General features: G+C 45.8%; 50 protein-coding genes and 8 pseudogenes. 33 read left to right on the top strand and 25 right to left on the bottom strand.

Translation table 11 applies throughout. The annotated features are described in order from the left end of the window. Window positions 1-241: 241 nt before the first annotated feature. Entirely contained in the window at window positions 242-787 is a 546-nt protein-coding gene (locus LG003_RS10840) for a hypothetical protein (protein WP_112876284.1), read from the bottom strand. 674 nt (window positions 788-1,461) lie between these two features. Here LG003_RS10840 and fabB point away from each other — a divergent pair. After that, on the top strand, window positions 1,462-2,676 hold the full coding sequence (gene fabB / locus LG003_RS10845) for a beta-ketoacyl-ACP synthase I (RefSeq protein WP_112876283.1): 1,215 nt from the start codon (window positions 1,462-1,464) through the stop codon (window positions 2,674-2,676). Window positions 2,677-3,148: 472 nt separating this feature from the next. On the opposite strand, the gene LG003_RS10850 is transcribed toward fabB, so the two are convergent. The 3 genes from LG003_RS10850 to LG003_RS10860 are packed head-to-tail and all read right to left on the bottom strand — an operon-like array spanning window position 3,149 to window position 6,105. Next, a complete protein-coding gene (locus LG003_RS10850; RefSeq protein WP_112876282.1) occupies window positions 3,149-4,669 on the bottom strand; it encodes a tripartite tricarboxylate transporter permease in 1,521 nt (506 codons plus the stop codon). A gap of 10 nt (window positions 4,670-4,679) precedes the next feature. Continuing rightward, window positions 4,680-5,111 (bottom strand): tripartite tricarboxylate transporter TctB family protein, encoded by a 432-nt coding sequence (locus LG003_RS10855; protein ID WP_112876281.1) that lies wholly within the window; start codon window positions 5,109-5,111, stop codon window positions 4,680-4,682. Window positions 5,112-5,124: 13 nt separating this feature from the next. After that, window positions 5,125-6,105, bottom strand: coding sequence for a Bug family tripartite tricarboxylate transporter substrate binding protein (locus tag LG003_RS10860; RefSeq protein ID WP_112876280.1), 981 nt, complete (start codon window positions 6,103-6,105; stop codon window positions 5,125-5,127). Between the two features lie 376 nt (window positions 6,106-6,481). Here LG003_RS10860 and LG003_RS10865 point away from each other — a divergent pair, with 376 nt between their 5' ends. The 3 genes from LG003_RS10865 (at window position 6,482) to LG003_RS10875 (ending at window position 9,546) form a co-directional block, all read left to right on the top strand. Further along, window positions 6,482-7,138, top strand: a complete 657-nt coding sequence (locus tag LG003_RS10865; RefSeq protein WP_112876279.1) for a DUF7424 family protein — start codon at window positions 6,482-6,484, stop codon at window positions 7,136-7,138. Between the two features lie 322 nt (window positions 7,139-7,460). Further along, the gene (gene tctD / locus LG003_RS10870) at window positions 7,461-8,138 is read left to right on the top strand and encodes a transcriptional regulator TctD (protein WP_112876278.1); all 678 of its coding nucleotides are present in this window, start codon (window positions 7,461-7,463) and stop codon (window positions 8,136-8,138) included. Next, window positions 8,125-9,546: a sensor histidine kinase gene (locus tag LG003_RS10875; protein WP_112876277.1), complete on the top strand. Its 1,422-nt coding sequence runs from the start codon at window positions 8,125-8,127 to the stop codon at window positions 9,544-9,546. Before tctD ends, LG003_RS10875 begins: the two co-directional genes overlap by 14 nt. Here the strand turns inward: LG003_RS10875 and LG003_RS10880 are convergent. Beyond that, entirely contained in the window at window positions 9,543-10,430 is an 888-nt protein-coding gene (locus LG003_RS10880; protein ID WP_262980705.1) for a DMT family transporter, read from the bottom strand. The two genes, LG003_RS10875 and LG003_RS10880, sit on opposite strands and share 4 nt — an antisense overlap. 102 nt (window positions 10,431-10,532) lie before the next feature. Here LG003_RS10880 and LG003_RS10885 point away from each other — a divergent pair, with 102 nt between their 5' ends. The 12 genes and pseudogenes from LG003_RS10885 to LG003_RS10940 all read left to right on the top strand — a co-directional run. Continuing rightward, window positions 10,533-11,306 carry an AraC family transcriptional regulator gene (locus tag LG003_RS10885; protein WP_112876275.1) on the top strand — a complete coding sequence of 258 codons (774 nt, stop codon included), beginning with the start codon at window positions 10,533-10,535 and terminating at the stop codon, window positions 11,304-11,306. Between the two features lie 89 nt (window positions 11,307-11,395). Continuing rightward, entirely contained in the window at window positions 11,396-12,523 is a 1,128-nt protein-coding gene (gene pdxB / locus LG003_RS10890) for a 4-phosphoerythronate dehydrogenase PdxB (protein ID WP_112876274.1), read from the top strand. A 51-nt stretch (window positions 12,524-12,574) separates the two neighbouring features. Continuing rightward, window positions 12,575-13,585 carry an aspartate-semialdehyde dehydrogenase gene (locus LG003_RS10895; RefSeq protein ID WP_112894720.1) on the top strand — a complete coding sequence of 337 codons (1,011 nt, stop codon included), beginning with the start codon at window positions 12,575-12,577 and terminating at the stop codon, window positions 13,583-13,585. A 41-nt stretch (window positions 13,586-13,626) separates the two neighbouring features. Next, window positions 13,627-14,421, top strand: a complete 795-nt coding sequence (gene truA, locus LG003_RS10900; protein WP_262980727.1) for a tRNA pseudouridine(38-40) synthase TruA — start codon at window positions 13,627-13,629, stop codon at window positions 14,419-14,421. 46 nt (window positions 14,422-14,467) lie between these two features. Then, entirely contained in the window at window positions 14,468-15,157 is a 690-nt protein-coding gene (locus LG003_RS10905; protein ID WP_112876271.1) for a DedA family protein, read from the top strand. A 102-nt stretch (window positions 15,158-15,259) separates the two neighbouring features. Continuing rightward, complete coding sequence (gene accD, locus LG003_RS10910; protein ID WP_262980706.1) at window positions 15,260-16,204, top strand: acetyl-CoA carboxylase, carboxyltransferase subunit beta; 945 nt, start codon at window positions 15,260-15,262, stop codon at window positions 16,202-16,204. After that, window positions 16,197-17,495 carry a bifunctional tetrahydrofolate synthase/dihydrofolate synthase gene (gene folC / locus LG003_RS10915; protein WP_262980707.1) on the top strand — a complete coding sequence of 433 codons (1,299 nt, stop codon included), beginning with the start codon at window positions 16,197-16,199 and terminating at the stop codon, window positions 17,493-17,495. Before accD ends, folC begins: the two co-directional genes overlap by 8 nt. Further along, on the top strand, window positions 17,485-18,168 hold the full coding sequence (gene dedD / locus LG003_RS10920; RefSeq protein WP_262980708.1) for a cell division protein DedD: 684 nt from the start codon (window positions 17,485-17,487) through the stop codon (window positions 18,166-18,168). Before folC ends, dedD begins: the two co-directional genes overlap by 11 nt. 201 nt (window positions 18,169-18,369) lie before the next feature. Then, window positions 18,370-18,876 carry a colicin V production protein gene (cvpA, locus tag LG003_RS10925; RefSeq protein ID WP_036778783.1) on the top strand — a complete coding sequence of 169 codons (507 nt, stop codon included), beginning with the start codon at window positions 18,370-18,372 and terminating at the stop codon, window positions 18,874-18,876. A gap of 14 nt (window positions 18,877-18,890) precedes the next feature. After that, complete coding sequence (gene purF / locus LG003_RS10930; protein ID WP_112876267.1) at window positions 18,891-20,408, top strand: amidophosphoribosyltransferase; 1,518 nt, start codon at window positions 18,891-18,893, stop codon at window positions 20,406-20,408. Window positions 20,409-20,454: 46 nt separating this feature from the next. Beyond that, window positions 20,455-21,039, top strand: coding sequence for a UbiX family flavin prenyltransferase (locus LG003_RS10935; RefSeq protein WP_262980709.1), 585 nt, complete (start codon window positions 20,455-20,457; stop codon window positions 21,037-21,039). Between the two features lie 199 nt (window positions 21,040-21,238). Further along, window positions 21,239-21,427: pseudogene (locus LG003_RS10940) on the top strand (zinc ribbon domain-containing protein); the annotation flags it as partial. Between the two features lie 23 nt (window positions 21,428-21,450). Here LG003_RS10940 and LG003_RS10945 read toward each other — a convergent pair. The 4 genes from LG003_RS10945 to LG003_RS10960 form a co-directional block, all read right to left on the bottom strand. Next, window positions 21,451-22,365, bottom strand: coding sequence for a TIGR01777 family oxidoreductase (locus LG003_RS10945; protein ID WP_112876265.1), 915 nt, complete (start codon window positions 22,363-22,365; stop codon window positions 21,451-21,453). Window positions 22,366-22,626: 261 nt separating this feature from the next. Beyond that, complete coding sequence (locus LG003_RS10950; RefSeq protein WP_262980710.1) at window positions 22,627-23,247, bottom strand: glutathione binding-like protein; 621 nt, start codon at window positions 23,245-23,247, stop codon at window positions 22,627-22,629. A 296-nt stretch (window positions 23,248-23,543) separates the two neighbouring features. Beyond that, window positions 23,544-25,073, bottom strand: a complete 1,530-nt coding sequence (locus LG003_RS10955; protein ID WP_112876263.1) for a type III effector — start codon at window positions 25,071-25,073, stop codon at window positions 23,544-23,546. Window positions 25,074-25,141: 68 nt separating this feature from the next. Further along, the gene (locus LG003_RS10960) at window positions 25,142-25,552 is read right to left on the bottom strand and encodes a type III secretion system chaperone (RefSeq protein WP_112876262.1); all 411 of its coding nucleotides are present in this window, start codon (window positions 25,550-25,552) and stop codon (window positions 25,142-25,144) included. 708 nt (window positions 25,553-26,260) lie between these two features. On the opposite strand from LG003_RS10960, the gene LG003_RS10965 reads away from it, so the two are divergent. Together LG003_RS10965 and yfcD are read left to right on the top strand one after the other, a co-directional pair. Beyond that, on the top strand, window positions 26,261-28,138 hold the full coding sequence (locus tag LG003_RS10965) for a lipase family protein (RefSeq protein WP_112876261.1): 1,878 nt from the start codon (window positions 26,261-26,263) through the stop codon (window positions 28,136-28,138). Between the two features lie 357 nt (window positions 28,139-28,495). Next, a complete protein-coding gene (gene yfcD, locus LG003_RS10970) occupies window positions 28,496-29,071 on the top strand; it encodes an NUDIX hydrolase YfcD (RefSeq protein WP_112876260.1) in 576 nt (191 codons plus the stop codon). Between the two features lie 90 nt (window positions 29,072-29,161). Here the strand turns inward: yfcD and LG003_RS10975 are convergent. Next, window positions 29,162-29,455 (bottom strand): annotated as a pseudogene (locus tag LG003_RS10975) (helix-turn-helix domain-containing protein); the annotation flags it as partial. Between the two features lie 781 nt (window positions 29,456-30,236). Between LG003_RS10975 and LG003_RS10980 the strand changes: the two are divergent. Together LG003_RS10980 and LG003_RS10985 are read left to right on the top strand one after the other, a co-directional pair. Beyond that, on the top strand, window positions 30,237-30,599 hold the full coding sequence (locus LG003_RS10980; RefSeq protein ID WP_262980711.1) for a hypothetical protein: 363 nt from the start codon (window positions 30,237-30,239) through the stop codon (window positions 30,597-30,599). Between the two features lie 32 nt (window positions 30,600-30,631). Then, window positions 30,632-30,862 (top strand): hypothetical protein, encoded by a 231-nt coding sequence (locus LG003_RS10985; RefSeq protein WP_262980712.1) that lies wholly within the window; start codon window positions 30,632-30,634, stop codon window positions 30,860-30,862. 162 nt (window positions 30,863-31,024) lie between these two features. Here the strand turns inward: LG003_RS10985 and lsrG are convergent, their stop codons facing one another. The 6 genes from lsrG to lsrA all read right to left on the bottom strand — a co-directional run bounded on the left by lsrG (window position 31,025) and on the right by lsrA (window position 36,894). Continuing rightward, complete coding sequence (gene lsrG / locus LG003_RS10990; protein ID WP_112879100.1) at window positions 31,025-31,324, bottom strand: (4S)-4-hydroxy-5-phosphonooxypentane-2,3-dione isomerase; 300 nt, start codon at window positions 31,322-31,324, stop codon at window positions 31,025-31,027. 12 nt (window positions 31,325-31,336) lie between these two features. After that, a complete protein-coding gene (gene lsrF, locus LG003_RS10995) occupies window positions 31,337-32,212 on the bottom strand; it encodes a 3-hydroxy-5-phosphonooxypentane-2,4-dione thiolase (RefSeq protein ID WP_011147358.1) in 876 nt (291 codons plus the stop codon). A 68-nt stretch (window positions 32,213-32,280) separates the two neighbouring features. Next, window positions 32,281-33,300 carry an autoinducer 2 ABC transporter substrate-binding protein LsrB gene (lsrB, locus tag LG003_RS11000; RefSeq protein ID WP_162120152.1) on the bottom strand — a complete coding sequence of 340 codons (1,020 nt, stop codon included), beginning with the start codon at window positions 33,298-33,300 and terminating at the stop codon, window positions 32,281-32,283. Window positions 33,301-33,362: 62 nt separating this feature from the next. Further along, window positions 33,363-34,364, bottom strand: coding sequence for an autoinducer 2 ABC transporter permease LsrD (gene lsrD / locus LG003_RS11005; RefSeq protein WP_262980713.1), 1,002 nt, complete (start codon window positions 34,362-34,364; stop codon window positions 33,363-33,365). Continuing rightward, a complete protein-coding gene (lsrC, locus tag LG003_RS11010) occupies window positions 34,364-35,365 on the bottom strand; it encodes an autoinducer 2 ABC transporter permease LsrC (protein ID WP_112879102.1) in 1,002 nt (333 codons plus the stop codon). The genes lsrD and lsrC overlap by 1 nt, the downstream gene beginning before the upstream one ends. Next, window positions 35,359-36,894, bottom strand: coding sequence for an autoinducer 2 ABC transporter ATP-binding protein LsrA (gene lsrA / locus LG003_RS11015; RefSeq protein ID WP_262980714.1), 1,536 nt, complete (start codon window positions 36,892-36,894; stop codon window positions 35,359-35,361). The genes lsrC and lsrA overlap by 7 nt, the downstream gene beginning before the upstream one ends. Before the next feature lie 231 nt (window positions 36,895-37,125). Here lsrA and lsrR point away from each other — a divergent pair, with 231 nt between their 5' ends. The 3 genes from lsrR (at window position 37,126) to LG003_RS11030 (ending at window position 41,888) form a co-directional block, all read left to right on the top strand. Continuing rightward, window positions 37,126-38,127 (top strand): transcriptional regulator LsrR, encoded by a 1,002-nt coding sequence (lsrR, locus tag LG003_RS11020; RefSeq protein ID WP_112879104.1) that lies wholly within the window; start codon window positions 37,126-37,128, stop codon window positions 38,125-38,127. Between the two features lie 90 nt (window positions 38,128-38,217). Beyond that, window positions 38,218-39,810, top strand: a complete 1,593-nt coding sequence (gene lsrK, locus LG003_RS11025; protein ID WP_112879105.1) for an autoinducer-2 kinase — start codon at window positions 38,218-38,220, stop codon at window positions 39,808-39,810. A gap of 611 nt (window positions 39,811-40,421) precedes the next feature. After that, window positions 40,422-41,888: a nucleotidyltransferase domain-containing protein gene (locus tag LG003_RS11030; protein WP_262980715.1), complete on the top strand. Its 1,467-nt coding sequence runs from the start codon at window positions 40,422-40,424 to the stop codon at window positions 41,886-41,888. 456 nt (window positions 41,889-42,344) lie between these two features. Here LG003_RS11030 and LG003_RS11035 read toward each other — a convergent pair whose 3' ends face one another. Then, a complete protein-coding gene (locus LG003_RS11035; protein ID WP_262980716.1) occupies window positions 42,345-43,295 on the bottom strand; it encodes an Rpn family recombination-promoting nuclease/putative transposase in 951 nt (316 codons plus the stop codon). 83 nt (window positions 43,296-43,378) lie between these two features. Then, window positions 43,379-43,654 (bottom strand): annotated as a pseudogene (locus tag LG003_RS11040) (ABC transporter substrate-binding protein); the annotation flags it as partial. 142 nt (window positions 43,655-43,796) lie between these two features. On the opposite strand from LG003_RS11040, the pseudogene LG003_RS11045 reads away from it, so the two are divergent. The 4 genes and pseudogenes from LG003_RS11045 to LG003_RS11060 all read left to right on the top strand — a co-directional run. Next, window positions 43,797-44,001: pseudogene (locus tag LG003_RS11045) on the top strand (transposase); the annotation flags it as partial. Continuing rightward, a pseudogene (locus tag LG003_RS11050) lies at window positions 43,978-44,199 on the top strand (aminotransferase class III-fold pyridoxal phosphate-dependent enzyme); the annotation flags it as partial. The pseudogenes LG003_RS11045 and LG003_RS11050, both read left to right, overlap by 24 nt. Before the next feature lie 234 nt (window positions 44,200-44,433). After that, the gene (locus LG003_RS11055) at window positions 44,434-45,762 is read left to right on the top strand and encodes an MFS transporter (RefSeq protein ID WP_112879108.1); all 1,329 of its coding nucleotides are present in this window, start codon (window positions 44,434-44,436) and stop codon (window positions 45,760-45,762) included. 1,131 nt (window positions 45,763-46,893) lie between these two features. Beyond that, the gene (locus tag LG003_RS11060; protein ID WP_262980717.1) at window positions 46,894-56,814 is read left to right on the top strand and encodes a non-ribosomal peptide synthetase; all 9,921 of its coding nucleotides are present in this window, start codon (window positions 46,894-46,896) and stop codon (window positions 56,812-56,814) included. 310 nt (window positions 56,815-57,124) lie between these two features. Here the strand turns inward: LG003_RS11060 and LG003_RS11065 are convergent, their stop codons facing one another. From LG003_RS11065 to LG003_RS11085, 5 genes are all read right to left on the bottom strand, one after another. Next, window positions 57,125-57,544: a hypothetical protein gene (locus LG003_RS11065; protein ID WP_262980718.1), complete on the bottom strand. Its 420-nt coding sequence runs from the start codon at window positions 57,542-57,544 to the stop codon at window positions 57,125-57,127. A gap of 582 nt (window positions 57,545-58,126) precedes the next feature. Next, window positions 58,127-65,272: a TcdA/TcdB pore-forming domain-containing protein gene (locus LG003_RS11070; protein WP_262980719.1), complete on the bottom strand. Its 7,146-nt coding sequence runs from the start codon at window positions 65,270-65,272 to the stop codon at window positions 58,127-58,129. 95 nt (window positions 65,273-65,367) lie between these two features. Continuing rightward, window positions 65,368-67,527 (bottom strand): type I secretion system permease/ATPase, encoded by a 2,160-nt coding sequence (locus LG003_RS11075; RefSeq protein WP_262980720.1) that lies wholly within the window; start codon window positions 67,525-67,527, stop codon window positions 65,368-65,370. Beyond that, a complete protein-coding gene (locus LG003_RS11080) occupies window positions 67,527-68,915 on the bottom strand; it encodes an HlyD family type I secretion periplasmic adaptor subunit (RefSeq protein WP_262980721.1) in 1,389 nt (462 codons plus the stop codon). Before LG003_RS11080 ends, LG003_RS11075 begins: the two co-directional genes overlap by 1 nt. Beyond that, on the bottom strand, window positions 68,894-71,035 hold the full coding sequence (locus LG003_RS11085) for a peptidase domain-containing ABC transporter (protein ID WP_262980722.1): 2,142 nt from the start codon (window positions 71,033-71,035) through the stop codon (window positions 68,894-68,896). Before LG003_RS11085 ends, LG003_RS11080 begins: the two co-directional genes overlap by 22 nt. Before the next feature lie 343 nt (window positions 71,036-71,378). On the opposite strand from LG003_RS11085, the gene LG003_RS11090 reads away from it, so the two are divergent. Next, window positions 71,379-71,654 (top strand): hypothetical protein, encoded by a 276-nt coding sequence (locus tag LG003_RS11090; protein WP_112879116.1) that lies wholly within the window; start codon window positions 71,379-71,381, stop codon window positions 71,652-71,654. 329 nt (window positions 71,655-71,983) lie between these two features. Here the strand turns inward: LG003_RS11090 and LG003_RS11095 are convergent. Further along, window positions 71,984-72,609 (bottom strand): annotated as a pseudogene (locus LG003_RS11095) (IS630 family transposase); the annotation flags it as partial. Between LG003_RS11095 and LG003_RS11100 the strand changes: the two are divergent. From LG003_RS11100 to LG003_RS11115, 4 genes and pseudogenes are all read left to right on the top strand, one after another. Continuing rightward, the gene (locus LG003_RS11100) at window positions 72,603-72,785 is read left to right on the top strand and encodes a hypothetical protein (protein ID WP_262980723.1); all 183 of its coding nucleotides are present in this window, start codon (window positions 72,603-72,605) and stop codon (window positions 72,783-72,785) included. The pseudogene LG003_RS11095 and the gene LG003_RS11100 overlap by 7 nt on opposite strands. A 184-nt stretch (window positions 72,786-72,969) precedes the next feature. Next, entirely contained in the window at window positions 72,970-73,101 is a 132-nt protein-coding gene (locus tag LG003_RS11105; protein WP_262980724.1) for a hypothetical protein, read from the top strand. A 10-nt stretch (window positions 73,102-73,111) separates the two neighbouring features. Beyond that, window positions 73,112-74,446 (top strand): group II intron reverse transcriptase/maturase, encoded by a 1,335-nt coding sequence (ltrA, locus tag LG003_RS11110; protein WP_262980725.1) that lies wholly within the window; start codon window positions 73,112-73,114, stop codon window positions 74,444-74,446. Between the two features lie 155 nt (window positions 74,447-74,601). After that, window positions 74,602-75,605: pseudogene (locus LG003_RS11115) on the top strand (IS110 family transposase). Window positions 75,606-75,840: 235 nt separating this feature from the next. Here the strand turns inward: LG003_RS11115 and LG003_RS11120 are convergent. Then, window positions 75,841-76,269, bottom strand: a pseudogene (locus tag LG003_RS11120) (helix-turn-helix domain-containing protein); the annotation flags it as partial. A 1,043-nt stretch (window positions 76,270-77,312) separates the two neighbouring features. Between LG003_RS11120 and LG003_RS11125 the strand changes: the two are divergent. Then, window positions 77,313-82,888, top strand: a 5,576-nt coding sequence (locus LG003_RS11125) for a non-ribosomal peptide synthetase (RefSeq protein ID WP_262980726.1), incomplete at its 3' end; no start/stop codon positions are given.

Here is an 82,888-nt window from a genome sequence, read left to right on the forward strand (position 1 = left end):
GAGCATAGCAAACTATGTGACCGGGGTGAGCGAGTGCAGCCAACAAAGAGGCAACTTGAAAGATAACGGGTATAAATCAATATATAAATAGTCTCATGATACAAGAATATTTTTTTATACTGCTTTAGATAATCAACCACTTGTCTGGCTTTTATTATGAATAAGCGCTCTTCATAAAATTGCACCTTAATCAGTTGGTGTCCAACTTTTGGGGTGCAGTTCAGCAAAAAAGGGTTTGCATTTATAAATGAATGTGAAATCCACATAATTTTTTAAATTCTTCTGATTGCCTCTTTTTTAAATGTGAGGAAATCGTATCAATCATTGATATCACTTTACGCTTGGCTGCTTCTTTATCACCGCCATTATGATTTACTTCTTCAATATAGGATGAGCATAACTTACAAAATTCAACTACTCTCTTTTCAAGGGTATTTGAATATTTGTCGATAAAATCATAATGGCGGTAATTATTAGCCCGTTTTAAGTAATCTGAATTTTGCATAGGTGTAGGTATGAATACTTCTTCTGAATTGAACCCGGCAATCTCCTTAGTATAACTTCTGTATATTGATTCTAATAATCGCTGATTTTTACTGGATATAATCATAATTAGTCCATAAAGCGTGATGAATGCGCCAATTAGGATATGATTTTGTTGTGAAGCAATTGGTTCAATTTTGTTAAATTTGTTGCTGTATTGTGATAAAATATTTATGTCCATATTAAAAGCTACTAAGATCCATATGATACCAACGCTCAGTAGAAGATAACCAAGTCCTCTCATTATTAACCCCCATTAGGATTATTGGGTAAAGTTACTTAGGTCTTACAATGAACCGACCATTTGCATATGACATAGCATAATTACCATTATTTTTTGTGTGAATAATGGCTTTATCGGTTGATAAAATCAGAAAATTTTCTGTTCTAAAACATTTGTTGCTGTAAGTTTAGGTATTTTATGTAATTCAGCCAGTAATATAACATAGGGATTGATTCATTTCATGAAAATTTTATTCATCCTTATTAGTCTCAGTTATTAAATTTGTTTCTAATTAACAAGAAATTTAATAAAATAGCAAGTATAGCAACTGCTATATAAATATAAGGCTACTAATCATTATCCGGATGATTGATAAGTTCATATGTATTGCATTGATATTATTAGCCTTAGACTAAGTTTTTGATGGAAATTACGAGTATTTTTCGATCTTATTGTTTAACAGAATAATTCCTATCTGAAATTTATTTTCATCTATTGAAATCTGAATCTCTTTATTGTGTTCTATGAAAGTTAATAGTTGCTTTGATTTGAAAGCATATTGGGATTTTTAGAAAGATGAATTTTTCTTCGTAATTTTATCCTGATCGGACTTGTTCAGCGTACAAGTGTACGCTAAAGTGCTACATAGCTATAGATGGAAATCCAGCAGATAAACATATTTAATGAGGTATTTAATGAAGCGTGTAGTGATCACTGGCTTGGGTATTGTTTCCAGCATTGGTAATAATCAGAAAGAAGTACTGGCATCTCTGAAAGAAGGCCGCTCCGGAATAACTTTTTCTGGAAAATTCAAAGAGATAGGAATGAGAAGCCATGTCTGGGGTAATGTAAAACTGGATACTTCCGGATTAATAGACCGAAAAATTCAGCGTTTCATGAGCGATGCCTCTGTTTATGCTTATCTGGCGATGGAAGAGGCAATTAAAGATTCTGGCCTAGCTGATGATCAGGTTTCCAATATTCGTAGCGGATTGGTAGTGGGTTCTGGTGGTGGTTCCCCGTATAACCAGGTTGCGGGTGCTGATGGGATGCGTACTCGTGGTTTGCGTGGTGTGGGACCTTATATGGTAACCCGCTCAATGGCTTCCGGTGTGTCAGCTTGCCTTGCAACTCCGTTTAAAATCAAAGGGGTAAACTACTCTATCAGTTCTGCATGCTCTACTTCTGCCCATTGCATAGGCCATGCAGCTGAACTTATTCAGTTAGGAAAACAGGATATTGTTTTTGCCGGTGGTGGTGAAGAACTCTGCTGGGAAATGAGTTGTGAATTTGATGCAATGGGTGCACTTTCAACGAAATACAACGAAATGCCAGAAAAAGCGTCCCGTACTTACGATAAGAGCCGTGATGGTTTTGTTATTGCTGGCGGTGGCGGTATTGTTGTTGTGGAAGAATTAGAGCATGCATTGGCACGTGGCGCACACATATACGCTGAAATTGTTGGTTATGGAGCAACATCTGATGGCGCAGATATGGTTGTTCCATCTGGCGAAGGTGCGGTTCGTTGTATGAATATGGCACTGCAAGGTGTGAAAGGTTCCATTGATTATGTGAACACGCATGGTACATCTACTCCTGCGGGTGATGTGAAAGAGTTGGAGGCGATCAGGGAAGTTTTTGGTGATACAACACCGGCAATTTCTGCAACAAAAGCGATGACTGGCCATTCACTGGGGGCTGCTGGTGTACACGAAGCGATTTATAGCCTACTGATGTTAGAACATGGTTTTATTGCACCAAGCATTAACATTGAAGATCTTGATGATAAAGCGGTAGGCATGAATATCATCACTAAACCTACTGAGCAAAAGTTGAATACGGTGATGTCCAATAGTTTTGGTTTCGGTGGTACTAATGCTTCTTTGGTGATGAGCAAGTATTCAGCTTAATTTCCCTCATCAGAGACTATTTCGATCGTGTCCAAACAACAATGGTCGTTATTTAATGCATCTTAGGTGACCGCGTGTAGCGAGTCACCTTTGTGTGTATGTTCCTGTTTTTGTATGTTGTTCGTATCTTGTCTGTTTCAACAGAAAAAGCCATTGTTAACAATGTTGAATACTCAATACTATTTAATAACTATTTAATAACTATTTAATAACTATTTAATAACTATTTAATAGTTATTGGGAGTTTTGAATCACCTATTTGGTAAAGATAGTATTTTGGCAAAGTGATTTTTGCTATGAATGTTGCAACAAACTTGGCGTGTTGTGTTATCCGTTTATAAGCATAAATTCAAACCTGTTTTGCTGAATTTTGATTGTGTATGAAATGTAATGTGAATATGGAAGTATATTCCTGTTACGGTAGGAAAGCCTATAATAATTATGATCTTGTAATATTATAGGCTTTTATTTATTACGTTTTGTTTTCAGTAGCCATTTGCTGAATACGGCGCTTACGGATAATTCTTAATATTGGTGGAGTAATCAGAACCAGAGCGGCAAGTATCAATAAGCTCTGAGTAATTGTGCTGCTCCACAGAATGCCAAATTCTCCATTACTAATAGAAAGTGCGCGACGTAAATTTTGTTCCAGCATTTCTCCTAATACGAAACCGAGGATTAATGGCGACATCGGGAAATTCATCTTCCTCAGAATGTAGCCAAAAATACCCAACCCTACCATCAACAGAAGATCAAATGTCGTACTGTGTATGGCATATACACCAACCGCTGAAACAGCAGCAATAGCTGGAACAAGGAACCAGAGTGGGATAGTGAGCATCCGTGTAAATAGACCTATCATTGGGATATTCATAATCAGTAGGATAATATTGGCAATCAATAAAGCCGCAATTAACCCCCAGACGATATCTGGCTGTTCAGTGAACATTCCCGGCCCAGGCGTAATATTATAGAGCGTTAATGCCCCCATCATAACGGCAGTGGTGCCTGAACCTGGTACTCCTAATGTTAGCATTGGAATAAAGGAGCCACAGGCCGAAGCATTATTAGCCGCTTCTGGTGCTGCTACGCCGCGAATATCACCTTTACCAAATGAATCGCTATTCCCACTGAGCTTCTTCTCAGTCATGTAGGTAATTGCGCTAGCAATAGTCGCTCCTGCACCAGGCAAAATACCGACAAAGAAACCGATAAAGGATGATCTAAGCGTTGGTATGGCGCATTCAGCCGCTTCCTTGCGATTGAACAGCAGACGGCCTGTTTTGCGGATAATGGTTTTGCCGGCGGAGGTACTCTCTAACATCAGCAAAATTTCGCTGACAGAAAACAGACCTATTACCACAACAATAAATTGAATGCCATCTGACAGATGAACATTGTCGAATGTAAAACGATAAACCCCGGTGTTGGCGTCTACTCCGACAGTTGCCAGACCCAATCCTATTAATGCTGCTAATAGTGATTTCAGCGGATTCTGACTCATCATGCTACCCAGACAAGCAATAGCAAAAACCATAAGTGCAAAATATTCAGCAGGGCCGAAAGCCAGTGACCACTGCGCCAGTAATGGTGCAAACAAAATAATGCCGAAAATTGCCAGCAAAGAACCACAGAAAGAACTCACCGCGGAAATAGACAGTGCCACACCTGCACGGCCCTGTTTGGCCATCGGATAACCGTCTAATGCGGTCATAATGGCAGCGGCATCACCGGGAACATTCAGCAGAATCGATGATATACGCCCACCATACTCACAACCGATATAAACGGTTGCCAATAAGATCAGGGCAGATTCAGCAGGCAGTTTTAAAGCGAAAGCCAGTGGCAGCAGAATCGCGACACCATTAATCGGCCCAAGCCCCGGTAGCAGCCCAACAATCGTACCGACAAAACAGCCAATTAAAGCAATAATCAGGTTTTGCGGCACCATTGCAACTTCAAAACCTTGACTGAGATACATCCAGGTTTCCATAAGTTCTCCGTCAGTTGAGCCAGCTACCGAGAGGCAGGGTTACGTCAAGTAAGCGGTCAAAGGCGAAATATAACGTGACGCCAAGGAACACCCCGGAAATGATTGCGGCAGGCAGTGTTGCGTTAAACAACAGCGCGACACTGAATGTCAGCAGCGCTGTAGCCAGAGGAAAACCAAGCCACTCGAATGACCAACCATAAACAACCAAAGAGAGAATCAACAGCATTAGGCGACGGATAACGGGGGCACTAGGCCAATTGCTTTGCTCCGGTTTTTTGAAAAGTAGTAGTAAAGCACAGAGTGCCATCAGAGACAGAATGATCATTGGGAAAGGTCTGGGCCCCAGGGGTTCATAAGTGTATTCGCTCTGAATTCCCCAACCAATAACTATCCCAATAGTACAGAGTACTAACCAGATAGTAGCAAAGATACGATCGCTCATGATAATGACTCTGTTATTTGGCTAAGCCAAAAGCTCTGGCTTGTTCACGATATTGTTCAACCTGTTTTTTCACATAGCGGTCCAATTCTTTGCCGGTCATGTTGAATTCGAACAACCCACGGATATCGCGTTGTTTTTTAAAAGCATCTGTTTGTTGTAGTTTATTAAAAGTATCAACCCACCATTGATACTCTTCGTCAGAAACTTTTGGTCCCATGTAAAATCCGCGGATAATCGGCCATACCAGGTCATAACCTTGCTCTTTGGCAGTAGGAATATTGGCTAAATCACCATCCAGTCGTTTATCTGCATAAACAGCCAGGACCCGGATTTTGTCTCCATTCAGGTAAGGTACCATCTCGCTTAGATCACCGGAAACTGCCTGGATATGATTACCCAGCAGGGCGGTGATAGGTTCACCACCTCCCTCAAATGCGACATAACGCATCTTGTGAGGATCAATTCCAACCTCTTTTGCCAGCAGTGCGGTTTTCATCCAGTCCTGACTACCGATAGAAGCGCCAGCACCAAATACAATGCTGTTGGGATTATCCTTAAAAGCATTCATCAAATCGTTCAGGGTACGGTAAGGTGAATCGGCACGGACAGCGATCATCCCATAATCAGTACCAACACTTGCCAGCCAGCGAACATCGTTAACGTTATAGCGACCAAATTTTCCCTGAGACAAATTGAGTAGAGAGCCGCCAGAGAAGGCGACAATGGTCCCCGCTTCAGTAGGTCGTTGTACGACGATAGCATTGTAAGCGACAGCGCCAACACCACCGGGCATAAAAGTGACACGCATAGGCTTGCTGATCTCTTTCGTATCCAGTAGTGAAACTTGGACCAGCTTGCAGGTCAGGTCGAACCCGCCCCCCGGTTTTGCAGGCGCAATACATTCGGTCCGGTTAGGTGCACTGGCAGCAAAAACACTGCTTGCGCTAAATAATAAAGCGGTTGCCGCTAACATCTTGATCGTTATAATTTTCATTTATTGGCTCTCATCAATACCCGTGTAAGATATAATCACTACAAACAGACCTGGTTGACTCAATTAGTAATAACAAAACCTTTCATTTACCTTTCATTAACAAGAAAAGTTGTTGATATGTGATTTCAATCGCTTAAATTTGCGTAGCGTTTCGCATTAATGAGTTTACAAATGGTTACAGACTTCCTTTTTTGTTTTGGTTTGTTGTAAGTTTCTCGTAGTTTTGATGTTGCTCTGTTTTACTCACGGTAAATTTACATTCGACTAAGGAGGTATAATGCAAATGGTAATTATTTATTTATGCAATGTGTCAAATTAAATGGAAAATTTATTGAATATAATCAGACTTTATATTGGGGAAATCTGAATTGAGGAAATGATGAGAAAATTGATTCTTTGTAGTGCTATGGGCAGTGCTATGGCTTTTGCTTTGGTGGGATGTAAAACAGAACTCAGTACTTCGGTATCTGTTAACCAACTGTTATCTGAACAAGTTAAAACGGTGACATCTGATTTGTTAGTTGAAGTCAGTGCTTGTGGTGATTATAAAGATTCCAGACAACCATCAAAATCTTTGTTAGACACTCAGGAAAAAGTACCGGCTATTTTTTCCAATGCGGAATACGTGGAATGTTTCAGAAAAAGTATGGATTCGTTTGCTCACTTTAAAGTTCCTGTAAGCGTAGGGAATTCAAGTATCACTGGTTCTACTAAGGGTATTCATCTTTACGGTAATGGTGCAGATATCTTGGTGATAAGCGTACCAAAAGAGATGAAGAAGAAAATTAGCCAGATAGATAGTTCAATGGCATCAAAGACCAAAATCTCAATTAATATTAAGAATGATACCGATGAAGTTTTAAAAATGACGGGTTTATCTGCATTTCTTAATGATAAAGATCCGATGGTGATATCGAATTTTAGTTTAAAAGTAGGCAGTGAAATAAAACTCACTTTGTCTAATGTCTCTGTGGCGTCTGTATTGGATGAACGTTTTGATTTTACTCCTGTACTCATGGCAATATCTGAGTAAATGGAAGCGGTAATAGAGATCTATTACTTAATTCAGTATGACAGAATACCCTGTTATTCATAGCGAGGTATTTTGGCATGAAAATGGAATTGAGTTAGTGTCTGACTATTTTTCAGAAAAATAGGTGTGGCGATATAAACTGGAAATATAGTTATGTCTGTAATTATATTTATACCCAATGGATTTCAAGATGCATCGAGACGGCAAGGGAGTGAATCCCCGGGAGCATAGCAAACTATGTGACCGGGGTGAGCGAGTGCAGCCAACAAAGAGGCAACTTGAAAGATAACGGGTATATATTAATCGATTAGATATTGAAGATATGCGCTTACTTTTAGTGGAAGACCACCCTGAATTATTGCATTGGTTGCAAAAAGCACTGAGCAGTTCAGGATTTGCCGTAGATGTTGCTAGTGATGGCATAGTTGCTGATCAATTATTACAGACAGAAAACTATGCATTATTGATTCTGGATGTTTCTTTGCCTAGGTTGGATGGACTTTCTCTGTTAGTTCGTTTGCGTAAGCGTGGGCAAAATTTGCCGGTATTATTATTAACGGCGAAAGCCGATGTTTCTGAACGAGTGAAAGGGCTTAATTCTGGTGCCGATGATTATCTGACGAAACCTTTTGATTTACAGGAATTGGAAGCACGTATCCGGGCATTACTTCGTCGTAGTGCAAGTTTTCTACAGGAGACGCTGACATTCGGTTCCCTTGTTTATCAGGATGATGGTTACTTTGTTCTGAACGATGAGCCATTGGCTTTGACACCAAGGGAATTTTCGGTTTTGACAACATTGTTCCATCGTCGGGGGAGGCCTGTTTCTAAACAACAGCTCTTTGAGCAGGTATTTGCACTATCAGATGAAGCAAACCTACAAAGTATTGAACTTTATGTACACCGGATTCGGAAAAAATTGTCAGGCAGTAATGTGGGGATCAGTACATTACGGGGATTAGGTTATCGTCTGGAGCACCAGAAAGATGACATGGTTTAAAGTACCGAACTCATTGTTTCATCAGTTACTCTTATTTTTTGGTGTTCCACTGTTTGTGTTGGGTTGTTTATCGGTTTGCACCCATTATTTTAGTGCAGAGAATGCGGCGACATTGGCTTATGACCGTACTTTATTGGCGTCTGCTCGAACTGTGGCAGAACGGCTGACTGTTAAAAATAACCAATTAATTGTCGATGTACCTTATGTGGTTCTGGATAGTTTTGAGCGAAATATGAATGATAGGCTGTTTTATCAGGTGTTATCACCCGAAGGGGAAATAATTTCCGGTTATGATGATTTGCCTTTGATCCCTAAAGATACGCTTCGCTCCAATTTATACACGGCTCTAGTTTATTTCTATGATGCTGAATATTACGGCCAGCCTATTCGGGTTGCTGCCCTTTATCAGCCGATCAATGAAGGGGGAATGATGGGAATGGCGTTGATACTAGTTGCTGAAACAGTGGCTTCCCGTCATTATCTTGCTCAACAATTATTAATATCTTCTTTGATGAGCCAAGGAACCGTGGTTGGGTTGACTCTGATTCTGGCTTATTTTCTGTTGAAGCAGTTACTTAAACCACTACATAAACTTTCTGGCGTCATGGTCCGTCGTCCCGCAAATGATCTTACTCCGTTACCGGATATGTTGCCTTGGTCGGAACTTTCCCCATTGTTATATGCATTTAATCGTTATATAGAGCGACTGAAATTGATGGTGAGTCGGCAGGAGAGGTTCAGTGCGGATGCTTCTCACCAACTTAGAACGCCATTAACAGTATTAAAAACTCAAGTAGCGGTAGCGCTTGCCAGCAAAGATCCAGCGCAATGGAAAGAAAGCTTACAGGCCATTGATAGTACATTGGATAACACTATCTCTCTGACGGATCGTTTATTACAACTTTCTCGTTTGAAAGCGCATGAAAAGGAGGCCGTTCGGGATTATAGGCCGGTTAATCTAGTCGAATTGTTGCAACAGGCATGTTTTTCTCGTTTGCAACAGGCTGAAAGTAAGAATATTGATTTGGGTTATGAAGGCGAAAATGCTCAATGGATCAAGGGGGAACCTGTATTACTGACGGAAATGTGTGCTAACTTATTGGACAATGCAATTAAATATACACCGGAAGGTGGCATTGTTACGGCTAGAGTGATTCTCAACTCTTGTAAGACATACTGTTATTTGGAAGTGGATGACAGTGGGCCGGGGATTGCTAAAGAAGACGTCAATTTGTCTCTGATGGCTTTTAATCGTCTTGATAATGCTGCGGGGCATGAAGGGGCAGGATTAGGATTAGCTCTGGTAAAAGATATCGGTATTTATCATGGTACTCATCCCCAATTATTGCCCAGTGAAACACTGGGCGGTTTATTAGTAAGAATCCCTTTTAGGCTTTCTGATGATTAATTTCCTGAGGTTTTTCTAATAAGAGGAGTACGTAGTTGCTGTGCCAGCATAACGCCTAATAACGTTATACCGCCACCAATCAGGTGGTAACTGTGCATCTCTTCATGCAGAACCAGAATAGCGATAATAGCTGTAAATATCGGCGTCAAATTCATAAATATGGCAGCAGTATTAGCGCCAAGTTTTATGACACCTTGTATCCATAAATAGGGAGCAATGATCGAGGCTGGAATACCGGCGAATAAGACTAACGAGATATTGCTGGCATTCAATTGAACATCTTTTGTCAACAGGAAATTTGGCAGTAATAGCAGGACACCAAAACTGATTTGTACATATAGGGATTGCCAGTTGGGTAATGGAATAGACCAGTGTTTGGTTAACACGCTATAAAGTGCGTAGGAGATGGAAGCAATCAACATCATCAATTCACCACGTCCTAAACCGTGTTGCAATAATGATATGGGCTCACCGGCGCTGACCAACCAGACTAAACCAGACAGAGATAAAATGGTACCGAGAGCAATACCGACAGTGGGGACAACACGTAAAACAAATATACTGATGACAACAGTCAAAAGAGGAATCAATGAGCTAAGGATTCCCATAAATGTTGCACTGATACTGTGTGCGGCGTAATAGGCCAGGCTTTGATAAAGCATCATACCAAGTGCGCCAAGAATTAATAATTTCCACCAATATTGACAGATTGTTTTCCATTGGCGAATGACAGATAGTACGACAAAGGGTGTTAATGTGAGAAAGGCTAGGAACCAGCGATAAAAAGAAATTGCAGCCGGATCAATAGCCGTAGCGGAGGCTTTACTCACCACGGCATTAATTGACCAAATCAAGACCGCCAGAAATGGGAAAATCATATTCATATAGATAAGTCGCATTGAGATAAAAATGAGTGTTTAGTCTAATGGTGTCTGATTCATTATATATAACGATAATCAGCCAATGGATAAGGCAATTGAGACAATATGACAGAAAAACTTCATATTCCTGTAGAAGTCATGGGTATTCCGGCCAGTATCTCTTTCCGTAACGAGTTATTCAGTGCGAATACTGAGTGTTTACGTCATACCCATCCATTTGGGCAACTTATTTATGTCGTTTGTGGTGTAATGGCAATGAATGCTGGAGGACAGCATTTTTTAGCTCCACCGCAATTTTGTGTCTGGATACCGGAAGGAATAGAGCATTCGGGATATAGTAGAAAAGCAATGAGATTTAGGGCAATAGATATTTCTCCTAAATGGGGGAAATTATTGCCGAATATTCCTTGTATTATCCGGCTTAACTCCATATTCAATGCGATTATGACTGACTGTTTTGAACGTAAATTGAAAATACCAGAAACAGAACAGGATTTACGGTTAGCTCAAGTGCTGATTGATCAGTTAATTCAATCCCCTGTTCAGCATACCTATCTGCCTTCATCTAAAGATAAACTTTTGGCGCCGATATTACAGGAACTTGAGAGTAATCCTGCTGACAATACGCCATTAGCGCAATGGGCAAAACAGCGTTATACCTCGGAACGTACTTTATCACGGCGTTGCCAGCAAGAATTGGGAATGTCATTTAGCGAGTGGCGGCAGAGGTTACGGTTTTTACATGCAATCTCTTTGTTGGAACAGGGGAAAACTGTTAATGAAGTTGCTTTTGATGTGGGTTACAGCTCATCTTCTGCTTTTATCGCTATGTTCCAGCAATTGGCAGGTACGACACCGGAGCGTTTCAGGAAAAGTTAACAACAAAAGAAGCCGTTATTATGGGTTTTGTTATGATTAAATGGCAAAATAGTTCGCTGCCTCTGTTTTAATGCCACAGGATGGATTAAGTGAAGATTCTGGTTGATGAAAATATGCCTTATGCTGATCAACTATTTCAGCAATTGGGGGATGTGCAAGCTATTCCGGGGCGTCCGGTGCCGGAAGGGGTATTGGATCATGCTGATGCCTTTATGGTTCGTTCAGTAACTAAAGTTAATGAAGAATTGCTGAAAGGCAGCGCGGTAAAATTTATCGGTACGGCAACGGCGGGGACTGACCATGTGGATCAATTGTGGTTATCTCAGGCTGGAATCGGGTTTTCAGCGGCGCCGGGATGTAATGCCATTGCTGTGGTTGAATATGTTTTCTCAGCGTTAATGTTGTTGGCTGAACGTGATAATTTTGAGCTTAAGGATAAAGTTGTCGGAATCGTCGGTGTCGGTAATGTCGGCAGTAGACTGGCGCAGCGGTTAGCTACTCTTGGTGTGCGGACACTCTTATGTGATCCGCCAAGAGCTGCCAGAGGGGATGTCGGTGAATTTTGTCCACTGGAAAAACTGGTCAAAGAGGCGGATATTCTGACATTCCATACGCCATTGAATCTATCGGGCCCATATAAAACACACCATTTGGTAGATGCTGAATTATTGTCAGCTTTGCCGGATAACCGCATATTGATTAATGCCAGTCGTGGTGAAGTTATTGATAATCAAGCGCTGCTTGCTGTGTTGAAACGTGGTAAGAAACTTAGTGTTGTTTTGGATGTTTGGGAGCCGGAACCTGACTTATCCCTACCCTTACTGGAATTAGTTGATATTGGTACACCGCATATCGCGGGTTATACCCTCGAAGGTAAAGCGCGTGGTACCACACAGGTATTTGAAGCTTACTGTGAATTCCTTGGTCAACCCCGTAAAGTGGCTTTATCTGATCTATTGCCAGAGCCAGATTTCAGTCGGGTTACCCTGCATGGAAATGTAACTCAAAGCACACTGAAACGGTTGATGCATTTAGTGTATGATGTACGCCGCGATGATACCCCGTTACGGCAAGTTGCCGGTCAAAAAGGGCAATTTGATTATCTGCGCAAAAACTATTTAGAACGCCGGGAATGGTCATCCCTAACTGTATGTTGTGATAATAGAGAGAGTGCTGAGTTGCTAGCTGCTCTTGGTTTCAGTACAGAACTGATTTAATCCGTGCAGAAATATATCTGCATGTCAGAAAGATAGATGGAGAAAACCAACATGTCAGAAGGTTGGAATATTGCCCTATTGGGTGCCACAGGGGCAGTAGGTGAAGCGATATTGGCGTTATTACAAGAGCGTCAGTTTCCCGTTGGTGAATTGTATCCTCTCGCCAGTGAGCGCTGTGCCGGTGAAAGCCTGCGTTTTAATGGTAAAAATTTTGTTGTTGGTGATGCTGCTGATTTTGACTGGTCACAGGTACAGCTCGCTTTTTTTGTGGCGGGATTGGAGGCCACGACACAATATGTTGAAAAAGCGACAGAAGAAGGTTGTTTGGTTATCGATAACAGTGGGTTGTTTGCTATGGAACCTGATGTACCTTTAGTTGTTCCGGGGGTGAATCCTCATGTTTTAGCGGATTATCGTAACCGAAATATTATTGCCTTGGCAGATAGTATGACCAGTCAGGTACTGACAGCCATTAAACCGCTGGTGGATGCGGCTGGAATTGCACGTTTGCATTTGACTAATCTGTTCTCTGTTTCTGTTCACGGCAAAGCGGCAGTTGATGAATTAGCCGGACAGAGCGCTCGTTTGCTTAATGGCATCCCACCGGAGCCAGGTCGTTTCAGTAAACAACTGGCATTTAATCTTTTGCCGTTGCCAACAGATGCTGAAGGTTCTGTGCGTGAAGAGCGTTGCCTTGTGGATCAGATACGCAAGATTTTACAGGATGAAGGATTACCCATTTCAGTGAGTTGCGTTCAGTCTTCCGTTTTTTATGGCAATGCTCAAGTAGTCCATTTGGAAACATTGCGTCCGGTTGGGGTGGAAGAAGCACGAGAAGAATTAGAGCGGATGATTGATATTAACGTTTCAGATGACGATGATTATCCAACGCCAGTGACAGAAGCATCGGGTAATGATGCATTGAGCATTGGTTGTCTGCGCCACGATTATGGTATGCCGGAAGTATTACAATTTTGGTCTGTGGCCGATAACATCCGGTTTGGTGGTGCATTAATGGCTGTTGAGACAGCGGAAAAACTGATTCAGGAGCAATTTTACTGATGTTCGGTACAGAACAAACAGAATCTGTGCCGGGTTCAAAGATGAAAATTGCATTGGGAATTGAGTACGATGGCAGCCGATATTATGGCTGGCAGCGTCAGCAGGAAGTAAAAAGTGTTCAGGGATGCCTTGAGGAAGCACTATCAAAAGTCGCCGATGAACCCATATCAGTATTTTGTGCTGGTCGGACCGATGCTGGAGTACATGCAACAGGGCAGGTTGTGCATTTTGAAACGTCTGTTCAGCGCAAGGATGCGGCGTGGACAATGGGCGTGAACGTACATTTACCACCAGATATTGCTGTTCGTTGGGTGAAAACCGTGGATGAGGGTTTCCATGCCCGTTTTAGTGCAACTGCCCGGCGATATCGTTACATTATTTTTAATCATCGTTATCGTCCGGCAGTGCTGGCCAATGGCGTGACCCATTTTCACTATCCACTGGATGAAAAGCGGATGCACCAGGCTGCGCAATGTTTATTAGGGGAAAATGATTTTACCTCTTTCCGTGCAGTTCAATGCCAATCTAAAACGCCTTGGCGTAATGTGATGCATATTAATGTCAATCGTTACGGACATTACGTCGTCATAGATATTAAAGCCAATGCTTTTGTGCATCATATGGTGCGTAATATTGCGGGTAGTCTGATGGAAATTGGTTGTGGGAATCAGGATATTAACTGGATGGCCCAGTTGCTTGCTTTACAAGATCGGACGAAAGCCGCTGCGACGGCAAAAGCAGCAGGGTTGTATCTGGTTGCTGTTGATTATCCGGCGCAATTTGATTTGCCGAGAGTGGTTATGGGGCCTCTGTTTTTGGCAGATGATCTGATTTAACATTTCTAGTTTCCGACACGGATGTTTTGGCATAGCGGGGAATATTATGGAATTTCTGACTCATTTTTTTGATTTTGCTAAATTTATTATTGATTTCATTCTCCATATTGACATTCATTTAGCCGAACTGGTCGCACAATATGGTGATTGGGTATATGGCATTCTGTTTCTGATTTTATTTTGTGAAACAGGGTTAGTGATTACTCCGTTTTTGCCGGGGGATTCGCTGTTATTTGTTGCCGGCGCTTTAGCGGCTCTGGGCTCAAATGATCTGAATGTGCATATCATGGTGGTATTGATGATTATTGCGGCTATTATTGGTGATGCGGTGAACTATGCTATTGGTCGCATCTTTGGCGAAAGGTTATTTACTAATCCAAATTCAAAAATTTTCCGCCGCAGTTATTTAGATAAAACACATGAGTTTTATGAAAAACATGGTGGTAAGGCAATTATTTTGGCGCGATTTGTACCAATTATCAGAACATTTGCACCATTCGTTGCAGGTATGGGGAAAATGTCTTATCGTCGTTTTGCTGCTTATAACGTGATTGGCGCACTAGTTTGGGTACTGTTATTCACCTATTCTGGTTATATATTCGGTGATATGCCAATGGTACAACAGAATTTGAAACTGTTGATTGTCGCTATCATCTTTATTTCAATCCTGCCCGGAGTGATTGAAATCTGGCGTCATCGTCGTACGGTGATGAAGCAGAAGAGTGATAACCGGTAACAGGTTTGAGCAGTTTTTTATCCACACTGTAATAGCATTGTGGTTTAATGGCACACAATAACAAAACTGGCATAAGCCAGATTCAGACGGAAAGATCATTCAATGAGCTGGATTGAAAAAATTCTTAATAAAAGCAACATTACCCAAACGCGTAAAGCGAATATCCCTGAAGGGGTTTGGACTAAATGTGATAGTTGCAGTCAGGTGCTCTACCGTGCTGAGCTAGAGCGCAATCTTGAGGTTTGCCCTAAATGTGATCATCACATGCGTATTTCGGCGCGTACCCGATTGGCTACATTCCTTGATGAAGGAGCAACGACGGAATTAGGGGGGGAATTAGAGCCAAAAGATATTCTTAAATTCCGCGATTCCAAAAAGTATAAAGATCGTATATCAGCGGCGCAGAAGCAAACCCAAGAAAAAGATGCGTTAGTCGTAATGAAAGGTACCCTGAGTGGTATGCCAGTTGTTGCTGCTGCTTTTGAATTTGCATTTATGGGCGGTTCTATGGCTTCGGTTGTTGGTGCCCGTTTTGTCCGTGCCGTAGAACAGGCATTGGCAGACAATTGTCCTCTGATTTGTTTTTCTGCCAGTGGTGGCGCTCGTATGCAAGAGGCGTTGATGTCACTGATGCAGATGGCGAAAACCAGTGCTGCTTTAGCAAAAATGCAAGAACGTGGTTTGCCTTATATCTCTATCATGACCGATCCGACAATGGGCGGTGTTTCAGCAAGTCTGGCGATGTTGGGTGATATCAATATTGCTGAACCAAAAGCATTGATTGGTTTTGCCGGACCACGAGTTATTGAGCAGACCGTTCGTGAAAAATTACCGTCCGGTTTCCAGCGTAGTGAGTTTTTGCTGGAAAAGGGAGCGATTGACATGATTGTTCGTCGCCCTGAAATGCGTGACACACTTGCCAGTTTACTTTCTAAACTAACCCATCAGTCGCAGCCAGGTATTAAGCCAATTGTTGCTGAATTAGTGGCAGAACCCGCTGATGTTGAGGTGGATATTCAAATAAGTACCAATAAAGAAGATGTCTGACACTTTACAAATTCCTCAAACCACGTCGCCATTGATGACGTGGCTTTCCTACCTTGGGAACCTGCATACTACGGCCATTGATATGGGGCTTGAGCGTGTGGGGAAACTTGCCCGAACTTTGGCGTTGGTTAATCCTGCACCTAAGGTGATAACCGTATCCGGTACTAATGGTAAAGGTACTACCTGTTGCACGATAGAATCTATTCTGTTGGCGGCTGGGCTGAGAGTGGGTGTTTACAGCTCTCCGCATCTTGTACGTTATACCGAAAGAGTTCGTATTCAGGGTAAAGAATTACCTGAACAGGAATTCTGTCGTGTATTTGCGGATATTGAATCTCGTCGCGGTGATATTTCGCTGACTTATTTTGAATATGGCACATTAACGGCTTTGCAACTGTTTAAACAAGCTTGTCTGGATGTGGTCATCTTAGAAGTAGGCTTAGGTGGGCGACTGGATGCGACAAATGTTGTGGACGCCGATATTGCCGCTATTACCAGTATTGCAATTGATCATATTGATTGGTTGGGTGCTGATCGCGAACATATTGGTCGTGAGAAAGCAGGGGTTTTCCGTAAAGATCGCTTTGCCGTGGTTGGTGAGCAGGATATGCCATCTTCTATTGCGGAAGTTGCGGGTGAATTAGGTGCTGAGTTGTTCCGTTGTGGCATTGATTGGCGTTTCTCTCAACAGGATAAAAACTGGCACTGGCAATCTGATGATAGGCTGTTTAGCAACCTACCTTTGCCAAATGTTCCTCTGATGAATGCCGCAACGGCGATGGGTGTTATTTGTTGCCTGTTACGACAAGATGATAAAGTCAGTCGAGCTATTAATGAGAGTGCAATCCATCAAGGGTTGCAGAATGCGCAGTTACCTGGGCGTTTCCAGATAGTTCGTGAAAATCCATTGTTGATCTTGGATGTGGCTCATAATCCCCATGCAGCGGCTTATCTGGTACAGAAATTGGCCCAGTTGCCCCGTCAGCCGGGCAGTAGAATCCTTGGTGTAGTGGGTATGCTAGGTGATAAAGATATTGCCGGTACACTGACTTGCCTGTCACAGCAAATAAATGAGTGGTATTGCGCTCCATTGACTGAACAGCGTGGTGCAGATGCACAGACACTGGCTCAGCATCTTGGACAGCCACAGGTATTTACTGATGTGGAAAGTGCTTGGCATCAGGCGATGGCTGATGCTGATGAGCAAGATATTGTTGTCGTTTGTGGCTCATTCCACACGGTAGCGCATGTTATGGAGGCTCTGGACAGGGAGAAAGGAAGTGGCAAGTAAATTTCAGAATCGTTTGGTTGGTACAATTGTATTGGTAGCATTGGGTGTCATTGTGCTGCCTGCGTTGTTAGACGGCAACAAGAAATATAACGAAGATAAATTTGCATCAATTCCCTTGGTTCCAAAGCCAGGGGATGAGCAAGAAATTGACTCTATACCTCCTCTTAATCCACCAATATTATCAGTGCCTCTGGAAGATGAGACAGAGGCATTGCAGCCAGAAACACTGGAGCAGCCGGAAATACCATTGGTTACCAATCCTCAACCTGCGCCGATAGTCCCTCCTGCTGTTCAGCCAGAAGTGAAGCCTCAACCACAGATTAAGCTTGAACCAAAACCAGATACTAAGCCGCCGGCACCGGCGCTTAAACCTAAACCAGACATTAAGTCAGAGCCGAAACCTGAAGTTAAACCGGTTGAAACAGCCCCGCAAGGGCAGGCTTATATCGTACAACTGGGTGCTTTGAAAAATGCCGGAAAGGTAGATGAAATCGTTGCCAGACTACGTTTGTCTGGTTATCAGGTTTATACGGTTCCTTCATCTCCGGTTCAGGGGCAATTAACGAGAATATATGTCGGTCCGAACGCTTCTAAGCAACAACTTGACTCGGCATTATCAGAATTGAAAAGTTTGACTGGATTACAAGGGCAGGTAAGGAGTTACAGGCCGTAATAAAAGTGGGTGATGCCTATGTGACAAATAGGACAACTATCATGAAGAAGTAAATATTAAGTGACTGCGGCGATGATGATTATTCAAATTCGTCGCCTTAATTATTTTCAGTAGGATAGGAAATCTGCTACGCAAACGTTTTCGTTTTCTGTTAGAATGCACCTGAAACGGATGCCGAGGTGTCTATTTTGGAATTAAAACATGGTTTGGATTGATTACGTTATTATCGCCATTATTGGCTTCTCGGCATTAGTTAGCCTGATTCGTGGGTTTATTCGTGAGGCATTATCACTGGTCACCTGGGGATGTGCTTTCTTTGTGGCAAGCCATTTTTATACTTACTTAGCGGTCTATTTCACCCGTTTTGAAGATGAATTGGTACGTAACGGGATTGCTATTGCGTTGCTGTTTATTGCTACTTTGATTGTCGGTTCCGTGGTGAACTATGTGATAGGTTCTCTTGTGCAACGGACTGGATTGTCAGGTACTGATCGAGTACTAGGGGTCTGCTTTGGGGCATTGCGTGGTGTGCTGATTGTCGCTGCTATTCTGTTTTTTCTGGATACATTTACACCATTGGCTCGAAGTGAGGATTGGAAACAGTCACAATTGATCCCACAGTTCAGTCATATCATAAGGTGGTTCTTTGACTACCTGCAAAATGCGTCAAGTTTCTTGCCGGAGAAATATACCTCTCCGTTTGGCTGATGAGGAAGAACTACATGTGCGGTATTGTTGGTATCGTCGGTTTTACACCGGTTAACCAGTCGATTTATGATGCGTTGACGGTGCTTCAGCACCGTGGGCAAGATGCTGCGGGCATTGCCACTATTGATGGTAACAATGGGTTTCGTTTACGCAAAGCCAATGGCTTAGTGAGAGACGTATTTGAAGCCCGGCATATGCTGCGTTTACAGGGAACGATTGGGATTGGTCATGTTCGCTACCCGACAGCGGGCAGTTCCAGTGCATCGGAAGCTCAACCGTTTTATGTGAACTCTCCATTTGGTATTACATTGACACACAATGGTAATTTGACGAATGCTCATGAGTTGAAGAAAAAGTTATTTGAGAATGCCCGTCGCCATGTGAATACCACGTCAGATTCTGAGATTTTGCTTAATGTTTTTGCTAGTGAACTGGATTGTTTCCAGCATTATCCATTGGAGCCTGACAATATTTTTGCGGCAGTAGCGGCAATGCATAAACAGGTGAGTGGTGCTTATGCCTGCATTGCGATGATTATTGGTCATGGGTTAGTTGCTTTCCGTGATCCGCATGGTATTCGTCCGTTGGTTTTAGGTAAGCGTACTTTGGATGATGGCCGTAATGAGTATATGGTCGCTTCTGAAAGCGTTGCATTGGATACGCTAGGCTTTGAATTCCTGCGGGATGTTGCATCAGGTGAAGCGATTTATATTACTGAACAAGGTCAGTTATTTACTCGTCAATGTGCTGAAAATCCTTCTCTGACCCCCTGTTTATTTGAATTTGTCTATTTGGCTCGCCCAGATTCCTTTATTGATAAAATTTCGGTTTATAACGCCCGCATACGGATGGGGCATAAGCTAGGGGCGAAAATTGCCCGCGAATGGGAAGACTTACATATTGATGTGGTTATTCCAATCCCCGAAACATCTTGCGATGTTGCGCTAGAAATTGCGCGCATACTCGGTAAACCCTATCGTCAGGGATTTGTGAAAAACCGTTATGTTGGTCGGACATTTATCATGCCTGGGCAACAGGAACGCCGGAAATCAGTCCGCCGTAAACTGAATGCTAATCGAGCAGAATTCCGTGATAAAAATGTGCTATTGGTAGATGACTCTATTGTGCGTGGTACAACGTCAGAACAGATTGTTGATATGGCTCGTGAAGCCGGCGCGAAGAAAGTTTATCTTGCTTCGGCAGCACCGGAAGTACGTTTCCCGAATGTTTATGGCATTGATATGCCCAATGCAAATGAACTGATTGCTCATGGGCGTGAAGTGGATGAAATTCGCCAACTTATTGGTGTAGATGCATTGATATTTCAGGATTTAACCGATCTGATCGACGCTGTTCGTGAAGAAAACCCGGATGTTGATGGGTTTGAGAGTTCAGTATTCAATGGCGTTTATGTTACCAAAGACGTTGACCAGACTTATCTCTATTATCTGGAGAATCTGCGTAAAGACGATGAAGTAAAACTGAATAATCAGAATGAAATTGAAAATCTGGATATCTATAATGAAGGTTGATGACTTTCGGGTTTAAATAGTTGTTCAGTGTTTGTATGAGGAAAGAATGAAAAGATTAATAGTAGGGCTTACAGGAGCAAGTGGGGCCATTTATGGTATAAGGCTACTGCAAGTTTTACAACCAGTTGAAGGGGTAGAAACACATCTGGTTATCAGTCATTCTGCTCGCCAGACACTGGCACTTGAAACAGATTATAGTTTACGGGATGTGCAGGCGCTGGCTGATGTTGTATATGACAACAGAGATATCGCTGCTGTCATCTCTTCAGGTTCATTCAAAACTTCGGGCATGGTAATTCTACCATGCTCAATGAAAACCCTTTCAGGTATTGTCCACAGTTATACTGATGGATTAGTAACCAGAGCGGCAGATGTTGTATTGAAAGAAAGTCGTAAGTTAGTGCTTGGGGTGAGGGAAACGCCATTGCATTTGGGGCATCTCAGGCTGATGACTCAAGCGGCAGAAATTGGCGCGGTGATTATGCCGCCTGTGCCTGCATTTTATCATCAGCCTCAACAGATTCAGGATATTATTGACCAGACGGTTAACCGAGTGCTTGATCAGTTTGATATCGAGCTACCTTATGATCTATTTACCCGCTGGCAAGGGGTTAAAAGCGTTGAGATTTAGCAAAAACCGCCGTAAACCTTTGCCCAGTGCGTGTATATAAGGCGAAAAGCCCAAAGGGTTTTAGGGCTGGCTACTGCGACGTATCCTGACTGAATTGATATCTGCCTGTAAAACTGTAAAACAGGCTAAAATGAATGCTCTTTATCAATGAGCGCTGAATATGTTAAGAGCGACCAAAGTCCGCATCTACCCCACCCCCAAAGAGCCGGAAATGCCGCTGCATAAGCGGATCTGGCAATGCCCGGTTTTTCATGTCGAACATGACCGCGATATCAATGCGGCGATCAACATCCAGCGCAAGGGCATACTGGAATTACAGGCGGCGGGACTCGTCGTTTCTGCCCACGGAGGCCAGCGTAAATCCGTCATAAAGACGGTTGCGGCCTGAGAAGTGGGAAGCCTCGCCGTTTTTTACGGCGGGGAGCAGTCACTGTCTAGTAAGTCTTGAAATGCCTCTTTTAGCTGAAAATAGCGGAAGCCAAAACCCGCTTGTTCCAAGTTATGCGGTATTGCCTGTTGTCCGCCCAGTACCAGTGCCGCAGCTTCTCCCATCAGTAATTTCAGCACAAAAGTAGGTGTTCGGATAATAGTAGGACGATGCAATACTTCTCCCAGTGTTGCGGCAAATTGATCATTATGTACTGGATAAGGGGCGGTCATATTAAAAGGACCACTCAAACCAGGTGTCATTAACAGGTAATAGATACCATTCACCATATCGTCAATATGAATCCAGGGCAGATACTGTTTTCCGCTCCCCATCGGGCCACCAAGCCCAAGACGGAACAAGGGAAGCATTTTTTTCAGTGCTCCGCCGTTTTTTGCCAGTACAACACCAGTACGTAAAAGACAAACGCGGGTTTTATTACTGGCTGCCTGTAATGCAAGTTGTTCCCACTGCTTACAGAGCTGATGAGTAAATTCATCATGAGGTGGCTCATGCTCTGTGACAATTGTTTGATTCTGATCCCCGTAATAGCCTACCGCAGAGCCGGAAATAAAGACTTCTGGTGGTGTCTGGCTGGCATTAATGAGCTTGCTGAGTTGCTCTGTTAATGTCCAGCGACTCTGGCACAGCTTCTCTTTTTGCGTTGAAGTCCATAGTTTGTTTGCTATGGGCTCGCCAGCAAGATTGATTACGGCATCAAAATCGTTGAGATCGGTTTTATCTTTCAGGCTGGTCCAGCATTCAGCTTGATTGCTGAATAGAGAATAAACTTTTTGAGGTGAGCGGCTTAGAATAGTAATGGAATGGGATAGGGAAAGAAGTTGGCAAACCAGACGGCTACCAATCAAACCTGTTCCTCCAGTGATTAAAATACGCATAACCACTCCTATAACCTAAGTTGTTGATATAAGAACTATACCCGTTATCTTTCAAGTTGCCTCTTTGTTGGCTGCGCTCGCTCACCCCGGTCACATAGTTTGCTATGCTCCCGGGGATTCGCTCCCTTGCCGTCGCGATGCATCTTGAAATCCATAGGGTATATAGCATATTGCAGAGATATAAGGGCTGGTGGTTAAAGATATAGCTATCTGTCAGCCTGATCAAGTTTTGCGGGGAAATAGTTACCCCGCAGACAGATATTAAGCTTTGCTATAGGCAATTTGAGTGGTGGGGCGCTGACTGATAGTGTCAAACCATTTTTTCACTGCCGGATAATCATTCAGATCAATATTCTGACGTTCATAAGCACGAACCCACGGATAAGTTGAGATATCAGCAATACTGTATTCCTGACCGCCCAGATAGGGTGTTTTTTCCAATTGGGTATTCAGGACTTGATACAAGCGCTTTGTCTCTTCCTGATAACGATTAATCGCGTAAGGGACTTTTTCCGGCGCGAAATGACTAAAATGGTGATTTTGTCCTAGCATCGGGCCAAAGCCACCGATCTGCCAAAACAGCCATTGCAGGCTTTGAACACGCTCACGCATATCTTTGCTGAGTAACTTGCCCGTTTTTTCTGCCAGATAAGTAAGAATGGCGCCAGATTCAAAAATAGCGATAGGTTTACCACCATCGATTGGTTGCTGATCAACAATAGCGGGAATCTTATTATTGGGCGAAATGGCAAGAAATTCAGGTTTGAATTGATCTCCTGCGCTAATATCAATTCGATGAATATTATAGGGAAGGACAGCTTCTTCCAGGAAGAGTGTGATTTTATGGCCGTTTGGCGTTGGAGCATAATACAGATCGATCATGGAACCTCCAGTGGAACGTGTAATTGTATGACACATTATCATTGATTTGTGTAGTGTGTAAGATACTCTGATACTCTTCCTGGCCTAAGAGCGACGATCATTTACAGTGAGTAAGTTGTCGCCCTAGTTTCTTTGATATGTCTTTTCATTCCCTGCTATATTAACTGGCCTGCATGTTGTAGCGGTGTTGATTTGTTAACGCAATAGAGCCTGAGTAATGATCTTCCTGAGCAGTACGACAGGAAGATCTATTGATAAAAGAAATTGATCAGCTTTTCTTCTGGAGAAAAGCGTACTTATCTAGCGCTTGTTTTTATACTGCCATCCGCGTTAACTGTTGCTCGACTTCCGCCGTACAGATCTTTTTTGAAAGTAGAGTAATCTGTGTGGACATCATCGCGGCCTTCTAATTGTGCCAATATTTCCTGGCTGGATATGCTAAATCCTTTGGCATGTATAGGAGAGGAGAAAGGTTCGGTATAGAGATTCAATCCCCACTGAGGCGCTAAACCGTGGTTAGCCGCACCTAAATTAACTTCAATCATAGAATGATGATTATCATCAACCAGATAACCTGTTGCCAGCCATCGAGTGAGTTCTTTCATTTCCCGCTCTCCACGTTGAATTGATTGCTCTGGTGATTCCCCGTTAGTAGGCGCACCTAAAGCAAGATCATTTTTCAGGCCCGCACTCAACAACCTGGCCGCAGTAATAAAACGGTCCGTAGTACCGGAAGGTGCAGCGACAGTTGGTAAATTGTGTAAAGCTGCATCCTTGGAAAATCCTGTATTTTCTTTCACATTCCAGACAGAAAAGCCATTGCCACGTTGTATGATAATGTTTTCCTTAGCTAATTCTTGATGTGCTTTGATAGGTTCTGACTGACCAAATTGATAGTCAGTTCTATCCAGCCGGTTGCGAGGATTTAAACTGGCAAATGCCAACTCTCGGTTGGTCAAACGATTATCGGCCTCAAGTGAAGCGGCGGTTGACCAGACACTATCCTTATCAGGCGCTGCTGTTCTGAAATCTCTCTGGACTTCTGTAAGGCTATTGCCAGCTAGAGCCGGGTTACTGATAACTTCTTGCCCGTCTTTCTGTTTAGTTACCTGATATAATTCGGGATTTTCAGAGGCATTAAATTTATTTTCATTTTTAAAAGTGTAGAGATTCAATTGATCAGGTAAGGGCTTTTCCTTAGTGGAACCACGGGCAGGTGCAAAGTTTTTACTTTCCAAGTAACCAATATCAATTATATCCTTGAATTCTGATTTCAATTCAGGTGATGAATAAACTTTCTCCAGAGTATCGCGGAAATAAGCTGAGTTGGTGAGATCATAATAAGCAGTGGCTTTTTCCCTCAATGTTAGCGGTTCTGTATCAGCCCTATCAGATCTGACGCCATTCTGCCGTGCTTCGCTAATGATTCGGGTAAATCCACCTGCGCCAAGCTGACCGACAATACTAAAACCGGGTTTATCACCGGTATAAGCATTAAGCATTTTAGTGATTGCGGTTAATTCATTACCCTCCGCTCGAACGAAAAGTTTCACCAGGTTGGATAAGAGAGAATCAACCGTTTTGTGGGCAGCGGTGCTTTCGCTGGCTAAACGAGAAATATTAGCTTCAATTTGTTTATTGGTCACGACGGATTTTTCATTCCATCCTGTAATAACCGAGGTTGGTGCTGTAAGTGGATTATCAATGGTATTATTTAATAATGGCTCGCAGCAATGGCAAGTTTTATCTGTTGCAGTTGGTTGATGTAATTCAGTTTGATGAATATCAATTCTGGTATTAGCTCTCTGTATTGAAAAATCTGGCATACTTTTTCTCCATTATTTTATTGTGTTTTCTTCTATGAAACTTTTTAATTCACGATCTTAAAAATATCTCAAACTAAAATATCGTGGGCTGAAGCGGAGGTGGTAAGCTTAGTTTCAGGAAAAGGGAGTTCAGCTCTTATTCTTTGAAGATTTCCTAGAATATTAGCCAAATCAGTCGCATCGATTCGCTCTATATCTTGAAGTAAACAGAGACGAATAGTTTGAGTTGGCTGATGCAATGCGAGCCATGCTCCTCCAAGTATATTTATATTACTATTTAATGAGAGCCAAAATTCTGCATCATGATTAACAAACGAAGCTACTGTATGATGAAAAGTCAGCATTGATCCCGTTGAATCTACTTCTAACCACCAAGGGCCATAATCGCCAATGTTCAATTGCACTGCGCCGGTAGAGAGATTCAACATAATATTGGTTTGGGCGGCAAAATCTGCGCATAATTTTTCTAACCTGGACATAAATAAATCTCATCAAAAAAATTAATAGTAAAATATTGTCCAAATTATGTGGCCGAAGCACAGGATCGTCTATCAAAAACAGGCAATGATATTGTAAAAATTAATCAGACAATGGATTCTGTTGTGTTAATGAAGTGCAAGTGCTCCCTTGCCGTCGTGATGCATCTTGAAATCCATAGGGTATAGTTTTTATGAAGAACTAAACTAAATCTAACGAGATAAGGTGGCATGATAAATCTCAATACCCGATTTGGCTATGATTTCCTCTGGTTCTCGTAGACTGAGAAGATAGTCAGGTGCTAGCGAGCACTGGGTATAAACGTAAAGTTTTTATTATTTGATTCATTAAGAATAAAATTTAATGATTAATCATGATAGTTTGTATGGATAATATTTTTTTCATATAAATCAGACTGTTTTTTTAATTTTGTGGCAATGATAATTCCGTGTCAGTCGGGATAAATTTATGGTTTTTATTTTTTGTGGATCTAGTGTTTGTGAAATTAAATAAATCAATGATCTGCATTGTTATTTTTTTGCTATTTTTTACCTTGTGTTTTTCATAATTATATTCGTTTTGCATTTGTTGAATTTTATTACAATTACAGACTTGAGTGAATGAATTTTCTCTCCCACTATTATTAGTGTATCGACCTGATAATAAGTGTCTAATTAATATTCCAGAATAAAAAAAGGGAGATAATAATTATGAGCGAATTATGTCCACGTGACATTATTGATAGCCAAAAAATGACAGAAAATTGGTTGGAGTTTCAATTAGTTGATGAACAAGGTAATCCATTAGTGAATATGCCTTATCGTCTGATAAGTAGCGGGAGGTTGCGAGATGAACGCAAAGGTGTGACTAATAATCAAGGATTGCTTAGGGAAGAAAGCTTATCATCTGATGCGGTAACGTTATATATCAGTGCTCAACCATTAGCTGATGAAATGGAACAGCGTCCATTACGGGAAAAACGCAGTATTAGGGCATCAGTTGTCCAACCAAAAGCAGAAACGGAAGGTCATCAATACCGTTATGTGACGATTGGACAGATAAGTGATGATTTGCCTGTAATTGATAAATGGATAGAAGAGAAACCGCCACGTTATCATTTCCCAGATTCGGTACCGAAAGGTTTGCGGGTTCTCTCAACAAACTGCCGGTATGTTTTGGAAGTATGTCCGTTTCGTGCATGGGTACTATTGTTACATCATCAGAAAGATTATTCCCTGGTGAATGCTTATAATTTGGCATTAATGGGATTGCTGTCATATTTTGATGATAATGTTGATATAGCAGGTTCTATTACTCATTTTTTTAACCGACAAATGCTGGATATATCTCAATTACCGAGTAAGGTGGAAAAAATATCGCGTACTCCCATTGTTTATGATGTGCCATTTAGTGAACGTTATACTGATGTTGTATTTATTGATTCAAAAGCGAGTGAAAGTGGGATAGGAGATACGGAGTTATTTTATGTCGCTAATCAACAGGAAATTATTGTTAGCTGGCGGGGAACGGCGAGTGTTGATGACGCCATTACTGATATTATGTATCAACCATTGAAATTGGGTTGTGAACCAGATGGTGTATGCAGTGGTTTTATTAATAATGGTAAAGTTCATAGGGGATTTTGGGAGGCATTTAATCTTATTGGTCAGTTAAAAGTTCCCGGTTCTGATGAAAATATGTTTGATAAAATTATTGATTTAGCTAAAAACCGAAACGTATTTGTTTGTGGACATAGTTTGGGGGGCGCTTTAGGGTTATTGCATAGTGCCCAACTGAAAAAATATCATCCTTGTTTATATAGTTATGGGATGCCGCGGACATTAACCCGTAGTGCGGTACAAGAATTGGAAGATATTACACATTACCGTCATGTGAATGAAAATGATTTGATTCCCTCTATGCCTCCGGAAAAAGATTTGGATAACTGGCTTTATAATTATTGGGGACCATTAGGTTATCTATTTAGTACCATTGAATTATTGGGTCTGACAAAAGGTCAGGAAGTTTTCTTACATCATGGGGAAATAGTTCATTTTTATAAAGCTGATCTTATTATTGAAACTTTAAAAAAGAGTGATTCAAACGATCTTATACGGCTCACAGAAATATTACCTGTCATGGCAAAATTGTATTTGATTCCGTCATTGAATCATGAAACGAAAGATAATATTAAGGTGGCATTGGAGATTCAGAAAGAATTTTTTAAACAGATAAGCGACGCTGATAAGAATAAGTGGTTTCCACGTAATGCAAACCCGACTTTGAAATATGCCTTGGGGGTGCCTGATCATCGTATGCTTAAATATATTCATTACATTGGAGATCGAATTGCAGAGTTGTTTGTGCCAGACAAATATTATTTTTATCAAGATCAGAAGAAATTATTTGAAAATACAATGAATGAAAGGAGTGATATTGTTCCTGATATTCGGCAACGTAATACACTATTTTTGAATATGGATAACCAGTTAGAGCAAGCACTTATTGATACTCTACAAGATAAACGGGGTATTTTGGCCTTAACGCGTTATACCAATATTGCCACACGGATTGAGAAAGAGTTATGATGAAATAAAGGTGAATAAATTGAATATTAAGATTAGTGAATTGGCATTTATAACCAAACAATAGAACGCTAGAAAATAATGCCGCCATAATGAGGAATATTGGGTGGATGATGGTTGAGATTCTCTTTTCTAATTTGCAGGGTTGATAAGATGAAGCTATTAACCCTGTTATCATTACCAGTAAAAATCTTATCGGACTACAGTTTCGTTGCAGTTCTATTTCAAGTTTAGCGAAAAAGTTGCATGAGTTGTCCGAAACGAATAACTTCGTAGAGTCCCTATCGATTTGGTTGTTTTGAGTAAAATAAACATCTTGTAGATTTGCAATTTTCTGCTAATAAAAAAAGGTTTTTGAAGATGGAACAAGAGAATCAAGAGAATGTAGTGAGTGTTGAGTGGATTGATATCATTAATGAAAATAATGAAGTCATTGCTCAGGCTACGCGTCGGCAAATGCGCGCCCAACGTTTACGACACCGTGCGACTTATATTGTCGTTCACAATGGTATGGGAAAGATTTTGGTTCAACATCGTACAGTAACTAAAGATTTTTATCCGGGAAAGCTGGACGCGACCGCAGGTGGTGTTGTGATGGCGGGTGAAAATATGCTGGATTCTGCCCGTCGCGAAGCAGAAGAAGAGTTAGGTATTGCCGGTGTGCCTTTTGCAGAACATGGTAGTTTTTATTATGAAGCAGAGGATTGCCGTATTTGTGGTGCATTATTCAGTTGCATCAGTCATGGTCCGTTTGCTTTACAGGAAGCGGAAATTGATGATGTATGCTGGTTGACACCGGAGGAGATAACCGCTCGCTGTGATGAATTTACCCCTGATTCGCTGAAAGCACTTTCTCTGTGGCTGACACGTAATAACGATTTTGATGAAATTATTGTTTATAAAAAAAATGAGAATAGTCCAAAAAGAATTATTTAATTAATCTGAGTAAAAATTAATGAGGTTTTACGTTCTTATTGATGAAAAACTAGAGGATGGCTGGCGGCCATCCTCTAATGCTTGGTGTTAGGCCCGGCTGAATGATTCTGGGTTTTGAAAACCTGCATCCAACGCAATATCGATGATTTTTTCTAGTGGATTGAATGCCAGACGGTAAGAAGCACGCTTTAATCGCATTAATTGGATATAGCGTCCTACAGGTATACCGCAGTAATTGGCAAACTGTCGGTGAAAGTGATAACGCGAAAAATTCGCTACTTCACTCAGTTGTTCCAATGTGAGTGGCTCATCCAAATGGCGCTCAATATAATTAAATACCTGATTGAATCGTTTGACGTAGGCGTCAGTTTTATCATTGTGAATTGTATCCTCCAATTAGAGAGCACTATGGCTGAACATAAGAGACATTGCCTGACTGATATTGCTGACTTTTGCATTAAGCCGATGTGGAAAATGTTATTTCAAACGAAACTCTAATCGTGTAAGGAAGAAAATAATAGCATATAGCAGGGCAATGAATTTAAAACGCATTAAATAGTAAAAAGAGCATGAAGATTTTAAACCTCTTGATTTTGTTAATGAAAATAACCGGATTCTTTAGGGGTAAAAACTCTACGGGGATATGATTATTAGGTTTGAATAATAGATAGTATTTAAAGAAATATATTGGGTTTTAATGATAGCTAGTGTTTAAGAAATTAAGTATTGGGGGGGGGAAGACTATTTGTTGCTCTATTGTTATGGTTTAATGGGTTTGATAGAAGTAGTGAAAAATATTGTATGGCCCAGATAATCTGGGTATCCGCTATGGTAAGAGCATTTCTCGATATTGGAGTGCTTTAATAGCTGTTGTTATTTGGTTATGAGGGAGCTAATCAAGGGGGCTATTTTGTCTTAAATCAACGATAAATTGGGTTGGAGTTAAACTGGATGTTGTTAGGAATTAGGATCATGTGGGACTGAATCACAGCTATCTGATTCAGCAGTGGATGGCGGCCTTTTTATATAGCGGCCATCCATTGGAATTTATAATCAGCATTCTAAGGTTCAGGGCTTACAACGTTCTTTTGGACAGGATCATGGAATGGTTATCGCATTGTTTGAGGATTGTATGAGTCAAAAATAACGAGCTTAGAGGTTTAATATGGTGTGTTCATCAAGACAAAGTTGGCATGATTTAGAGCTCAAAATTAAAGAACTACATGAGATATCATCCAGGCTTAATTTTAGATATCTTTATGATGTTAGAAGCAGCAGTCGTTTCATTTTCGAAATAAATGAATTAATCAGAACGGTTAATTATGAGATAGGTAAAAATTGCTTATCTGTTGATGGTGGTATTGCAATCCTGCAAGATGAAATAGATAATCTGAAGAGACAGGAGCTTGACCTGTTAATAAATGATAGCAAGCTATATATGATTGTTCAAAAAGAAAAAAAAGAAAAAGAGGATGAAACAACCAATTTAATTTTGAAACTATTTATTACGCAATGTCTATTTTCGTGATTATTGTACTTTTTAAGCTGAGGGGATATGTAATGGGTTATATTCGAGCGGTGCTTTTTACTGTTATTTTTGTGGTTGTTAATACTGTACAGCATAATATTGCTGTAAATGGTGGTGTGCTGGTATATATATTTCCACATTATTTTAGTATTTATGATTATAGCTCAATCCGGTTTGGTGCTTTATTTTTTGCAATTGCATATTCTTGTCTTCTTACTATGGGTAAACCTTATAGTGAAGAAAAAGAAAAAGAGAAGTATTGATATTTATTCAATGGATTACAGAATGAAATTTATCTATACCCTATGGATTTCAAGCTGCATCGCGACGGCAAGGGAACGAATCCCCGGGAGCATAGATAACTATGTGACCGGGGTGAGTGAGTGCAGCCAACAAAGAGGCAGCTTGAAAGATGACGGGTATATTTATTTTATTTCTGGCATCACACCAATAAACGATCTCTTCTTCCTTGGTTCAGACATCAGAAAGTCAAGTTGTTCAACACATTTCAGATAATGAGGGGTTTGCTTGTGTGCATTAGCCGCTTTTTCATCAACATAGGCTTCATAAATATAAAAGCGGGTAGGGATATTTTCGTCCCGTAATACATCAAAACGTAAATTGCCTGCTTCTTTAATTGATCCCAGATGATTAAGGCGAAAAATTTCAATAAATTCGTCTAATTTGTCCTGCTTAACATTAATTTCAACCAAAGTTACGTGCATCTCAATTTCTCCTTATTGTTTTTCACTTAAAAATAACTCGTAAGCTTTGCTGGCATTCTCATTCTGATGTACAACGGCTTGAACCGCTTTTAGCATGGCAACCGGTGCTTCGGATTGGAATATATTACGGCCCATATCAACACCGGCAGCCCCTTGATCAATGGCTTGATAACACATCTCCAATGCTTCTTTTTCTGGTAGCTTTTTACCACCAGCAATCACAATAGGAACTGGACATCCACTGGCAATACGTTCAAAGCCAGTATCGACATAGTAAGTTTTAATAATTTGCGCGCCCATTTCGGCCGCAATTCGCGTTGCCAGAGAAAAATAGCGCTGATCCCGAACCATATCTTTCCCAACGCCGGTAACTGCCATCGTTGGCATACCGTAACGCATTCCCTGATCGACTAATTTGATAATGTTCTTAATTGATTGATGCTCATATTCAGAGCCGATATAGACCTGAGCAGCTACTGCACAGACATTCAGGCGTAAAGCATCTTCCATCGCAACCGCGACCGCCTCATTGGACAGCTCCGTCAGAATCGAGTTGGCACCGGAAGCACGCAAGACCACAGGTTTGTTGGTCGCGGGTGGAACTTGGCTACGCAAAATACCACGGGTGCACATTAAGACATCGGTATGGGGAAATAGTGGAGCAATATTGATATCGATGCGTTCAAGCCCGGTTGTTGGCCCCTGAAAATAACCGTGGTCGAAAGCCAACATCACCGTTCGATTGGTTTTGGGATTAAAAATGCGTGAAAGTCGTGATTGCATTCCCCAATCCAGTGCGCCGCAACCTTTCAGTTCAAACAGGCTGTTCTTCTGTGGGATATCAATACCAAAATCTTTGCCATCTTTAATATCATCTAAATCTGCCATTTTTCTTCTCCTAACTCACTTACATTGGTCCAGCAACCCTGCATGGCAGAGATTGCTGGACAGTAGTATTAGAAATCGTATTGATTGATATTGTCTTTGGTGAAAATGACCCGTTCAGGCAGAACAACAATACCGTTTCCTTTGGCTTCATAGCGGTAACCCTGAACGCGGTTTGGTACAACTTCAACAATGCCAATATCGGGAATATCTAGTTTATCGCCGACATTTAAATCACCTTTCTTGAGTAATTCATTAGCGACATGGATTGAAATTTTGCCTTGATTAACAACATCCCATAGCCCGAATTGCTTGACGGTTCCGCGTTCAACATAAGGGCGCATGACATTGGGGGTGCTGAAACCCACAATCGCAACATCTTGTCGTTTCAGATTTTCTGCTGCCTGTGCCGCGGCTGGCAGGGCATTGGCATCCGGGGCAATAATGGCGTCCAGGTCACTCCAGGCTTTTAAAATCCCTTCTGCGGTTTGTAAGGATTTGGTTGCATCGTTATAACCAAACTGAGTCGTGACAATTTCCCAACCTGGGTGTTCTGCGGCAATTTTATCTTTAGCTTCTTTTACCCATTGGTTTTGGTCAGTTACCGTTGGGCTGGAGTAGAAAAACGCGACCTTGGCTTGCTCTTTTTGCACCTGATTGGCGGCCATATCCACCAGCATTCCGCCTAGTTGGTTTGGCGTTCCTTGGTTAATATAAATTGAACGGCATTCCGGCGAAGTATCTGAATCCCAGGTTAGAATTTTTACTCCCCGTTGCATGGCTCGTTTCAACGCAGGGCACAGACCATCCGGTGAAACCGCAGAGACCACAATAGCGTCATAGCCTTGGTTCACGAAGTTGTTGATAAGCTGGACTTGCCCGGCAACACTGGGTTCTGTTGGCCCATCATAGGTCACATTGACACCCAAAGCTTTCCCGGCGGCTACCGCACCTTGACCGCCACTGGTAAAAAAGCCGACACCGACCAGTTTAGGGATGAAAGCGATTCTTTCGGCGGCGTGGACCCAAGAGGCGCAAGCCAGACTTAATAGGCTAATTAGAGCCAGTTTTTTCAGGATTAGTGTTTTCATTACTCTCTCCATATTGTTGGGTTTCAGAGGGACTGTAATGTCATAAAATTCAATCTGTAGGTTTATGAAGACAATCTCTGATTTCTCCATCGCTGTATCCAGTCACGGATTTGGTGGTGGTGCTGGCTGATGGAACGTCCTACCACGGCAATGATCAACAGGGCGCCGGCAAGGGCACTGGATACCTGATTGGGGACGCCGGCCATCTGTAACCCCTGTTGTAAATAACCAATTAATAATATAGCCAGCGCGGTGCCGATGATTGAACCTGAACCACCGTAAATATTGGCTCCGCCCAATACTACCGCAGTGATTGCCGGCATCAGGAAGGACGCGCCAAGGTCAGAACGCGCTGATCCAAAATAGGAAACTAATACAATAGCGGCGATAGCAGAAGCTATGCCGGTCAGGGTATAGAGAAGATATAGGGTTCGGGCAATGGGAATTGCCGCGTAACGGGCAACTTTACTGCTTTGTCCAATCAGAAAAATATTGCGTCCACTGTGGGTACGATGCATGAACAGCCAGAAAATAAGGAGACAGAGTAGAAATAGCATCAATGGCATGGGTAGGCCAAACACAGTCAAATTGGCAAAATCAGTCAATGCTTGTGGAAAGCCACCAATACCTTCGTAACCGGTTGCACCGGAGATGCCGGAAAGCAGCAGGGCACTGCCACCGAACAGATATAGGGTACCGAGTGTGATAACCAGTGGGTTAATGCCGGTATATAAAATGAGTGCTGCATTGATTATTCCACATATTGCACCGACTAATAGCGTCAGTGGAATAGCGGCGGCCATTGGAATACCGGCCTGATTCATTACTCCGAGTGATATCGCGCACAGACCAATGGTTGAGCCAAATGAAATATCAATACCCCCACTCACAATAACCATAGTCAGTGGCAAGGCCACAATCCCGATACAGATAAAATCACTGGTACTCAGCAACAATATATTAATGTCCAGCATACGCGAGTTTGCTATGCCAAATAGCAGAATTTCAATAATCAGTAATGTGGCTAAGGCCAATTCCCAGCCATAACGTTGACCGATATTCATTATGTCACCTGATTACTTTTGTCATTTTTGAGGAAACGGGCATATTTTTGTTGGCGGATATTTTTTTCGATGGCACAACGAAGGCGTCCATCAAAAATTAACACCGCCAGCAGAACAAATCCGGCAATAAAATCATTCCACCAGGCAGGGAGTTTTAGTAATACTAATCCGCTGTTTATCTGTGTCAGGAAAAATGCGCCTAAAATAGCGCCGATCACTGTACCGGTGCCGCCAAGCAGACTGATACCGCCTAGCACGCAAGCTGCGATAGCTCTCATTTCCAGCCCACTGCCAGTCTGATTTGGGATAAAACCAATTTGGGAAGCAAAAACAATTCCGGCCAGCGCTGCCATGACACCATTCACGGAGAAGGCGATAATTTGAATGCTATCTGTACGAACGCCCAGTTGACGAGCGCCTTGCAGGTTGTCTCCTGTGGCGTAAAAGCTCCGGCCAAATGGGGTTTTTGCTAGTATCCACGCCATTGCTAATATCAGGATCATTAACAGCCAACCGATAGGTGAGATATTGAGCCATAAAGGTGCGGAAAGGCGCTTTAATTCGCTTGGTAAGCCTTCAATCCATTTACCGTCAGTAAGCAATAACATCAGCCCACGGTAAAGCCCCAACGTGCCGAGGGTGGTAACGATCGCGGGAATTTTCAGCCAGGTGACCAGCGCGCCATTGAAGAATCCGGCACACATGCCGAGCAGAAGAGTCAACAGGCAGGAAACGGGCAGGCTAAAGCCGGCATTCAGTGACATTCCCATAATGACCGCGCATAAGCCGGCAATGGAGCCGACAGAGACATCAATATTGCGAGTCAGCATGACCAGTGTTGCCCCCATTGCAAGCAAGATAAGGATCTGCGCACTGCTAAAAACGAGGGTAACAGTTTGTAAGCTAAAGTACTGGTGGTCGATAACACTGAGTAAGCCAAACAGGCAGAGAATGGCAATCAATGCAGTAATTTCTCGGTTATTCTGGATAAGTTTCAACATGATGCCGCCTGTTGTGGTTTATGTTCGCCGAAGGCGATATGCATAATGGTGTCAACATCTATTTGTTGCTTAGTTAACTCGCCATTGATTTCTCCCTGATGCATGACTAATACCCGATCAGCTATTCGAACCACTTCATCCAGATCCGATGAAATAAAAATAATCGCCACTTGCTGTTGGGCGATATGACGAATCAGTTGGTAAATATCATTGCGTGCCGCGACATCCACACCACGTGTAGGTTCATCAATAATAAGGACTGCGGGGTGAGCTTCCAGACATTTAGCAATCAGAATTTTTTGTTGATTACCGCCGGACAGCGTTTTGATCGGTTGGTTAATATGGCTGAATTTGATATTTAGGATTTGGCAATAGCGTTCAAGTACCGCTGTGTCATAGGCAGGACGTATCCAGAATGTATTGCGGTTGTGGGTTAGTGAGCAGATATTCCAGCCGAGTGATGAATTCAGAAATAATCCTGATGACTGTCGATCTTCCGGCAAATAAACCAAACCCTGAGCCAGACGTTGAGCAGTTTTTAGCCCATTAATAGGATGTTGTTTTAACTTGATTTCCCCGGATATCGCAGGGCGCAGACCATAAAGTGTTTCAGCCAGTTCTGTACGGCCTGCACCAACAACTCCGGCCAAGCCAAGAATTTCACCAGGTTTCACTGAGAAGGTGATATTGCAGAAACCCTCGCCGCTCAGTTTGGTGACTGTCAGTATTGGTCGATCAGGTACTGTCTGGTGCTGGTTATTGCTAAGATCCAGGCCCAATTTTGGGGTGCCATTTAATGGCTGATTTTTTGTGATTGGTGTAATGGCCTGAATAATATCATCGGTTGTGTAATCGTGGATTTTGCCACTTAAAGCAATACTGCCGTCACGCATGACACTGACTTGATCCGCTAATTGGTAAATTTCAGGGATTTTGTGGGAAATAAAAATGATGCCGACACTTTGCTGTTGTAACCCGCGGAGTTGGGCAAATAGGCGTTCGGTTTCTACTGGTGTTAGGGAGGCGGTAGGTTCATCAAGGATTAAGATTTTCGAATTACGCATCAGGCCACGCATAATTTCGACTAGTTGTTGATCGGCAACATTAAGGCTGCTAGCACTGACATGTAGATCTAATTGACAGCCAAGTAATGCCAATAGCTGTTTCATTTTAGACTTATCTACCTGATGCTTTGGCAGACGAAACAGGATGTTTTCCTGTACAGACAAATTCGGAAATAGCAATGGTTCTTGTGGTATCAGATAAATACCGAGTTGATGGGCTTTAGTGGGATTAAGATGGCTAACATGATTACCGCTAATCTTGAGCGTGCCTTTATCCGGCTGCTCGATACCGGCAATAATCTTCATCAGTGTTGATTTGCCCGCGCCATTACCTCCTAACAGAGCATGTATCTGCCCTGGAAACAGCGTAAAATCAATATGTTTCAGTACCATTACGCCGGAAAATTGCTTACTGGCGCCACTGACTTCTAATAGCGGTGGTACTGCGGTGTTGTTATGTAACATCGCGGCATCCTCTTACATGCAGGTGCGGAGGCAAACAAAATGAACATTTATATATTTAAAAAACAATTGTTCAACATGGTAGCTGTTAAATTGTGAACTTGGCAATATTTAAATCACACTTTGTGAAAAATTTATATATTCATTGAATTGTGTTCAAATTTTTGCGGTAAAACTCTGGCGTGTTATACGTTTTAATGGTTATCTGTTGAGTGCGGATAAAAGAAAGTGGTTATGTCGATAAAATCAGTGAAAGAAAAATCAGCTAAAGAGAAAAATGTATTGTCTGAGGACACCTATCCGGGTAATAGCATGAGTGAAGAAGAGCTGCTTGCGCGTATTGCATGGTTTTACTATCACGATGGCCTGACACAAGGTGACATCGGCGATTTGCTTGGTTTAAGCCGGTTAAAAGTTTCCAGATTACTGGAAAAAGGGCGGCAATCAGGCGTCATTCGGGTACAAATTAACTCTCGTTACGAGGGGTGTTTGGCGCTGGAAGATACCCTGCAAAAACATTTCTCTTTGAAACAGGTACGCGTTTTGCCTGCGCTGGCGAATATGAATCTTAGTGCCAGATTGGGGGTTGGTGCGGCACATTTGTTGATGGCATTGATTGAACCGCAGCAATTATTGGCCGTGGGGTTTGGCGAGACCACCATGTGCACATTGCAACATTTAAGTGGTTTTATCTCATCACAACAAATTAGGCTTGTCACATTATCCGGTGGCGTCGGTCCTTATATGACCGGTATTGGTCAACTGGATGCAGCCTGTTCAATCAATATTATCCCCGCCCCATTACGAGCTTCCACTGCTCAGGTTGCTGAAACATTTCGTCAGGAGAGCAGTGTCCGAGATGTTTTGCTAGCGGCTTGTGCGGCTGATATTGCTATCGTTGGTATTGGCGCAGTTAATCAGAAACAGCAGGCGACAATTATGCGTTCTGGTTATATCAGTGGTGGTGAACAGCTAATGTTTGGTCGGAAAGGCGCTGTGGGCGATATCCTTGGCTATTTTATGTGCGCTGATGGTGAGCTGGTGGAGGATATGCAGATTCATCAGGAGCTGATAGGTATTTCCATGCCGGAGCTGAAAACTATCCCGACAGTGATTGGCGTTGCGGGAGGGGAAGAGAAAGCGGAAGCCATTATTGCTGCGCTGAATGGTCAATATATCAATGGATTGGTGACGGAAGAACAGACTGCCAAAGCTATGCTGAATTTGCTGCGCTGAACCCTATATTTACTCTATCCGTGAAAGTAAGCAGAAAAAATTTGAGGTAAGGCTATAAGTTCAAAAAGTAATTAAACTGAGGATAGCATCATGAATCAACGCCGTAGTGCTAATCCATCGGGAAAATATCTGATGGCGCTTGATGCAGGAACAGGGAGTGTTCGTGCAGTGATATTTGATCTTGAAGGGAATCAGATCGCCGCAGGGCAGGCTGAATGGATACATCAGCCTGTACCTGATGTACCGGGTTCAATGGAGTTTGATTTAGCGACGAACTGGCAGCTTGCTTGCCAATGTATTCGCCAGGCGCTAAAAACCGCGCAATTGCCCGCCAGTGCTATTCAGGGGGTGGCTTCTTGTTCTATGCGGGAAGGGATCGTGCTTTATAACCGCGATGGTGAGCCGATCTGGGCTTGTGCTAATGTGGATGCGCGTTCCAGCCAAGAAGTGAGTGAATTGAAGGCGTTGTATGACAGCACTTTTGAATATGATGTGTATCAGTGTTCAGGGCAAACATTAGCGTTGGGTGCAATGCCTCGTCTGTTATGGCTTGCTCATCATCGCCCGGATATCTATCGTCAGGCGGCCGCTTTAACCATGATCAGCGACTGGCTGGCAAATATGCTCAGTGGTGAATTGGCTGTTGATCCCTCCAATGCTGGTACGACAGGTATGCTGGATCTGGTGAGCCGTGATTGGCGTCCCGATCTACTTGAGATGGCAGGATTGCGCTCTGATATTCTCTCGCCGGTAAAAGAGACTGGAACCTTGTTAGGTTACATCACTGAGAAAGCCGCTGTTCAATGTGGACTGAATGTTGGTACACCGGTCATTATGGGTGGTGGTGATGTACAACTTGGTTGTCTTGGTTTAGGTGTTGTAAAACCTGCCCAGACCGCCGTTATCGGCGGTACTTTCTGGCAGCAGGTTGTCAATTTGCCGGCACCGGTCACTGACCCAAATATGAATACACGGATAAACCCTCATGTTATTCCCGGCATGGTTCAAGCGGAGTCCATTAGTTTCTTTACTGGCTTAACCATGCGCTGGTTTAGAGATGCATTTTGCGCGGAAGAAAAGCTGTTGGCGGAGCGTCTTGGCGTTGATACTTATAGCTTACTGGAAGACATGGCGGCCAGAGTCCCGGCAGGCGCTTACGGTATCATGCCAATTTTCTCTGATGTGATGCGGTTTAAGGCCTGGTATCACGCTGCGCCTTCCTTTATTAACCTTTCCATTGATCCTGAGAAATGCAATAAAGCGACCCTATTTCGTGCGTTGGAAGAGAACGCAGCGATTGTCTCGGCCTGTAATCTGGATCTGATTTCTGCCTTTTCGGCAGTGAAACCGGATTCACTGGTATTCGCTGGTGGGGGTTCAAAAGGAAAATTATGGAGCCAGATTTTATCTGATGTGACAGGGCTGCCGGTTCGGGTGCCGATGGTTAAAGAATCGACCGCTTTAGGCTGTGCAATTGCTGCCGGAGTGGGGGTTGGGCTTTATGATGCAATGGAGAACACAGGGGAGAAACTGGTGCGTTGGCAACATGAATATCAGCCAAATCCTGAACATTATGAAGTGTATCAAAAGGCTAAACAGAACTGGCAGGCGATATATGCCGATCAATTAACGTTGGTCGATCATGGTTTGACTACGTCATTATGGAAGGCGCCGGGATTATAACTTTCAACCGGTTGATTTGCTGATGGTTTGTTGGGTGTGCTTGCGCTGATATACGCCTTGTGCACCAAATATTCTTATGTCTGAATCATAATCATTAAAGATATACCCGTTATCTTTCAAGTTGCCTCTTTGTTGGCTGCATTCGCTCACCCCAGTCACATAGTTTGCTATGCTCCCGGGGATTCACTCCCTTGCCGTCGCGATGCATCTTGAAATCCATAGGGTATAGTTGTTATTGTTAATTAATTTATCCGTAGAATTTCATGCAGAGACTGCTCAATTGTTCGATTTTATTCCACTGGTGGTGAAATAGGTATACAGGAACAAAGAATTCAGTCTCGATTCTTGCTTATTAATCAGGTTGTAAAAGTTGGATTAGGTTCTTTTTAAACTATCTACTATTTTGAAAAATTACCTTATTGCTATTTCCTATTGTGACAGTAATCGAATTAGTTTTCTTGACTGATATAAGTAATTAAACTACTTTTTAATAGCTACCTTGTATAAGCTAATTCAAAAAAATCAACTTAGCAGTTATCACAATTATTATCTCGTGTGCTGTAATACCCCGGCCTTTTGCGACATGCCCTGATGTCAAAGAGTAAATTTATATGGATGCAAGAACTGACTATTTTATTCAGTCCGCATTAGAAGTTTTTGGAGAGAATCTTCTTGGTATTGTGGAAACTGATTCATATCTCCGCCAACCTGATTATTCTTCTCGGTGTGTGAGGCATTTTTACGTGATTGTAGCTGATAATTTCGTCACAGGTTGTATTACATCACTAAGATACCTTCAGGCGGAGTTTTTTGAGTTTACCCTAAATTATCTTACTATTAGTGAGTTATCGTATTATCCGCCTCATTGTATGTGGCAGTTTACTAAGAATCCTTGGCTCTTACGGTCGGAAAAAATCGGTGATGTGGTATTCCCTGATATCAAAGGGAATATTGATATATATAGACAAGCAGTCTTTAGCGTTGCCCATATTGCGCGTCTCTACTACCTCAGAAACTTGACGCCAAAGACCCACGTTTGGGGAGTACGCCAGCTTGGTTGGGCAATGCGCTATGCCGAATTGGGGCTATATCGTCTGCTCGAATCAACGGAGCTATCCTGTATTCACAAAGATAGCGCGTATGTTTTGAAAGCACCAATAGAAGACCTTAATTGGTTGATCACTTGCAATATATCTTGGCAAAAGTTCGAAGAAGAACTTTTGTCTGATATTAATGTTTTTCGTGATGCTGCGGCACGGTTAAGTGGAATCGCGGAGTACTATTCGACATTATTGCAGCATTTGTACCCAGAGATACGTATTGTGCCGGCACATGATAAAGTAGACAATCTTCTTTCATTACAACCCCTCATCGATCAAGTGATTATTCTCTTAAAGCAGTTTATTGGAGATAGATTATTAGCCTTTTATCTCCACGGCAGTGCTGCCCGAGGTGATATGCGAAGTGGTTCAGATATAGACTCTATTGTTATAGTGGATAAAGTCGATACTGTTATTCTTGAAGCAATCCGCTCAACACAATCTAGGTTCAAGGATTTATCCATCTCCGTATATAGTGCATCGAATGTTCATCAATATCCTGGTTTCAGAACATATGCGCTCATCAATGGAACTAAGCGTGTCTATGGTAATCTTGCTTTAGAAATGAAACCGTCATTGAAAGGTGATGTATATGGCATTATCAACAATCTATTTACTATAAGGCAAATAGCTCGTTCTTATCTGATTTCTGGTACATATGGACATCGGGCACATTATATGCTTGGATTGATGATGAAACTCACTGATCACGGCTGCTTAAGACCTTTGCAAATCCTGAAAGGTGGTTTCTACCCAACTAAGAAAACTCAGGTTTTGGAATACTACAGAGACAACGAAATTCTCACCGACATTATTAAATATACGCAAAACCTAAAAGAATGTGAGAACACGCTAAAGCAAAAATTGCTTATTGGAAGTCGAACTGAATTAGAAAACTTATTTTATTCATTACTTGACGCATGTGAAATAGTGGCAGAGAGATTACATATGGTACAGGTCGAGAAGTCAATTTCATAGACGGGATGATTCTAGTTATTTCAGCTAAGAATATTACGATGGGTAAATTATTAATTCGTATCTAAACATAGTCATTAGCTAAATAGAATTTCATAATACCGATACAGTTGGTCTATTCGATTAATATCCGAACAGTGCAAATCTGATGCCTGATAAACCGTACTAACTCATAACTCAACTATGTGTAGCTTACAACTCTTGCTACACAAGGAGTTGTACGAAGGGAGCACTATTTTGGAAAGTTATTTAGTGCAATAAATTATATTTGTACGGTAATGGCGCGGTATAAGCGCCCTAAGGGATATACTTTTTTAACTTTACCCAGAAACGCAAGTGGAAAAATCATAAAAGAGCAATTAAGACAATTGATTAGGAATTCCTGAGATCCCGATATTGGGATCTCGTATTATGATTATATAGCCAATGCCCTTAATGGGATTCTTACTGGTGTCAGAATTAGTGGCGAATTTGCGCCAGTTCGTCTTCGGAAAGGCCAGTCATTTTCATAACGGTCGTGCGATCAAGACCATTAGCCAACATAGTGCGGGCAATCTTAATCGCTTCCTCTTTACGGCCTTTTTGTTCGCCCAGCTGTATACCTTTCTGTTCACCCAACTGTATACCTTTCTGAATCCCGCGTTGTTCGCCTTCAAGGCGGAGTTTTTCTGCGATAGTCATCAGAGCTTCCTCATGCTGTGGCATGCGTAATGCCAGAGTATTCAACAAAGCAGTCGGGTCGTGGGATTCTCCCGCCTGCAACATGTAGTTTATCACAGAAACCAGTTGTTCCTGAGTGGTGTATCCTTCAAGCAATAATGTGACCAATTGCTCAAGCAAATCAGCCAGGTCGCGCTGCCGAATGTGTTTTTGCAGCAGCTCAAGCACGGCCATTCGTCGGTGCTTCATGATTTCGTCGTCGGCAATGACGGTGATATCCACCAATGGGAAATCTTTACTGTAGAGTTCGCTGGCTAGCTTAGGGTCATCAAATTCCTGCAACCAGCTCATTGAATACGGATATGGACTGACTTTTCCTTGGTAGAACAATACTGGTATCACCAGAGGTAACGTTTTATGACCAGCATCAAGATGACGTTGCATTGCAGCGATCGCATAACGTAGCAACCGAAACGCCATATGCTTATCCGGGGAACTCTGATGCTCAATCAGACAATACACGTAGCCGTCACCTTTACCTGCTTTCAACGAATACAACACGTCGCTGTAGTACGGTCGAAGATCGTCTTCGATAAAACTCCCTGACGCCAGTTGCAGCGTTTCCAGATCACATACTTTAAGTAACATCGGCGGCAGATGAAATTGCAGAAAGTCCCTGGCGGTATCTGGATGTGTCAAGAACTGCTTAAAAATAGCATCATGCAATGTAGGCGTGGTGTTCTTCTTCATCGTTCATCATATCCTAAAACTCCAAGTTTAACTTTAACACACCCTACAGATGTTCATATAGGGGTCTATTCACCTCAAACCCCGGGATCAATTAAACGTTGCCAACTAAAAACCATATCATGGGCCGTAATAGAAGAACCATCAGACCACTTTATCCCTTCTCTTAAATGAAATAACCACACTTTATTATCTTTGGTTTCTCAATTGACTGTTAAATCGGGATTTAACTTATCATCAATAGCTGTGTCAATTAATCCATTAAAGAAGTCGTGAATACTATCAAATTCAACATCACTTTTAACTTTATGGACATCAAGAGATGCAGACTCTGAACTATTATTATGACGAACAGTATTCTGGTTATACCCGTTATCTTTCAAGTTGCCTCATTTGTTGGCTGCACTCGCTCACCCCGGTCACATAGTTTGCTATGCTCCCGGAGATTCTCTCCCTTGCCGTCGCGATGCATCTTGAAATCCATTGGGTATAGTTGCCAGTTGTGTAAATGTGGTACTCAGTGCCGGTCAATGTCACGAAAGTCAATATGCAATACGCCTGCTGGATGGTCTGGGTATTCAGCGTAAAAACGGTTTTATGAAACGGCGTTCAAAAGCGGTGATTGCTGATAAAGGTTACGCCAGCCACTCATTACTCATTACACAACCGGTTAAAACGTCAGGGAATAAAAGTGATAATTCCCTATAAACGCAGTGCGGCTGTTTTAAGAGGCGTGGGCGTGACCACACAAATCTATGCGGAGCGTGCGGAAGACGCTGAAATTTGGGACGTTCAGAGGCAACGTTATATCAATTTTGCCGCCGGTATTGCCGTGGTGAATATCGGTCACCGCCATCCGCGCGTCATCGCGGCAGCCAGAGAACAACTGGAACAGTTTACCCACACCAGAGGACAGAGATTTTAAATTAAAGACATGACTGTCAGTCAATAGAAATATTTCATGGGAATGTTATAAATTGAAAATAATAACGTCAATTATGTTTTTTTATTGTGATAATGTGAATGTAAATAAAAGTAATACAGAAAACATTAAAAATAAATTTTCTTTACATCTGTTATTAAACGGATAATTTATCTTTATAATTAAGAGTAGTGAATTTTTGGGCATTGGTGGTTCAAGGTGAATAGCACTAAAACAGTCAGTATTCAACATATTATTAATAATCAAAAATTTTCGAAAGTTCAATGGCAGGTATTAATTCTATGTTTCTTAATTGTTGTTATTGATGGTTTTGACACGGTATTAATGGGGTATATTGCACCAGCAGTGGTCAACGATTTTAAAGTAGAAGGGGCTATTCTTGGGCCGACTATGAGCGCCGCCCTTTTTGGGTTATCGTTGGGCTCGATTTTTTCTGGTCCACTTGCAGATCGGTTTGGTCGAAAGTCAGTGCTGACAATATCGGTTACTGTTTTTGGCCTGCTTAGTCTTGCTACCGCTGTTGCAGATTCAATACAGACATTAACTATTTTGCGTTTTTTGACTGGGTTAGGTCTTGGTGCGGCAATGTCAAATGCAATAACTTTAATATCTGAATATGCACCAGAGAATCGGCGATCTTTGTTAATAAATATCGTTTTTTGTGGTTTTCCTCTTGGCGCAGCGGTGGGTGGGATAATTTCTGCATGGATTATTCCCCATTTTGGTTGGCAGGGAGTTTTGATTTTAGGGGGTATTCTGCCGTTATTTCTATCTCTATTTCTCTTTTCTCTATTACCTGAGTCACTTAGGTATTTGGTTTTGCAAGGTGGTTCCGAGGATAACAATAATATAAGACGAATTTTGTCTAAAATGACCGGTAGTGCTTTAAATGATATAAACAAGTTTACCTTTGATGAAGAAGAAATTATACATAAGTCGTCAATTAAAACGGTTTTATCCAATCGATTCTTAGTTGGGACGACAATGTTATGGATAACCTATTGCATGGGAGCATTGGTTTTTTATGTTCTGACAAGTTGGATGCCGTTTTTAATGAACGATGTTGGTTTCAGTATTAGCATGGCTGCAACATTGACAGCATTATTTCCTTTGGGAGGTGTAATAAGCACGGTTTTTTCCGGTTGGTTAATGGATCGAATTAATCCTCATAAAGTAGTTGCAACTAATTATGCCCTAGCTGGTATTTTGGTCTTTTTTATTGGTCAGGAAGAAAATGTATTATTATTGAGTATTCTTATATTTCTTGCCGGGATAACGATGAATGGCGCTCAGGCGTCTATGGGATCAATCTCTGCACAATTTTATCCGACTCATTGTAGGGCAACGGGGGTTGCCTGGATGTTAGGATTTGGAAGATTTGGTGGGATTTTCGGTACTTTATTTGGCGCAGAATTGATCAGGCTTGAATTAAGTTATAGCACTATTTTTGCCATTTTATCCATTCCAGCTATTTTAGCGGCTTTATCATTAACATTTAAGGATGTGAGTTATAGAAGGCATAAATAGCTAACCTTGAACAATTTAAATATAAAAATCTGAGGAGGATACTTTGCTGTTAATTACTTGGTGGAGAATGTCTTATATTATGTTGGATCATAAGTGTTAATATCCATGTTATTTTTAAAATAATATCAATCATAAAGTTTAAATTAATGTTGTTATTGGTTTGTTGTGATTTTAATAAATAATTTAATGTAGGTATTTAGTTATAAATATACATAGTGAAAAAGTTATTTTTTATATTTAAAATTTGAATTAGATATAGGGTATCTTAAAATTAAATTATTTAAATTGGAGGGTATCTAATTTATGCGATAGTAAATATTATTGAATAGGATATAGATTGCACTGTGTATTATTATGAAACAATGAAAAATTAAGTTATTTTAATTTTTCATTGTTTCTTGGTGATTATGGATATAATAACATTTATATTTTTTTCATGTTATAATTATTACAAAACAATATGTAATTAAGTTAAATGTAATTTGTATTTATCTATTTGTGGTATATTCGTTAGCGGTATTGTCTTATTGTTGAAAAATAATTTTTTATGAATTATTTTTAGCTTGGCGTTATATTTTGATATAATTGAATGCACAGGGTAATTTTATGCCTCTTGAATAAGTGTATTTGGAATTAGTATATACTTTTATTATTGTGGCGAAGGGTTATTTCACAGATGATTATAATATTTTGATAATTAAATATAAATTAGTCTGTTTTATCTTTAAAATGCTTAATTTGTTTTTGAAATTATTTTAATCAGGTATTAATTGCAGTCAGATAAAGTTAAAGGTTATTTGGTAATTATGAATAATAAATGTAAGTAATGGTTAAGTTTTTAATTATGGAATTTAGGAACAGTCAACAAAAATTGCAGTGAATTAATTGAGCTTATCTGAAAAATAGGAACAAAAATGGAATGTCTCATTCTGTTGTCAGGATAATTGGTATTGAAGATGGGCTAAGTGGCCGTTATTAATCAGGCTGTGGCATCCGATATCTGAGTCTCTTGGATGGATAGCAGATGTGTCCATTTTTATTTTTGGGCAAGAAGTAGGAGAGAAACATTAGTGATGACTGTCGGAAATGACGGTTCTCAAATTTCTAACAGATTCGTTGAGGTAGTAGTAGATGAAAAATAATATTGCTAAAGTGGGAAGTGCGTTTAAAACTCAGACGTCAAAAAATATAACCGATGCAAATGACGTTTCACAACAAACTCGAAATACAAAGAATATCCTTCAGAGACTCACATCCAGTGAATTATTCTGGTATGAGCGTCTTGCTGCTTTGCAACCCCTCCAGTTACCTTTCGAAACCGCCGGAGAACAAACAGAACCCATATGGGCAATGAGCGCTTGGCAGCCCCCTTTGCCAAAAAATGGTGAAGAGGAGCCATTGCGAATGTTGTTGCAGACTTTTGTCATTTACCTTGCGCGTTTGACTCAGCAGACCGTATTCCAAATCGGTTGGAGCGTGGATAAGGTAAAAGATGAATCGGTAAATCTGGCACCGGTGGTGCCTATGGCTGTTGAGGTCGCGTTTGATAAGCCTTGGCGTGAGGTAGCTGGCTGGGTTGATGATGAGTTGTCTCGGTTGGCGCAGCACGGCACATTTAGTTGCGATCTCTTCTCTTGCTCTCCTTCATTGCATGCTATCCCGGCGTTGGCAACAAGTCGGCCGTGGCGAATCGCTGTCTCGTTGATAAAGGGTGATAGGCCACGTGATCAAAAAGTATCCGGCGAATTGTTGACCCTCCAGATAAATGCACAAGGGGGTTTTCGTTGGATCTACGATGAAAACCGCCTGAGCACGGAAGTCGTTTTGCGGATGAGCGAGCACTTACAGGTGCTGGCAGCATCGAAAAGGACGGGGGATGAAATGCCTATAGGGCAGCTTAATTTGTTGCCAGAGGCTGAACGTACATTGCTACTGGAAACTTGGAACGCGACAGAAACCCCCTATCCTGATCCGTTATGTATTCATCAGTTATTTGAGCAACAGGTAGAGCAAGCCCCAGAGGTCACAGCGTTAGAGTATCAAGGGCAGCGCCTCAGTTATGCCGAATTAAATGCTGGCGCTAACCGGCTGGCGCACCAATTGATTGCATTGGGTGTCGTACCGGACCAGCGGGTAGCGATTTGTGTGGCACGCTCCCCGGCGATGGTGGTGGCGCTGCTGGCGGTGCTGAAAGCGGGTGGGGCCTATGTGCCGCTGGATTCAACCTACCCGGCGGAACGTCTGGCGTATATCCTAAATGATACTGCCCCATCAGTGGTATTGGCTGATGCGACCGGGCGGGCAGCGTTGGGTGATGTCGTGCTAGCCGGGTTGACCGTGCTTGACCCGAATATCCTACCTGACCAACCGGACAGCAATCCCTTAGTGACTGCATTGACACCACAGCATCTGGCCTATGTGATTTACACCTCCGGTTCAACCGGGCAGCCGAAAGGGGTGATGATAGAACATCAGGCGATTTATCAGCGTTACCTGGGCTTTAATGATACTTATACCGTCACTGCGCAAGATCGGGTGTTGCAATTTGCCGCTTTTGCGTTTGATGTTTCAGTAGAGGAATTTTTCTCGGTATTGTGTAACGGGGCCACACTGGTTATCCGGGATGATAGCTGGCTAGCTTCGGTACGGGAATTTATTGCTTTAACCCGGCAACATCGTATTACGATCATTTCTCTGCCGACTTTATTCTGGTCCGAACTGGCGGCCAGAGATCCCGGGTTACCGTTGCCGGATTGCCTCCGGCTCGTCATGATTGGTGGTGAGGCGGTAAAAAAGAACGCGGTTCAGGATTGGTTTATGCAGGAAGGCTCCCGGCCCCGGTTGTTGAATGGTTATGGCCCGACGGAAAATACCGTGACGGTGACCTATAAGGAGATATTATCCCCGGAAGATGCCCGTTCTATCGGTCGGCCGGTTAAAAATTCCCGCATCTATCTGTTGGACAGAGAGGGGCAACTGGTTCCATTGGGTGGCATTGGCGAAATGTACATTGGTGGTGTGGGTGTGGCACGGGGTTATCTGAATCGGCCTACATTGAGCGCGGAACGTTTTCTGCCGGACCCCTTTAGCTCGGTATCTGGTGCGCGGATGTATCGCTCTGGGGATTTGGCCCGCTTCCTGCCGGACGGTGAGCTGGAATTCCTGGGCCGTAACGATGAGCAGGTTAAAATCCGCGGCTTCCGGGTTGAGTTGGGGGAAATTGAAACCCGTTTGGTGGAACACCCGGCGGTACAAGAGGCGGCGGTGCTGGCACTGGATGATGGGCAGCACAAACGGCTGGTCGCCTATGTGGCGGCACAAGTGCATGAGAAATTAGCTGCTGATTTACGTGAATACTTGAGTGCGAGTTTACCTGACTATATGGTTCCGGTCGCTTTTGTGTGTTTGGATACCTTCCCGCAGACCCCGAGCGGCAAATTGGATCGCCGGGCATTACCGGCACCAGGAGAGGAAGATTTTGCCCGTCAGATTTATGAAGCGCCACAAGGGCAGGCTGAGATCGCCTTGGCGGCTATCTGGCGTGAATTATTGGGCATTGAGCAGATAAGCCGACATGACAGTTTCTTTGCATTGGGCGGCCATTCATTGCTTGCTGTACGCATGATTGAACGCCTGCGTCACCAGGGGCTGACATTAACTGCGCGTGATCTGTTTCAGTCGCCGGTGTTGTCAGCGCTGGCCCAAGCATTGGGACAACATCAGGCCGTGGTAATACCGCCTAACGTCATCACTCCCACCACCACGGCGCTGACGCCGGAGATGTTGCCACTGATTGATCTGACTCAGACTGATATTGATCGCATCGTTGAGCTGGTACCGGGCGGGATGACCAATATTCAGGATATCTATGCGTTGTCGCCGTTGCAGGACGGTATCCTGTTCCACCACCTGTTGGAACAGGAAGGCGACCCGTATCTGTTACTCTATCCGGTGGTCTTTGCTAACCGATCTCTGCTGGACCGTTATCTGGCGGCGGTACAACAGGCGATTGATCGTCATGACATTTTGCGGACGGCTTTTATTTGGCAAGGTTTATCAGCCCCGGCACAAGTGGTTTGGCGCCGGGCACAGTTGCCGGTGACGGAACTGACGCTAGACCCGGCTGACGGCCCAGTCATTGACCAGTTAACCCGGCGTTTTGATCCGGGACAGTATCGTCTTGACCTGAGTCAGGCCCCGTTACTGCATTTTGTTATTGCTCAGGAAACTGATGGCCGCTGGTTTTTACTGGAATTGGAGCATCACTTGATCGGCGACCATGAAACGATGGAATTGATGCACCGTGAAGTTCAGGCGTATTTTGCCGGGCAGGAAGAGCGCCTGCCAGCGCCGGCCCCTTTCCGCAATCTGGTGGCTCAGTCCCGGTTGGGGGTGAGTCAGGCAGCGCATACCCGTTTCTTTACCGACATGTTGGCGGCGGTGGATGAGCCGACGTTGCCATTCGGGCTGGCGGAGGTGCATCGTGACGGATCTCGCATGACAGAATCCCACCGGATGCTGACCGCTACGTTAAATGATCGCCTGCGCAGTCAGGCCCGGCGTTTGGGTGTCAGTTTGGCGGCGTTGTGTCATTTGGCTTGGGCGCAAGTGTTGTCGCATACCAGCGGGCAAGAGAAAGTGGTGTTTGGCACCGTCCTGTTTGGGCGTATGGCGGCGGGGGAAGGGGCAGACAATGGCATGGGATTGTTTATGAATACCTTGCCGTTGCGACTGGATATTGACGAGACCCCGGTAGAGGATAGCGTACGGGCGGTGCATCTACGATTGGCTGAATTGCTGGAGCATGAGCATGCTTCACTGGCGCTGGCCCAGCGGTGCAGTGGGGTACAGGGTGAAACCCCACTCTTTAGCGCTCTGTTCAACTATCGCCATAATGAGCAACCAGCGGCACTGGATGAGACGATGGCCGGGATTGAATTCTTGGGCGAACAGGAACGGACCAACTATCCATTTGGTCTGTCGGTGGAGGATGGGAGTTCCACGTTGGGGCTGACCGCTCAGGTGGTACAGCCGTTTGAACCAGAGAGACTATGCGGTTATATGCAACAGGCGCTGGAAAGTTTGGTGGAAGCGCTTGAACAGGCCCCGGAGACGCCGGTATGTGTGCTGAACGTCCTGCCTGAAACGGAGCGGGCACTGTTGCTGGAAACCTTGAATGCCACTGAAATCCCTTATCCTGATCCATTATGTATTCACCAACTGTTTGAACAACAGGTAGAGAAAACCCCGGAAGCGACCGCGTTAGTCTATGAAGGGCAAACGCTCAGTTATGCCGAATTAAATGCTCGCGCCAACCGCTTTGCCCACCAACTAATTGCATTGGGCGTCATACCGGAACAGCGGGTGGCGATTTGCATGGCACGTTCACCGGCGGTAGTGGTGGCCTTGTTGGCGGTGCTGAAAGCGGGTGGGGCTTATGTGCCGCTGGACCCGACTTATCCGGGAGAACGTCTGACGTATATCCTGAATGATACGGCCCCGTCAGTGGTATTGGTTGATGAAGCTGGCCGGGCGGCGCTTGGCGAACTGGCATTGGCCGGGCTGACGGTACTTGACTCGCATATTTTGCCAGATCAGCCGGATAGTAACCCACAGGTAGCCGAGCTGACGCCACAACATCTGGCTTATGTCATCTATACCTCCGGTTCAACCGGGCAGCCGAAAGGGGTGATGATAGAACATCAGGCGCTGTATCAACGTCATCTGGGTTTTAATGAGACCTATGCCGTCACTGCGCAAGACCGGTTATTACAATTTGCCTCTTTTGCGTTCGACGTTTCGGTAGAGGAATGCTGCTTATCATTGTGTAATGGCGCCACGTTAGTGATGCGTGATGAGCGTTGGCTGACTTCGATGCAGGAATTTATTGCCTTAGCCGGGCAAAACCGTATCACAGTGATGTCTCTGCCGGCGTTATTTTGGTCCGAACTGGTTGCCAGAGACAATAGATTACCGTTACCAGATTGCCTCAGACTCATCATCATTGGGGGGGAGGCAGTGAAAAAGAGCGCCGTTCAGGATTGGTTTACGCGGGAAGTCCACCGCCCTCGACTATTGAACGCCTATGGCCCGACGGAAAATACCGTGACGGCGACCTGTAAGGAGATATTATCCCTGACAGATGATCATTCTATCGGGCGGCCGGTTAAAAATACCTGTATTTACCTGCTGGGCAAATACGGTCAGCCCGTTCCATTCGGTTGCGTTGGCGAAATGTATATTGGCGGCGTGGGTGTGGCGCGGAGCTATCTGAACCGACCTGCATTGAGCGCGGAACGTTTTATAGCCGATCCCTTTAGTCCGATATCCGGTGCGCGGATGTATCGCACTGGCGATTTGGCCCGCTACTTGCCGGGTGGTGAGCTGGAATTCCTGGGTCGTAACGACGAACAGGTAAAAATTCGAGGCTTCCGAATTGAACTGGGGGAGATTGAAACTCGGTTGATGGAACACCCAGCGGTACAAGAGGCAGCGGTGCTGGCACTGGATGACGGGCAGCACAAACGGCTGGTCGCCTATGTGGCAGCGCAAGCGCATGAGAGATTGGCAGCTGATTTACGTGAATACTTGAGTACGATTTTACCTGATTATATGGTACCGGTTGCCTTTGTACGTCTGGATACCTTCCCGCAGACCCCGAATGGTAAGTTAGATCGCCGGGCATTACCGGCGCCGCGGGAAGAGGATTTTGCCCGTCAGGTCTATGAGGCGCCGCAAGGGGAAGCTGAGATAGCTTTGGCGGCCATCTGGAGTGAATTATTGGGCATCGAGCAGATTAGCCGACATGACAGCTTCTTTGTGTTGGGCGGTCATTCATTGCTCGCGGTACGCATGATTGAACGCTTGCGTCACTTGGGGTTGACACTGACGGCGCGAGATCTGTTCCAATTTCCGGTGTTGTCAGACTTGGCCCAAACATTGGGACAGCATCAGGCTGTAGTGGTGCCGCCTAACGTCATCACTTCGGCCACTACGGCGCTGACGCCGGAAATGTTGCCGCTGATTGATCTGACTCAGACTGATATTGATCGCATCGTCAGACAGGTACCGGGTGGCGTGGCTAATATTCAGGATATCTATGCCTTGTCACCGTTGCAGGACGGTATCTTGTTCCATCACTTGTTGGAGCAGAAAGGCGACCCATATCTGTTGCTCTATCCGGTGATCTTTGAGAATCGTTCTCTATTGGAGCGTTATCTGGCGGCGGTACAACAAGCAATTGATCGCCATGACATCCTGCGGACGGCTTTTATCTGGCAAGGACTATCAGTTCCGGCGCAGGTGGTCTGGCGTCAGGCTCGGTTGCCAGTGACGGAATTGACGTTAGACCCGGCTGACGGCCCAGTCATTGACCAGTTAACCCGGCGTTTTGATCCGGAGCATTATCGTCTTAATTTGAGTCAGGCACCGCTACTAGATTTTATCATCGCTCAGGAAACCGATGGCCGCTGGTTCTTACTGGAATTGCAGCATCACTTGATTGGCGACCATGAAACGCTGGAAGTGATGCATCGTGAAATGCTGGCGCATTTTGCCGGGCAGGGGGATCGCTTGCCAGCGCCGGTTCCTTTCCGCAATCTGGTGGCTCAGACCCGGTTGAAGGGGGATCAGGCAGCACATACCCGTTTCTTTACCGACATGTTGGCGGAGGTGGATGAGCCAACATTCCCATTCGGACTGGCGGAGGTGCATCGGGACGGCTCTCAGATGAGAGAATCTCACCGGATGTTGACGCCTGAGCTGAATGATCGTCTGCGTAGTCAGGCCCGGCATTTGGGGGTCAGTCTGGCGGCGTTGTGTCATCTGGCTTGGGCACAGGTACTATCGCATACCAGCGGGCAAGAGAAAGTGGTGTTTGGCACCGTCCTGTTTGGGCGCATGGAGGCGGGAGATGGAGCAGACAATGGCATGGGGTTGTTTATGAATACCTTGCCGTTGCGACTGGATATCGATGATACCCCGGTACAGGATAGCGTGCGTGCGGTACATTTGCGACTGGCCGGGTTGCTGGAGCATGAGCATGCCTCACTGGCGCTGGCTCAGCGGTGCAGTGGTATTGCCAGCGGTACGCCGCTCTTTAGTGCTCTGTTCAATTATCGACATAATACCTTATCGGCAACATCGGATGACATCATCACAGGCGTTGAATTTTTGGAAGGGCAGGAGCGGACTAACTATCCATTTGGGCTGTCGGTGGAGGATGGGGGGTTCACATTAGGGCTGACCGCTCTGGTGGTGCAGCCGTTTGAGCCAGAGCGACTATGCGGTTATATGCAGCAGGCGCTGGAAAGTCTGGTGGAAGCGCTTGAACAGGCCCCGGAGACGCCGGTACGTATGCTGAACGTCCTGCCTGAAACGGAACGGACACTGCTACTGGAAACCTTGAATGCTACTGAGACCCCTTATCCTGATCCATTATGTATTCACCAACTGTTTGAGCAGCAGGTAAAGAAAACCCCGGAAGCGACCGCATTAGTCTATGAAGAGCAGACTCTCAGTTATGCCGAGTTAAATGCTCGCGCCAACCGCCTTGCTCATCAACTGATTGCATTGGGCGTCATACCGGATCAGCGAGTGGCGATTTGCATGGCACGTTCACCGGCGATAGTGGTGGCTTTGTTGGCAGTGCTAAAAGCCGGTGGGGCTTATGTGCCGCTGGACCCGACTTATCCGGGAGAACGTCTGGCGTATATTCTGGATGATACGGCTCCGTCAGTGGTACTGGTTGATGAAGCTGGCCGGGCGACGCTTGGCGAAGAAGTGCTGACCGGATTGACCGTACTTACGCTGAATACCCTGCCAAACCAACCGGACAGCAATCCATTGGTGACTACATTGACACCACAGCATCTGGCCTATGTGATTTACACTTCCGGCTCAACCGGGCAGCCGAAAGGGGTGATGATAGAACATCAGGCGGTGTATCAACGTCATCTGGGTTTTAATGAGACTTATGCAGTCACTGCGCAAGATCGGTTATTACAATTTGCCTCTTTTGCGTTTGATGTTTCAGTAGAAGAGTGCTGCTTGTCATTGTGTAATGGCGCCACATTGGTCATGCGTGATGATCGCTGGTTGACTTCTATGCAGGAATTTATTGCTTTAGCTAGGCAGAACCGTATCACAGTGATGTCGCTGCCGGCGTTATTTTGGTCTGAACTGATTGCCAAAGATAATGGATTAACGCTACCGGATTGCCTCAGGTTTATCATTATTGGCGGTGAAGCGGTCAAAAAGAGCGCTATTCAGGACTGGTTTATGCAGGAAGGCTACCGACCCCGACTATTGAACGCTTATGGCCCAACGGAAAATACCGTGACGGCGACCTGTAAGGAGATATTATCCCCGACAGATGATAGTTCTATCGGCCGACCGCTTAAAAATAGTTGTGTCTACCTACTGGACAAATACGAGCAGCCTGTCCCATTAGGCTGTGTTGGTGAAATGTATATTGGTGGCGTCGGTGTAGCACGGGGTTATCTGAACCAGCCGGAATTGAGCGCAGAACGTTTTATAGCTGATCCCTTTAGTCCGGTATCTGGTGCGCGGATGTATCGCACCGGGGATTTGGCCCGTTACTTGCCAGATGGCAATCTGGAATTCTTGGGTCGTAACGACGAGCAGGTAAAAATTCGGGGTTTCCGGATTGAGCTAGGGGAGATTGAAATCCGGTTGTTGGAACACCCGGCGGTGCAAGAGGCGGCGGTGTTGGTGTGGGAGGATGGCCGTGACAAGCATTTGGTCGCCTATGTGGTAGCGGAAGCGAACGAAGGTCTGACAGCCAGTTTGCGTGCGCATCTGAGTGCTATTTTGCCGGATTATATGGTGCCGTCAGCTTTTGTGTGTCTGGATGCCTTCCCGCAAACCCCGAACGGTAAGCTAGATCGCCGGGCATTACCAGCACCGAGGGAGGAAGATTTTTCCCGTCAGGTCTATGAAGCGCCACAAGGGGAAACTGAGACAGCTCTGGCGGCGATTTGGTGTGGGTTATTGGGTATTGAGCAGGTCAGCCGCCATGACAATTTCTTCGCATTGGGAGGCCATTCACTGCTCGCTATGCGAATGACGAATATTGCCGCTGGTCGAGGGATGGTTTGCACATTGAATATCTTGTTCCAATTCCCGGTGCTGGCTGAACTGGCCGCAAAAATCACCTCAGATTTACTGTCTCAGCCGCAAAACAGCGCTATATCGGTACGACCTGATGGAACAGGGTTGCCGCTGTTCTTTGTTCCCAGTGGCATGGGTGACTACTCCTATGCTTTCGGGCTGGCTGAGCATATTTCGTCGGGCTACCCGATTTATGCGCTGCCTTGGCCTTCCATCAGTGAAGAACTGATGTCAACGATGGAAGAGCAAGCTGCCAGAATGATCACCCTGATGAAAATCGTTCAACCGGTAGGCCCATATCGGATAGGGGGTTACTCTTCTGGTGGAATATTGGCTTATGCCATTGCCCAACAGCTTTTGAGTGCTGGCGAGCGGGTTAATTTCCTGGGCTTGATTGATACGCCTGCGCCTCATTATTTTGAGAAAGAGGCCATGCCCCCCAAACATCATTTCTTTATTGAACTGGCCCGGCAGTCAGGGGAGGCGTGTAAAGAAGAGATTGCGGCATTATACCAGCGAATCGATGAGTTGAATTTGGTACAGTTTATTGCAGCGGCTCAGGAGCTGGCGTTATATCCCGTTAATTTGAGTGCTGACTTAATAGCTAAACGTTGGGAACAGATAGAGCATTATGAGCAAATAGTCAGAGATTATAAGCCACAAGTAATAGCGGTAACGTTGCATCAATTTTATGCGACGGAATCTTACTCGTCTATTTCTTTTGTGACGGATGAAGAGCCAGAGTCTTTAAATATCGATCCGTCGTTAGGTTGGGCGCAGATAATAGCTGATACTTCACTTAAACTCATTGCTATTCCGGGTGATCATTTTAGTTTATTGGAAAATAATGAGAATAAAACTGTTTTAGCTCAGGCTTTGAATATGGCGTTGGCAACCGGTTGTGATAAGGAGACGGTATAGTACTAATATATTAATAATGTAATCTTGATATGATAATCCGGTATATATTTTTATACCGGATTATTATTGAAAAATAAATGAAATAATAATTTCAATATAAGTTATTTAGTCAAGATTTTACTATTGTTATTATTTTTTATTTTATTTAAATCTGGTGTGGTTTTGCATAATAATTGCAATGTAATGTGCAGCAATCAATGTTTGGATGCGGTAAATGTTATTATTCATGATAAAAGCAAAAGCTCCGTTATTTTCAACGAGGTTTGTCAGCGGTCTGAAAAGCCTATTATAATAGGCTTTTCGGTAGAGTTTAATTTGCTTCTCTACCTTGGTAGCGAGCGGCGTAGGCAGGAGTTCCATTATCATCACAATCTGAATCATACTCTTTAAAATACCATTTAATTACTTTATTAAATTTAGGTTCATATCGAGTAAATACATTAGAGAAATTGTCATAATGACGAACGGTAATATATGTCTGATACAGCACGCCCGAACTATCTACGTCTATTACGTTTACATCATCTGGCGGGCAGTCATGAATTGCCAATGCAGTTCCAATTCCTCCAGTTAATGCAATACCTGATACTAATGCTCCGACTACCAATAATTTCTTGAACATAAAAATACCCTCTTTAATAGTTTTATAATTTGTATGATTTTGTAACTTGCACATTAAGTGCATCGCTTTTATAAAATTTGTCAAAATTTTGAAGTTAAAAATATTCATTTCAATCTTGGTAATGTTGGGATTTTTTTATAAAGTATGAAAGTGTTTGCCGAGGAATATAAAGTTATATGTAATAATGCATTCTAAACTATTTCACGGGTTATATTGCATTTTTAAAATATTATTTTTCATTTTAGATTGGAAATCTAACTTTTTATTTATAAATAACTCCCCTTGTAATGTTAATAGTCCCTGCCAATTAGACAGTTTATAAATGGCACAACTAAGTAACCTGAATTTCATATTTGTATAAATTCAGATTATGCACTTTATTTCTAAACCTTTAGTAATTATATCGACGGAATATATGTTGGAAAAAATTTTCACAGTAAATATATTAATATGAGGGGGGTTATTATCGAAATAATATTTCTGATTTTTATCTACTTTATTTAAAATTACGTGAAATTTCGGTAAAAATAACCCCAAGTGCATACGCACCGCTATGCTCGTTTCCGTAGCTTGCAGAAGGTCCAAATACCGTGTTTGTTGGCTGCAACAGCCTAAATATCAAGAAGGAGGTTTGTCTGATGTCTGGACAAGAAGGGGCATTTCGCCCCTTCTGCTGTTTTAGGTATTACCTTAGGACAGTGATGGTACTAGCATCGACTGCGAAGCTTGACGGTTTTGCGGCAGGTGCTCGCGGGCACCGCCGGTATCAGGGAACGAAGCCATAGCTCCGCTCAACTTCGCCAGGCTCGACCCCTCTATGTCTGGGGCAACGGCATGGGCTGTGATGACGGGTTGTTGGCTGGCCCAAGACAGTTCCATCAGACCTTCCTTGGTGTAACTCCGTTGGGTAAAGCCCTCGATCAGGTGGTCCAAGTTGATCACCGACGAGGAGCCTTCCAGCTCGATTTGTAGATGCCGATGGGCCATAGCCTGACTGCCAAATACCTGACGCACCACCAGAGCTGTTTCGTTACTGGAATCGGTTAACATCAAGTCGTCATCCTGGCGGCTCACCAGAATGCTCTTCGGATCAGCCAACGGCAGGATCAGGCGGTCTGGAGCCAGTCCCGAGTCATTGTTGTTGATGACCACTGTACGGTAATGGGACCACATCGCCTTGTTGAGGCGGTAGGTATCGCTATCGGCTCCGCCATGCAGCACCAGACTGTCGACACCGGTAATGATTGGTGGCGTCAGATCATCTTTGCTGCCGCCAACTCCTCCGCCTTGAAGCAGAAGGGACGAACCGACACGTTCCACGCTCGTAAACTTGTTGAGCATTTGCGCACCGCCGTCCTTGATCTGATACAGTGTTTGGGCCGTCGGGCTGTACACATATGCCGCCTTTTCGCCTGCGGCGATCCCCACAAAGCGCAGATTGTTCGAGACAGGGATTCCATTACCCGAAAACATCTGACTGCTGCCGATATCGAACCAGCCTGGCGCCTGATTGTCCTGTAAAGTCAGAACCCCTTTGGCTTGCCACTGGTTGGCGAGTTTGGTAAGTACCTGTGGTAGTTGGGCCAAGTTGTTTTGTTGCCAGCCTTTGTCAACGCCAACTAGCTGCAACTCGCCGTTGTTGGTTCGCAGCAAGATCTCGCCCTTGATCGTGATCAGGCGCATGCCGGTATCGACCTGTTGCGCCGCCTTGAGATGTAATTCTGGCGTCAACTCACTGGCAGCGGGAAGTTGCGTCGAGGCGCTAAGCATCTGGCCGGTGCTACCAAAAGCCGTGGCTAATGTATTCGCGGTCATGGCTGGTTGACGATATAGTTTGCCGCTTTCGGGCTTGAAGAGACGCGCGGAGGTACCATCTGGTTCGAATCCCAGAAATTGCAACGATTTGCCTGACAGTGCCGCCGAAGCCACCACCACCTGACCGTTGTGGTACCACACCGGCAGTAGGTTTTTATCGTCGGAGCCCTTGATCCCGAACACCGCTAGAGTGGCTTTGCCGTCGGTGACGTTGTCCAGATCCTGCCACCAGTGAGTACGCCCCTTGAGCCAATGCTCGTTGACCGCTTCGTAATTAAGCTGACCCAGTGCATCAAGCCGGGCCACACGACCGTCTTCGGTGATGGCGAGCAGGTTACCGTTCAGGTTGACCAGATTAGCCAACGCTGGCGTGTTGATGCGCAATGCACTGGGATGGTTGGCATCGAGAACAGTCTGGCCGGGACCTTCCTGACGGAACAGAGCTTTCTGTTCCTTGCTGTAAAAGAAGAACACTTCTGTGCCCGCAGGGTGGGGAATGCTGCCTGCCAACACCAGATCGGCCGGGATCGGCCAGGCGCTGTGGGCCTGTTCGTGTGCTTCAAAGTGCAAGGTCTGATCCGCCGGGGGCGCCAGATTCGGCTTGATCAGCGTCCCGTCGCTGGTGCGTATCCAGTAGCGGTGTGCCACGCCAGCCGCATCCACGCCGAACATTGTGACCAGCACCGCACTGGTCGGCTGGATCAGCCGTGCGCCCAACGTATACGTCGGAGTCTCACGTTGAATGCTATTGTGCTCGTAGCTCTGGAGTATAGTCTTGAGCTCATCACTATGCTGGCCGGTACGTGCCGAAAGCTGGAGTAGCGCATCATCACCCACCGCGCTGACCAACTCCATTCGGTCATCAAAGATCCGATAACTCAGTTCAGCTTCCCTTCCCTTTAGCTGATAACGGCGCGCCAGATAGACCGCATCCCTCTCTTGCCATAGCCGACTGATCTGGCCCGCATTCTGGTTGAACCAAGGCTCAAATTGTGCGTCGATCTGTCCAGTGGCGATGTCTACCCGCCACGCCGCCGCATTGTTGGCGTCGTAGAAATAAGCATGGTTGTCCATCACTGCTCCCAGTTGGGCATGCCCGGCCTGTTCGTGGGTGGTGTCGGTGAACAGCATCCGCTCGTTGGTTATGTCGTAGAACGCCCGACCAACATCACGCCCGTTGTGGTTGTAGTTCTCCACCACCACATACTGCCCGTGTAACTTATGCGCCTTGGCTAGATCACTCAGGTGCTGCTCAATGCTATGGCCCGGCACCTGCCACTTGCTTGCATCTTCGCTTATTACCTGAGTTGTCAGGTCGGAGAAGTCGACTTTTCGCACCTCGCCCTTGCGGTTGACCACCAGCACCTGCCCTTTCTGGTCTGAATCGAGTTCGACCACCACTCCACCAACTATCAGTCGGTTCTTCAACACACTGATACTGTCACTGGCGAGTTGGCTGCTGTCGATAATCCAGCGCGATGGGGCGCTGCTGCCATCGTTCATGAGCTTCACGCTGGTGCCTTCGTTCAGCCCAATCAGGTATTCACCACCTGAGCCCTTGATCTCGTAGTGCAGGTAGCCATGCAATTCCTTGGGCAGCTCGGGTGCTATCAGTTGCCGGTTGCGCTGGTCGAGCACCACTTCGATTGGTGTCGCCACATACTCCTGATGAATCCTACGGATCGTAACCTCCCCCGGAAAGATGTAGAAGTCATAGTCGAACCGCTTATCCTCTTCAAGCCTGCGAATCACATCAAAACCGGCATCATGACGCGTAGTTGCGCCGGGGAGCTGCATGTATTCGTAACTGATGAAGGACTTTGGGGTACCCGGCAGGATCAGCACGTTGCTGTCGCTGTGGTCGAGCCTGTGGGAAACGTCCTTGTAACCGATCCCACTACGAACCTCGATCGCTTGGTTGCGGTCATGGACCATCTTTGGAAAGTCGCCTATCCAGAAGAAATAATTGATTCTTCCCGAACCGGTAGAGCCGGAATGGGTACGGTAAATGTACTGGCTGTCGAAGTCGATCTGATTCTGGCGCAAATCCAGGGTTTTGATCACAGCCCCAGCCAGGGGCACCAGCACTTTCTTTTCGTTGTCATACCGATATCCATTGCCTTTATAGGCATTGTCGAGCGTGTTGAAGTAACGGCCTACCGCCTTGGCATCCTCGGCAACCGCACCAAAGGCTTGCGCCAGTGCCGTAAAGCCCACTGCGAGCCCGCCAAGGATCACTCCTCCAGAACCGAGCACAGCGCCCGCTGTTGAGGCACCGACCAAACCAGCTCCCACTCCGGCTGTACCAGTGACGAAGCTAGCCGAGTCGAACGCAAGCTGGGTACCGAACACCGCCTTCTGCACATCGTTCTCAGCGTGGGCCAGCTCATAAGCATCCAGGCCGACCATAGCGCCGCCAAACAGCACGCCTGCGCCTTCATTGACGGTGTGCCCCAGGATGGAGGTAAAGTCCTTGAGTGAAGTTTCGGCGGCCACCACTTCGCTGCGCAACGCCGTACGCACCAGTTCGGTGACCTTAGTCACGTCCTGTACGCCACCGTGAGCCATCTGGACAAGATTGAGATAGCTGTGGACCTTGAGCGCGGTGGACAGATCAGGCGAAGCGATACCACGTGCCGCATCGTTGCGGTTCTTGTCGGCAAACCATTGGATCAATGTCTGTATCGCAAACCCGGCGTTTAGCCCATCAACTAGAGCTGCTTCGCCGATACCGCCTTTGGGCTGTATCTGGCTGTGTTCGAGGGTGAAATGTTGGCCTAGGGTGAGCACATGTTCATCGACAAAGCGGCGGAATTCGATAAAGGTGGCATCGCTGCTGCTCACCCAACGGGTCTCCTCGGGCTGGTCGCGATTGATGAACTGGACCCGATAGCGGCCTTCACCTTGATCCTCGGTATTGCCAATCACCGGCATCCAGCGCTGGTCAAGATTGTTTTCTTGGGCGAGCCTTGTATTGGCCTCGACGAACCTTGCTCCCCACTGTTCGGCATCGAGGGTCACCAACGCGGTATGCAATTGGGTATCCTCGGTAATCCGTGTCTGGGCGTTGAGTGTCTGCTCAACCTGCCGCCGTTGCTCTATGACCGTAGCCAGCTCACCGGGGCGGGTTAAGTCGGCCACATCCAGGCCGTTACCTACCGGCACCTTGGCCATTTTGCTGGCATCGATCTCCACCAGATTGAAGACAGGGGCCGACTGGCTGCTAAGCGAACCGTAGTGAACGGCCAGTTTGTGCTCTACCAAGTGTTGCTTCATGGCTTGGGAGAAGTTGGCGGCGTTGTCGAAGGCAAAAATCCCGACATTCGGGTCATAGAAATAGTAACGACGCCCTTTGGCTCCGACCGTACTCCCCACCATCATTGAATGATTCGGGGTATTGAGCGCAAATGTCGAGGTCCCGGTTGCTTTTCTCAGTAAGGAAACCATCTCGGACAATCTGACCTGCCCCCGCGCTGTTGACGCTTGCGTGGCCTCAATATTGGAGTGTAGCCTGAGTAGACTGTTTTTCAGTAGCGTGGAACTGCCCGCTTGGGGATCGGCGGCGGCCAGAAAAAGTTTTTCCACCAGACTGTTGATACCCGCTTCGCCGCTGCTAGCCAGCGCTACAGCCATCGCCCTGACCAAGGGGTAGCAACGGCCGCCGGACTTATCGCCAGTCAGCGACAGATAGAAGTCTTGCGGCATCAGACGGTCGAAGCTGCTACCGGCGCGATGAAAGTCCTCGCTGTACACAGCAGTCCACTTCAATACCTTATTGATGTATTCAGCCTGGCTAGTTTCGGTAATGCGAGCGCTCAAGGCACCCAGTTGCTCGGGGGTAAGCTGACCTTTGAGAAACAGGCGCTTCATCTCCAGGGCTGACATTCTGTCGTACACCTCCGGGATACTGATATCGCGGAAGTTGCGCAGACCATCAGCAAACGCGGCATCTTGCACATTATGCTGGTAAGCCTCGGCGATCGCATAACGCTCGCCCACGTTGTTGATGTTCTCCTGCCCACCGTTCTGGATGGACATATCGTCAATCCGTACCACAGCGGCCACGCCGTTCTTGGACTTGATCTGCTGCCATAACCAGCTTTGTTCGACGAAGCTCGCTTCACGCAGGATCGTATCGTATTGCGCTTTGTAGAACTCCAGAGTGATATCTATCTGCTTTATCTGTTGGTCAATCAGGGCGTGCTGAGAGGTATTGTGTTGCTCCTCATAGAGTTTGCTTCGTTTGTCTACTAGCTGCTTGATATCCGCGTTGATCCTGTTGTCAACCTCGGCATGTAACTGAGTCCACTCGGCAATTGCTGGATGATCAGGAGAAAATTCACCCTCTGTGTATACACCATCGGTGATCCCTTCGACTGACACCCCGAACTGGGCAGCGACTTTCTTTAGTCGTTGGTGAACTTGCTCACGGTAAGTGGCGAATTGAGCTTGGTTGCGTTTAACCACTTGGCTGTCCGCGATCTGGATCGAGAGCGGTTCTTCACCGCCGCGCCGCTTTGTCCAGCTCATCTGGCCGTCTTGCTGATACTCCTGGCGCTGGAACACCAATTGCCATTCACCATTGACATACTGCATGTACGCCACAGCGAGGCTTTTGGTGGTGGCAGCTACCCGGTAATCTTTGTAGTCCACTGCCATCACCACGTTATCGTATAGCAGCGAACTGTTGACTCGGCCGTCGTGGTAGACCCGGTAGGTGTTGGCATCGAGGCTGGTCACCACCACCGAACTGCCCGATAGCGTTCCGGTAAATAGAAAGCTCTCCGCGATCTCATGCTTAGGAATGTCTACGTAGGCTGGTGATGCATTGGCCTGGTCGGCGCTGTCGTAGTTGAGAAAATACGCTGGTATGCTGTTAACGCTTGTTGCTACATCATCATTAGCGCTTCGATCGGTGTATTCGAGCTCGTACAAGCCTGATCGGATTTTCACTAGCTGGGCGTTCCCTTCCGCCGGGAGACTCCCCGACCTGATTAATGTCTCGGCACTGATGGTGTTGGATTTGGCGAACAACACAGGATCGGCGGTGAACTGATGGATGTCGGCGCTGCTCTGACGAGGCTCGGAACCGCCACTCATGGGCACCAGCTTCCCCTTGAGCTCGCTATCCCGTAGTGTTTGTGAGAGCAACGCTGGAATGTGTACATCGTACCCGCGCGTCTGCAAGGTATACGTCAGGGCTTTCTCGATTGGAATATCGGTAAGTAAGGACTGTGTACCCGCTGCGGCAATCAGTTGTGCTCGGGACTGACCGTGACTGCTCGATCCACCCTCGGCTGTTTCAGAGTAGGAAATGCCTTTGCCCACGCGATACATACCAGTCGGGGTGTGTTCGACAAAGGCTGTTGCCGGTAACAGTTCGCTAAGCTTTGCGCTGATGGTTTGAGCATGCTCGACCCCGGCTCTGGAAAGGTAGATCACGGCTTGGTCGGTACGGCTGCCCAGATTTTTCGGCCCCATGATCTTGGCCTGTTCCAGCCAGCCGCGATTGTCATCATTGAACAACTGGGGCAACGCCCGGGCAAGCAAGTTGAAATGCGCCTTGCTAACGTTGATGGTCAGTCGCGCACCAAGCTTGCCGCGGGCGCCATAACGTTGCGCAAAATCCTTGGGCAGCATCCGGAAAGCTTCGGCATTGCCTAGGGTGTCATCCGTTTGCGAAGATAGCGCTGTTTTCTCATTGCCTTGTACTAAGATGTCGACTGTCGTGATGCGTGTTGTCAGTGTTTTGATATAACTGACAAATGCCTGTTGCTCGTTTTTGTCGAGGCTACTGATGCCGACCGGTCTGTCATTACTGTAGTGCCAATAAGCGTTTTTCTCCAGCGTCTGTTCCAGCATTCTCTGCTGCTGGATCAGCTTAAGGGTCCATTTGTGACCATTTTCACGGAACCCCTGCTTGATCTCTTGGACCAGCATTTGGATTTTCGGTTTGCTCCTCATCTCTCTAAAGGTCGCTTGCGCAGACGCGAGCAGCGATTGATAGCTGTTATTGGGCATAATGGTTCTCCTTAGGAAAATCCTACTTTGATATTTACGGATTACAACGCTTCAAGAATGGCTGGTTATGGCGGACACGGTTGGCCGCCTGTGATCTAAGAATCCTTCATTTGCAAGGTCCACAGTCGGGCATAAAGCCCGTTCAAGGCGAGCAGTTGCTCATGGCTGCCCTGTTCGATCACTTGACCTTGGTCGATCACCAGAATTCGATGGGCATGGCGCAGGGTATTAAGGCGATGGGCGACGCTTATCACTGTACGGCCTTGTGCAATGCGTTGTAGGTTGGTCATTACTGCCGCTTCCGACTCGTAGTCCAGGGCGCTAGTGGCTTCATCCAGTAGCAATATTCCCGGATTGGTCAGTAGTGCTCGGGCTAGGGCGATGCGTTGGCGTTGCCCCCCGGAGAGTTGGCCGCCACGCTCGCCGACTTGGGTCTCATAGCCTCGGTCCAGCGCCTTGATAAAACCATCGGCACCGGCCAAAGTCGCTGCTTCATACATTTCCGCATCGCTGGCCTGGGGCCGACATAAACGAATGTTCTCGGCGATGCTGCCAGCAAACAGCACGCTTTCTTGCAGCACGACGCTCATGTTGCGGCGCAGTGCCACCGGATCCGCGATTGCCAAATCTATCCCATCCACCAACACCTGGCCGTGCTGAGGTACATAGAGGCGCTGCAACAGCCGAGCCAAGGTGGATTTGCCCGAGCCGGACGGCCCTGTGATACCGATGAATTCGCCGGGATGAATCTCGATATTGAGGTTGCGTAACACCTCCCGACCATCCTCGTTGTAACGAAAACGCACGCCTCTGAAACTCACCCCTCCCTGTAGCTTGGGTACGGAGGCCAGGCCGCCATTGCCACTTTCCCCCTCCTCATCAAGAATGTCGCCAATCCTGCGCATCGAGATCAGGGTATGCTGGAAATCCTGACAGACTTGGGCCAGACGCAGAATCGGCTGGGTCACGTGTTCCGAGAGCATGTTGAAAGCGACCAGCTCCCCTGGGCTGAGTTTGCCCTCCATGACTAGAGTAACGCCCCACAGCAGTAGTAGGGCGGAGGTTAGCTTCTGGATGAGGTCGATTCCCTGACCAGCCAAGATCCCCACCACTTTGGCGTGGAATGAGGCGCGGACGAAGGCAGATAGCTGCCGCTCCCAGCGGTGTAGGAAGCCGGATTCAGTGGCGTTGGTTTTGATGGTTTCAATGCCGGTGATTGACTCGGTAAGGAAGGCGGTGTTGTCGGCCCCTAGCTCGTACTCTCGCAATACCCGGGCACGCAGTACAGGCCCGACACTTAGCCAGAACAGGAAGTAGAGTACGAGAGAACCGAGCACCAGCCAAGTTAGCTCGGTGGCGTAGGAGAACATCACGGCGACAAACAGGCCGACGAAGGCCAAATCCAGCACCATAGTTAGCGCTGAACCGGTGAGAAATTGGCGGATCTGGTTCATCTCGCGCACCCGGGCGATGATCTCACCGGTCTGACGCTGTTGGAAATAGCTCATAGGCAAGGCCATTAGGTGCTGATAGAGGCGGCCGGAGAGCTCGGAGTTGACCTTGCTGGCCAGGTTGGTGAATAGCCAGGAACGAAGGAAACCATAGACGGGCTCGAACAAAGCCAGAGCCAACATGGCGATTCCTAGCACCTGCAGGCTCGATAGGCTGCGGCTGACCAGCACCCGATCGATCACGTTCTCGAACAGTATGGGGGTCACCAGGGCGATCACCTGTAGCATCAGAGACACTAGGATTACGTTCCTAAACTGGCTGACATGTTTGCGGATGGAAGGCACGAACCAGCCGAAGCCAAACCGCTGCCGTTTCGGCGGTTCGGTCGCCTCCGCCAGCAGCACGGCGCTGCCTTGCCAATGGCTAGCGAAGAGGGTTCGGGGATAGCGACATATCTTACCCGCGCTTGGCTGATACAAGGTAATGAATTCGCCTTCGACTCTCTCTAGCACCTGCCAGCCCTGTTCCGTATCCAGCAGGATAGGAAGGGGCAGGGTATCAAGACGGCTCATATCTGTGGAGATGTAGCGTGCCCTCAAGCCGATCCACTGGGCGCAGCGGCATAAGTCCTGGCTATCTGAGACCCCTTGGGGGCGTCCGAGACGGTGGCTTAGTTGTTCCGGTTCCACCGCCAAGTTGAAATGGCGGGCGGCATGGGTCAGGGCCAGGAGGCCGCCATCCGCTACCGCCTTGGACGCGTCGGCGATGATCGGTTCCGACAGAATAGATTCGATGGTTGACATTATCGTTCCCTCAATGCTTCGGACTGGTACTGTTGTAGTGGGCTAAGTAGGTAGTCGATCACCCGCCGATCACCGGTGCGGATTTCCGCGGTGACACTCATGCCTGCCTGTAGCGGTACCTCATGCTGGTCCACTGCGATAGAGGAGCGTTCCATCTGGATCTGTGCGGGGAATACCAGGCCTAGCTGCTCATCCTTGACAGCATCCTTGGAGACGTGGGCGACCTTACCCCGTATAGTTCCATAGCGGGTATAGGGAAAGGAGTCGACCTTAATTTCCACCGGCTGACCGGCGTGCACGAACCCCACATCTTTGTTCAACACCATCACTTCGGCTTCCAGAGAGGTATCATCGGGCACGATCACCATTAGTTGCTGGGCCGATTGCACTACACCTCCCAAGGTGTGGATCGCTAGCTGTTGCACTACGCCGTCGACAGGTGCCCGCAGGCTTTGCAGCCGCCGCCTCTCGCCGGCCTTTATCAACTGTTGTGTCATGACCGCGATAGCGGTCTGAGTTTCGTTTATCTGGTCGTAATATTCCCGGCGGGTCTTGGCCAGGTAGCGGTCCCGGCTCTCTTTCAGTACCTGATATTGCTCCTTGAGGACGGTCAGCTCGGCATGCTGTTGAGAAAGGGTGCGTTCGATTTCCAGCTTCTCCTTCTCTTGCTCCAGTAGCTCGACTTTGGGCAATAGCTTGCTGGCGGCCAAGGTACGACGGGCTTCAAGGCGCACTTTGATATTGGTCATCAGCTTTTCTAGCGCGGTGATATCGGCGCTACGTGCACTTTGGCTCGCTTGGTTGACGTTCATCTCGCTGTCCAGGCTTTCTAGATTGGCGACAACCTCTTTCCAGATACTGACCAGGTGCTCTCTGGCTAGCTTGACCTGTGCCTGTGGCATACTTTCCTGTACGGCGAAATGCTCAATGGGGGTATCGGTTAGCAGGGCCTGTAGTCTAGCCATCTCCAGCCGCTTGAAGTTAAGTTGCTCCTGTAGCTCCTTTAGCTCGGCCTCGACTCCTATGGGGTTGAGTTTGATCAGCACATCCCCAGTCTTCACCTTTTGTCCGTCACGCACGTGAATCGCCACAATCTCGCCGGCTTCAAGGGATTGGATCACCTTAGAGTGGCTGGACACCAGCAGCCTGCCTGTTGCGTTGGCATGGATGTCTAGGTGACCGATGATGGACCAGAGTAGAACCACCAACAGAAACAGGGTCAGCGCCATTGCCGTGCACCTTGCCCAAGGCGCGGGAGGTCGTTCAACGATCTCCAGGTAGCCGGGCTGAAACTCGTACTCGTCGCGGGTGCGCTTCGTCGCTTTGGGAGCGTTACGCTCCCGCTGCCAAGCCCGGAGGACGGTTTTTAGGTGTTTCTTGAATGACATGGCTCCGTCTCCTTTCGTAATTCCTGTTGCATCTGCCACAGCTTGGCGTAGCGGCCGCCCTTGACCAGTAGTTGGTGATGGTTGCCTGATTCGGTGATAAGACCCTGCTCCAAAGTGATAATGCGATCGCAGTGACGCACCGTGGACAGGCGGTGGGCAATGATGATGACGGTGCGCCCTAGCGCGATCTCGGCCATGTTGGCCTGGATCAGCGCTTGGGATTCGTCATCGAGGGCACTGGTCGCCTCGTCGAAGATTAAAATCTTGGGGTTAGCCATCAGTGCGCGGGCGATGGCAATGCGCTGGCGCTGTCCTCCCGATAGGGAACTGCCAGCCTCGGCCAGTACCGTGTCATAGCCCAGCGGTAATTGCAGGATAAAGTCATGCGCGCTTGCCAGCTTGGCGACGGCCATCACTTTCTCCAGCGAGGCGGAGGGGTCCTTAAATGCTATGTTGTGGCGCACGCTACGGTTGAACAGGTAGTTCTCCTGTAGTACCACCCCAATCTGGCTACGCAGGTAGCCGGGGTCCAGTTGGTGTAGGGGGGTGCCGTCGATCAAGATCTCCCCCTCGTCCGGAACGTAGAGCTTCTGTAATAAGCGGGCCAGCGTACTCTTACCCGAACCGGAGGGACCGACTATGCCCAGGTTCTCGCCGGACCTGATATGCAGGGTAACCCCCTGCAACACTGGGGCTTGATGGGGCTGGTAGCGGAACACCAGGTTGCGTATTTGCAGATCGCCGGAGAGTGGTTGCTGAGGATGGATGTTTCCCTGCTCCTGCTCGACGGGCAGGTTGAGTATGTCACCGAGCTTGTCGACGGCGACCCGGGTTTGGACAAACTGTTGCCACAGGTCGATTAGTTTGGCGATGGGTTGGTTGACGTGGGACACCATCATGTTGAAAGCGATCAGTTGGCCTATGGTGAGCTCCAGAGAGATCACCATGTTGGCACCCAGCCAGATGATCCCGACGCCGGTCGTCTTCTGTAGTAGCATAACCCCGTGGCTGATGAAGCTGTTGAGGGTCTGAGTGCGGAAACCGGCTTCGACCATGCTCGCGGTTTGGGATTCCCAGCGCCGTTGCATCCTGGGTTCTACCGCCAGGCTCTTGATGGTTTCAGCGCCGCTGACGGATTCGTTCAGGAATGAGGTATTGAGGGCAGCCGTTTGGAACTGTTGTTCGATGCGCTGTTGCAGTGGTTTGGCGCTTAGCCAAGCTAGCAGAAAATAGAGGGGCAATACCGCCAGTACCATACAGGTTAGGGACGGCGACAGCCAGACCATTACCCCGAAAAAGACAAAGGCGGAGGCTAGGTCCACGCACAGGGTTAGCATGGAGCCGGTCAGGAAGTCACGAATGCTATCAAGCTCCTGCACCCGGGTGATGATAGCGCCTACCTGACGGTGTTTGAAGTAAAGCAGGGGCAGGCCGAGTAGGTGCCGGAACAGCTTGATCCCTAGGGTGATATCGATGCGGTTGGCGGTGTGGGCAAAGAGGTATTCGCGTAGCCCCCGGAGCACCACCTCGAACAGCCCAACCACTGCCAGCACTATCACCAATACGTCTAGGGTCGACAACGCCTTGTGCACCAACACTTTGTCCATCACCACTTGGAAAAACAGAGGGGTGATTAGGGCAAGTAGCTGAAGCATCAGGGAAAAAAGCAGTACCTCGCCGAGGAGGTGGCGATGGTGGATAAACGCGGGTATAAACCAAGAGACATCGAATCTGAGGGAAGCTTCCCCTAACCGGATCACCTCCCCGCTCCATCTGGCTTCTAGCTCGTTGATGGAGAGTATTTCGGGTGAAACGGCATAAGGAGATTGGATTAGGGCCTGATCAGTGGAAAGGCGCGCTAATACAATAAATCCCCCCTGTTTGTCGCGAAAGGCTAGGGGTAGCAGCTTGGGAGTCAGTTTGGGGAATTTTAAACGGCATAATGCCAGATCAACATCATGTGCCTTGCCGTACTCTTTTATCGCAGGTTTCAGTTTGTTATGGGGGAGCAGAGGCTGTGGTTCCTGAGCCTCACTTTTAGCTAATTGCAACAATAATCGGCAACAGTTAAGAGCAGATGACAATGTATCTGCATCGGCGGATATATTTTCCCTATTCATTGTGATTTTCCCTTATGTGATTCCGTTCTCACGTTGTTAACATAGAAAAGCCTTTCCGCAAGATGATGTATTGCAGAGTCAATTAATAATAATCTGTATTAAGAGCATAGGCTTTAATTTGAATATATGTCATTTCGATAAGTGGGCGCAAGCTAAAGCTAATAAAAATTGCGGTCAATTAATCAATATTATCCTAAAAATGTTAATTGGCCGTTGCTAATTTGTTGTTATTAATCGGGGCATGGCGTTCAGTTTATGAATATATTGAATTGATGTCAGATATATCCGTTTTTATTTTTTTGGAGAGCAAGAAGTTAGGAGAAAAATATGGGATATAATTGTCATGAATGATATTTTTCAAATTTTTAACAAATTCATTGAGATCGTGAATGGCCCTTTACCACCAACTCAGAATGTAAAGAGCATTCTCCAGACATTTACCTCCAGTGACTTTGTATCAGAATCTTCTCCCGCTATTTCTTTTGTGCCGGATGAAAAGCCAGCGTTTTTACATATCGATCCATCGCTAGGTTGGGCACAGGTAATATCTGATACTTTGTTTAAGTTAATCGCTATTCCGTTAGTTTATTGGAGGATAATGAGAATAAAGCGGCTTTAGCTCAGGTTTTGAATAGGGCGCTGGCAATCAGTTGTGAAGGGGAGGTGGTATAGTACTAATATATTAATGATTTAACGTTGATATGACAATCCGGTATATATACCCGTCATCTTTCAAGTTGCCTCTTTGTTGGCTGCACTCACTCACCCCGGTCACATATGAAATTTAATCTAATCTGGTTTTATTTTTTTATGAATTTTCTTTGCTATATATATAAATATGTTTCATTATTATTCTCATGAATTATTAAGAATAATCAATGTAAAGTTTATAAATAGCCATATATTTTCCATTGTTAATATTGACAAATATAATGTCTATATACCCGCTTAACTTGAAGATGCAGGATTCAGAACCTGGAAGTTGTCATTAATACGGCACGACAGGTTCCCGGAAAGTTCCGGTAATATTTCCGTAAAAAAGCGATGTATTGCCTGCCTGAACAAGGTTGTCGAGGCGAAATAATGGTTATTTCTGACCTGTTCATTCATCACCTTCCACAACCTTTCTATCGGGTTCAGATTCGGGCTGTAGGGCGGTAAGTAATGAAGGTCGATATTCATCACATAAGCCCAGTCTTTCACCAGTTTACTCCGGTGGTAACCGGCTCCGTCAAGGATAATATGAACCTTCTGACTGACCGGATAGGTTTCACGCAGGGCAATGAAGAACTCGGCGATGTGATAACTGTCGATACGGTCATATTCGCGTACCACTGTTTTACTGATATCGGCCAGATTAAGGGCCCCATCAGGTTCAGACGGGTACGGCTTCCCGTTGTTTTCACTGCGGTTTTCTGGCCTTTGTGTATCCAGCCATCAGCGAGTTTTGTCCCCTGCGTGGGATGAACGCCATCAATGAACAGGATGGGCTCATGGTCTCCGGCTTCCTGTTTCAGTTTCCCATAGGTTTCCATAAAGGCCCGTTGCTGCTCCGCGTTGAACTTGTGTGGCACGCTGGTCAGTTAATGAGATGGACAGTGCGCTGGGCAAAGCTGTCCTGTTTCTTGCGGGTGAAAGTCCCGTCGTAGAAGGTAAACCAGACCACTACGTAGCGAGTCTTGCATTTCCGGCGGTAACAAAGGAGATGAAGCGTAGACAGCGAAACATTCGAGCCGAAACCAATAGGTGAACGTGATAGCGCCGAAATTCATTAAGTCGTGTGTGCCGATAGTTTTGTCCAGCTAGCAGGCAACAGCTTCTGAATGGTCATACTGGTGAATTTCCCAGCCAGAAGCACACACCGGCGCCGCAGGCGTCGGCGAGCTTGTAGAGAACAGTGTGGAACCCAGGAGATCCTGATACTTCTCAAGGAAATGAGTATTTCGGGCACAAGTGCCAAAACACAAGGTCTGAGAAATGGGTATCAGGAAGTCGGAGCCAGTCATAGTAGTGATGAAACGAGTAATGATCGCGGAGCGAAGGGCGGGCAGACAGATCGAACGTGAGAGGGCAACAATGACCGAACACAGCAACGACGGAGTATCATGGTTAACAAAACTTGAGCGTATAGGCAAGAAATCAGCTAACGACAAACAGCAGGTGTTCAATAACTTAGGACATTTGTTGAACAGTGACATGCTGAAAGGACAATTCCTGCGGCTAGACGGGAATAAGGCCGTGGGTGTGGATCGCATGACTAAAGCCGTTTACGGTGAGCATCTTGATGAGAATATTAATAAACTCATCCTGCGAATACGCAGAGGAACGTATCGCCCGAAAGCAGCCAGAATCACGGAGATCCCGAAGGAGGATGGCAGCAAACGGCCACTGGCTATTTCGTGCATAGAGGACAAACTGGTGCAAGTTGCGGTCAGTGATATCCTCAGCCGAATCTATGAGCCGCTGTTTATGCCCTGTTCATACGGTTTTCGACCAGGATTAAACTGTCATGCGGCGTTGAAGGCTCTGCAACAGCAAACATACCGTAACTGGAATGGCGCGGTTGTGGAAATCGACATCCGAAAGTATTTCAACACAATACCCCATATTGAGCTGATGAATTTACTGCGGAAGAAGATATCAGATCGCCGTTTTCTCAGACTGATTGAGGTCTTAATAACGGCGCCCGTCATAGTGGATAAAGAGACATCCCGCAATATGCGCGGGTGTCCGCAAGGTTCAATTCTGTCACCAGTATTGGCCAATATCTACCTGCATCATGTCATAGACGAATGGTTTGATGAAATCAGCCATTCTCATATTCATGGACGGGCAGAGATGGTGAGGTATGCCGATGACAGGGTATTTACCTTTCAATATTCCAGCGAAGCTAAACGCTTTTACAAGGCGCTACCCAAAAGACTGAATAAATTTGGTCTTGAGCTGCACAGTGACAAATCGCAGTTAATTCCGGCGGGTCACATAGCGGCAATGAGAGCCAGCCAGTCTGGAAAGCGCCTGCCGACGTTTAACTTTCTGGGGTTTACCTGCTATTGGGGGAAAACACGAAAGGGTTTCTGGCGGTTGAAGTTAACCAGCCGAAAAGACCGTTTTGCCGCCAAATTGAAGGGCCTCAGGGATTTCCTCTGGAAGAATCTGAATGCAACCGACAAAAGGCTCATCCTGAATACCGTCATCAGAGTCATCAGAGGCTGGATAAATTATCACGGTATTTCTGATAACCAGAGACGAGTCGGGCAGTTTATCTACCAAAGTACGCGAATAATCTATCGATGGTTCAACCGTCAAGGAGGACGTCGCCGATTGACGTGGAAGAAGCTGAATCTGATCTTAAAAATGCTGGGTTATCCGTCCAGATGGAAAACACATTCAATGTTCAATTCTCGCTGAATATGTGTGTGGGGACACAGATCTGTCGGGAGCCGGATGCGGTAGTTCCGCACGTCCGGTTCTGCGGAGGGGGCTGTCTGGGTGACCGGACAGCTCTACTCACCCACCCTGTGAGAGGTACGCTAGCAGGGTATTTTATTTTAGAGGGAACCATCATGCAAAACGTTACGCTTATTGGTATCGATCTCGGTAAACATTCCTTCCATGTCCACTGTCAGGACAGGCAGGGTAACGCCCTGCTGCGTAAGAAGTTTTCCCGCACTCAGCTTATGAATTTTCTCGGTTCCTGCAAGGCTGCAACCGTAGTGATGGAGTCCTGCGGTGGGGCGCACTTTATGGCTCGCCGGAGCGCTGATTTAGGCCATGAGGCAAAGCTGATTTCTCCGCAGTTCGTCCGTCCTTTTGTTAAGAGTAACAAGAACGATTTTGTCGATGCTGAAGCTATCTGCGAGGCAGCTTCCCGGCCCTCCATGCGCTTTGTGCCCCCCGCACAGAAGACCAACAGGCGATGGCCGCCCTCCATCGCGTCAGAGACTCACTGATACGGCAACGCGTTAAAACCACCAATCAGATGCGCGCTTTTTTGCTGGAGTTCGGCGTCAGTCTGCCGCGCGGTATTGCCGTGATACGACGTCTGGCCGCTGTGCTGGAAGAAAATGACTTTCCGCCTTATCTGGCAAGGGTTCTGAGCAGACGCCACAGTCATTATGTTTACCTCAGCGGAGAAATTGAGGAAGTCGATAAGGAACTGAAAACGCATCTGGCGGAAGATGAAACCGCGCAACGCCTGCTGACCATTCCTGGCGTTGGGCCGGTAACGGCGAGTCTGTTAGCCATGCGGCTGGGGGACGGTAAAAACTATGCCAGCAGCCGTGACTTTGCGGCTTCAACAGGGCGGGTTCCCCGCCAGTACAGCACGGGTGGAAAAACGACACTGATGGGCATCAGCAAGCGGGGTGATAAAAATCTGAGACGGCTGCTGGCGCAGTGTGCCAGGGTCTTTATGCAGCGGCTGGAGCATAATCCAGGGCGTCTGACAGAGTGGGTGAACAGGCAGCTTGCCAGCCATCACTCGAACGTTGTGGCGTGTGCGCTGGCGAACAAACTGGCACGAATAGCCTGGGCCGTTACGGCACATCAGACGGTGTTCATTAAATAAAAGAGCCAACGAAAAACTGCGTTAGCTCAGTAAGTTAAGCAGTTACCATCTGGTTTTGCGACGACAGATAATTGATGACATGAACGGCATATCGGCCTGCTGATGAACCTGATATAAAAAATGGCTCTCTGAAGCCGACCGGTTTTTAAGGTTCGGCAGGCACGGAACTCATCGTGGCGCGGGCATGACTGCTCACCAGACGCCGAATAGATTTACGCAAGCCCACCATACATCAAAATTTGTGTTGCAAAAACGGGGGTGACCATAGATTTTTATAAGAAAAACCCTGACGATGTAACCATTTATTCATGCCGGGAATGCTAAAGGTCATATTCCAGAGCTGAGCGACATAGGCCACGATTTCACGGGTGTGATGGAAAAGATGTTGAGATAAGTGGTTGATTAAAAAATCAGTTTGTTCCCGGGAAAGTAAACTGTCAGACCCCCCATTACCCGATTTAAGTTTACCTTGATTAAGGTAATCACTGATATGGCGGTCAACGGTGGTCTGATGGAGTCGCAATGCCTGGGCTATCATCACAGAACTCCACCCTTCAGAAGCCAGAAGGATAGCTTTTATTCTGTCTCGTACTTGACCATCACGAGTGGTGTCGTGAAGACGCTCAAGTTTGATTTTTTGTTCTGATGTAATAAATATTTTCATAGCGAGGATAATGATCTCCATTTCGGATAAAATCAAGCATCTTCAATGATTACGGGTATATAGTCAGGAATATTGAATAATTTAACTTTGATATGATAATTCGGTATATATTTTTCATATTGGATTGTTTCTATATTAAGACGAAATAAGGGAAGTGATAATTCCCATGTTTAGTTATTTAGTCAGGTTTATTTGTTATTGTTGTTATTATCTGTTATGTGATCTAAAACGAATTTTATTGTTAATTTTGTTTTGTTTTTTTGACTGATTCGGCATTTCAATCATATGTTTAATTGTAGAATTATTGTTGAAAATATTTTTTGATAAAAATAATTGGAAATTTGATAATGGTAATGTGTTTCTTAATGGTGATATTAGGCTGATTCAATGGGGTTTAATTTCATGGTTTCGCTTTTTTATATATTGGTTTTGTTTTAAATGACTAAATAGGTTTCATAATTCCGCTACACGTGGTTTCCTTCAACCCATTGTCATTGTTATACATAGGGTTGTTAGTAGATAAGGTGTAGCACCATTTTGGAAAGTTATTTAGTAATAATATAGAGTTAAAAGCTGTTGAGGACAGTTTTAATGTGGATGTTGATCTTGTTTACAATGTCTACGTTGGCGGTGTTACTTTGTTGTTATAAGATAATATCGGATATGATTTTTTATCTGAGACTATATTTCCGTGTAATGTATAATAAGCTATGAAAATTGTCTAATCCCTAATTATTTAATTTGTTTTCAGTCAATGAAATTGCAGAAATTAATCAAATTTATCTAAAACAGGAACGAAATGGAATGTTTTATTATGGATTATAGGGTCAATTATTTATTCCATTGTCAAAAAAATTAGCGCCAAAAAATTGCCAATTGATTGTTAATGACCGGGATATGGCATTCCGTATCTGAATATTTTGAATTAATGTCAGACATGTCGGTTTTTATTTCTTAAGGGTAAGAAGTAAGTAAACAACATTGATGATAACTGTTCGGTAATGACGGTTTTCAGATTTCTAACAAATTCGTTGAGGTAATAAATGAAAGATAACATTGCTACAGAGGGAAATATATTTAAAGGCAAAGTGTTTTCTCAGGGGGTAGATGAAAATGTCCCGCATCATGCAGGTGAGACATTGATTCCACCACGAGAATGCGTTGTAGTGGGGGGAACAACCCTTGCTGTGTTTTGCGCCGAGCAAATTCTGGCGGCTGGGCATATTATACAGGCAGTGTTATCTACCGATAGTGTTCTACAGACATGGGCTGAACAGCAGGGGATTGATTGGGTTAATTCGGTGGATGAATTACAAGAACATATCCTGTTACAGCCTGTTGACTGGCTTTTCTCCATCGCCAACCCAATCATTCTGCCAGCGTCATTAATTAAACAAATCCGTGGTGGTGCTTTTAATTATCATGATAGTCCTTTGCCACGTTATGCAGGCAGTCATGCAACATCCTGGGCGCTATTAGCGAGGGAAACATCGTATGCCATTTCCTGGCACTGTATTGAAGGCGATGCGAATGCCGGAAATATCGCTGCGCAATGGCCGGTATCGATTGAAGAACAAGATACGGCTTTCTTATTGAATCTGAAATGTTATCAGGCGGCTCAAAAAGGATTTAATGAACTATTAAAAGATCTGAGTCACGGCACACTGATAACTTATCCACAAGACCTTTCGAAACGGAGTTTTTATGCGTTATCACGTCGCCCGGATGCTGGTGGGTACTTATGTTGGGAACAGCCAGGTGAGATATTGTCGGCGTTAGTGCGTGTATTAGGTTTTGGCGAGAATTATGCCAACCCATTGGGTTGCCCAAAACTTTTACTAAAACAGGACACGGTACGAATTTCTTGGCTTCAGCGGTTGGACATGTGTTCTGGGGGAAAACCGGGGACGTTGATCTGTGTGGAGGAGGAGAGCTGGCAGGTGACGACGGGCAGTGAGGATGTCCGGATCGGGGGATTCTCCACGCTGGAAGGCCAGTTGCTGTCTGCCATAGCACTTGCAGAAATATCAGAACTGAAACCCGGTAAACAGTTGCCTCTGCTTTCGTCGCAACAGGAGCAGAATATCAAGAATACTCTTCAAACACTCGCACCTTATGAACCCTTTTGGTGTAAGCGTCTTGCCACCCTGCAACCCGCCCATTTACCTTTCGACATTCCCCATAGGACAACAGAACCCCGCTGGGTAATGAGCCCTTGGCAGTCCGTGTTTCCTCAAAACAGTAAAGATATTAAAGAAGTGTCATGGAGAACGTTATTACAGGCATTCGTTATCTACCTGGCGCGTCTGACCCAACAGACGGTGTTTCAGGTTGGCTGGTGTGTGGGATCAAACGATGACTTATCAAATATGGCATCAGTGGTGCCCATGACCATTGAAGCCGCATTTGATAAACCGTGGTGTGAGGTTGCTGACTCCGTCGATAATGAACTAGCTCTGCTGGCACAGTACGGCACATATAGTCGTGACCTTTTTTCGCGTTTTCCTGCACTGTGCACTATCCCAGAATTAAGAACACGCCATCCATGGTCGGTAGCTGTCTCTGTGGTGCAGGATAATCGGTTATGTGATCAAGAAAGGTCTGGCGAGTTGCTGACATTTCAGATAAATACGCAGGGCGGTTTCCGTTGGATCTATGATGAAAATCGTCTGGATGCGGCAGTGATTCTGCGGATGAGTGAACATTTACAGAGGTTACTGTCATCAAAAAGGACAGATGAAGAAATACCCATAGGGCAGCTTAATTTGCTTCCTGAGGCTGAGCGGACATTGCTACTGGAAACCTGGAATGCAACGGAAACGTTGTATCCTGAGACAGGGTGCATCCATCAGTTATTTGAACAACAGGCGGCGAAAACCCCGGACGCGACTGCCTTGGTGTACGAAGACCAGACCCTCAGTTATGTTGAACTCAATGCTCGTGCCAACCGGCTGGCTCATCAATTAATTGCGTTGGGCGTAGGGCCAGAACAGCGAGTAGCCATTTGTGTGTCACGTTCACTGGCAATGGTAGTTGGGGTATTGGCGATACTGAAAGCCGGCGGGGCTTATGTCTCGCTCGATCCAAGTTATCCTGTCGAACGGTTGGCGTATATGCTCGAAGATGCCGCTCCGATTGTTTTACTTATGCAAAAAAAACTGCTCGGACAGTTGGCCAGTACATTAGTTAATCGTGTACCGACTGTTTTCTTTGATCTGCAAGAAGTTGAGACCATGCCGACAGATAACCCAGATGCACAGGCTCTGGGGCTGGCATCACACCATCTGGCGTATGTGATCTATACCTCAGGCTCTACCGGATTGCCCAAAGGTGTTGCGATTGAGCATCGTAATACCGTGAATTTTCTCCTCTGGGCACAGCAGAATTTCAGCGCTGAAGAGTTGTCACACACGCTTTTCGCCACCTCGCTGAATTTTGATTTGGCAGTATACGAATGTTTTGCCCCCTTAATATCGGGTGGCACGACGTATATTGTTCCTGATGCACTCTTTCTGGCAACCACGGAACTAAAGGTACAACACCCTATCAGCCTTATCAATACTGTGCCATCGGCCATTGCTTATTTGACTGATAGCAATGCGATCCTTAAAACCATCCGAACCATCAATTTAGCGGGTGAAACATTGAAACCGCATATTGTTGAGCGTTTATTTGCCTCTTCTCCGGTACAAGATATTTGTAACCTGTACGGTCCTTCGGAGACAACGACTTATTCGATCTGGACACGGATGAATAGAGCAACGGGTTTTGCTGCCCATATAGGTCGTCCGATTGCCAATACCAGAGTCTACATTCTCGACATGCGCGGTCAACCTGTTCCTCTGGGGGTGCCTGGGGAGATTTATATTGCGGGCCAAGGCGTCGCACGGGGTTATCTGAACCGCCCTGAACTCACGGCAGAGCGCTTTCTGGCCGACCCGTTCAGTGACAAACCCCATGCACGGATGTACCGTACTGGGGATTTGGCGCGTTACCGGTCAGACGGCAATCTGGAATATCTGGGACGCAATGACCAGCAGGTGAAAATCCGCGGTTTCCGCATTGAGCCGGGAGAAATTGAAGCGCGGCTGATGGAACACCCAGCGGTACGTGAGTCGGTAGTACTGATACAGGGTGACGGGATGGACAAACGGTTAGTGGCCTATGTAGTAGCGGAAACGGAGGAGGAGCTGGTGAACCGCTTGAGGGGGCACCTGAGTGCCCGGTTACCGGATTATATGGTACCGGCGGCGTTTGTCTGTCTGAAGAGCTTCCCGTTAACCCCGAATGGCAAACTGGATCGAGAGGCGCTGCCGGCACCGGATAGCGAAGCGTTTGCCCGCCAACGTTATGAAGCGCCGCAGGGAGAAACCGAAACGGTGTTGGCGGCGATTTGGTGTGAACTGCTGGGCATTGAGCAAATCAGCCGACATGACAATTTCTTTACGCTCGGCGGCCATTCCTTGCTAGCAGTGCGGATGATTGAACACCTGCGTCAGTCGGAGATGACGCTGGCAGTGTGCGATCTGTTTCAGACGCCGGTACTGTCAGATTTTGCGCAAACGTTGGGACGGCACCGGGCAGTGGAAGTACCCGCTAATGTAATTACCCCCGATACGACAGTACTCATCCCGGCAATGTTGCCGCTAATAGATCTGACTCAGGCTGATATTGACCTTATCGTCGGGCAAGTGCCGGGTGGGATGAGTAATATTCAGGATATTTATGCCCTGACACCGTTGCAGGACGGGATCTTATTCCACCACTTACTGGCAAGCGAGGGAGATCCGTACTTGTTGACCGGTCTGATGATTTTTGCGGACCGGGCTTTGTTGGACCGGTATTTGGCGGCTATGCAGCAGGTGATTAATCGCCATGATATTCTGCGGACTGCCTTTGTCTGGCAGGAGTTGTCTGAGCCGGCGCAGGTGGTCTGGCGTCAGGCCACTATATCCGTCACTGAACTGACATTAGATCCGGCAAAAGGGCCGGTCAGTGAGCAGTTAAGTCGGCGTTTTGATCTCCGCCATTTTCGTCTTAACTTAAGCAATGCCCCGTTACTGCAATTTGTTATTGCCCGGGAAACGGATGGCCGTTGGTGCTTACTGGAATTGCAGCACCACCTGATTGGCGACCATACAACACAGGAAATGATGCACCATGAGGTCCGGGCATATCTGACGGGGCAGGAGGAAACGTTGCCGACATCGGTGCCGTTCCGCAATCTGGTTGCCCAGGCCCGGTTGGGGGTAAGCCAGGAAGCGCACACCCGTTTCTTCACGGAAATGCTGGCGGATGTGGTGGAACCGACACTGCCGTTCGGCTTGGCGGAGGTCCATCGTGACGGCTCACAGGTGACGGAATACCACCGGATGTTATCCGCTGAGCTGAATAACCGTTTGCGCCGTCAGGCGCAGCAGTTAGGGGTTAGTCTGGCGGCGTTGTGCCATCTGGCCTGGGCGCAGGTGTTGTCCCGGACCAGTAGTCAGGAAAACGTGGTGTTCGGTACTGTATTGTTCGGACGTATGGCCGCGGGAGAAGGGATGGACAGCGGGCTGGGGCTGTTTATGAATACTTTGCCGTTGCGGCTGGATATAGATAACACGCCGGTGTGGGACAGTGTACAACAGGCCCATACCCGGCTGGCCGGATTATTGGCGCATGAGCATGCGTCACTGGCGCTGGCTCAACGATGCAGCGGCATTGACAACGTAAGTCCCCTCTTCAGTGCCCTGCTGAATTACCGGCATAATGATGTGTCGGCCATCTCCGGTGAACTGATAAGCGGGATTGAAGTTGTTGGTGGGCAGGAACGGACTAACTACCCCTTCGTACTGTCGGTTGAGGATTTTGGTGGTTCGCTGGGGCTGACAGCACAGACGGTTCAGCCGTTTGCGCCGGAGCGGGTATGCGATTATATGCAGCAGGCACTGGAGAGTCTGGCGGAAGCGCTGGAGCACACCCCGGACAGGCCGGTACGGACATTGGACATCCTGCCGGAAGCGGAACGGACCTTGTTACTAAAAACCTGGAATGCAACGGAAGCGCCGTATCCTGAAGCCTTGTGCCTCCATCAGTTATTTGAACAACAGGCGGCGAAAACCCCGGCTGCCACCGCTCTGGTGTACGAAGATCAGACCCTCAGCTATGCGGAACTCAATGTCCGTGCCAACCGGCTGGCCCGTCAGCTCGTTGAGCAGGGGGTTCGTCCCGGTGGGCATGTTGCGCTGTTGCTGGACCGTTCGGTGGCGCTGGTGGTAGCCCAACTGGCCGTTCTTAAAGCCGGCGCGGTTTATGTACCCATTGATCCTGGTGCACCGGATGAACGGAAAAACTGGTTGATACATGATTGTGCTGCTCAGTTGCTGCTTACCGATAAGCAAATGGGTATTCCGGTTAATCTGGCTGTGCCGCTCTTCCGGATGATGGGAGAAACAGACTCAGGCCGGGAAGAAGAGGGGCTGAATCTCAACTTAACCCGCCTTGGTTCAGATGCCGTTTATGTTATGTACACCTCCGGTTCAACCGGCGTGCCGAAAGGGGTTGTCGTGTCCCACCGTGCGGTCGTCCGGCTGGTTATCAATAATGGCTATGCGGAAATCGGCCCGGATGAGCGGGT

Origin of the sequence: Photorhabdus kleinii, assembly GCF_025384885.1 — a bacterium.
Lineage (GTDB): Bacteria > Pseudomonadota > Gammaproteobacteria > Enterobacterales > Enterobacteriaceae > Photorhabdus > Photorhabdus kayaii.

What these genes read in the sequence shown, in the direction of transcription:
- LG003_RS10840 (WP_112876284.1), bottom strand. Translation starts at nt 787, where the DNA reads ATGAGAGGACTTGGTTATCTTCTACTGAGCGTTGGTATCATATGGATC.
- fabB (WP_112876283.1), top strand. Translation starts at nt 1,462, where the DNA reads ATGAAGCGTGTAGTGATCACTGGCTTGGGTATTGTTTCCAGCATTGGT.
- LG003_RS10850 (WP_112876282.1), bottom strand. Translation starts at nt 4,669, where the DNA reads ATGGAAACCTGGATGTATCTCAGTCAAGGTTTTGAAGTTGCAATGGTG.
- LG003_RS10855 (WP_112876281.1), bottom strand. Translation starts at nt 5,111, where the DNA reads ATGAGCGATCGTATCTTTGCTACTATCTGGTTAGTACTCTGTACTATT.
- LG003_RS10860 (WP_112876280.1), bottom strand. Translation starts at nt 6,105, where the DNA reads ATGAAAATTATAACGATCAAGATGTTAGCGGCAACCGCTTTATTATTT.
- LG003_RS10865 (WP_112876279.1), top strand. Translation starts at nt 6,482, where the DNA reads ATGATGAGAAAATTGATTCTTTGTAGTGCTATGGGCAGTGCTATGGCT.
- tctD (WP_112876278.1), top strand. Translation starts at nt 7,461, where the DNA reads ATGCGCTTACTTTTAGTGGAAGACCACCCTGAATTATTGCATTGGTTG.
- LG003_RS10875 (WP_112876277.1), top strand. Translation starts at nt 8,125, where the DNA reads ATGACATGGTTTAAAGTACCGAACTCATTGTTTCATCAGTTACTCTTA.
- LG003_RS10880 (WP_262980705.1), bottom strand. Translation starts at nt 10,430, where the DNA reads ATGAATATGATTTTCCCATTTCTGGCGGTCTTGATTTGGTCAATTAAT.
- LG003_RS10885 (WP_112876275.1), top strand. Translation starts at nt 10,533, where the DNA reads ATGACAGAAAAACTTCATATTCCTGTAGAAGTCATGGGTATTCCGGCC.
- LG003_RS10895 (WP_112894720.1), top strand. Translation starts at nt 12,575, where the DNA reads ATGTCAGAAGGTTGGAATATTGCCCTATTGGGTGCCACAGGGGCAGTA.
- truA (WP_262980727.1), top strand. Translation starts at nt 13,627, where the DNA reads ATGAAAATTGCATTGGGAATTGAGTACGATGGCAGCCGATATTATGGC.
- LG003_RS10905 (WP_112876271.1), top strand. Translation starts at nt 14,468, where the DNA reads ATGGAATTTCTGACTCATTTTTTTGATTTTGCTAAATTTATTATTGAT.
- accD (WP_262980706.1), top strand. Translation starts at nt 15,260, where the DNA reads ATGAGCTGGATTGAAAAAATTCTTAATAAAAGCAACATTACCCAAACG.
- folC (WP_262980707.1), top strand. Translation starts at nt 16,197, where the DNA reads ATGTCTGACACTTTACAAATTCCTCAAACCACGTCGCCATTGATGACG.
- cvpA (WP_036778783.1), top strand. Translation starts at nt 18,370, where the DNA reads ATGGTTTGGATTGATTACGTTATTATCGCCATTATTGGCTTCTCGGCA.
- purF (WP_112876267.1), top strand. Translation starts at nt 18,891, where the DNA reads ATGTGCGGTATTGTTGGTATCGTCGGTTTTACACCGGTTAACCAGTCG.
- LG003_RS10935 (WP_262980709.1), top strand. Translation starts at nt 20,455, where the DNA reads ATGAAAAGATTAATAGTAGGGCTTACAGGAGCAAGTGGGGCCATTTAT.
- LG003_RS10945 (WP_112876265.1), bottom strand. Translation starts at nt 22,365, where the DNA reads ATGCGTATTTTAATCACTGGAGGAACAGGTTTGATTGGTAGCCGTCTG.
- LG003_RS10950 (WP_262980710.1), bottom strand. Translation starts at nt 23,247, where the DNA reads ATGATCGATCTGTATTATGCTCCAACGCCAAACGGCCATAAAATCACA.
- LG003_RS10955 (WP_112876263.1), bottom strand. Translation starts at nt 25,073, where the DNA reads ATGCCAGATTTTTCAATACAGAGAGCTAATACCAGAATTGATATTCAT.
- LG003_RS10960 (WP_112876262.1), bottom strand. Translation starts at nt 25,552, where the DNA reads ATGTCCAGGTTAGAAAAATTATGCGCAGATTTTGCCGCCCAAACCAAT.
- LG003_RS10965 (WP_112876261.1), top strand. Translation starts at nt 26,261, where the DNA reads ATGAGCGAATTATGTCCACGTGACATTATTGATAGCCAAAAAATGACA.
- yfcD (WP_112876260.1), top strand. Translation starts at nt 28,496, where the DNA reads ATGGAACAAGAGAATCAAGAGAATGTAGTGAGTGTTGAGTGGATTGAT.
- LG003_RS10980 (WP_262980711.1), top strand. Translation starts at nt 30,237, where the DNA reads ATGGTGTGTTCATCAAGACAAAGTTGGCATGATTTAGAGCTCAAAATT.
- LG003_RS10985 (WP_262980712.1), top strand. Translation starts at nt 30,632, where the DNA reads ATGGGTTATATTCGAGCGGTGCTTTTTACTGTTATTTTTGTGGTTGTT.
- lsrG (WP_112879100.1), bottom strand. Translation starts at nt 31,324, where the DNA reads ATGCACGTAACTTTGGTTGAAATTAATGTTAAGCAGGACAAATTAGAC.
- lsrF (WP_011147358.1), bottom strand. Translation starts at nt 32,212, where the DNA reads ATGGCAGATTTAGATGATATTAAAGATGGCAAAGATTTTGGTATTGAT.
- lsrB (WP_162120152.1), bottom strand. Translation starts at nt 33,300, where the DNA reads ATGAAAACACTAATCCTGAAAAAACTGGCTCTAATTAGCCTATTAAGT.
- lsrD (WP_262980713.1), bottom strand. Translation starts at nt 34,364, where the DNA reads ATGAATATCGGTCAACGTTATGGCTGGGAATTGGCCTTAGCCACATTA.
- lsrC (WP_112879102.1), bottom strand. Translation starts at nt 35,365, where the DNA reads ATGTTGAAACTTATCCAGAATAACCGAGAAATTACTGCATTGATTGCC.
- lsrA (WP_262980714.1), bottom strand. Translation starts at nt 36,894, where the DNA reads ATGTTACATAACAACACCGCAGTACCACCGCTATTAGAAGTCAGTGGC.
- lsrR (WP_112879104.1), top strand. Translation starts at nt 37,126, where the DNA reads ATGTCGATAAAATCAGTGAAAGAAAAATCAGCTAAAGAGAAAAATGTA.
- lsrK (WP_112879105.1), top strand. Translation starts at nt 38,218, where the DNA reads ATGAATCAACGCCGTAGTGCTAATCCATCGGGAAAATATCTGATGGCG.
- LG003_RS11030 (WP_262980715.1), top strand. Translation starts at nt 40,422, where the DNA reads ATGGATGCAAGAACTGACTATTTTATTCAGTCCGCATTAGAAGTTTTT.
- LG003_RS11035 (WP_262980716.1), bottom strand. Translation starts at nt 43,295, where the DNA reads ATGAAGAAGAACACCACGCCTACATTGCATGATGCTATTTTTAAGCAG.
- LG003_RS11060 (WP_262980717.1), top strand. Translation starts at nt 46,894, where the DNA reads ATGAAAAATAATATTGCTAAAGTGGGAAGTGCGTTTAAAACTCAGACG.
- LG003_RS11065 (WP_262980718.1), bottom strand. Translation starts at nt 57,544, where the DNA reads ATGAATATTTTTAACTTCAAAATTTTGACAAATTTTATAAAAGCGATG.
- LG003_RS11070 (WP_262980719.1), bottom strand. Translation starts at nt 65,272, where the DNA reads ATGCCCAATAACAGCTATCAATCGCTGCTCGCGTCTGCGCAAGCGACC.
- LG003_RS11075 (WP_262980720.1), bottom strand. Translation starts at nt 67,527, where the DNA reads ATGTCAACCATCGAATCTATTCTGTCGGAACCGATCATCGCCGACGCG.
- LG003_RS11080 (WP_262980721.1), bottom strand. Translation starts at nt 68,915, where the DNA reads ATGTCATTCAAGAAACACCTAAAAACCGTCCTCCGGGCTTGGCAGCGG.
- LG003_RS11085 (WP_262980722.1), bottom strand. Translation starts at nt 71,035, where the DNA reads ATGAATAGGGAAAATATATCCGCCGATGCAGATACATTGTCATCTGCT.
- LG003_RS11090 (WP_112879116.1), top strand. Translation starts at nt 71,379, where the DNA reads ATGAATGATATTTTTCAAATTTTTAACAAATTCATTGAGATCGTGAAT.
- LG003_RS11105 (WP_262980724.1), top strand. Translation starts at nt 72,970, where the DNA reads ATGAGTATTTCGGGCACAAGTGCCAAAACACAAGGTCTGAGAAATGGG.
- ltrA (WP_262980725.1), top strand. Translation starts at nt 73,112, where the DNA reads ATGACCGAACACAGCAACGACGGAGTATCATGGTTAACAAAACTTGAG.